Source organism: Burkholderia lata (assembly GCF_902499025.1).
Taxonomy (GTDB): domain Bacteria; phylum Pseudomonadota; class Gammaproteobacteria; order Burkholderiales; family Burkholderiaceae; genus Burkholderia; species Burkholderia lata_C.
Genome location: NZ_CABVPW010000001.1, coordinates 115344 through 229229, shown reverse-complemented (window position 1 = coordinate 229229; position 113886 = coordinate 115344). Strand labels below are relative to the sequence as shown.

General features: G+C 67.1%; 103 protein-coding genes. 48 read left to right on the top strand and 55 right to left on the bottom strand.

What is annotated here, in order from left to right; genetic code table 11:
• The first annotated feature begins 77 nt into the window (after window positions 1-77).
• Together BDI24065_RS00960 and BDI24065_RS00955 are read left to right on the top strand one after the other, a co-directional pair.
• Window positions 78-836 carry a hypothetical protein gene (locus tag BDI24065_RS00960; RefSeq protein WP_175029594.1) on the top strand — a complete coding sequence of 253 codons (759 nt, stop codon included), beginning with the start codon at window positions 78-80 and terminating at the stop codon, window positions 834-836.
• 112 nt (window positions 837-948) lie between these two features.
• Window positions 949-1971 (top strand): class I fructose-bisphosphate aldolase, encoded by a 1023-nt coding sequence (locus tag BDI24065_RS00955; protein WP_175029593.1) that lies wholly within the window; start codon window positions 949-951, stop codon window positions 1969-1971.
• A gap of 155 nt (window positions 1972-2126) precedes the next feature.
• Here the strand turns inward: BDI24065_RS00955 and fdhA are convergent, their stop codons facing one another.
• From fdhA to BDI24065_RS00915, 8 genes are all read right to left on the bottom strand, one after another.
• On the bottom strand, window positions 2127-3323 hold the full coding sequence (gene fdhA / locus BDI24065_RS00950) for a formaldehyde dehydrogenase, glutathione-independent (RefSeq protein WP_175029592.1): 1197 nt from the start codon (window positions 3321-3323) through the stop codon (window positions 2127-2129).
• A gap of 276 nt (window positions 3324-3599) precedes the next feature.
• A complete protein-coding gene (locus BDI24065_RS00945; protein WP_175029591.1) occupies window positions 3600-4790 on the bottom strand; it encodes an HlyD family secretion protein in 1191 nt (396 codons plus the stop codon).
• Window positions 4790-6646: an efflux transporter outer membrane subunit gene (locus tag BDI24065_RS00940; protein ID WP_175029590.1), complete on the bottom strand. Its 1857-nt coding sequence runs from the start codon at window positions 6644-6646 to the stop codon at window positions 4790-4792. The genes BDI24065_RS00945 and BDI24065_RS00940 overlap by 1 nt, the downstream gene beginning before the upstream one ends.
• 8 nt (window positions 6647-6654) lie before the next feature.
• A complete protein-coding gene (locus BDI24065_RS00935) occupies window positions 6655-7593 on the bottom strand; it encodes a glycosyltransferase family 2 protein (protein WP_175029589.1) in 939 nt (312 codons plus the stop codon).
• 10 nt (window positions 7594-7603) lie between these two features.
• Window positions 7604-9199: a DHA2 family efflux MFS transporter permease subunit gene (locus tag BDI24065_RS00930; protein WP_175029588.1), complete on the bottom strand. Its 1596-nt coding sequence runs from the start codon at window positions 9197-9199 to the stop codon at window positions 7604-7606.
• On the bottom strand, window positions 9196-10479 hold the full coding sequence (locus tag BDI24065_RS00925; RefSeq protein ID WP_175029587.1) for a glycosyltransferase: 1284 nt from the start codon (window positions 10477-10479) through the stop codon (window positions 9196-9198). The genes BDI24065_RS00930 and BDI24065_RS00925 overlap by 4 nt, the downstream gene beginning before the upstream one ends.
• Before the next feature lie 17 nt (window positions 10480-10496).
• Window positions 10497-11066 carry a methyltransferase family protein gene (locus tag BDI24065_RS00920; RefSeq protein ID WP_175029586.1) on the bottom strand — a complete coding sequence of 190 codons (570 nt, stop codon included), beginning with the start codon at window positions 11064-11066 and terminating at the stop codon, window positions 10497-10499.
• Window positions 11067-11133: 67 nt separating this feature from the next.
• Window positions 11134-12036 carry an alpha/beta fold hydrolase gene (locus BDI24065_RS00915; RefSeq protein ID WP_175029585.1) on the bottom strand — a complete coding sequence of 301 codons (903 nt, stop codon included), beginning with the start codon at window positions 12034-12036 and terminating at the stop codon, window positions 11134-11136.
• A 720-nt stretch (window positions 12037-12756) separates the two neighbouring features.
• On the opposite strand from BDI24065_RS00915, the gene betI reads away from it, so the two are divergent.
• The 3 genes from betI to betA are packed head-to-tail and all read left to right on the top strand — an operon-like array spanning window position 12757 to window position 16569.
• Window positions 12757-13341 carry a transcriptional regulator BetI gene (gene betI, locus BDI24065_RS00910; RefSeq protein WP_059525173.1) on the top strand — a complete coding sequence of 195 codons (585 nt, stop codon included), beginning with the start codon at window positions 12757-12759 and terminating at the stop codon, window positions 13339-13341.
• 32 nt (window positions 13342-13373) lie between these two features.
• Entirely contained in the window at window positions 13374-14843 is a 1470-nt protein-coding gene (betB, locus tag BDI24065_RS00905; RefSeq protein ID WP_011354163.1) for a betaine-aldehyde dehydrogenase, read from the top strand.
• Window positions 14844-14868: 25 nt separating this feature from the next.
• Complete coding sequence (gene betA / locus BDI24065_RS00900) at window positions 14869-16569, top strand: choline dehydrogenase (protein ID WP_175029584.1); 1701 nt, start codon at window positions 14869-14871, stop codon at window positions 16567-16569.
• 85 nt (window positions 16570-16654) lie between these two features.
• Here betA and BDI24065_RS00895 read toward each other — a convergent pair whose 3' ends face one another.
• The 10 genes from BDI24065_RS00895 to BDI24065_RS00850 form a co-directional block, all read right to left on the bottom strand.
• On the bottom strand, window positions 16655-17239 hold the full coding sequence (locus tag BDI24065_RS00895; RefSeq protein WP_175029583.1) for a dual specificity protein phosphatase family protein: 585 nt from the start codon (window positions 17237-17239) through the stop codon (window positions 16655-16657).
• A 13-nt stretch (window positions 17240-17252) separates the two neighbouring features.
• The gene (locus BDI24065_RS00890) at window positions 17253-17747 is read right to left on the bottom strand and encodes a hypothetical protein (protein WP_175029582.1); all 495 of its coding nucleotides are present in this window, start codon (window positions 17745-17747) and stop codon (window positions 17253-17255) included.
• A complete protein-coding gene (locus BDI24065_RS00885; protein WP_175029581.1) occupies window positions 17744-18886 on the bottom strand; it encodes an MGDG synthase family glycosyltransferase in 1143 nt (380 codons plus the stop codon). The genes BDI24065_RS00890 and BDI24065_RS00885 overlap by 4 nt, the downstream gene beginning before the upstream one ends.
• A gap of 424 nt (window positions 18887-19310) precedes the next feature.
• Window positions 19311-20402, bottom strand: coding sequence for a hypothetical protein (locus BDI24065_RS00880; protein ID WP_175029580.1), 1092 nt, complete (start codon window positions 20400-20402; stop codon window positions 19311-19313).
• Between the two features lie 233 nt (window positions 20403-20635).
• On the bottom strand, window positions 20636-21139 hold the full coding sequence (locus tag BDI24065_RS40925) for an activator protein (RefSeq protein WP_254609640.1): 504 nt from the start codon (window positions 21137-21139) through the stop codon (window positions 20636-20638).
• A 182-nt stretch (window positions 21140-21321) separates the two neighbouring features.
• The gene (locus BDI24065_RS00870) at window positions 21322-21825 is read right to left on the bottom strand and encodes an activator protein (protein ID WP_175029578.1); all 504 of its coding nucleotides are present in this window, start codon (window positions 21823-21825) and stop codon (window positions 21322-21324) included.
• Window positions 21826-21946: 121 nt separating this feature from the next.
• Window positions 21947-22771, bottom strand: coding sequence for an OmpW/AlkL family protein (locus tag BDI24065_RS00865; protein ID WP_175029577.1), 825 nt, complete (start codon window positions 22769-22771; stop codon window positions 21947-21949).
• Window positions 22772-22844: 73 nt separating this feature from the next.
• Window positions 22845-24098, bottom strand: coding sequence for a DUF2957 domain-containing protein (locus tag BDI24065_RS00860; protein WP_174931244.1), 1254 nt, complete (start codon window positions 24096-24098; stop codon window positions 22845-22847).
• Between the two features lie 71 nt (window positions 24099-24169).
• Entirely contained in the window at window positions 24170-25768 is a 1599-nt protein-coding gene (locus BDI24065_RS00855) for a DUF2957 domain-containing protein (RefSeq protein WP_175029576.1), read from the bottom strand.
• A 617-nt stretch (window positions 25769-26385) separates the two neighbouring features.
• The gene (locus BDI24065_RS00850) at window positions 26386-26682 is read right to left on the bottom strand and encodes a cupin domain-containing protein (RefSeq protein ID WP_085038798.1); all 297 of its coding nucleotides are present in this window, start codon (window positions 26680-26682) and stop codon (window positions 26386-26388) included.
• A gap of 434 nt (window positions 26683-27116) precedes the next feature.
• Between BDI24065_RS00850 and BDI24065_RS00845 the strand changes: the two genes are divergently transcribed.
• The 4 genes from BDI24065_RS00845 (at window position 27117) to BDI24065_RS00830 (ending at window position 31315) form a co-directional block, all read left to right on the top strand.
• Window positions 27117-28064, top strand: coding sequence for an ABC transporter ATP-binding protein (locus BDI24065_RS00845; protein ID WP_175029575.1), 948 nt, complete (start codon window positions 27117-27119; stop codon window positions 28062-28064).
• A 3-nt stretch (window positions 28065-28067) separates the two neighbouring features.
• Window positions 28068-28829, top strand: a complete 762-nt coding sequence (locus tag BDI24065_RS00840) for an ABC transporter permease (RefSeq protein ID WP_122947883.1) — start codon at window positions 28068-28070, stop codon at window positions 28827-28829.
• 161 nt (window positions 28830-28990) lie between these two features.
• Window positions 28991-30412 carry an MFS transporter gene (locus BDI24065_RS00835; RefSeq protein WP_122947884.1) on the top strand — a complete coding sequence of 474 codons (1422 nt, stop codon included), beginning with the start codon at window positions 28991-28993 and terminating at the stop codon, window positions 30410-30412.
• Between the two features lie 201 nt (window positions 30413-30613).
• Window positions 30614-31315, top strand: a complete 702-nt coding sequence (locus BDI24065_RS00830) for an MBL fold metallo-hydrolase (protein WP_175029574.1) — start codon at window positions 30614-30616, stop codon at window positions 31313-31315.
• 42 nt (window positions 31316-31357) lie between these two features.
• On the opposite strand, the gene BDI24065_RS00825 is transcribed toward BDI24065_RS00830, so the two are convergent.
• Window positions 31358-31588, bottom strand: coding sequence for a hypothetical protein (locus BDI24065_RS00825; protein ID WP_175029710.1), 231 nt, complete (start codon window positions 31586-31588; stop codon window positions 31358-31360).
• Window positions 31589-31797: 209 nt separating this feature from the next.
• Between BDI24065_RS00825 and BDI24065_RS00820 the strand changes: the two genes are divergently transcribed.
• Window positions 31798-32229, top strand: coding sequence for a YciI family protein (locus BDI24065_RS00820; protein ID WP_175029573.1), 432 nt, complete (start codon window positions 31798-31800; stop codon window positions 32227-32229).
• A gap of 69 nt (window positions 32230-32298) precedes the next feature.
• Here the strand turns inward: BDI24065_RS00820 and BDI24065_RS00815 are convergent, their stop codons facing one another.
• Window positions 32299-32895, bottom strand: coding sequence for a TetR/AcrR family transcriptional regulator (locus BDI24065_RS00815; protein WP_175029572.1), 597 nt, complete (start codon window positions 32893-32895; stop codon window positions 32299-32301).
• Between the two features lie 180 nt (window positions 32896-33075).
• On the opposite strand from BDI24065_RS00815, the gene BDI24065_RS00810 reads away from it, so the two are divergent.
• The 7 genes from BDI24065_RS00810 (at window position 33076) to BDI24065_RS00780 (ending at window position 38963) form a co-directional block, all read left to right on the top strand.
• Window positions 33076-33846, top strand: coding sequence for an alpha/beta hydrolase (locus BDI24065_RS00810; RefSeq protein WP_175029571.1), 771 nt, complete (start codon window positions 33076-33078; stop codon window positions 33844-33846).
• An 88-nt stretch (window positions 33847-33934) separates the two neighbouring features.
• Window positions 33935-34741: a DinB family protein gene (locus BDI24065_RS00805; protein ID WP_175029570.1), complete on the top strand. Its 807-nt coding sequence runs from the start codon at window positions 33935-33937 to the stop codon at window positions 34739-34741.
• A complete protein-coding gene (locus BDI24065_RS00800) occupies window positions 34738-35478 on the top strand; it encodes an alpha/beta fold hydrolase (protein ID WP_175029569.1) in 741 nt (246 codons plus the stop codon). The genes BDI24065_RS00805 and BDI24065_RS00800 overlap by 4 nt, the downstream gene beginning before the upstream one ends.
• A 109-nt stretch (window positions 35479-35587) precedes the next feature.
• Window positions 35588-36466, top strand: a complete 879-nt coding sequence (locus BDI24065_RS00795) for an alpha/beta hydrolase (protein ID WP_175029709.1) — start codon at window positions 35588-35590, stop codon at window positions 36464-36466.
• An 82-nt stretch (window positions 36467-36548) separates the two neighbouring features.
• The gene (locus BDI24065_RS00790) at window positions 36549-37442 is read left to right on the top strand and encodes a LysR family transcriptional regulator (protein WP_175012513.1); all 894 of its coding nucleotides are present in this window, start codon (window positions 36549-36551) and stop codon (window positions 37440-37442) included.
• Window positions 37443-37574: 132 nt separating this feature from the next.
• Complete coding sequence (locus BDI24065_RS00785; protein ID WP_039369463.1) at window positions 37575-37901, top strand: carboxymuconolactone decarboxylase family protein; 327 nt, start codon at window positions 37575-37577, stop codon at window positions 37899-37901.
• A gap of 54 nt (window positions 37902-37955) precedes the next feature.
• Entirely contained in the window at window positions 37956-38963 is a 1008-nt protein-coding gene (locus BDI24065_RS00780) for an aldo/keto reductase (protein ID WP_175029568.1), read from the top strand.
• A 97-nt stretch (window positions 38964-39060) separates the two neighbouring features.
• Here BDI24065_RS00780 and BDI24065_RS40920 read toward each other — a convergent pair whose 3' ends face one another.
• Window positions 39061-39294 (bottom strand): hypothetical protein, encoded by a 234-nt coding sequence (locus tag BDI24065_RS40920; protein WP_254609639.1) that lies wholly within the window; start codon window positions 39292-39294, stop codon window positions 39061-39063.
• Window positions 39295-39501: 207 nt separating this feature from the next.
• Entirely contained in the window at window positions 39502-40401 is a 900-nt protein-coding gene (locus BDI24065_RS00770) for a hypothetical protein (RefSeq protein ID WP_175029566.1), read from the bottom strand.
• A 78-nt stretch (window positions 40402-40479) separates the two neighbouring features.
• Between BDI24065_RS00770 and BDI24065_RS00765 the strand changes: the two genes are divergently transcribed.
• Together BDI24065_RS00765 and BDI24065_RS00760 are read left to right on the top strand one after the other, a co-directional pair.
• Entirely contained in the window at window positions 40480-40818 is a 339-nt protein-coding gene (locus BDI24065_RS00765) for a helix-turn-helix domain-containing protein (protein ID WP_011354126.1), read from the top strand.
• Window positions 40819-40930: 112 nt separating this feature from the next.
• Window positions 40931-42016, top strand: coding sequence for an MrcB family domain-containing protein (locus BDI24065_RS00760; RefSeq protein ID WP_175029565.1), 1086 nt, complete (start codon window positions 40931-40933; stop codon window positions 42014-42016).
• 35 nt (window positions 42017-42051) lie between these two features.
• On the opposite strand, the gene BDI24065_RS00755 is transcribed toward BDI24065_RS00760, so the two are convergent.
• Both BDI24065_RS00755 and BDI24065_RS00750 read right to left on the bottom strand, forming a co-directional pair.
• Window positions 42052-42312 carry a colicin immunity protein gene (locus tag BDI24065_RS00755; protein WP_254609646.1) on the bottom strand — a complete coding sequence of 87 codons (261 nt, stop codon included), beginning with the start codon at window positions 42310-42312 and terminating at the stop codon, window positions 42052-42054.
• Window positions 42313-42546: 234 nt separating this feature from the next.
• Complete coding sequence (locus tag BDI24065_RS00750) at window positions 42547-43236, bottom strand: alpha/beta fold hydrolase (RefSeq protein ID WP_175029563.1); 690 nt, start codon at window positions 43234-43236, stop codon at window positions 42547-42549.
• Between the two features lie 289 nt (window positions 43237-43525).
• Between BDI24065_RS00750 and BDI24065_RS00745 the strand changes: the two genes are divergently transcribed.
• Window positions 43526-44740, top strand: coding sequence for an MFS transporter (locus BDI24065_RS00745; protein WP_175029562.1), 1215 nt, complete (start codon window positions 43526-43528; stop codon window positions 44738-44740).
• 34 nt (window positions 44741-44774) lie between these two features.
• Here the strand turns inward: BDI24065_RS00745 and pbpC are convergent, their stop codons facing one another.
• Window positions 44775-47186, bottom strand: a complete 2412-nt coding sequence (gene pbpC / locus BDI24065_RS00740) for a penicillin-binding protein 1C (protein WP_175029561.1) — start codon at window positions 47184-47186, stop codon at window positions 44775-44777.
• Between the two features lie 54 nt (window positions 47187-47240).
• On the bottom strand, window positions 47241-53252 hold the full coding sequence (locus tag BDI24065_RS00735; RefSeq protein WP_175029560.1) for an MG2 domain-containing protein: 6012 nt from the start codon (window positions 53250-53252) through the stop codon (window positions 47241-47243).
• Between the two features lie 284 nt (window positions 53253-53536).
• Between BDI24065_RS00735 and BDI24065_RS00730 the strand changes: the two genes are divergently transcribed.
• Window positions 53537-54805, top strand: coding sequence for a lipoprotein-releasing ABC transporter permease subunit (locus BDI24065_RS00730; RefSeq protein WP_175029559.1), 1269 nt, complete (start codon window positions 53537-53539; stop codon window positions 54803-54805).
• A 46-nt stretch (window positions 54806-54851) separates the two neighbouring features.
• Here BDI24065_RS00730 and BDI24065_RS00725 read toward each other — a convergent pair whose 3' ends face one another.
• Window positions 54852-55664, bottom strand: coding sequence for a hypothetical protein (locus BDI24065_RS00725; RefSeq protein ID WP_175029558.1), 813 nt, complete (start codon window positions 55662-55664; stop codon window positions 54852-54854).
• A 556-nt stretch (window positions 55665-56220) separates the two neighbouring features.
• Between BDI24065_RS00725 and BDI24065_RS00720 the strand changes: the two genes are divergently transcribed.
• The gene (locus BDI24065_RS00720; protein ID WP_175029557.1) at window positions 56221-58176 is read left to right on the top strand and encodes a Xaa-Pro dipeptidyl-peptidase; all 1956 of its coding nucleotides are present in this window, start codon (window positions 56221-56223) and stop codon (window positions 58174-58176) included.
• Window positions 58177-58249: 73 nt separating this feature from the next.
• Here the strand turns inward: BDI24065_RS00720 and BDI24065_RS00715 are convergent, their stop codons facing one another.
• The 4 genes from BDI24065_RS00715 to BDI24065_RS00700 form a co-directional block, all read right to left on the bottom strand.
• A complete protein-coding gene (locus BDI24065_RS00715) occupies window positions 58250-59875 on the bottom strand; it encodes an APC family permease (protein WP_175029556.1) in 1626 nt (541 codons plus the stop codon).
• A 132-nt stretch (window positions 59876-60007) separates the two neighbouring features.
• Window positions 60008-61237: a diaminopropionate ammonia-lyase gene (locus tag BDI24065_RS00710; RefSeq protein WP_175029555.1), complete on the bottom strand. Its 1230-nt coding sequence runs from the start codon at window positions 61235-61237 to the stop codon at window positions 60008-60010.
• A gap of 57 nt (window positions 61238-61294) precedes the next feature.
• Complete coding sequence (locus tag BDI24065_RS00705; RefSeq protein ID WP_175029554.1) at window positions 61295-62557, bottom strand: Zn-dependent hydrolase; 1263 nt, start codon at window positions 62555-62557, stop codon at window positions 61295-61297.
• Window positions 62558-62760: 203 nt separating this feature from the next.
• Window positions 62761-63690: a 2-hydroxyacid dehydrogenase gene (locus BDI24065_RS00700; protein WP_175029553.1), complete on the bottom strand. Its 930-nt coding sequence runs from the start codon at window positions 63688-63690 to the stop codon at window positions 62761-62763.
• Between the two features lie 167 nt (window positions 63691-63857).
• On the opposite strand from BDI24065_RS00700, the gene osmF reads away from it, so the two are divergent.
• The 6 genes from osmF (at window position 63858) to BDI24065_RS00670 (ending at window position 68993) form a co-directional block, all read left to right on the top strand.
• Window positions 63858-64781, top strand: coding sequence for a glycine betaine ABC transporter substrate-binding protein OsmF (gene osmF / locus BDI24065_RS00695; RefSeq protein ID WP_175029552.1), 924 nt, complete (start codon window positions 63858-63860; stop codon window positions 64779-64781).
• Window positions 64778-65956: an ABC transporter permease gene (locus BDI24065_RS00690; RefSeq protein WP_175029551.1), complete on the top strand. Its 1179-nt coding sequence runs from the start codon at window positions 64778-64780 to the stop codon at window positions 65954-65956. Before osmF ends, BDI24065_RS00690 begins: the two co-directional genes overlap by 4 nt.
• Window positions 65953-66891: an ABC transporter ATP-binding protein gene (locus BDI24065_RS00685; RefSeq protein ID WP_175029550.1), complete on the top strand. Its 939-nt coding sequence runs from the start codon at window positions 65953-65955 to the stop codon at window positions 66889-66891. Before BDI24065_RS00690 ends, BDI24065_RS00685 begins: the two co-directional genes overlap by 4 nt.
• The gene (locus BDI24065_RS00680) at window positions 66888-67655 is read left to right on the top strand and encodes an ABC transporter permease (RefSeq protein ID WP_175029549.1); all 768 of its coding nucleotides are present in this window, start codon (window positions 66888-66890) and stop codon (window positions 67653-67655) included. The genes BDI24065_RS00685 and BDI24065_RS00680 overlap by 4 nt, the downstream gene beginning before the upstream one ends.
• A 235-nt stretch (window positions 67656-67890) precedes the next feature.
• Window positions 67891-68574: a lytic transglycosylase domain-containing protein gene (locus BDI24065_RS00675; RefSeq protein WP_175029548.1), complete on the top strand. Its 684-nt coding sequence runs from the start codon at window positions 67891-67893 to the stop codon at window positions 68572-68574.
• A 20-nt stretch (window positions 68575-68594) separates the two neighbouring features.
• Entirely contained in the window at window positions 68595-68993 is a 399-nt protein-coding gene (locus tag BDI24065_RS00670) for a lysozyme inhibitor LprI family protein (RefSeq protein ID WP_175029547.1), read from the top strand.
• Window positions 68994-69023: 30 nt separating this feature from the next.
• On the opposite strand, the gene BDI24065_RS00665 is transcribed toward BDI24065_RS00670, so the two are convergent.
• Window positions 69024-69899, bottom strand: a complete 876-nt coding sequence (locus BDI24065_RS00665; protein ID WP_175029546.1) for a LysR family transcriptional regulator — start codon at window positions 69897-69899, stop codon at window positions 69024-69026.
• Between the two features lie 172 nt (window positions 69900-70071).
• On the opposite strand from BDI24065_RS00665, the gene BDI24065_RS00660 reads away from it, so the two are divergent.
• A complete protein-coding gene (locus BDI24065_RS00660) occupies window positions 70072-71145 on the top strand; it encodes an alkene reductase (RefSeq protein WP_175029545.1) in 1074 nt (357 codons plus the stop codon).
• Between the two features lie 137 nt (window positions 71146-71282).
• On the opposite strand, the gene BDI24065_RS00655 is transcribed toward BDI24065_RS00660, so the two are convergent.
• The 7 genes from BDI24065_RS00655 to BDI24065_RS00625 all read right to left on the bottom strand — a co-directional run bounded on the left by BDI24065_RS00655 (window position 71283) and on the right by BDI24065_RS00625 (window position 79514).
• Window positions 71283-72026, bottom strand: coding sequence for a hypothetical protein (locus BDI24065_RS00655; RefSeq protein ID WP_175029544.1), 744 nt, complete (start codon window positions 72024-72026; stop codon window positions 71283-71285).
• A gap of 443 nt (window positions 72027-72469) precedes the next feature.
• Window positions 72470-72910 (bottom strand): dihydroneopterin aldolase, encoded by a 441-nt coding sequence (locus tag BDI24065_RS00650; protein ID WP_122947936.1) that lies wholly within the window; start codon window positions 72908-72910, stop codon window positions 72470-72472.
• On the bottom strand, window positions 72907-73539 hold the full coding sequence (locus tag BDI24065_RS00645) for a sarcosine oxidase subunit gamma (RefSeq protein ID WP_175029543.1): 633 nt from the start codon (window positions 73537-73539) through the stop codon (window positions 72907-72909). The genes BDI24065_RS00650 and BDI24065_RS00645 overlap by 4 nt, the downstream gene beginning before the upstream one ends.
• On the bottom strand, window positions 73529-76540 hold the full coding sequence (locus BDI24065_RS00640; protein WP_175029542.1) for a sarcosine oxidase subunit alpha family protein: 3012 nt from the start codon (window positions 76538-76540) through the stop codon (window positions 73529-73531). Before BDI24065_RS00640 ends, BDI24065_RS00645 begins: the two co-directional genes overlap by 11 nt.
• Entirely contained in the window at window positions 76537-76836 is a 300-nt protein-coding gene (locus tag BDI24065_RS00635; protein ID WP_027790629.1) for a sarcosine oxidase subunit delta, read from the bottom strand. Before BDI24065_RS00635 ends, BDI24065_RS00640 begins: the two co-directional genes overlap by 4 nt.
• Before the next feature lie 31 nt (window positions 76837-76867).
• Entirely contained in the window at window positions 76868-78112 is a 1245-nt protein-coding gene (locus tag BDI24065_RS00630) for a sarcosine oxidase subunit beta family protein (protein WP_006480591.1), read from the bottom strand.
• A 16-nt stretch (window positions 78113-78128) separates the two neighbouring features.
• Window positions 78129-79514, bottom strand: coding sequence for an L-serine ammonia-lyase (locus BDI24065_RS00625; protein ID WP_175029541.1), 1386 nt, complete (start codon window positions 79512-79514; stop codon window positions 78129-78131).
• Between the two features lie 278 nt (window positions 79515-79792).
• Here BDI24065_RS00625 and BDI24065_RS00620 point away from each other — a divergent pair, with 278 nt between their 5' ends.
• The 8 genes from BDI24065_RS00620 (at window position 79793) to denD (ending at window position 87938) form a co-directional block, all read left to right on the top strand.
• Window positions 79793-80860 carry a GlxA family transcriptional regulator gene (locus BDI24065_RS00620; protein ID WP_175029540.1) on the top strand — a complete coding sequence of 356 codons (1068 nt, stop codon included), beginning with the start codon at window positions 79793-79795 and terminating at the stop codon, window positions 80858-80860.
• A gap of 189 nt (window positions 80861-81049) precedes the next feature.
• Entirely contained in the window at window positions 81050-81754 is a 705-nt protein-coding gene (locus BDI24065_RS00615; RefSeq protein WP_011354089.1) for a FadR/GntR family transcriptional regulator, read from the top strand.
• A 49-nt stretch (window positions 81755-81803) separates the two neighbouring features.
• Complete coding sequence (gene ltnD / locus BDI24065_RS00610; RefSeq protein ID WP_006489132.1) at window positions 81804-82694, top strand: L-threonate dehydrogenase; 891 nt, start codon at window positions 81804-81806, stop codon at window positions 82692-82694.
• A gap of 19 nt (window positions 82695-82713) precedes the next feature.
• Window positions 82714-84015, top strand: coding sequence for a 3-oxo-tetronate kinase (gene otnK, locus BDI24065_RS00605; RefSeq protein ID WP_175029539.1), 1302 nt, complete (start codon window positions 82714-82716; stop codon window positions 84013-84015).
• Window positions 84012-84650 carry a 3-oxo-tetronate 4-phosphate decarboxylase gene (gene otnC / locus BDI24065_RS00600; RefSeq protein WP_175029538.1) on the top strand — a complete coding sequence of 213 codons (639 nt, stop codon included), beginning with the start codon at window positions 84012-84014 and terminating at the stop codon, window positions 84648-84650. Before otnK ends, otnC begins: the two co-directional genes overlap by 4 nt.
• Window positions 84651-84755: 105 nt before the next feature.
• Complete coding sequence (locus BDI24065_RS00595; protein ID WP_175029537.1) at window positions 84756-86081, top strand: MFS transporter; 1326 nt, start codon at window positions 84756-84758, stop codon at window positions 86079-86081.
• Between the two features lie 80 nt (window positions 86082-86161).
• Window positions 86162-86938 (top strand): 2-oxo-tetronate isomerase, encoded by a 777-nt coding sequence (otnI, locus tag BDI24065_RS00590; protein ID WP_175029536.1) that lies wholly within the window; start codon window positions 86162-86164, stop codon window positions 86936-86938.
• A 28-nt stretch (window positions 86939-86966) separates the two neighbouring features.
• Window positions 86967-87938: a D-erythronate dehydrogenase gene (gene denD / locus BDI24065_RS00585; RefSeq protein ID WP_175029535.1), complete on the top strand. Its 972-nt coding sequence runs from the start codon at window positions 86967-86969 to the stop codon at window positions 87936-87938.
• 48 nt (window positions 87939-87986) lie between these two features.
• On the opposite strand, the gene BDI24065_RS00580 is transcribed toward denD, so the two are convergent.
• From BDI24065_RS00580 to BDI24065_RS00570, 3 genes are read right to left on the bottom strand one after another with little or no spacing between them, the layout of a single operon-like run.
• The gene (locus BDI24065_RS00580) at window positions 87987-89075 is read right to left on the bottom strand and encodes a lysylphosphatidylglycerol synthase domain-containing protein (protein ID WP_175029534.1); all 1089 of its coding nucleotides are present in this window, start codon (window positions 89073-89075) and stop codon (window positions 87987-87989) included.
• Complete coding sequence (gene hpnI, locus BDI24065_RS00575) at window positions 89072-90241, bottom strand: bacteriohopanetetrol glucosamine biosynthesis glycosyltransferase HpnI (protein ID WP_175029533.1); 1170 nt, start codon at window positions 90239-90241, stop codon at window positions 89072-89074. Before hpnI ends, BDI24065_RS00580 begins: the two co-directional genes overlap by 4 nt.
• Window positions 90242-90301: 60 nt before the next feature.
• A complete protein-coding gene (locus BDI24065_RS00570; RefSeq protein ID WP_175029532.1) occupies window positions 90302-90652 on the bottom strand; it encodes a hypothetical protein in 351 nt (116 codons plus the stop codon).
• Between the two features lie 188 nt (window positions 90653-90840).
• Here BDI24065_RS00570 and BDI24065_RS00565 point away from each other — a divergent pair, with 188 nt between their 5' ends.
• Window positions 90841-91368 carry a cytochrome b gene (locus BDI24065_RS00565; RefSeq protein WP_175029531.1) on the top strand — a complete coding sequence of 176 codons (528 nt, stop codon included), beginning with the start codon at window positions 90841-90843 and terminating at the stop codon, window positions 91366-91368.
• 261 nt (window positions 91369-91629) lie between these two features.
• On the opposite strand, the gene BDI24065_RS00560 is transcribed toward BDI24065_RS00565, so the two are convergent.
• Both BDI24065_RS00560 and BDI24065_RS00555 read right to left on the bottom strand, forming a co-directional pair.
• A complete protein-coding gene (locus BDI24065_RS00560; protein ID WP_175029708.1) occupies window positions 91630-91905 on the bottom strand; it encodes a DUF4148 domain-containing protein in 276 nt (91 codons plus the stop codon).
• Between the two features lie 80 nt (window positions 91906-91985).
• Complete coding sequence (locus tag BDI24065_RS00555; protein WP_175029530.1) at window positions 91986-92330, bottom strand: DUF4148 domain-containing protein; 345 nt, start codon at window positions 92328-92330, stop codon at window positions 91986-91988.
• 243 nt (window positions 92331-92573) lie between these two features.
• Here BDI24065_RS00555 and BDI24065_RS00550 point away from each other — a divergent pair, with 243 nt between their 5' ends.
• Window positions 92574-93263, top strand: coding sequence for an aspartyl/asparaginyl beta-hydroxylase domain-containing protein (locus BDI24065_RS00550; protein ID WP_175029529.1), 690 nt, complete (start codon window positions 92574-92576; stop codon window positions 93261-93263).
• Between the two features lie 98 nt (window positions 93264-93361).
• Here BDI24065_RS00550 and BDI24065_RS00545 read toward each other — a convergent pair whose 3' ends face one another.
• Window positions 93362-93727 carry an ASCH domain-containing protein gene (locus BDI24065_RS00545; protein WP_175029528.1) on the bottom strand — a complete coding sequence of 122 codons (366 nt, stop codon included), beginning with the start codon at window positions 93725-93727 and terminating at the stop codon, window positions 93362-93364.
• A gap of 236 nt (window positions 93728-93963) precedes the next feature.
• Between BDI24065_RS00545 and BDI24065_RS00540 the strand changes: the two genes are divergently transcribed.
• Together BDI24065_RS00540 and BDI24065_RS00535 are read left to right on the top strand one after the other, a co-directional pair.
• The gene (locus tag BDI24065_RS00540) at window positions 93964-94233 is read left to right on the top strand and encodes a MoaD/ThiS family protein (RefSeq protein WP_175029707.1); all 270 of its coding nucleotides are present in this window, start codon (window positions 93964-93966) and stop codon (window positions 94231-94233) included.
• A gap of 66 nt (window positions 94234-94299) precedes the next feature.
• Entirely contained in the window at window positions 94300-95448 is a 1149-nt protein-coding gene (locus BDI24065_RS00535; protein WP_175029527.1) for a WD40/YVTN/BNR-like repeat-containing protein, read from the top strand.
• Window positions 95449-95486: 38 nt separating this feature from the next.
• On the opposite strand, the gene BDI24065_RS00530 is transcribed toward BDI24065_RS00535, so the two are convergent.
• The gene (locus BDI24065_RS00530; RefSeq protein WP_175029526.1) at window positions 95487-96410 is read right to left on the bottom strand and encodes a LysR substrate-binding domain-containing protein; all 924 of its coding nucleotides are present in this window, start codon (window positions 96408-96410) and stop codon (window positions 95487-95489) included.
• A gap of 147 nt (window positions 96411-96557) precedes the next feature.
• Here BDI24065_RS00530 and BDI24065_RS00525 point away from each other — a divergent pair, with 147 nt between their 5' ends.
• Window positions 96558-96983: a PACE efflux transporter gene (locus BDI24065_RS00525; RefSeq protein WP_175029525.1), complete on the top strand. Its 426-nt coding sequence runs from the start codon at window positions 96558-96560 to the stop codon at window positions 96981-96983.
• Between the two features lie 9 nt (window positions 96984-96992).
• Here BDI24065_RS00525 and BDI24065_RS00520 read toward each other — a convergent pair whose 3' ends face one another.
• The 6 genes from BDI24065_RS00520 to BDI24065_RS00500 form a co-directional block, all read right to left on the bottom strand.
• A complete protein-coding gene (locus tag BDI24065_RS00520) occupies window positions 96993-97619 on the bottom strand; it encodes a trimeric intracellular cation channel family protein (protein ID WP_175029524.1) in 627 nt (208 codons plus the stop codon).
• Window positions 97616-97744 (bottom strand): hypothetical protein, encoded by a 129-nt coding sequence (locus tag BDI24065_RS41340; RefSeq protein WP_302479445.1) that lies wholly within the window; start codon window positions 97742-97744, stop codon window positions 97616-97618. The genes BDI24065_RS00520 and BDI24065_RS41340 overlap by 4 nt, the downstream gene beginning before the upstream one ends.
• Before the next feature lie 171 nt (window positions 97745-97915).
• Window positions 97916-98863, bottom strand: a complete 948-nt coding sequence (locus BDI24065_RS00515; RefSeq protein ID WP_175029523.1) for a choline ABC transporter substrate-binding protein — start codon at window positions 98861-98863, stop codon at window positions 97916-97918.
• A gap of 96 nt (window positions 98864-98959) precedes the next feature.
• Window positions 98960-99958: a GlxA family transcriptional regulator gene (locus BDI24065_RS00510; RefSeq protein ID WP_011354068.1), complete on the bottom strand. Its 999-nt coding sequence runs from the start codon at window positions 99956-99958 to the stop codon at window positions 98960-98962.
• A gap of 108 nt (window positions 99959-100066) precedes the next feature.
• Window positions 100067-100963, bottom strand: a complete 897-nt coding sequence (choW, locus tag BDI24065_RS00505) for a choline ABC transporter permease subunit (RefSeq protein WP_175029522.1) — start codon at window positions 100961-100963, stop codon at window positions 100067-100069.
• On the bottom strand, window positions 100956-102125 hold the full coding sequence (locus BDI24065_RS00500) for a quaternary amine ABC transporter ATP-binding protein (RefSeq protein ID WP_438819991.1): 1170 nt from the start codon (window positions 102123-102125) through the stop codon (window positions 100956-100958). The genes choW and BDI24065_RS00500 overlap by 8 nt, the downstream gene beginning before the upstream one ends.
• A 335-nt stretch (window positions 102126-102460) precedes the next feature.
• Between BDI24065_RS00500 and BDI24065_RS00495 the strand changes: the two genes are divergently transcribed.
• The 4 genes from BDI24065_RS00495 (at window position 102461) to BDI24065_RS00480 (ending at window position 108213) form a co-directional block, all read left to right on the top strand.
• On the top strand, window positions 102461-102703 hold the full coding sequence (locus BDI24065_RS00495; protein WP_175029521.1) for a hypothetical protein: 243 nt from the start codon (window positions 102461-102463) through the stop codon (window positions 102701-102703).
• Window positions 102704-102729: 26 nt separating this feature from the next.
• Window positions 102730-106104, top strand: coding sequence for a DUF2339 domain-containing protein (locus tag BDI24065_RS00490; RefSeq protein ID WP_175029520.1), 3375 nt, complete (start codon window positions 102730-102732; stop codon window positions 106102-106104).
• Window positions 106101-107444 carry a DUF3999 domain-containing protein gene (locus tag BDI24065_RS00485; protein WP_175029519.1) on the top strand — a complete coding sequence of 448 codons (1344 nt, stop codon included), beginning with the start codon at window positions 106101-106103 and terminating at the stop codon, window positions 107442-107444. The genes BDI24065_RS00490 and BDI24065_RS00485 overlap by 4 nt, the downstream gene beginning before the upstream one ends.
• 115 nt (window positions 107445-107559) lie before the next feature.
• Window positions 107560-108213 carry a lytic transglycosylase domain-containing protein gene (locus BDI24065_RS00480; RefSeq protein WP_175029518.1) on the top strand — a complete coding sequence of 218 codons (654 nt, stop codon included), beginning with the start codon at window positions 107560-107562 and terminating at the stop codon, window positions 108211-108213.
• 8 nt (window positions 108214-108221) lie between these two features.
• Here the strand turns inward: BDI24065_RS00480 and BDI24065_RS00475 are convergent, their stop codons facing one another.
• From BDI24065_RS00475 to BDI24065_RS00465, 3 genes are all read right to left on the bottom strand, one after another.
• Complete coding sequence (locus tag BDI24065_RS00475) at window positions 108222-108920, bottom strand: response regulator (RefSeq protein ID WP_175029517.1); 699 nt, start codon at window positions 108918-108920, stop codon at window positions 108222-108224.
• A 40-nt stretch (window positions 108921-108960) separates the two neighbouring features.
• Window positions 108961-111045: a potassium-transporting ATPase subunit KdpB gene (gene kdpB, locus BDI24065_RS00470; protein WP_175029705.1), complete on the bottom strand. Its 2085-nt coding sequence runs from the start codon at window positions 111043-111045 to the stop codon at window positions 108961-108963.
• A 359-nt stretch (window positions 111046-111404) separates the two neighbouring features.
• The gene (locus tag BDI24065_RS00465) at window positions 111405-112193 is read right to left on the bottom strand and encodes a GNAT family N-acetyltransferase (RefSeq protein ID WP_175029516.1); all 789 of its coding nucleotides are present in this window, start codon (window positions 112191-112193) and stop codon (window positions 111405-111407) included.
• A 279-nt stretch (window positions 112194-112472) separates the two neighbouring features.
• Between BDI24065_RS00465 and BDI24065_RS00460 the strand changes: the two genes are divergently transcribed.
• Together BDI24065_RS00460 and BDI24065_RS00455 are read left to right on the top strand one after the other, a co-directional pair.
• Complete coding sequence (locus BDI24065_RS00460) at window positions 112473-112778, top strand: NIPSNAP family protein (RefSeq protein WP_175029515.1); 306 nt, start codon at window positions 112473-112475, stop codon at window positions 112776-112778.
• A gap of 310 nt (window positions 112779-113088) precedes the next feature.
• Complete coding sequence (locus BDI24065_RS00455) at window positions 113089-113739, top strand: NADPH-dependent FMN reductase (RefSeq protein WP_027790596.1); 651 nt, start codon at window positions 113089-113091, stop codon at window positions 113737-113739.
• Window positions 113740-113886: the final 147 nt, after the last annotated feature.

Below are 113886 nucleotides of genomic sequence, written 5' to 3'. Positions count from 1 at the left end.
GGCTGCCTTGCAGGAAAGGTTCATGACGACCGGCGAACCACGTTCGCCTCGTTGACGGCACCCGCCCGCTTCCAGCGATGCGAGTCCTGCCCAACCGGACAAGCCGCGCGCGCGACGACTGGCGCGCGATCCTGAACGCGCGTGCCGAAGCGCGGCGCACCGCCAGCTTCCGCTGCAGGGAGTGCGGCTTCGTGGCCTTCCGCGCGCTCGAGCACTGCCCCGTCTGCGGCCAGTGGAACTGGCCGTTCGATCCGATCGGCCTTGAATCGAACGACACGCATGCTCCGCACTCCTTTCACACGTGGTCGTCGCGCATCGCGCGCGCGCTTCGCAACGCGGCGTTCCGGCGGCCACGCGCATCGAGCGCGCCGATCCTGAGCATCCTGACGCTCGTGCTGCTGGTCGGCGGCTATGTGGTGGTCGACCGGACCTGCAAGGCCGATCCGGTCTGTCGCGGTTCGAATGGTTCGAATGATTCGGGCGTGACGGCGAGCCATGCCGCCCTGTACGCGTCGAACGATCCCGTGCTGCCGGTCTTGCCGGCACCCGTCTATCCGTTTCATTCGACTGACGGAACGCAAGTGGCCACCGCTCGACACGGTAGCCCCGATGCCGGCGAATCCGCTGGCCGGACTGCAGTCGCGCAAGCAGCGCCGGCCATGCGCGCCCGTGACCGGTCGCACGCCGCCGCCACGGTTCGCCTGGCGGACTGGAAAGGCAGTCGCAGTGCTGGGCATCGCTCACACGCCATCCACCGCGTCAGCATGCACACCGCGCATGTGCGCCGCGCCGCCACCAGCAGTACGCAAATCGCGCAGCTCTATCGCGGCCACTGAGCGCGCAGGCGCAACCCGGCCGCTCGCGACCGTCGATTCATGGAAGGCGGCGTAACGAAGTGAACAGCGAGCGGCCGGCACGGCCGCGTGGCGGTTTCAGAGGAGGAATTCCATGAGCACCGAGAGCGCACTCCAGGCAACGATCCAGGCACTCGTCCAGGATGGCAAAGGCTTGCTGGCGGCCGATGAAAGCGGGCCGACCATCGCGAAGCGCTTCAAGACGATCGCGGTCGAATCGACCGAAGAGAACCGCCGCGCATGGCGCACCCTGTTGCTGTCGACGCCCGGCCTCGGTGAATTCGTCAGCGGCGTGATCCTGTATGAAGAGACGCTCGGGCAATGTGCGGACGATGGCACGCCGTTGCCCGAACTCGCCGCTCGCCAGCAGATCGTGCCCGGCATCAAGGTCGACGCGGGCAAGATTCCGCTCGCGCTCGCGCCCGGCGACGAAATCACGCAAGGGCTCGACGGGCTTGCGGCGCGCCTCGACGGCTACCGGCGGCAAGGCGCGCGGTTCGCGAAATGGCGCGCGGTGTACAACGTGTCCGCCACGCTGCCGGGCCATGCGGCGATCGAAGCAAACGCGGAAGCGCTGGCGCGCTATGCGGCGATCTGCCAGGAGGCCGGCGTCGTGCCGATCGTCGAGCCGGAAGTGCTGATGGACGGCGATCATTCGATCGGCCGCTGCGCGCAAGTGACCGACGCCGTGCTGCACGCCGTGTTCGACGCGCTGCACCGGCACCGGGTCGTGCTGGCGCACATGTTGCTCAAGCCGAGCATGGTCGTCGCGGGCAGCATGCACACCGCACAGCCGGCCCCCGCCGAAGTCGCGGAGGCGACGGTGCGCCTGTTGCGCAGCACCGTGCCGGCCGAAGTGCCCGGCATCTTCTTCCTGTCCGGCGGACAGACGCCCGAGGAAGCGACGGCGCATCTGGACGCGATGAATCGCATTGCCGGGCGGCCTTGGCTGCTGAGCTTTTCCTATGGACGCGCGCTGCAGGAGCCGCCGCTGGCCGCGTGGAAGGGACAGGCGGCCAACGTCCGCGCCGCGCAGGATGCGCTGCTGCTGCGCGCACGCCTGAACGGTGCGGCCTGCCGCGGCCAGTACGACGCCGCGATGGAGCGCACCGCGTGAACGGAGCCGGGCGAATGTCGCCCGGTTGATCGTTCACGCGTGCGCTTCTCGCCCGGCTCGATCGCGGGCACTGAGCGCGCGCGTCCCGAACGCACAAAGGGCCGAGGCGCTTGAACGCCCCGGCCCCTTCGATTACCGCGTGGTGGTCAGTCGCGTTATGCCGCCAGCAACCCGTGCGGGTCGATGACGAATTTGCGCGGCGCGCCGCCGTCGAACTTCTTGTAGCCTTCCGGCGCCTGGTCGAGCGAGATCACTTCGACGTTGACGATCTTCGCGATCGGCAGCCGGTCGAACAGGATCGCCTGCATCAGGTTGCGGTTGTACTTCAGCACCGGCGTCTGGCCCGTGAAGAACGAGTGCGACTTCGCCCAGCCGAGGCCGAAGCGGATGCTCAGGCTGCCGTGCTGCGCGGCCTTATCCTTCGCGCCCGGATCGTCCGTCACGTACAGGCCCGGGATGCCGATCGCGCCGGCCGGCCGCGTGATTTCCATCAGCGAGTTCAGCACCGTCGCGGGCGCTTCCTCCGAATGGCCCGACGAGCCGTGGCCGTGTGCCTCGAAGCCGACGCAGTCGACCGCGCAGTCGATCTCGGGCACGCCGAGAATCTGCTCGATCTGCTCGCCGAGCGATGCATCCTTAGACAGGTCGACCGTCTCGAAGCCCATCGCCTTCGCGTGCGCAAGGCGCTCCGCGTTCATGTCGCCGACGATCGTCACGGCCGCGCCGAGCAGGCGCGCCGATGCGGCCGCCGCCATCCCGACCGGGCCCGCGCCCGCGATATACACCGTCGAGCCCGGCTTCACGCCCGCGCTCACCGCGCCGTGATAGCCGGTCGGCAGAATGTCGGACAGGCAGGTCAGGTCGCGGATCTTCGCCATCGCCTGATCGCGATCGGGGAATTTCAGCAGGTTGAAATCCGCATAAGGCACGAGCACGTACTCGGCCTGGCCGCCGATCCAGCCGCCCATGTCGACGTAGCCGTACGCGCCGCCGGCGCGCGACGGGTTCACGTTCAGGCACACGCCCGTATGCGTGTCCTTGCACATCGCGCAGCGGCCGCACGCCACGTTGAACGGCACCGACACGAGATCGCCGAGCTTCAGCGTCTCGACGTCGCGGCCGATCTCGACCACTTCGCCCGTGATCTCGTGACCGAGCACGAGGCCGACCGGCGCGGTCGTGCGGCCACGCACCATGTGCTGGTCGGAGCCGCAGATGTTCGTGCTGACCACTTTCAGGATCACGCCGTGGCCGATTGCACGGCCGGTCGGATCGACCATCTTCGGATAATCGATTTTCTGGACTTCGACCTGGCCCGGCCCAAGATAGACGACACCTCGATTGCTGCTCATCGTATTGTCTCCATGTCTCGTTGGATGGCGCCGCGGCGCGCCGGCCCATGCGGCGCACGCGCAACGTGCTGTTCGAGAGTAGTCCCGGAGGCAGGGGCGCCGATGTCTCAAACGCGACACGTGTTTGATCGGCGCCGACATCGATGGCGGAAATACGAAAGTCGGGCGGGAAACGACGGGAAGGTTTGGCGCGCGGCGTGACGCGCCGGGAGGCACCGGGAAGCGCAGGACGGCGGGCCGGTCCTGGCGACCGGCCGCCCCTCTCCTGGGCAGGCGTTACCCGCCCTGATTTTCGCGGATGATCGCGGCGGCGGCGGTTTCCGCGTCGCTCGCGACGCCGTCGTGCACGCGCGTGCTGACGGCCGGCGTCGGCGGCTCGCTGTCGAGCGCGTGGCCGTTGCGGTCGTGCGTGTCGACCGTCGCGCGCATCGACAGCCCGACGCGCAGCGGATGCGCGGCGAGATCGCGCGGATCGAGCGCGATCACGACCGGCACGCGCTGCACGACCTTGATCCAGTTGCCGGCCGCGTTCTGCGACGGCAGCATCGAGAACGCGCTGCCCGTACCCGCCGAGAAGCCCTGCACGCGGCCGCGGTAGGTCACGCGCGAGCCATACAGATCCGACACGACCTCGACCGGCTGCCCGATGCGCATGTGGCGGATCTGCCCTTCCTTGAAGTTCGCCTCGATCCACAGCTGATTGAGCTGCACGATCGACATCAGCGGCACGCCGGGCCCGACCTGCTGGCCGACCTGCACCGAACGCTGCCCGATCGTGCCGTCGACCGGCGCGACGATCGTCGTGCGCTTCAGGTTCCGGTACGCGAGCTTGAACTGTGCGGCCGCCTGCACGACGGCCGGGCTTTCGTCGACGGGCAGCTTGCTGCCGAGCGCACGCGCCGCGTCGAGTTGCGCCTGCGCGGCCGCGAGATTCGCCTGCGCACCGGCGACCGCCGCGCGCGCACGCGCAAGCTCCTCGGGCGCGACGATCTCGACCGACGCTCCCGAGCGCGCGGCAAGCGCGCGCTGCGCGAGCGACAGGTCGGCACGCCGCGCGTTCACGGCCTCGACGTACATCGTGTTCGAGATCTTCGCGTTCGCGACCTGCCGCACGGCCTGTGCGAGCTGCGCCTTCGCCTGCGCGAACGCGACGGACGCCTCGGTATCGTCGAGCTTCACGAGCGTCTGGCCGGCGCGCACGGCCTGCGTATCGGCGACCACGACGTCGGTCACCGATCCGGGAATCTGCGCGGCGACCTGGACAATGCTGCCGGCGACGTACGCGTCGTCGGTGTCTTCGTAATAGCGATCGCTCAGCAGCCAGTACGCGATCCATGCGAGCCCGGCCACCAGCACGACCGCGAAGAACGCGATGAAGCGCTTGCGGCGCGTCGCGCGGCGCGCGTCGAGCGCCGGGTCGTTCAGGGCGGCCGGCGGCGCGGCGGTATGAAGGTTGTCGTGGTGCATCAGTCGCTTTGCGTAACGATCAGACGATCGTGCTGGAACAGGGGGATCGGCGGCATGAACGACGGGGTCGGCGCCGGATTCGCCGCCGCCGTGTGCGCGAGAACAGGGGTGCTCCGAGGTGTCGTGGCGGCGGCTGGCGTGCCTGCTGCTGTATCGCGCCGTGCGGATCCCGGATTCGATGCAGCGGCGATCGGCGGCGTAGACCCGCTTCCGGCACGTGCATCGGCCGACGGCGCCGCCATCGATCGGCTTACGGTCGGTGCGGCCGCAGCAGCCACGGCAGGCGCTGCCGGCGCGACAGTCGAAGCGCCTCGCTTCGCCCCCCCGCTACGCGCCCGGTGCGCGGCCGGCGCCTGCGCAACCGTCGCGCCCGCGTCGAACCCACCGCCCAGCGCGCCGATCAGCCCGACACGCAGCGTCCGCTGCCGGCCGAGCAACGCGATCATCTGCGCGCGCTCGTCGATCAGCGTGAGATCCGCGACATCCACGTCCTTCTGCATCAGCACGCCGCGCCGGTGACGATCGGTCGCGATCTCCACGATCTTCTGCGCGGCCGCGACCGCGTCCTGCTGCTGCGTGACGAGCGTCTGCGACGTCTGCAGCGACGTGACGATCTGCGCGACCTGCCCGAGCGCGTCGTCGACGGTCTTGTTGTACATCCCGATCGCCACATCCGCCTGCGCGACATCCGCACCGAGCTTCGCCTTCAGCCGGCCGCGATCGAAGATCGGCAGCGAGATCGCCGGGCCGACGGAGCCGGCGAGCGCATCGCGCGAGAACAGCGACGCGGGCGTCAGCGCAAACACGCCGCCGAGCGCGACGAGGTTCACGTCCGGATAGAACTGTGCGCGCGTCGAATCGGCATTCGCGAACGCGGCTTCGACGCGCAAGCGCGCGGCGACGATGTCCGGCCGGCGGCCCAGGAGATCGGCCGGCAGGCGGGCCGGCAGCGCGCCGCCCGCGAACGCGCCGACGCGCGGCCGCTGCAGCGCGAGCCCTCGCTCGGGGCCGCGACCCGACAGCACGCCGAGCTGCAGTTGCGCGAGCTTGATCTGCTCGTCGTTCAGCGCGATCTGCGCGAGCAGCTTGCTGCGCTTGATCGATGCGTCGCTCGCGTCGTATGCGTTGTCGAGCCCGCGCGCGGTGCGCTCGCGCAGCACGGTCGTCACGCGCTGGCTGACCTTCAGTTTCTGCTGCAGCAGTTCCTGCGTCGCATACGCCTGGTCGAGCTGGCAGTACACGGTGACAATCGCGACCGCCAGCGTGAGCCGCACCTGCTCGGCCTCGACCCGCGCCGCTTCACGCAGCGACATCAGGCTCTTCGTCGCGGCGCGGTTCTTGCCCCACAGGTCGAGCTGGTAGGTCAGCCCGACGAACACCGACGACGGCGAGGTGTTCGGATCGCCGAAGATCTCGACCGGTACGCGATAGCCGCTGACCGACACGTTGGCGACGTCGTCGCCCGGCTTCGGCATCCGCGCGCGGCTGACCGTCGCGCCGGCCGTGCCCGTCAGCCCCGTCAACGAATCGAACTGCTGAAGCTGCGCCTGCGCGATCCGCAGCCGCGCCTGCGCGACCTGCAGGTCGGGGTTGTTTTGCGAAGCCTCGGCGACCAGTGCGTCGAGTTGCGGATCCTTCAACTGCTTCACCCAGTCGGGCGCGGGCCACGCGCCGTTCACGCCGGGGCCGGCTGTATGCGCGAGCGCATCGTCGGCCGGCGCGTGCAACGACAGCGACGGCAGGAAGCCCGACGGCACGCATCCACTCAACGCCAGCGACACCGCCGCGGCGACGATCGTCATCGCGCCGCTCTTCAAGCCATGCGGCAGACTCGCCGCTTTATCCACACGCCGCATCGCGCCCCTCATCCCTGCTGAACGCGTTGCGCACGCGCGGCCAGACGCGGCCGCGTGCGTTCGAGCGGACCGAGCCGGCCGAACAGGCCGTCCGCGATGCCGAACAGGATGCCGGCGAGCTTCGCGCGCTTGTCGCGTTCGACGAGCGCGATCTGCACGACCTGCCACACGGTCAGCAGGTTCGGCACGATCGCCACCGGAAAACGCAGCCCGTATTGCATCCCGAGCTGCACCGCATTGCGTGCGCTGTAGTAGCGCCGTTGCCACGAGTGATTCATCGACGTCATTTCAAAAGGGCCGATCGCGTGACGCTGCTTCGCGCCGATCCGGTGCGGCAGCACCAGCGACGGCACGACATAGAGCGGCACGTTGCGCGACAGCGCGCGGAAGCTGTATTCGGTATCGACGTGATCGATGAACAGCGTCTCGTCGAAGCGGCCGAGCACGTCGAACGCGTCGCGCGACACGACGCAGCCCGACGAGATCAGGAACGCGCAGCGCTGCAGCGGCGCGCCCGGCTCGATCCGCAGCCGGCGCAGCCCGATCCCGTTGGTCGACAGTTCGGGCAGGAAGCTGCGCGCGTTCTCGTCGAAGATGCGCGGGCCGGCCAGGAACGCGCGCCGGCCAAGGCCCGCGCAGACATCGCGCATCGCGGGGAAATACGCGGCCGGCACCGACGAATCCTGGTCGAACAGCGCGACGGCATCGATGCGGTCGCGAAACAGCACCGCGAGCCCCGCGTTGTACGCGCCCGCGATTCCGCCGCGATTGCCGTGATGCAGCAGCGCGATGCCTTCGCGCGCGCACAGCTCGCGGGCCCGTGCATCGGGCTGCGGCGTGTTGTCGACGACGAGCAGTGCATCGCACGCGTGCCGCCATGCGCGGAGCGCGTCGAGCTGCGCGTCGCTCGGGTGATACAGGATCACGAGTGCGCCGAGTGTCGTCATGTTGCTCTCCTCAATGCCCGAACGACGCCGCTGCGCCGCGCTTCGGCCGCGTCAGCCACATCATTGCCGCGAGTGCGAGACACGTCATGCTCGCCATCCAGAACATGTCGTTGGTCGCCATCATGTAGGCCTGCTGCATCACGACCTGGTGCAGCGTCGTCAGCTCGCGCACGCCGTCCACGCCCATCGCGTTCAGCGTATGCACGAAGCGCTGCGTGTTCGCCGAGGCATGCGTGACGGATTGCGACACGACGTCGTAGTGATAGGTCGCGCGGTTGTCCCACAGCGTCACGCTCATCGCGGTGCCGAACGCGGCCGACAGCGTGCGCAGGAAGTTCGACAGGCTCGACGCGGCCGCGAGCCGGTCGTCCGGAATGCGCGACAGCGTCGCGGCCGTCAGCGGAATGAAGAAGCACGGCAGCCCGATCCCCTGGATCAGCCCCGGCGCGGCGATCTGCGCGAACGTCATCTTCAGCGTGAATTGCGCATCCCACGCGAGCACGGCCGCGAATACGAGGAAGCCGAAGGTCGCGAGCACGCGCGCGTCGAAGCGATGCGCATGCAGCCCGACGAGGATCGAGAACACCAGCGCGAGCACGCCGAGCGACGCGGTCGCGAGCCCCGCGTGAAACGCGTTGTAGCCCATCACGGCCTGCATCCACAGCGGGAACACGACGCCGACTACCGAGAAGCTCATCATCCCGAGCGATATGATCAGCACGCAGAACGAGAACGTGCGATCGCGGAACAGGCTGAGATCGACAACAGGATGGGCCTCGCCCGCCTCCCAGATCAGCAGCGACACGATCGAGAGCCCCGCGACCACCGCGAGCGTGACGATCAGCGGCGAACCGAACCAGCCGCGATCGTGGCCGAGATCGAGCATCGCCTGCAGCGAGCCGACGCCGATCACGAGCAGCACGATGCCCGGCACGTCGATCGGGCCGGCCTCGCCGCGTTGCGCATCGGGCCGCAGCATCCCGGTGCAGACCACGAACGAGAACAGCCCGATCGGCAAGTTGATCAGGAAGATCCACGGCCACGAGAAGTTGTCGATGATCCAGCCGCCGACCACCGGCCCGAAGATCGGCGCGAGCAGCACCGTCATCGCCCACAGCGCGAGCGCGATCGTGCGTTTGTCAGGCGGGAACGTGCGCAGCAGGATCGTCTGCGACAGCGGCACCATCGGCCCCGAAAACAGCCCCTGCAGTGCACGGCAGATCACGAGCACGTGCAGGTCGCGCGCGAGCCCGCACAGCAGCGACGTCAGCGTGAACAGCAGGATCGCGCCGACGAACAGCCGCAACTCGCCGACACGGCGCGCGAGCCAGCCCGTCAGCGGCACCGCGATCGCGGCCGCGACCGAATACGAGCTGATCACCCACGTGCCCTGGCTGTTCGATACGCCGAGGCTGCCCGAAATCGCCGGCACCGCGACGTTCGTCACGGTCGAGTCGAGCACCTCGATGAAGGTCGCGAGCGACAGCGCAAATGTCAGCAGCGCGAGCCGGACGCCCCGCACCGGCTGCGCGGCCGGCGCGGGCGCCGGCACGTCGAACGCGGACGGCGCGACGGGCCCGTCGTGAAGCGGCGACGCGGTACTCATGCGCCGGCCACCGCGACTTCGGGCCGCGCGGCTGCCCGCCCGCGCGGCGGCACGAACCGTTCGATGAAATCGGCGGCGGCTTCGCAACCGTCCCGCTCGGCCGCCAGCCGTGCGCGTGTGCGCACCGCCTGCGCTGCGAACGCCGGATCACCGAGCACGCGCGCGAGCGCCGCGCCGAGACGCGCACCGTCGATCGGGCCATCGATGCGCACGCCGCAACCGCTCACGGCGACCCGTTGCGCGTTGTCGAACTGGTCGTGCGCGAACGGCGTGACGACCTGCGCGATCCCGGCTTCGAACGCAAGCGCCGCCGTGCCGATCCCGCCGTGATGCACGAGCGCGCGGCAGCGCGGCAGCAGCGTGCGCATCGGCACGAAGCGGCGCACGAGCAAACGGTCGTCGTCCGGTGCCGCGTCGTGCGGCGTCAGCAGGATCCCGCGCGCGCCGGTCGCACGCAGCGCATCCGCCACCGCGCGCGCATAGGCCGCGTGATCGACGCGTGTCGAACCGGCCGTAAACACGACCGGGGGTTCACCGGCCGCGAGAAACGTATCGAGTGCCACATCTTCGTCGGGTGTCGCAATATCGTTGAACAGCGGGAAACCGCTTTGCAGATGATTCGACGGCCAGTCCGGCTGCGGCTGCGCGAACCAGCCCGGAAACAGGCACAGCACGCCGTCGGTCGAATGCAGCCAGCGGCCCAGCACGCGCCGCGCGGGCGCGAGCCCGAGATCGCGGCGCACCGCGTTGAGCGCGGGGCCGCATGCGCGATCGAGCACCTGGCGCTCGATCAGCGTCATCAGCGCCGCCTTCACGGGCAGCGGCCAGCGCGCGGGAATCGTCAGGCGCGGGTGCGTCGGCGGCGCATGCGCGGACAGCAGCGTCGACGGCGACACCTGCACCGACACGTACGGCGTGCCGTGCAGTTCCTGCATGAAGCGCGCGGAAAACGCCCACAGCGTGCCGACGAGCACCGTATCGCCGTCGGTGAGCGCACGCAGCGCGTCGTAATGCGGGCGCAGTGTCGGCGCGATCACCTGCCACAGCGTGCGAAACGACGTGCGCGAATCCCACAGCGCGGGGTTCGCCATCGCGGCCTCGTATTCGGCCGCGGTACCGATCGGCATGAATTCGAAACCGCAACGTCGCACGATCGACTCGAACGGCACATGCGTGCAGAACACGACGTCGTGACCGCGCGCCGCGAGCGTGCGCGCGACGCCGAGCAGCGGATGCACGTCGCCCGCCGAGCCGATCGCGGTCACGATCATCTTCGCCATCGCGCGCCTCGCGGGAATCAGTAGAAGCCGGGAATCAGCGCCGCGACCTCGCGGCGGTACTGCGTGTACGCCGGCCCGAAATACCCGGTCAGCCAGCTCTCCTCGACGCGCACCTTGTACGCGAGCGACGCGAACACGAGCAGCACGCCGATCGCGCCGCGCCATTCGCCGCCGATCAGCGCCGCGCCGACGAGCGCGATCAGGCAGCCGGTATAGATCGGGTGACGCACGAGCCCATACGGCCCCGTGCGGACGAGTTCATGGTCTTCCTTCAGCGTGACCGACACGCTCCAGTTCGTGCCGAGGTGCAGCCGCGCCCACACCGAGAACAGCAGGCCGGCCACCAGCACGGCGAGCCCGCACTGCGCCTGCAGGCCGAAGCGCTGCCAGTCCGGCACGAGCGCCTGCCACGACGGATCGGGCAGGATGATCAGCGCGCCGCCGACGATCAGCGGAATCGACTGCAACGTGCGCGAACGCGACGCTTCCTTGCGCACGGTCGTCTTCGCGCCTTGCGAGGTGGCGATCCAGTAGGCGAGCCACGCGGCCCACGGAACGACGATGGCGATGGTCTGAACGATATTCACGGCTGGCCTGCCTCGTTGGGATGGGAATTCGGGAGCGCCGCGCGGTCCGGACGCACGGCGTGCGGCGTCACGACGACAGCGCGTGCATCGGTGCGGGCACGCACGCCTGCGCGGCGGCGAGCGCGATGCCGGCGGCGAGCGACGACCCGCCGCAGAAAAAGTCGAGCAGCGCCGCACGCGTGTATTCGCGCTGCGCGCGGCCTTCGATGTCGAGGAAGTGGCCGGCGTCCGGCACCGTCGAGAACCGCGCGCGCGGCACGTGCGCGCCGAGCTGGCGCACGTCGGCGGGCGTCGTGTATTCGTCGCGCTCGCCGTTCAGGAACAGCAGCTCGCAGCCGATGTTCGAGAACTCGCTGAAGTAGCGCTCCGGCTGCAGCGACAGGATCTGGTCGACGTGGAATGCGACCTGGTCCTGCTCGTCGCGCGGCAGGCGCGTGAGATACCGGTAGTTGTACAGCTTCATGATGCGCGGCAGGTAGCGGCCGACCGTGTCGTTCAGCAGCTGCGCGGCCTTCAGGTTCTCGCCGGCCGCGATGTGGTCGCGGGCGCGCGTCACGTAGTCGACCATCGCATCGTTCAGGAACGGCGAGAACGAGCAGATCGCCGCGCGCCGCACGCTCGGGCAGCCGCGTGCGAGCGCGAACAGCGATGCGACGCCGCCCCACGACACCGACACGAGGTACGCCGGCGCGAAGTGTTCGACCAGGTGCTGCAGGATCGCGGCTTCGTCGTCCTTCGTCAGGATGAAGCAGCCCGGGTTGTGCTGGCGCGACTGCCCCGCATACGGCAGGTCGAAGCAGATCGTGTTCATCCGCTCGCCGAGATACTGGACGGTCTGCCCGAACGACGCGGTCGTCGCGAGGGCGCCGTTGACGAGCATCGCCGTGTCGAACGCCGGGTCGAACACGTTCCGTTCGACGTAGACCTTCAGACCATTCGGCAGCGGGACCACGTGTTTTTCGGTCAGCATCGTCGTTCTCCGGTGAATGCGGCGTCTCGACGTCGCGGCATGCTGCAGGTGCGCAATGACTGCGCCGGTTTTCGCGCGCAATTCGAATCGCGCTGTTGGCCAATGCACCGCGGCAATACCGGCGGCATCGATTCATTCCTCGTAGTGCGGCGCCATACTAATACGGACAATATTACTGACTCAAGTCATTCCAACGATACCCTCTACTCAAGTGCGAAATGCGTCAGTTTCAAATTATTCCCGCATTTTTTATGGTATGCGGAATGCGCTCGAGGGCGACCGCAATCGTTTGCGGGTTGATGGCCGATCCCCGGAAAATTGACAAACAATCATTTAATATCAATGCGTTATCCCGTTTCATTCGCTTATTTCAAACGAATTTTCGTGAATGAATCGTGACGTCGTTTCGCAGGCCGACTTCCACATTTCATCGAATATCACACGGCTCAATACTCTTTCATTCCGTAATCGCTTCGGCACCTGCAACGATTAACCGGATTGATCTCGCGATTCAGAAAGCGTTTTAAACAAACTCCAGCTTTTTTAATCATCTTTCAATTATTTTTCCGCACCTGCACAACGCGCGATCGGGGGCCTCGCCCACCTGCCGGGCATCCACCGTCACCGTCAGACCCCGAATTTTTGTTGATTGAACGATCAATAAAAAACCGCTAAGCTCTCGACTTCCATGGACGGCCCGTCCGGGCGAAGGGAGTCGCGATGCCGAAAGTCGGAATGCGGGAAATTCGCCGCGCACAGTTGATCGACGCCACGCTGCGGTCGATCGACGAGGCGGGCCTGCCCGGCACGACGCTCGCATCGGTCGCGCAGCGCGCGAACATCTCGACGGGTATCGTCAGCCACTACTTCGGCGACAAGGACGGCCTGCTCGAAGCGACGATGCGGCACGTGCTGCGCGACCTGTGGTCGGCCACCACGCGCCGCCGCGCGGCGGCACGCAAGGATCCGCGTTCGCGGCTGCGCGCGATCGTCGCCGCGAACTTCGACGACACGCAGGTCAGCGCGCCCGTGATGAAGACGTGGCTCGCATTCTGGTCGCAGAGCATGCACGACCCGATGCTCAAGCGCCTGCAGCACGTCAACACGCGGCGCCTCCATTCGAACCTGTGCGCCGAATTTGCAAAGGCGTTGCCGCGCACCCAAGCGCGCGAAGCCGCCAGCGGCCTCGCCGCGCTGATCGACGGCCTGTGGCTGCGCGGCGCACTGGCCGGCGGCCCGATCGACACCCGGGCTGCATTGAAGCTCGCCCACGATTACATCGACCTGCTGCTCGCGTCCGACTGACGCGTCACGCAGTCGCCCTCAAGGAGATCCTCATGTCCGTATTCGGTTTGCAGCGCCTCTACATCGGCGGCGGTTACGTCGACGCCACGAGCGGCAAGACTTTCGACACCTTCGATCCCGCCACCGGCGAACTGCTCGCGCAGGTGCAGCAGGCAAGCGCGGCCGACGTCGACCGTGCGGTGGCGTCCGCGCAGGAAGGCCAGCGCGAATGGGCCGCGATGACCGCGATGCAGCGCTCGCGCATCCTGCGCCGCGCAGTCGACCTGCTGCGCGAGCGCAACGACGAGCTCGCCGCGCTGGAAACGCGCGACACGGGCAAGCCGATCGGCGAGACGCTCGCGGTCGACATCGTCACCGGCGCGGACGTGATCGAGTACTACGCGGGCCTCGCAACCGCGATCGAAGGGCTGCAGGTGCCGCTGCGCGCCGAGTCGTTCGTCTATACGCGCCGCGAGCCGCTCGGCGTGTGCGCGGGCATCGGCGCGTGGAACTACCCGATCCAGATCGCGTGCTGGAAGACGGCGCCCGCGCTCGCGGCCGGCAACGCGATGGTGTTCAAGCCGAGCGAAGTCACGCCGCTCACCGCGCTGAAGCTCGCGGAAATCTATACGGAAGCCGGCGTGCCGGCCGGCGTGTTCAACGTCGTGCAGGGCGACGGCTCGGTCGGCGCGTTGCTGACGGGCCACCCGGACATCGCGAAGGTATCGTTCACCGGCGGCGTCGAGACGGGCAAGAAGGTGATGTCGCTGGCCGGTGCTTCGTCGCTGAAGGAAGTGACGATGGAACTCGGCGGCAAGTCGCCGCTGATCGTGTTCGACGATGCGGATCTCGACCGCGCGGCCGACATCGCGGTGACCGCCAACTTCTTCAGCTCGGGCCAGGTCTGCACGAACGGCACGCGCGTGTTCGTGCACCGCTCGATCAAGGATGCATTTACGCAGCGCGTGCTCGAACGCGTGAAGCGCATCCGCGTCGGCAAGCCGACCGATGCCGACACCAACTTCGGCCCGCTCGTGTCGGCCGCGCAGCTCGACAAGGTGCTCGGCTTCATCGAGAGCGGCAAGGCCGAGGGCGCGAAGCTGCTCGCGGGCGGCACGCGCCTGACCGACGGTCACTTCGGCAGCGGCCAGTACGTCGCGCCGACCGTGTTCGGCGATTGCCGCGACGACATGAAGATCGTCCGCGAGGAAATCTTCGGGCCGGTGATGAGCATCCTCGATTTCGAATCGGAGGACGAAGTGATCGCCCGCGCGAACGATACGCACTACGGTCTTGCCGCCGGTGTCGTGACCGAGAACCTGTCGCGCGCGCACCGCACGATCCATCGCCTCGAAGCCGGCATCTGCTGGATCAACACGTGGGGCGAATCGCCGGCAGAAATGCCGGTTGGCGGATACAAGCAATCCGGTGTCGGACGCGAGAACGGCATCACGACCCTCGAGCACTACACTCGAATCAAGTCGGTGCAGGTCGAGCTCGGCCGCTACAACCCGGTGTTTTGAGAATCACGAAAGGAGACTGACCGTCATGACGACACGCGAATACGACTACATCATCTGCGGCGCAGGTTCCGCGGGCAACGTGCTCGCAACGCGCCTGACGGAAGACCCGGACGTCACGGTGCTGCTGCTCGAAGCCGGTGGTCCCGACTACCGCTTCGACTTCCGCACGCAGATGCCGGCCGCCCTCGCCTATCCGCTGCAGGGCCGCCGCTACAACTGGGCGTACGAAACCGACCCCGAACCGCACATGGACAACCGCCGGATGGAATGCGGCCGCGGCAAGGGGCTCGGCGGTTCGTCGCTGATCAACGGCATGTGCTACATCCGCGGCAACGCGCTCGACTACGACAACTGGTCGACGCACAAGGGCCTCGAGAACTGGACGTATCTCGACTGCCTGCCGTACTTCAAGAAGGCCGAAACGCGCGACGTCGGCCCGAACGACTATCACGGCGGCAACGGCCCCGTGTCGGTCACGACCAGCAAGCCGGGCGTGAACCCGCTGTTCGAAGCGATGGTCGATGCGGGCGTGCAGGCCGGCTATCCGCGCACGGACGACCTGAACGGCTATCAGCAGGAAGGCTTCGGCCCGATGGACCGCACCGTCACGCCGAAGGGCCGCCGCGCAAGCACCGCGCGCGGCTACCTCGACCAGGCGAAGGTGCGGCCGAACCTCGAGATCGTCACGCACGCGCTCGCCGACCGCATCCTGTTCGACGGCAAGCGCGCATCGGGCGTCACGTACCTGCGCGGCAGCGAACGCGCGACCGCGCATGCGCGCCGCGAAGTGCTCGTCTGCAGCGGCGCGATCGCGTCGCCGCAACTGCTGCAGCGCTCGGGCGTCGGACCCGGCGCGTGGCTGAAGGCACTCGACATTCCCGTCGTGCTCGACCTGCCCGGCGTCGGCCAGAACCTGCAGGATCACCTGGAGATGTACATCCAGTACGAGTGCAAGGAGCCGGTCTCGCTGTACCCGGCGCTCAAGTGGTGGAACCAGCCGAAGATCGGCCTCGAATGGATGCTGAACGGCACCGGCCTCGGCGCGAGCAACCACTTCGAGGCGGGCGGCTTCATCCGCACGCGCGACGACGACCTGTGGCCGAACATCCAGTATCACTTCCTGCCGGTGGCGATCAACTACAACGGCTCGAACGCGATCGAGATGCACGGCTTCCAGGCGCACGTCGGCTCGATGCGCTCGCCGAGCCGCGGCCGCGTGAAGCTGCGCTCGCGCGATCCGAACGATCATCCGAGCATCCTGTTCAACTACATGGCCGAAGCGCTCGACTGGCGCGAGTTCCGCGACGCGATCCGTGCGACGCGCGAGATCATGCGCCAGCCCGCGCTCGACCGCTATCGCGGCCGCGAGCTGAATCCGGGCGCCGACTGCAAGTCCGACAAGGAACTCGACGCGTTCGTGCGCGCCCGCGCGGAGACCGCGTTCCATCCGTCGTGCTCGTGCAAGATGGGTTACGACGACATGGCCGTGGTCGATGAAGAAGGCCGCGTGCACGGGCTCGAGGGCCTGCGCGTCGTCGATGCGTCGATCATGCCGATCATCACGACCGGCAACCTCAATGCGCCGACGATCATGATCGCCGAGAAGATCGCGGACAAGATTCGCGGGCGCAAGCCGCTTGAGCGCGTGGACGTGCCTTACTTCGTCGCGAACGGGGCGATGGCGCGGAATGTCGCGAAGGCCGTGCGGCAGCCGGAGACGGTCTGACGACGGCGGGCGTGCCGCCCGCGCATCGGCGTACTGACGAAACGCCGCCGACAGCCATTGTCGGCGGCGTTTTTTCATGGGTTCGTCAGCCGCTGTTCACTTCCCGCTTCAAACGCTCGACGTCGACGTTTTTCAAGTAGTTCGTAATGTTCTGCCAGATCGGATGGAATCCGTAGCCGCCGTGCTGCAGTTCGTCGAGCGCCTGCTCGCGCGTCCAGCCCTGGTACACCATCCGGTACAGCGCGGACACGAGGCCGGTACGATCGGCGCCGTGCTGGCAGTGGATCAGCACCGGGCCGTCCTGGTCGGCCGTGCGCAGCGCCTTCAGCGCGGCGACCATGTCTTCGTCGCGGATGTCCCACGTGTTGATCCGGATGCGCTGCATCTTGATCTGCGTGCCGGCCAGGATGGTGTCGTCCGCGTGAAACGAACGGAAGCTGATGACCTTGCGGATGCCGAGCTTCTGCAGTTCCGGCACGTCCGAGCGCGACAGCTGGGCGCTGCGATAGAGCGCCGGCGTGATGCGATGCAGGTTGTTCACATGCGCATCGGCCACGCTCTGCGCCCATTTGATCGGCCGGGCGGACACCTCGGAGGCCGGGTCCGCGTGGGCCGGCTGCACGAGCCCGGCGAGCGTGACGGCGAGCGCGGCAATGACGGCGATTTTCATGTCGGGTCGGGGATCAATAAAACGCGCGCTTGCGCTCGCGGGAAACAATGAACAGCACGATCGCGGCAGCGCTCATCGTCCAGTAGTCGGTCGGGGCCACGCCCAGCCAGTGGATATGCCACGGCACGTTGGCCGGATTGAAGCGGGCCAGGCCATACGCCGGATTCAGCACGAACCACAGGAAATCCTCGGTCAGCCAGAACACCATGATGCACGCGATGATGCGCGCTTCGATGCGCCACGACCACCGTCCGTTGAACACGGCAGGCAGGTGAAAGAACAGCGCGACGAACGGGAACACCCACGCGTGGTAGCCGGTCATCGGCCGCCCGCCCCAGAAGATGTCGAGCAGCCAGTGATGCTCGATGCGCCACGTCGGCAGGTTGGCGGCCCAGCCCGCGCTGCCTTCGATCTGGATCTCGACGTTCGCGAAGAAGTACGCGAGCAACACGACCCACGCGACGACGAACACCGTATGGCACGTCGGCACAAACCGCGCGACGCTCATGCAGCCGGCTCCAGGCCCAGCACGCGATCGAGCACGAAGCGGCCGGCGAGCGGCCGCCCGAGCGGCGCGAGACGGCGGCGCATGTCGGCGAGACGCTCCGGTGTCTGCAGCAACGCGCGGATCCGGTAGACGAGCGCATCGTCGTCGATCGCCTTCAGCGCGACGCCCTGTTCGAGCAGGAAATCCGCATTACGCTCTTCCTGGCCCGGAATCGGCGAGTTGACGATCATCGGCAACTGCATCGCGAGACATTCGGACGTCGTCAGGCCGCCCGGCTTCGTGATGACGAGATCGGCGCAGGCCATCAGGCGTTCGACCTGCTGCGTGAAGCCCTGCGGAAACAGCCGGCCCGGATGCTGCGCGGCCAGTTCCTGCAACGACGCCAGCATCGCCTTGTTCTTGCCCGCCAGCGCGATCAGCTGGAAGTCGGCCTCCATCTCCAGCAGGCGCGCGGCCAGCACGTCGAGCCCGCCGAGGCCCGCGCCGCCCGACATCATCAGGAACGTCGGGCGCGCGGGGTCGAGGCCGAATTCGGCCGCGCAGGCCGCGCGATCAAGCGGCTGGCCGAACGCCGGCATGATCGGGATGCCGCTGACATGCACCGTGTCGGGCGCCATGCCGCGCGCATGCATGCGCCACGCGATCTCGTCGTTGGCCGCGAAATAGCCGCGCATGTTCGGCACGACCCACATGCTGTGCAGGTCGAAATCGGTGACCTGCACCCACACCGGCGTGTCGACGCGCCCCTTGCGGATCTCGCGCGACAGCAGTTCGGCCGGCAGGAAGTGCGTGCAGATGATCGCGTCCGGGCGCTGCCGTTCGATCTCCGCGAGCAGCGGCCGGCAATTGAGCCGCTCGATCGCGCGCCGGATCTTCTGCGACGGCGCGGCGGGGTCGACTTCGTCGGTCTTCTGGTACAGGTAGCCCCACAGCGCCGGCTGGCTGCTGACGAGCTTGATGTAGAGATCGGTGTACAGCTTGCGGAAGCCGGTGGACACGAAATCCATCACGTCCAGGTGGGTGGCTTCGACGCCGGCGGGATGGTGGTCGGCGAACGCGCGGATCGCTTCGGCCGCTCGGGTATGGCCGGCGCCGGCGCTGACGCTCAGGAGGAGGATCTTCTTGTTTTGCTTTGACATCTGACTGACCGTTTCGATGAAGGTGGTCCGGACGCGGGTTCGCGGCGACGCTCTCACGCGGCGGCGGTTTGCATCCGGCTTACAACAAGCTTGGCAGATCTTTGGCGGTGCGGGCGGGCCGTTACAACCCAGCAATCGCCGGCATCGTCTGCGGAATCATACTGCGTTCGGTCGATGGTGCCTGGATCGGGGGGGATGCGCAGGTGGTCAGGAAGGATGGATGGATGGCGTGGCGTGCGGCCGGTGTGGAAGCCTACGGCACGACAGCCCGGCGCGTCGCCGCCTAACCCCCGTTCACGCGTGCGAACGGGGTCCGGCATTTCGGCACGAGCCGGGGTGCTCGTGCGCAAGTCGTCTGGAATCCTTGCGTGTCGCTTCGGCAAAGGCGATGCGTCAGCCGGCCGTGCCCCACGTGCTCCCCGAATCAGGGAGTGACAACGCCCCGCTTTCGCATCCGTTTCCCGCAAACGATCGGATTCCTTCGCGACGTCAGGCTCATTGCACCGCGCAGGCCTTCGAACGCGACATCCTCCTTCGGCCCGAAGCGGCTGACCGCCGGCCACGCGAGCACGTGATCGAGCCACGCCTGCCACTCGTCACCATGAAAGCGGCGACCGACTTCCCGCACGGCCTCCGGTGCTGCGATCACGACGCCCGCCAGCAGGTAGTAGGCCCAGAAACTGCCCGCGCCGACGAGTTGATCCAGCCTGCACACGGATAACGCCGCGAGCAGCCCGTCCACCGACGCAAGATCGGCACGATGCGTGCGGATCGCCCGCGCAACGAGATTGTGCTGACCGCCATACGCGGCAACGGAGGTCCCGTCGCCGGCGGCGAGTACGGCCGAGAACGTCACGAGCGCAGCCATCTCGTCGATGCGCGAGGCATCGTCGCGCGGCCCGCACGCGCGCAGCACGATCGCGTCGATGACAGCGCCCGGCATGGCCGACATTTCCCCACCGGCCGCCGCGACGACGGCCAGCCTTTCTTTCAGGTTCTTCGCAGGTGGCATGTCGTCCTGCGCGTCGCTTTCATGTTCGGTACATTCGCCGTCATCATTCCCGTGGCAATCAGCACCGCCGGCAATCCGCTCGAGCGCGGCCCAGCCGACATCGGGGTCGTCGAATGCGCATGCATCGATCACACCGTGCGCGGTGTCGAACACGGCGCGCGAGCCGGGGCAGCTGCGTTCGGCCTCGGCGAGTTGCTGCATCGACGGCACATGCGAGCATGCACCGCGCGGGTCCGTCAGATCGCAGGCGCAGGCACCGGCGTCCGATGCGATCCACGGCGCGAGCCGGTTAAGAATCGCGATCGCTTCTCGGGACAGGCTCGCGCCAGCCCGCAGGCGTATCGCGTGGGACGCGATGACGGTCGTGTCGTCGGCGTCACCCGCCTCCGCTGCACACGCGGCAGCGTCGAGTCGTTCGATCAGGTACTGCAGCCACGCGGCCGTGCGCAGCCGGTCAGGCGTCGCGCCGCTGGCATCTCCATACTTTGCTGGATCGGTAAGCATGGGTCTTCCGGGAGTGTTCTGGCCAATTGGAATTGGGTTGTTTCAATCGAATCGGGCAGCGCGGCACGCCGCGCCAGCCCTGCATGTCCACCCGGATCGGATCGCGACACGGGCGGTCAGCCGGCCGTCGCGCCGATACGCGCGACGACACGAATGCTTCGAGAAAGCGGGAACACACGTGCGTGCCGCGCGGCCCTCGCGCACGGCGTGCACCTCGCTTCGCTCCGCAATGCTTACTGCACGTGGAGCTTCGGCGACGTCACGAGCTCGCCGGCCAACCTGCAATCCGGTGTCAAGTCGACATTGTTGAACGTCAGCGACGATTTCGAATCGTTCCATGCCCCAGCAACCTTGCCGGGCCCGCAGGTTCCGAGCAACTTGATACTCACCTGTGCGTTGTCGATCGAAATCTGCGTCGCGCTGTCCACCCGCCCCGTCCACGGGGACGCACTGCTCGCGGTGGTGCTGATAAACGGGCACCAGTTGCCCCCGCTGAACTGCGCCGACGTGACATTGACGATACCTGCCGGCGTAATCGTGCCGTTAAACGTCAAGGTACAAACCGTGTTGATCGCCCCCTTTGTCAGCGACATCAACCCCGACGCAGAAAACGCTTCGGCGTTCGGATTCATCGGCTGCCCATCCGCGCGCGAAACGGTCACCGCAAAAGCAGGCGCGGCCGAAATCGCCGTGAACGCCACTGCAGCAACAAGCGATGCAATCTGACGAATTTTCATCTGTACGGCCCTCTCTCTTGATATATGGCGGCCTTACACGAGAAACGCGGCCGCTCTGCAGAGTGAATCCGGCCGCCGCACCGATACACGCGACGGCACGAACCCATCGAAACTGCGAATACCCGCCGCACATACCGCACGGCCCTCGCGCGCGGCGGGCATCCGCTTCGATCCGCGATTGCTTACTGCACGTGGAACTTCGGCGACGTCAGAACCGTGCCAGCCACCGTGCAGTCCGGCGTCAGCACGGAGTTGTTGAACGCCAGCGACGAGTTCGTATCGCTCCACGTCGTCACGACCTTGCTCGGCCCGCAGGTGCCGAGCAGCGTGACGTTCACCTTCACGTTGTTGATCGACAACTGCGTCGTGCTGTCAGCCTGCCCCGTCCACGGCGACGCGCTGCTCGCGCTGCCGCTGATCAGCGAGCACGTCGCGCCGCCCGTGAACGTCGTCGACGTGATGTTGACGATGCCGGTCGACGTGATCGTGCCGTTGAAGGTCGCGGTACAGCCTGCGCTGATCGCTCCCTTGCTGAGGTTCGTGAGCCCGGTCGCCGAGAACGGCTCGCCGTTCGGGTTCATCGGCTGACCGTCGACCCGCGTAACGGTGACTGCGAAAGCAGGCGCGGCCGAAACCGCGGTGAAAGCCACTGCAGCAACAAGCGATACGATTTTGCGAATGCTCATTTGAACTGCCCCCTCTCTTCACAAATGGCGGCACGCCGCCAGGAACGCGACCTCCCGGCCGGAAGGGTCCGGCCAGCCGGTCGCAGGAAGCCGCCGGTGCGCGTCATGCGCACCGGTCGGCTCAGAACTTGTAGGAAATCCCGACGAACGTGATCAGCGGGTCGGCCTTCAACTTCGTGCGCGTGGTCGCGAGCGTCGAGCCGTCGGCCGCCTTGATCACCAGCGACGAGTAGGTCTTCAGCGGCATGTAGGTCAGCGTCGCCGTTACGCCCCAGTGCTTGTCGATCGCATAGCTGGCGCCGACGTTGTAGACCGGCGTGAACGACGACGACGCCTTGCCCTCCACCGACGTCGCCCCCGGCTTGCCCGCACCGGCCGCGAGTACGCTGCCGAGGTTTTCGTTGATGTCCTTCGCGAAGTTGCCGTTCAGTTCGATGTTGCTGAACCAGCTGTAAGCCACGCCGATCCCGACGAACGGGCGGAACCGCGCCGTCGGCGAATTGAAGTAGTACTGCAGAATGACCGTCGGGCTCCACTGCCGCGCGTTCTTCACCGCCGGCTGGTTCGCCGAATCGTCCATGTTGACGCTGCCGAGCGCGCCGGCCGGGCCGGGCGGCCGGATCGTGCCGTGCCCGGTCAGCGTGAACTCGGGCGGCACGCCGAGCACCGACGTCACCGCGATGTGGTCGGTGAAGAAGTGCGTGAGCGTAAGGCCGACGGTATCGGCGTTGTTGACCGTCAGGCTCGTGCCCGGCGACGTGAACGACCCGGGCAGGCGCAGCGGCCCGTTGATCGGCATGCCGGCAAGATTCGTCGTCAGCCCGTTGGTCGAATCCTGCGGCATGATGTGCAACCAGCCCAGCGTCGCGACGTTGTCGCCCGCCTGCTGGGCCGATGCGAGCGTCGACACGCCTGCGACGACACCCGCGACAATCAGCTTCTTCATGAAGTCTCCCCTCATTCTGTCCGGGCGCCGCGCATCTGCGCGCGGCGCCACCGTGTCTCCATCCAGGCGTGCGTCACTGCACGAATGCGCCGACCGTGAAGTACGGGTTGCTCGTATCGTTCATGTCGAGGAACCCGAATACGCCGCCGGTGAACACGAACTTGCCGGTCGCCGGCCCCGACGCCGCGTCCGCATGCACGGTCGTGACGACACCGGGCATCTTCTGCGTGTAGTCGAGGTTCAGCGCGCGCGTGAGCGCGGCTTGCGACGCATTGAACGGATCGAGCAGCGTGGCCTGCGCACCGACGAGCGCGGTCGCGCGGTAGTTGAACGCGCTGTCGACACCCGTGTACTCACCGTTCTGCGACCCTTGCGCGATCGCCGTCTGCGGGCTCAGGAACGAGATGCCCGATTCGTCGTCCGCGCTCGGCGGGCCCTGCGTGAGGTCCGCGTTCGCCGCACCGGTGCGGATGAAGATCGGCACGAGCTGGTTGCGCAGCTTGCCGACGATCAGGATCCCCTTGCCGGCCTTCGCCGGATCGACCGCGGCGAGCGTCGGCGGAATCTGCGGCAGGTAGTTGAGCGACTGGAACGCCGGCGCATCGGGCCGCAGCGTGAACGGCTGGTTCACGGTCGCGCTCGACGCGAGCGGCTGCCCGCCGTTCTTCTTGCCGAAGTTGTCGGTCTCGACGTAGCTGCCGTCCGCGTTGATCGTCACCTGCTGGTCGAGCGCCACCGGCTGGAAGCTCTGCGACGGCACCTGGTGATAGCCGAGCTGGTTGTACTTGCCGGCAATCTTCGTCAGGTCGGTTTCCAGCGACGAGAAGCTGATGAACGGGTAGTACGGGAACGTCGTCTGCGGAATCTTGCCGACGCCGATCACGCCGTTGAACTGGATCGTCGCGCCGGGAATCGCGCCGCCCAGCACGCCTTCGCCGAGGAACAGCCGCGCGGGCCGGTTCGGGTCGAGGCTCGCGTTCTGCATCCGGAACGTGCACTGGTTCAGCTTCACCGTCGGCAGCCCCGTTTCGTCGGCCAGCGTGCCGTCGACCACGTTGGCGGGAGCCGTGTCGCGGGTCGGCTGCACGGTACCCGTGGTCGTCGGCACCGGCGATGCGAGGTAGGTCATCCGGTACGTCATCTTCGTCGTGTCGAGCTGCACCTTCACGAGCTCGCCCGACCCCGACCCGCCGATGAACACCGTGTTGTAGTCGATCGTCTGCGGGCACAGCCGGACCACCGGCGCGGGCGGCGGGTCGCCGTCGCCGCCGCATGCTGCCAGCACGGGCGCGAGCGATGCCGCGGCCATCCATTGCTTCAAATTCATAGGAATCCTCTTGAAATTCGATTCGCCGGCGGCGACGCATGCGCCGCCGGTGTTACGTGTTCAATGCAGGGTTACTGGACGAACGCGCCGACCGTAAAGAACGGGTTGACCTGGCTGTTGTTGACGACCATCGCGTAGACGTTGCCGGCCGTCACGATCCAGCCCGTATCGCCCTTCTTGAAGATCGCCACGTTGCCGTTCGCGCCCTTCGCGTTGAAGTTCTGCGTGGCCGTGACCTTGATCTTGCCGGGCGTCGCCTGCGTGTAGTCGAGCCCGAACTGCGAGGTCACCGACGACGTCTGCGGATCGATGAACGCCGCGGTACTGCCCTGGAACAGCGTGGACGTGTAGTTCGCAGCCATCGTCGAGACGGCAGTACCGTCATTGCAACTGCCTGCTACCGAATAGAAGGCGTTATTGGTGAAGGTACCGGGCAGGTCAGGGTGCGGCACGTTCGGGTTGAAGCTCGGCCCCACCGACGTCAACTTGTTCCCCTGGCCACTGGAGGTCACGATGCCGCATGCGGATGCACTGGTCGCGCCGATATACCCCCCCTTCAGGGAGTTCGCGGCAATCGCTTTCGTCGACGACAGCATCGAGATGCCGACTTCGGCATCGGCGACCGATGCGAGCAGGTTGACCGTATCGACGTGCGTGTAGCCGACACGAATCACGATCGGTACAAGGACGCCGTTCAGCCTGCCGACGATCATGATGCCTTTCGCCTGACTCGGTGCAATGATCAGCGTCGAACCCTGCCCCGCAAGCGGATACCCCGGCGACGTGCCCGGATTGCTGACGAATACATTGTCTGCCGATCCGTCCGCGTTGTTGCGCCGCGTCCACGGCGTCCCGGTCGTCTGACACGAGTAGTCGCTGCCCGGCGTGATCGTGCACGAGCCGTCCGCATTGAGCGTCTGATTCCAGTTGACGACGTCGGACTCCCAGCCGACCGGCCCGGTCGGGCTCTGACCATCACCGCCGATCGGCGACAGATGGATGCCTATTTCGTTGTAGTTGCCCGCCACTTTCGTGAAGTCGGTTTCGGTGTTGGTGAAGCCGATGAACGGATAGAAATCGAACGTGCGCGACGGCACGACGCCGAGCGTGACGCCCGGGAGCAGCGGAATACCGGCGAACGCAATCGTCGCCCCCGGAATCCCGCCACCCACCACGCCATTGCCGACGAACAGCATCGGCGGATCCGCACGGTTGATCGTCACCGCATACGCGCCGTCGCTCGTCGCGCCGCTGTCGAGCACGAATGCGCAGCGGTTCTGCTCGGCGGTCGGGAGCGTGGTCGGATGATGGAACGCGCCGCTGATCGTCAGGCCCGCTCGGGTATTGTTGACTTGCCCTGCCGATGTCGGCACCGACGATTCGAGGAATTGCATCTGATACGTGAGCTTCGTCGTGTCGAACTTCACCTTCACGTACTCACCACTGCCCGAACCGCCCGTATACGTCGTCGTGTAATCGAGCGCGTCCGGGCACAGCTTCGTCACGACGGGCGGCGTCGTTTCGGCACCGCTCGGCCCGCATGTGCTGCCCGAGCACTGCGGCACGTTGATCGGCCCCGGATCGTCGCCGCCGCCGCAACCGGCGACGAACGGCAGCGCCAGTACCGCGCACGACAGGATCGCTTTCCGCCATTCAGGAATGCAAAGCATCAACCCCTCCTTTTCAGGTACGACAAGTCTCGTCCGGACAGGCTGCATGGCCCGCCGGTTGGTATCGCGCCGCGGCACGAACGCGCGGCGCATGATGGTGCGCGCAAGACGGCCGCGATGCCGGTCAGGCAAATGCGGCACACGCCGCGGCGGCAGGCAAGCGCTCTCCCGCGGCGCCGTCATGCGGCACGGCGCCGTGAGAACGATCAAAACGGGAAGTGGTTCGCCGCTACACGGCGACAGGACAACGCAGGTGCGCGATCTGCATCGCGCCTGCATTCAGCGAAAAAACGGGAAACGGCAGTCCGACTGGCCCCGCGGATAGGCGTCTCATGTATTGGTCTCCATCCGTACGCTTGATTCGTTATCGTGATGCGTCGTTTGTCGAGACTATGATCGGACGATACCTACAAGTAAATGGATGCAGAGTTCCAAACGACCGAAACCGCGCAATCCTAGCGTTTACACGGTATTTGACAGATTTTCAAACAGCCTTCAATTTATTTGCTCAGACAAATACCCGGGCTGTATAACACGCGTTTGAACAGCGACCGTCAACCCGCGCCGGGTCAAGCCAGCCGGGCCTGAGCCGCTTGCATGCATGTTGCGGTGCAACCTTACACGTCGATGATCGCAAGCGTGCCGTGGCTGCCCGGCAGCACCGCGTGCAGGGTTCCGGCAAGCGCCAGGTACATCTGCCCGGCCTCGACCACGACCGTCTCGCCCCCGACCTCGAGCATCATCCGGCCGTCGAGCACCAGCAGTCCCTCGTTGTAGTCATGCACTTCCGCTTCGTAAGCCTGCGCATCCATGCGCAGCACCTTGATCCTGGCCGGCCCGACCTCGCCGACGATCGTGGATTTCCACGCGACGGCCTGCGCAGCCGCCACGGATTTGAAATCGATCAAAGACATGCGCCCCGCTCCGTGAACGATGAAAGGAACGCATTATCGCGAGCGTGGCGCACGCCGTCCCGGTACGGCGCGACGGCCTTCGGGCGGCACAGTCGTCCGGCCCGCCGCGCCGCCGCCACGCGGAAATGCCATCGCTGCCCGGTTCGCCGAAAACGACGCAAATTGTTCATGCATCGCAAATAAAGCACTGCGTTATTAATCGATGCGCGGTCAATTCACGCAAATCCGGCACCGGCAACGCACGCCCTTTCCACAAGAATGCATTTCCATCTGCCGATTGCTAATATGGCGATCCCGCGATCCCGCACCACAACGCCGTTCGACATGACGCCCGTTCGCCATGCCGTCCCCGGTCCCGGCCGCTTCGCAGCGGCGGCGATGCCGGGCACGCGCGGCGCACACCGTCACGCCGGCCGGCCGCGCCATCCGTGAGCATGCAACCGATCCTTTCCGTCTCCGACCTCTCCAAGACTTACGCGTCCGGCTTCCAGGCGCTGAAGCACGTGACCCTCGACATCCGCCCCGGCGAGATCTTCGCGCTGCTCGGGCCGAACGGCGCCGGCAAGACGACGCTGATCGGCTCGATCTGCGGCATCGTCACGCCGACCGAAGGCCGCGTGACGGTCGGCGGCCACGACATCCGCGATCACTACCGCGCGGCCCGCGAAATGATCGGCCTGGTGCCGCAGGAACTGACGACCGACGCGTTCGAGACCGTCTGGGCGACCGTGTCGTTCAGCCGCGGCCTGTTCGGCAAGGCGCCCAACCCCGCACATATCGAGAAGACGCTGAAGGCGCTGTCGCTGTGGGACAAGCGCGACAACAAGCTGATGACGCTGTCGGGCGGCATGAAGCGCCGCGTGATGATCGCGAAGGCGCTGTCGCACGAGCCGCGCATCCTGTTCCTCGACGAGCCGACGGCCGGCGTCGACGTCGAGCTGCGCCGCGACATGTGGAAGCTCGTCGATTCGCTGCGCGAGAGCGGCGTGACGATCCTGCTGACCACGCACTACATCGAGGAAGCGGAGGAAATGGCCGACCGGATCGGCATCATCCTCGGCGGCGAGCTGGTGCTCGTCGAGGAAAAGCACGAGCTGATGCGCAAGCTCGGCAAGAAGCAGCTCACCGTGCAGCTCGAACAGCCGCTCGCGGACGTGCCGCCCGCGCTCGCGCCGTTCGGCCTCGAACGCGCGGACGACGGCGCCGCGCTCGTCTACACGTACGACTCGCAGCGCGACGACGCGAGCATCGCGAAGCTGATCAACGCGCTCGGCTCGGCCGGCATCGGCTTCCGCGACCTGCACACGACGCAGAGTTCGCTCGAGGACATTTTCGTCAGCCTGATCGACAACCGCCGCAACGGCGTGCAGCAAGGAGCCTGACGCATGAACCTGCATGGAATCCGCGCGATCTACCGCGCAGAAATGGCCCGCACGCGCCGCACGCTGATGCAGAGCATCATCGCGCCGGTGATCTCGACGTCGCTGTATTTCGTGGTGTTCGGCTCCGCGATCGGCTCGCGCATCAGCGACGTGAACGGCATCGGCTACGGCTCGTTCATCGTGCCGGGCCTCGTGATGCTGTCGCTGCTGTCGCAGAGCATCTCGAACGCGTCGTTCGGCATCTACTTCCCGCGCTTCACGGGCACGATCTACGAGATTCTCTCCGCGCCCGTGTCGTACTGGGAGATCGTGATCGCGTACGTGGGCGCGGCCGCGTCGAAGTCGATCCTGCTCGGCGTGATCATCCTCGCGACGGCCGGCCTGTTCGTGCCGCTGCACATCCTGCATCCGTTCTGGATGGTGCTGTTCCTCGTGCTGACGGCGGTCACGTTCAGCCTGTTCGGCTTCGTGATCGGCATCTGGGCCGACAGCTTCGAGAAGCTGCAGCTCGTGCCGCTGCTGATCATCACGCCGCTCACGTTCCTCGGCGGCAGCTTCTATTCGGTCGACATGCTGCCGCCCGCGTGGCGCATCGTCACGCTGTTCAACCCGATCGTCTACCTGGTCAGCGGCTTCCGCTGGTCGTTCTACGGGATCGCCGACGTGCACGTGGGCGTCAGCCTCGGCGCGACGTCGCTGTTCCTCGTGATCCTGCTGGCGATCGTCGCGTGGATGTTCCGCACCGGCTACAAGCTGAAGAATTGACGCACGACGGCCTCACCCCGCGCCGCCGCCGATGACGCATTTGGGCAAGCAGGCGGCGCTTTTCCTCTGATGCGGCATTTTGTGGTCGCGTCTACTGAATACCGAAGCATCGGGGCCTTGGAGCATGCGCTGCGAGGCCCCTTTTCATTTCAGAGGACGCCATGCCCGCCGCCACCGCTCCCGCCTCCGCCGCCGCCCGGCTCGAACGCCTGCCGTTCTCCGGCTATCACAAGCGGATCTTCTTCATCATCGCGATCGCGTTCTTCTTCGATTCGGTCGACCTCGGCACGATGACCTTCGTGCTCGGCTCGATCCGCAAGGAGTTCGGCCTGTCGACCGCGGCCGCCGGCCTCGTCGCGAGCGCGAGCTTCTTCGGGATGGTGCTCGGCGCGGCCGTCGCCGGCTTGCTCGCCGACCGCTTCGGCCGCCGGCCCGTGTTCCAGTGGAGCATGGTGCTGTGGGGCGCCGCCTCCTACCTGTGCTCGACCGCGCAGAGCGTCGACGCGCTGATCGTCTATCGCGTGCTGCTCGGGATCGGGATGGGGATGGAGTTCCCGGTCGCGCAGACCTTGCTGTCCGAATTCGTGCCGACCGAGAAGCGCGGACGCCTGATCGCGCTGATGGACGGCTTCTGGCCGCTCGGCTTCATCACGGCCGGCATCGTCGCGTACTTCGTGCTGCCGCAGTTCGGCTGGCGCACGGTGTTCGCGCTGCTCGCGATCCCCGCCGTATTCGTGCTCGTCGTGCGCCGCATCGTGCCGGAATCGCCGCGCTGGCTCGAACATGCGGGCCGGCACACGGAAGCCGACACGGTAATGCACACGATCGAGGCGAAGGTGATGCGCTCGGCCGGCGTCACGACGCTGCCGCCGCCGTCGCGGCTTGCCGAGCCGGTCGTCGCGCGTGGCCACGGCGCACTGCGCGAAATCTGGAGCGGCGTGTACCGCCGCCGCACGGTGATGGTGTGGCTGCTGTGGTTCTTCGCGCTGCTCGGCTTCTACGGTCTCACGTCGTGGCTCGGCGCGCTGCTGCAGCAGGCCGGCTTCGAGGTCACGAAATCGGTGTTCTACACGGTGCTGATCTCGCTCGGCGGCGTGCCGGGCTTCCTGTGCGCCGCGTGGCTCGTCGAACGCTGGGGACGCAAGCCGACCTGCATCGCGTCGCTGCTCGGCGGCGGCGTGATGGCCTACGCGTACGGCCAGAGCGCGCTGTACGGCGGCAGCACGACGCTGCTGATCGTCACGGGCCTCGCGATGCAGTTCTTCCTGTTCGGGATGTGGGCCGCGCTGTACACGTACACGCCCGAGCTGTACGGCACCGGCGCGCGGGCGACGGGCTCGGGCTTCGCGTCGGCGATCGGGCGCGTCGGCTCGCTGATCGGGCCTTACGTGGTCGGCGTCGTGCTGCCGGTGTTCGGCCAGGGCGGCGTGTTCACGCTCGGCGCGCTGTCGTTCGTCGCGGCGGCAATCGCCGTGTGGACGCTCGGGATCGAAACGAAAGGGCTCGCACTGGAGCAACTGGCGGCGGGCGACGAAGCAGGCGGTGGCGGCCGCTACACGGCAGCGGCGGACAAGGTGTCCTGAACACCCGGTCAGCCTGGATGCGCCTGACGGCCGGGATGGCGCTCATCGCCGTGCCCGGCTGCTGCGTAAACTGACAGGATCCGCGCGTGGATCGACGCTGCTAGACTGCATCGAGGCACCGTGTCGCGCGCCCCTTGGTGCATCGCGGCGATCGCGCGACGGTGGTATCCGGCCCCCACTGCCCGCGCAAGGATCGCATCGATGGACCACGCCCGTATCGAAGAAATCCGCAGCGGCCTGTTTCGCGCAACGACCTATATCGACAAGCTGAAGCTCGGCTTCAGCCAGTTCTTCGTCCGCTCGCCGAACGGCGACGTCGTCTGCATCGAAACGGGCACGCGTTCCAACTTTCCGCAACTGACCGCGAGCCTCGCGACCGTCGGCATCACGCCGTCGATGGTGAGCAGCGTGATCGTCCCGCATTTCGAAGTCGACGAGATGGGCGCACTGCCCGAGTTCCTCGCGGCCAATCCGGCGCTCGTCGCGTATGCGCATCCGATCTGCACGCACGGGCTGGCCGATATCTTCGGTGTACGCGCGAAGCCGCTGAAGGACGGCGAGCCGACGACGATTTCCGGCGTCGAGCTCGTGCCGATCTTCACGAAGCATGTCCATCAATGGGATGCGCTGGTCGTGTATCTGCCGGCGTACAAGGCGCTGCTGTCGTCGGACATCCTGATGCGCTTCGGCGACGAAGCCGCCGACGATCCGCTGCCGGCGATCGTCGATTCGATCCGCCGCTCGGACTACCTGCCGTCGCTCGCCCACCTGGCGAATGCGCTGCGCCGGATCCAGGCGCTCGATCTCGACGTCATCCTGCCGATGCACGGCCCGGCCATCACGCACGACATCCCGCGCGTGCTCGCCGGCGCGATTGCGCATTGCGAGGCCGCCGCCGCGTAAGTGGCGGAGGCGGCAATCCAACGGCAGTGCAGCAGGTTCCGGTCAGGCGCCGGCGACGACGAACTCTTCGGCCGCCTTGCGCTGAACCGCGGCCATCACCGCCAGTTCGCGCTTGCTGCGCGTGTCGCCGGACACGACACCCGTCGCGTTCTTCGCCTTCGCACCCAGCGGGAAAAAGACAAACGATGCACCAGCCGGAGCCGCCGGCTCGGCGCGCAGGCGCTTGTTCAGGATTTTCAGGTACTTCTTCTTCGAGATTTCTTTAGCAGCCATGGCACCCTCCGCGTGAACGTGGTGAGGATCAGCATACCAGTTTTGGCGACGGGTTCCGCGGCAAGGCCCGCCGGTGCACACGTCATCGAAAATTCGTCGTGCCCGATGTCGATTCGCGTCGCCGTCGCGCGTCGTGTTGTCGTAACCGATCTTTTTTGCCGTCGGCACGGCCGGCGGCGCCCCCCAATCCCACTCAAGGAGAGTCAACCATGCGCGTCCTCGTCATCGTCAAAGCCACCGCCGATTCCGAATCCGGCCGGATGCCCGACCCCGAAATGATCGCCGCGATGGGCCGGTTCAACGAAGAACTCGCGAAAGCCGGCATCCTGCTCGCCGCCGACGGGCTGCACCCGAGCATGCGCGGCAAGCGCGTGCACTTTGCGGGCAAGAACCGCACCGTCATCGACGGCCCGTTCGTCGAAACGAAGGAACTCGTCGCTGGCTTCTGGCTGTGGCAGGTGAAATCGATGGAAGAAGCGGTCGAATGGGTGAAGCGCTGCCCGAACCCGATGCCCGGCGACTCCGACATCGAGATCCGCCCGCTGTTCGAGGCGGAAGATTTCAGCCCGGCCTTCACGGACGCGTTGCAGGAGCAGAAAGCGCGGCTGAGCGCGCAAGCCGAGGCCGGGAAGCACGCGTAAGCCGGAACGGCGCCGGACGGATTCGCATGACCGCCAGGCGCCGCTCCTGCCCGCGGACGCGGACGCGGCTCACGCGCGTTTGCGCGGCATCGCGAGCCGCTCGACCGCGCCGCCGGTCACGTCCCTGAACATCCCGGCATTGCCGTACGCCCGCGCGGCAAGCATCGCGCCGTAGACCAGCGACACGAACGTCGCGGCCTCGGTCTGCACCGACACGCCCGGCTGCACGACGCCGTCTTTCACCCCTGCCTCGAGCACACGCACCAGCCACGCGGCGACGTCGTCGAAATGCGCCTTCACCGCCCGCGCGACTTCGTCGGGCAGCGCCGGCAGTTCCGCGCCCAGCATGCCGGCGACGCAGAACGGCGCGCTGTCGTCCGCGATACAGCGTTCCCAGTAGCCGACGTACGCGCGCATCTGCACCAGCGCGTCAGCGCCGCTCGCGTCGAGCAGCGACATATCGGCATCGAAATTCGCCTGCGACTGCTGCAGCACGGCAACCGCCAGATCCGCCTTCGTCGGGAAATGGTGGTGGATGCTCGCCTTCCGGATGTCGATCGCGTCGGCGATATCGGCATAGCTGAACCCGCTGTAGCCGCGCCGCATGATCAGTTGCCGCCCGGCCTCGAGAATGCGGCCCGCGGTACTGTCCCCAGTGATCGTCATATCTGCCTACCATCTAGTCGGATGAAAACTTGAATAGTTTACTGCCGCGAGATACTGTTTTCTAGCTGTACTTTCTCCTTGAAGTTGAAACTACCTACTAGTAGGATGGCTACATCGACGGAACAAAACGACTGTCGATACCCGACGGTTCCCAACCTGCCTTTCTTCTGGAGAATGAAAATGAAGCGCTCGTCCCAACTTCGCCGCATCGCTGCCGCCCTCGCCGTTTCCGCCGCTGCATTCGGCTCGCACGCCGCCGTCGCCGCCCCCGTCAAGAACGTCGTGCTGGTTCACGGCTACTTCGCCGACGGCTCGGGCTGGCAAGCCGTCTCGAACATCCTGACGCGTGACGGCTACAAGGTTTCCGTCGTTCAGCAACCGGAAACGTCGTTCGACGACGACGTGAAGGCAACCCGGCGCGTCGTCGACGCGCAGGACGGCCCGAGCATCCTCGTCGGCCACAGCTACGGCGGCGCGGTGATCACCGAAGCCGGCAACGACGACAAGGTCACGGGCCTCGTCTACGTGGCCGCGTTCCAGCCCGACACCGGCGAAAGCCCGCTCGACCTGACCAAGAAGACGCCGCCCGCCACCCAGGCGATCAAGGCCACGCAGGACGGCTACCTGTATTTCGACCCGGCGTCGTTCCACGCGGATTTCGCGGCCGACGTGCCGGCGGCCGAAGCGAAGTTCATGGCGATCTCGCAAGTCACGCCGGCCGCCCAGTCGTTCGGCGTGCCGATCACGCACGCCGCATGGCGCACCAAGCCGAGCTGGGCCGTGGTCGCCACGGCCGACCGCGCGATCAACCCGGAACTCGAACGTTTCATGACGCAGCGCGCCGGCAGCAAGACGATCGAGCTCAAGTCGAGCCACGTGGCCTACATCTCGCATCCGGCCGAAGTCGCGAAGCTGATCGAGCAGGCCGCCAAGGGCGCCGGCAAGGAGTGACCCAGCGCTTCACCCCGATCTGCTCGTTGACGCAGCCCCACCGAGTAACGTATCGTTTTGATACGTTACTCGGTGGGGCTTTCCTGTCATGCATTCCCGTTTCGACCGTTTCCGCATCACCGCGCTCGGCACCCAGCTCGAAGCGCTGATCGCGCAACCCGCGCGCTACGCCGAATTCGCGGCGCTGTCGCGCGTGGGCGTCGCCGCGATCGGCGCGATCCAGCACGAGATCGCACACAAATTCCCCGAAATCGAAACCGACACGACGGCCCGCCAGTTCTGCGGCGCGATGGTCGCGGAAGTCATGCGCCGGCACGGCCACGACGTCGTGCAGGCGCGCGGGCGGCTCGGCGGCACGCTGTTCAGCTACGGCGCGGTGTTCAGCGCGTATCCGCAGTTGCTGCCGTTCGCCGACGTCGTCGCCGCGCTGGCCCGCCTGCCCGACCGGCTCGCCGCGTATGCGGCGCACGTGCCGGCCGCACTGTGGACACGCCGCCCCGACGGCACGGGCTTCTCGCTCGTCGAGCATGCGTGCCACCTGCGCGATCTCGACGCGATATTCGCCCAACGCATCGACACCGTGCGCACGCTCGACCTGCCGGTGATCGCATCCGTCGACGGTACCGTGCTCGCCGCGCAACGCGACTATCTCGCGCAGCCGCTCGACGCTGCCGTCACGGCATTCCGCACGGGCCGCGCCGCACTGTGCGCCACCGCGGCCGCGCTCGATTCCGTGCAACTCGCACGCTGCGGGCTGCGCGACGGCATCCGCCGCATGTCGCTCGACGAACTCGTGCGCGAGCTGCTCGACCACGACCGCACGCACGTGCTCGAACTCGACGAACTGCTCGCCGAACTCGAGTTGCCGCCCCTTCCTTCCGCACCCGCCCCATGACCCAGCCCACGCCCGTCGTCTTCATTCACGGTTTCATCGGCACCCTCGACGCGCGCGGGTGGAACGGCCCGCACCTCGCCCCCGACCTGCTCGGCTACGGCACGCACCGCGCGGCGCCGGTCGACGCGATCACGCTCGCCGCGCAGGTCGAGCACGTCCGCCACACCGTCGATACGCACTTCGGCGCGCAGCCGGTCGATGTCGTCGGCCACTCGGTCGGCGGCGCGATCGCGATGCTGTTCGCGCACGCGCATCCCGAACGCGTGCGGCGGATCGTCAACGTCGAAGGCAACTTCACGCTCGACGATGCGTTCTGGTCGGCGTCGGTCGGCCGCATGACGTCCGCGGAAGCCGACGCGATGCTCGACGGCCTGCGTGCCGATCCGCAAGGCTGGCTGCGCGGCGCGATCGATGCACCGTCGCCGGGCCTGCTCGACGACGCCCGCCGCTGGCTCGCGCATCAGCCCGCATCGACGCTGCGCGCGATGGGTCGCTCGGTGGTCGCGACGACAGGCGAACCCGGCTATCTGCAGCAGCTCGCCCAGGTATTCGAGCGTCACCCGGTCTGGCTGATGGCCGGCGAACGCTCGCGCGCGGGCTGGCACGTGCCCGACTGGGCGCTCGCGCACTGCGCCGGCTTCGACACGATCGAGCGCTGCGGGCACCTGATCCCGGCCGAGCGGCCCGATGCGTTTTGCGCGGCGCTCGAGCGCATCGCGTCCGCGCCGCCCGCCTGACAACCCGTAGGATTCGCCGAAATATGGTTGAAAGGCGCGGTTGCTAGAGTCGCCCGAACAGGGTTTCCCGGCGCCCGGCGCCGGACGGGGTCGACACATGCGAGGATCGATGTACCTGGCACGCGCCTTCTGGCTGCTTCTGCTGCTCGCCATTTCAGGCCCTGCTCTCGCATTCCACGCGCGGGTCGTCGCCATTCCCAGCGCCGCGATGAACGAGACGCTCAAGGCAACCGTCGTGCTGCCCGACGCCTATGCGCGCGGCACCCGCGACGGCGACCGCTATCCGGTCGTCTATCTGCTGCACGGCTCGGGCGGCGACCACACCGACTGGACGTCGAACACGCACATCGCCGCGCTGGCCGACCGTTACCACGTGATCCTCGTGATGCCCGACGGCGGACACGAGAGCTGGTACATCGACAGCCCGTTCGACTCGGGCAGCCGCTACGAGACGTTCATCGGCGACGAAGTCGTGTCCTACGTCGATTTGCACTTCCGCACGATCGCGACGCAACACGCCCGCGCGATCACCGGGCTCAGCATGGGCGGCTTCGGCGCGCTGCGCATCGCGCTCGACCGGCCCGACACGTTCGGCGCGGTCGGCAGCATCAGCGGCGCGGTCGATCCGCGCTGCTGCGAGGACGAGCCGGGCATCGACCACGTGTTCGGCGACCCCGGCCGCCATCCGTCGTTCTGGAACCGCAACGTGATCGTCGCCAGCGCCAGCGCGTTCGTGCGCGCGCATCTCGACCTGACGATCGATTGCGGCCGCGACGACGCGTTCGTCGGCTCGAACCGCACGCTGCACGAACGGCTCGTCGCGCTCGGCGTGCCGCACGACTATGCGGAGCGGCCCGGCGGCCACACGTGGGATTACTGGGCGAATGCGATCCGCTACCAGATGCGGTTCTTCGCGACGTCGTTCCAGCACGGCGGCTATGCGTACCATCCCGCGCCCCATGCACCGGGCATGACACGCGCGGGCTGACGCGCGCCGCATCGCCGCGTGGCAACGCCGCCCGGTGAGCCCGGTGGTACGATGCGCTGGCATCGACCACCCGACACCTTCCATGCCGCGCGACAACTTTGCGGACCTCCTCGCCTTCATCGCCGTCGCGCGTGAGCGCAGTTTCACGCGTGCGGCCGCGCAGCTCGGCGTGTCGCAATCCGCGCTCAGCCATACGATCCGCTCACTCGAAACGCGCCTCGGCGTGCGGCTGCTCACGCGCACGACCCGCAGCGTGGCGCCGACCGAAGCCGGCGAGCGCCTGCTGCTCAATCTCGCCCCGCGCTTCGACGAAATCGAGGCCGAGCTGACGGCGCTCGCGGAACTGCGCGACCAGCCCGCGGGCACCGTGCGCATCAACGCGACCGACTTCGTGATCCGCACGCTGCTGTGGCCGAAGCTCGCGCCGGTCCTGCGCGACTATCGCGACCTGAAGGTCGAGTTCGTGAACGACTACGGGCTGTCCGACATCGTCGCGGAGCGCTTCGACGTCGGCGTGCGGCTCGGCGACCAGGTGGCGAAGGACATGATCGCCGTACGCATCTCGGCCGACATGAAGATGGCGATCGTCGGCGCGCCCGCGTATTTCGCGGAACGCGCGCGCCCCGTGTCGCCGCAGGATCTGGTCGCGCACGACTGCATCAACCTGCGCCTGCCGACGCACGGCGCGCTGTACGCGTGGGAGCTCGCGCGCGGCGATGACGTGCTGCAGGTGCGCGTCGACGGGCAAGTTACCTTCAACGGCACCTACGAAACGCTCGACGCGGCGCTCGCGGGCTACGGGCTCGCCTACGTGCCCGCCGAACTCGCGGCGCCGCATGTCGCCGCCGGCCGCCTCGACAGCGTGCTCGACGACTGGTGTCCGACGTTCCCCGGCCATCACCTGTACTACGCGAGCCGGCGGCAATCGTCGCGTGCGCTCGCCGTGATCGTCGATGCGCTGCGCTATCGCGCATGAGCCCACCGTGCGCCGCACCTGCGCCGCGATTCATGAATCGGGTCGATAAGTGCATGCGGATTGGCGGGGATTATCGATAGACGCATCGGTGGCTACCATCGTCGGTGTTCCCCACCTTCCCCGGAGCCCTCGATGTCCGAACCGACTTCCGCCGCACGCAAAGCGTTCGGCGCCATCGCCCCCGCCCTCGCCGACTACACCGACAACGTGCTGTTCGGCGACGTCTGGCAGCGCCCCGGCCTGTCGCCACGCGATCGCAGCCTCGTCACGGTCGCGAGCCTCGTGTCGCTGTATCGCGTCAACGAACTGCCGTTCCACCTGAAGAAAGCGCTCGACAACGGCCTCACGCGCGACGAACTGGTCGAAGCGATCACGCACCTCGCGTTCTACTCGGGCTGGCCGACCGCAAGCTCCGCACTGACGATCGCGCAGCGCGTGTTCGACGAAGCCGGCGTGTAAGCGCGCGCGGCACCCTTCATTCAACCGGCGGGCATGCGCCCGCACGGAGCCTCCATGGATTACCGCTATCTCGGGCGCAGTGCGCTCAAGGTGTCACCGCTGTGTCTGGGCGCAATGATGTTCGGCGGCGAGACCGACGAAGCGACATCGGCACGCATCATCGACAAGGCGTTCGACCAGGGCATCAACTTCATCGACACGGCCGATGTCTATCACGCCGGCCGCTCGGAAGAAGTCGTCGGCCGCGCGATCGCGCCGCGTCGCGACAGCTGGGTCGTCGCGACGAAGTTCGGCTATCCGGCCGGGCCGGACGCCGGGCCGAACCGGCAGGGCCAGTCGCGCAAATGGATCGTCGAATCGGTCAACGCGAGCCTGAAGCGGCTCGGTACCGATTACATCGACATCCTCTACTTCCATCGCGCGCTGACCGATGCGCCGCTCGACGAAGGCATGCGCGCGATCGCCGACCTGATCCGGCAAGGCAAGGTGCGCTACTTCGGGCTGTCGAATTTCAAGGGCTGGCGCATCGCCGAGATCGTGCGGCTCGCGGATCAGCTCGGCATCGATCGTCCGGTCGCGAGCGAACCGCTGTACAACCTCGTCGATCGCACGGCCGAGATCGAACAACTTCCGGCCGCCGCGCATTACGGGATCGGTGTCGTGCCGTACAGCCCGCTCGCGCGCGGCGTACTGACCGGCAAATATGCTGTGGATGCGCAGCCGCCCGCCGATTCGCGCGCGGGCCGCGGCGACCGGCGTATCCAGCAAACGGAATGGCGGCCCGAATCGTTGCATATCGCGCAGCAGGTGGCCGCGCATGCAGCCGCGCGCGGCACGACGTCGGTTGCGTTTGCACTCGCATGGGTCATGAAGAACCGCATCGTCAGCTCGACGATCGCGGGGCCGCGCACCGAAGCGCACTGGGACAGCTACATCGATGCACTGACGCTCGAACTCGGCCCGGACGACGAACGGTTCGTCGATTCGCTCGTGCCGCCCGGGCATGCATCGACGCACGGCTATACCGATCCCGGTTATCCGGTCGAAGGCCGCAAGGTCTGAAGTCGCAACGGGATGAGTGAACGACATGCCGGGCGCGATGCCCGGCATGAAGATGAACGCGCGTCGCCCGACGCGCGAATACGTGAAAGCGGCGGGATCAGTTGTCGTGCGCGGTTGTGTCGGCGCTGACTACGCGATCGAAGAATTCCTGCGCACGCGCCAGCTCGTCGAGCGCGCGATCGAGGCGCGACATCGCGCGTGCGTATTCGGCCGACGAAACGTCGTCGTCGCTTTCGCCGCGCACGGCGCGAAAAGCTTGATCGACATTGCGCGTGGCTTCGACGAAGCGTTGCGCGGCCCGGGCTTCCCGCGAACAGATGTGGGTCGACATCGACACTTCTCCCTCAGGGTTGCAGTGTGAAGCACGCCGACGCTCAGTGTGCGTGGTGCGCATGTCGGCGGCGTGAACCACGACCCATCGAGTCTCGACGCATCGGCCGCCGCGCAGCGCGCTTCGTGCCGATTGTCTCTCCGCGCTCGCCGCTCCGCTATGGCGAGATTGCAACAAATTCTTGCGCGACCTGCTGCGCGCGATGCGTCACGCGCGCCCGATACGCGGATGAGCAAGACCCGCGAACGCGGCCGCTTCACCCGGCGACAGGTCGAACAGGTCGCCGGTGAGATCGCGCGGATGCTCGGCTGCCGGCCGATTGCGCAATCGCGCCACATGCGTGGGCGCAACATACGCGGCCGCCGTTTCGATCGGCGGCACGTCGAACAGATCGCGCGTGACGCCACGCTCGGCATCCGTCGGCGAACGGCCGCGCAAGCGCGCGACGAGCTCGACGAAGCGATCGAAATCGCCCGCACGCGTGGCCTTGTTCACTTCCGCGAGATCGCGCGCCTTCAGCACGCAAGGCTGCGCGAGCCGCACGAAATACGGTGCTTCGAGCTCGACCGACAGCGCGAGCGGATAGCTCTTGCCCGTCTGCTCCTTCGCGCGCCCGACGCAATCGACCACCGCCGCGCCCTGTGCGGCGCCGAGCGGCTGGCCGGTGCTCACGCTGCGCAGGTGATCGGGAAACACGCGCAATTGCGTGCCGACCGTCAGCGCGGTGGATGACGCACACACGAGCGCGTAGTGCTGTTCGCGACGCCGGCCCGACGGCAAGGTCGCGCGGCTCGCGATAAATGTGTGCGGCGGCAACGGGCGCACCTGCCCGCTCGCGTCGACCCATGCATTCCACAGCAGCATGTCTTTCCGCTCGCCTGCGCGCGGGCGCGATGCGACCGGCGAAAACAGCGCGAGCAGCGAACCCGTGCGATGCGCGGCGACTTGCGCGCTGCTGCCGAGCGGCTGGTTGATGCCCCACAGAAAACGCCCACCCCCGAGCCGGCGCTCCCATTCCTTGCGGAGCACGACGGTCGGCAGTTCCTCGCCGGACTCGGTACCGATCTTGGTCCAGCAGAACGTGGGTGGGAGGTGTTTCAGTGTCATCAACTTTCTCGGGATACAGCCTCGCTGGTGACAGCAAGCCCATTCAACAGCCGTAACTGTATAGGTATAATGCATCGCATGGAAGCCCCGGACCAAGATTTTCCCGTTCAAGACCTGTTGCGCCGCCTGATGGCAGATACACGCTCGTCCAGCGAAATAGCGCGACTCTCCGGGGTCAGCCAGCCGACCGTATCGCGCCTGAGGCTGTCGAACGGGCATCGGCTGCGCCGCAGCGCGCCATTCAATAAGCTATGCAGTTTCTATGGTGTCGATACCGGGCCGTCGCGCCGCCAGTACAACGACCTGCTGCGCGACGCGATCGTCGACGCGTGGGACGGGTCGGACGAGCACGGGCGCGCGCTGCTGGTCGTGATTCAGGGGTTGAAGGGGCTGCAGGCGAAGGCGGATGATGGGTGATGGGGGTGGGCTGCCGGGACTGAATACGGATGCAGGAATAAGAGGGGCCTTCGGTGGAAATCGCTTATCGCCACGGAACGGACACTACCCATAGCGAGCCAAGAGACTCGAATTGAAAACGGTCATCAAGCGGATTTGCGAGATTCAGCCAAAGTATTCATCATCGAATACACCCGAAATGCAGGAGCGCGGCAATCTCATTCGCACCAATCTCGCGCAAGAGCTACGTCGTCGACTTCCCGAGCTGAGTCGAGCATTCGATCCGCTTTTCGATGATTTAGCCGTGGAGGGTTCAGATGGCATCGGTAGGAAGACCGAAGCGCCATGGGTCCGACTCTACTCGAAGGCAATGTCTCCGACCCCACGTGAGGGGTTCTATGTCGTCATTCACTTTTCTGCTGATGGTTCGGCGTGCTTTTTCACCATAGGTTGCGGTAGTACGGTTTGGAACGGCGGTGATCTCCGCCCCGTATCTGATGCGCAGCTCACTGCAAAAACGTCATGGGCGCGCTCCGTTGTTGAGCAGCGTTGGCAAACGCTGGTGCCGTTTACCGACACCATCTCTCTAGGCGCGCGCGCGTCACTTCCTAGGACATTTGAAAAGGCGACGGCATTGGCCCGACGGGTACCCGTCGAAAGCATCGATGCCTCCGATTTGGATGGGCTACTCTTTGCTGCAGCAGAAAGGCTCTCCGCAATATATCTTGCGCAGCTTGATCAACGAGATGTCGCTCCGGGTGATCAAGATGCCCGCGATCTCGAGGCAATCGTAAGGCCGCTACGCCAGCGAACACGTGCACAAGGTATTGGGCTCACTGCATCCGAGCGAAAGGCTGTCGAACTACGTGCAATGCTCTTGGCAATCCAATTTCTCCAATCTGAGGGTTTCACGTGCGACGACAAATCGGCGGCTGAGCCATTTGACATTCTGGCTCGGCGAGACGGCCAAGCATTGAAGATTGAGGTGAAAGGAACGACTAGCGAGCTATGCGACTCGATTCTGATGACCCGAAACGAAGTCGAGCTTCATAGGCGAGAAAAAGGCACAACGGGTCTTGTGATTGTTTCTCGAATTCAGCTCAATCGAAGCGGTGCAGCGCCGAGCGCTTCGGGCGGAGTAGTAGAAGCCAAAATGCAATGGGACATTGACCAGTGGATACTTGAATCCATCGCCTTTAAAGTGCGCCGTCCTACGTAGACCACTGACTGATTGATCGCCCGTGGCTGCCTGAGTTACCGCCCTGTCATCGGCGGGGACGTCACCAAGAAAGCATCATGCGAAGGGCTCTCCGCTCGAATGAACTCGGCTGCCCTTTGGTTGTTTCGTTCCGCAGCGTCCAGATCAATAGGAGGATCAGTGCCATCCCAAATGCAATCGATCCTCGCTTCGAATCCAGGAAAATGCCATATGCCCCCTTCGATCCGAGCGACAACCAAGCCGTGTTGGACCGCCCGCTCACACACTGCTATCGCCGCATCGGTAGAAAGCTTCATCACAATGCTTCCGTCGAGGGAAAAGAAATCATCCGATGAATCGTATACGCGAGAACGATCGATGTTCATTGTGTTCATTCCAATTTAATCCATCTGTCAGGAATCCACTCTGGTCCGTCCCTCGCGATTGAGGACGACGCCAATGGTCGCTTTGCACAACGATTTTCGACTAGTCCGCTCTGGGCTTTTGCTGTCCCATGCAACTGGACACATGTCCCGCGCCCAAAGCACGACTCAACCCAGCACCGACTCCCTCAACCACTCGCGCGCGATCGCCGTGCATAGCGCCGGCCGCTCCAGAGTCGGGAAATGACCACATCCTTCGATCGCCTCTAATCGGGCACTCGGCATCACGCCGGCGATGCGCCGGCCAACGTCGACGGGGACGAAACGGTCCGCGGCACCCCAGATGAGCAACGCAGGCACCTTGCTCGCTGCAAGCGTCGACCAATGATCCGCACGCGTCAGCGTGGCATCGGATTGACGCGCAAACAAATCCGCGCCGGCATCGCGGGCCATCTGCATGAACGCAGCCCGTGACGTGCCGTCGTGCGCCGGGATGGCCTGCTCGGCGAACTCCGCAATGACCCGCTCGTGCTCTCCGGTACGAATGCGCCGGCTGGTGGCACGAACTGCGCCAGGATCCGGATGAACGCCCGGCTGACAGTTCATCAGCCAGAGCCCACGAACGCGATTCGGCGCTCTCGCGAGCACTTCCATCGCGAGACATCCGCCGTATGCGGTACCGGCAAGAATGAACGCATCGCTTGTCGATGCCAGAAGCTGCTCGGCACTCTCGGCGAATGTCGGTTGCGCCAGTATCTTCACCGTCGGTGAAGCAAGATCCTTCAGCGCTTCGACCTGATCGGCATACATGCGGCCGTCGCACGGCATCGCGGGTAGAAATATGAGCGGTAGCAACATCAGAATGATTCAGGCTGGTAGTGGGTCGCGTTTCGAAACCATCCAACGTAATCTCAATCGACTTCAAGTTTCCGAGCCCAAGCTCATCGGCAGCAACCGGAACTGTGCAGAAGAAAATCGGCTTCACTGTACATTTCATCCCGCTTCCACCTAAAACACAATGCCCGTCAGGCTCAGGATCAGACAATCCTGAAGGGCCCTCTGCATGCCATATGCGGGTATAAGACGATCAGAGAAATCCGGCCCGCTCGAGGCACCACGGCGGCGATAAAAACTGGACGCCAACGCCATGAATACCTCCGCTGACCAGCTTCCGTCTTCGCTCGCCGCGGCCACGTTCGTTCCGTTCCTCGTCGCAAGCATCGCACTTGCCGCCGCCTACGGCGCCAGCTTTCTCCTTTCCGAGCATTTGCGTCAGAGCGGCCTGGATTCGTCGATGGCAGGCGCCGTGATCTCGACCGGCATCCTGACCATGATCGTCAGCTCCCTCGTCGCGGGATGGGTAGCACAACGAATCGGCTTGATGTCGACGATCGTTGCGGCCGCTGCCGTCATGGCACTTTCCATGCTCGCATTCAGCCTGGCAGCGCACGATCTGAGGATCGCATTCGTCGGCGGCCTGCTTCTGGGAATGGGATGGTCGGCTTTTTACATACTCGCGCCGCTTCAGATCATTCATCACCTCCGGCCCTCTGCACGGATCAAGTACCTGACATTGCTCTCGGGCGGTCAGATGGTCGGGCTGGGTCTCGCGTCACCGATCGGCCATTTCGTCGCCAGCCGTTTCGGGTCGTACGCCATCGTCTACGCAGGTCTCGCGTGTCTCTGCGTGATTGCAGCCATCGCATTTTCGATTGTCCGAAAACAGACAGAACGCATACCCCAGCCACCCGCAGACGCCACCGGCCTGACAGCCGCGCGGGTGGCCGAGATACTGCGCCATGTCACCCGGCTGCCGATCATCATGATCGGACTCGCCGCCTGCGTCTTCTCCGCGTTATCGAATTTTCAGGCGATCTATGCGGAGTCGCGACACCTGTCGCCCGATCTCTTTTTCGTGACATTCACGTTGACGACCGTCTTCTGCCGATTCACGCTGGCGCAGACGATCAGCCGATTGCCGGTCAGGAAGCTCGCGTTCACGCTGTTCGCCATGACGCTCGTGGCACTGGTTCTCTTCGTGTCGAATCCAGGCAGTGAAATCCTGTACGTGACCGGCTCGTTCATCTTCGCGATCGGCTACGGACTCAGCTACTCGACCTTGAACGGCATGGCGGTCAATCTCGCCAGCGAACAGGGCTTGTCCGCATCGGCGAGCTCGCAAGTCTTCACGATCGCCTACTTTACGGGCCTGTTCGGATTTCCATACATCGCGGGTGTATTGGTGACCCACGGCGGCGTGAACGGGATGATCGTCGCAACGATCGCCGTCGTCGTCATCAACTTGCTGATGCTCACTCACACGAGTCTTCGCCGCGGCAACGCGCAGGTCGCGGCACGCTGACCGCGAACGCGCGATATGGATGCCGATACGGCGCCTACTGTTCCAACCCGACCGCCAGCGGCCGCTGATCGCTGCGCCCGTGATCGTCGACCACCCGCACCGTATAACTGCCGGCCGTCCGCGGCTGCCAGAACAGCGCATCGCCCGGCACACTGCGCCCGACAAACGCATCGTTGACGAACCAGTACAGCGCATGCGCGCTCGCATCGGCCGTCGCGTTGAACGCGATGCGCGTCTCCTCCGTACTCTTCACGCGCATTGCATACGTACTGCCGCGCAGCGGTGACGTGATACGCGGCGGATCGCCCTCGACCTGCCCGGCGTCGCGACAGTCCGCGTTCTGCGGCGGACGCCGGCGTGGAATACCGGCCTGTGTGAACACCTGCTGCAGATCCGACGGCCAGAATTCGAAAATTTCCGTATGCGTGCGCTTGCCGTCGTACGGCGGGCACGCGGCCTTCCCCGTCGCATCGTCGATCACGACCGGCCGGTGCACGGTGCTCACGCGGATCGGCGACGTACCGGGAATGAACCACGTCCAGCCCTGCTGCGGGCACCACTCGTTCGGCAAATCGCCGCTCGCGAGGCAGATCCGCACGCGCTTCAGCTTCGGCGGCATCGCACGCGGCGGCTCGACGAGCGTGCGCTCGGCATTCAGCGCATCGACAACCTGAAAGAACAGCGGCGCGGCCGCATCGACGCCGACGAACGCCGTATTCGTCGAGTTGTCGAAGTTGCCGACCCACACGACCAGCACATACGGGCCGAACACGCCGGCCGTCCACGCATCGCGGAACGACCATGACGTGCCGGTCTTCCAGTAGACGGGTACGCTCGATGGCTGCGCGCCGCTCGTCTCGTCCGGGCGCAGATGCTGGCGCAGCATGTCCATCGTCATGTAGCTCGCCTCCGCACTGAGCAGACGCCGGCCGGGCAGCGCCGGTTCGTCCGCGCGCAGCCGCAGCGGCCGGAACTCGCCGCGATTCGCGAGCATCGCGTAGAGCGCCGCGAGATCCTGCATCGTCACTTCGCCGCCGCCGAGCACGAGCGCGAGCCCGTAGTGCTGCGCGCTTGCGAGCCGGCGCACGCCGGCTTCCTGCAGGAACCCGTACAGATCGGGCGACTTGAGTTGCGACGCGACCCACACGGCCGGCACGTTGCGGCTGCGGTTCAGCGCATCGGTCGCGGTAATCGGCCCAAGGAAATGACCGTCGAAATTCTCCGGCGCATACGGGCCGAACGCGGTCGGCACATCGCGCAACACGGTCTGCGGATGCAGCACGCCCTGGTCGAAGCCGAGCGCATAGATGAACGGCTTGAGCGTCGAGCCCGGCGAGCGCCGCGCGAGCGTGCCGTTCACCTGCCCGTCGATCGTGCGGTCGAAGAAGTTCGCGGAGCCGACGAGCGCCTTCACGCCCATGTCGCGCGTATCGACGAGGATCGCCGCCGCGTTGCGCACGCCGCGCGTATCGTTGCGCGCGACATAGCGTGCGATCTGCCGTTCGAGCGTGTGCTGCAGGTCGAGATCGAGCGTCGTCACGAGCCGCGCGTCGGCGTCGCTGTCGTCCACCGCCGCGCCCGAGGTCGTGCGCCACGCGCTGCGTGCGGCGAGCGCCTGGTCGACCGCGTGCGGCGCGTCGAACGGCAGTGCCGACAATGGCCGCATCGCGAGCGGCAACGCGAACAGCGGCTTGAACGACGCATCGCCCGGATGCTTCGTCAGCCAGCGCGCATACAGCCGGTTGCGCGACGCAGCCAGCGCGCGGTTGATCTCGTCCTGCCCGCCTCGCACGCGTCGCGCCGGGTCCTGCGGAATCACCGCGAGCGCGAGCGCCTCCGGCAACGTCAGCGCGTCGGGCATGCGGTCGAAATAGACGACACTCGCGGTACCCGCGCCTTCGACGTTGCGGCCGTACGGCGCATCGTTCAGATACGCTTCGAGGATCTGCCGCTTCGAATAGAAGAGTTCGAGCTGCATCGCGCGCGCAACCTGCTCGAGCTTGCCGGCCGGCGTGCGCGTGTTCAGCCGCCACAGCGAGCGCGCAAGCTGCATCGTCAGTGTCGAGCCGCCCTGCGGATTGCCGCCGCGCACGTACGTGATCCATGCGCCGCGTGCGAGCCCGTACGGGTTGAAGCCGGGATGCCACCAGAACCAGCGGTCCTCGTGCAGCATCACGGCTTCGACGAGCTGCGGCGACATCCGGTCGAGCGGCACCCACAGCCGGTAGCGGTCGTCCTTCGCGAGCGTGAGCCGCAGCAAGCGGCCCTGGGCGTCGACCACCGCGACCGACGACGGCTTCCAGTCGCGCAGCGGCGGATGCGGCCACAGCCGGCACGCGACCAGCGCACCGAACACGAGCAGCGCGCCGACGATCCAGTTCTGCCACCGATGCAGCCAGCGGCCGGCGCCGTGCAGCACGCGCCGGAGCACGGAAGCGTCAGCCACGCGCGGGCGCTCCTCGCTCCCGGCGCGGCGGCCAGGGCCGTTGCAGCCGCATCGTCATCGCACGCGCTCCACCGTCAGCGTCGTGCCGCCGGGCGCCTGTGCCTGCATGCGGCGGTCGTACATCGACTCGCCGTACGCGGGCGGCGCGATGAAGCGGCCCGCGTTGCTCGCCTTGATCCGGTAGACGAACTCGCGCACGTCGGTCGTCGCGGTGCCGTAGATCACCACGCGGTCCTCGCGCACGTCCGCGAACTGCGGCTGCCACGTCGAACCCGTCACGCCGATCGGCGAACGCCACGGTGCATCGGCCACCGGCGCCGACGCGCCGCCATCGCCGTTGCTGTCGCCATCCTGCGTATCGGTGACGGGCGGCGGCGCGATCACCGGATCGAAGCCGCCCGGCAGCAAGTCGACGATCGCAACGTTGCCGACGCTTGCCGAGCCCGTCGCGCGGATCTTCAGGTGCACGTCGATCTCCTGGCCGACCGTGACCTTGTCGAGCGGCTTGCCGCTCGTATCGGTGTAGTCGCGCACGATCTCCAGCCCGTTCTTGATCGCCTTCGTCGACGTGCCGCGGTCGTAGCCCGACTGGCTCGTGATCCACCACGCGGGCAGCGAGCTGCCGTTCACGAAATCGACGCGCGACGCACCGGCCGACCACGTGCCCGAGCGCACGAGGTTCGCCTGGATCGACGACACGTCCTTCGGCGCAGCGCCCGCGCGCACTTCGTCGATCGCGAGCTGGTCGAGCTGGCCTGCGCTCGACGCCGCATACGCATCGAGCGCGAGGATCGTCATTGCCGACGACAGCGTGTTGTAGCGGTTGTCGACGAGCGGCGCGGCGAGGTTGTCCATCGCGCGCGGCGACAGCTTGCGCACGCGGTCCGGGAAGTGCTTCGAGATCAGGTACAGCACGCTCGCGTCGCGCGTCAGCGGATCGAGGTAGTAGCCCGTCACGTAACCGCCGTCGGACGCACGCTTGCGCTCGAGCAGCGCCTGCGGGCCCGCGATCAGCGCCGCGGCCTCCTTGTCCTGCTTCAGCAGCTGGTACGACGCGGCGAGCCACGCGGCCGCGAGATCGCTCTTCCAGTCGTTCGGATACGCATCCTGCAGCCGCTTCTGCACGGCCGCGAGGCTGTTGGTCGTCACGTTGCCCTGGCGCGTCAGCAGATACACCGCGTATGCGCGCTGCCGCAGCAGGTCGAGCGAGCCGAGCGAATCGTTCGCCGCGAGCTTCTGCAGATACTGGTTGCCCGCGTCGAGCATGTCCTTCGGCACCGCGATGCCGCGCTCGCGCGCGTCGAGCAGCACGTGCATCGCGTACGCGGACACGAACGGATCGGCATCGGGCGTCGCGCTCCACAGGCCAAAGCCGCCCTGCGCGTTCTGCCGGCTGCGCAGCACACCGAGGAACTGCGTGATCGCCGCCGCATTCGTCGCGTCGACGCCGGCGTCGGTTGCATGCATCGCGCTCGTCAGTGCGCGCACCGACAGCCACTTCGCCGCGAACACGCGCGGCACGGCCGCGCTCACCAACTGCTCGCTGCAGTAGTGCTCGAAGTTGACGAGATACGACGACAAGCCTTCGGACAGCACGAGCGGCGCGGTCGAGATGCTCGCGTCGCGCGACGCATACGCGTCGTACATCGACCGCAGGTTCGGCACGCTCGCCTTCTTGCCGGGATCGAGTCGCGCGATGTCGAGCTGCGTGCGGAACGCGGCGGCCGGCCGCACCGACACGTCGACGCGCTGCTGCGCGCCCTTCGCGCCGTAGCGCGCGCCGAACGTCAGCGAACCCGAGCCGAGCGTGTCGGTTGCCTTCACGCGGAACATCGCGACGCCCTCGTGCTGCGGCGCGAGCGCGACGTTCTGCGTGGCCGGCCCGATCACCTGCAGCTGCGGGCCCGTCTTCAGCGTGACCGCGACCGGCACCGGCTGGTTGCCGACGCCCGTCAGGTTGTTCGACACACCGACGCTGACGTCGGCCTCGTCACCCGGCGCGAGCGTCGTCGGCACGTTCGGCGACAGTACGAAATCGCCGCGCACCGTCGTCGCGCCTTCGAACGTGCCGACCAGGTCCGGCGACACCGACACGGCCATCACGCGCAGCTTGCCGTTGAAGTAGTCGGGCACGGTGTAGCTCAGGCGCGTGTCGCCGTTCACGTCGACGATCCCCGACCAGTACACGACCGGCTTGTCGCGCTTGCGCTTGAACGGGTTCAGCTGGCGGCCGATCGCGTCGTCGGCGTCGCCGCCGGGCGCGGCCATCGCCATCAGCTTCTCGAAGTCCGGCAGGATCAGGTCGAGGATCTGCGACGTGCCGACTTCGAGCATCCGCTTGCGGAAGAAGAACTTCAGCGGATCGCCGAGCTTGTAGCGTGCAACCTGCAGGATGCCCTCGTCGACCGCGAACACCACGACCTTCGCAGGCTTCGCCGAATGCACGGTGAAATTCACCGTGTCGCCGGGCTTCACGAGCGCCGGCGCATCGACCGACACCGCGTTGCGGCGCGCGTCGAGGTTCACCGAGAACGGCACGACGCCGTAGCTCAGCGGGCTCATGAAGATTTCATCGGACGACGGATCGCGAATGTACTGCACGTTGATGTAGCCGTTGCCTTCGAAGCCGGCCGGCACCGTGATGTGCTGGATCGAGCTGGTCGTGTCCGCATGGAACCATGCGTGCGCATACACCTTGTCGCGCTCGATCGTGATCAGGCCGCTGCCCGCGTAGGGCGCGCGGATCGCGATCTCGACCTGCTCGCCCGGCTTGTAGTCGTGCTTCGCAAGCGTCACCTGCAGCTCCGCGTTGCGGTCGAGCGACCGCGTGACGTTCGCATCGCCCGTGACCGAATACTCGATCCGGTTCACCGCGGCGCCATCCGCGTTGCGGATCACGAGCGCATAGCTGCCCGGCTTGTCGGTGCGCAGCGTGAAGTCGAGCCCGGCCGCCGGAATCGTCAGCGGCTTCTCGTCGACCGGCACTTCCTTCAGCCGCGAATCGTATTTGTATGCGCCGGAATCCTGCTTGGTCAGCACCGACACGTAGCGCTCCTCGACGAGCTGCGCGCGCAGGCCCTTCACGTCGATCGCCTTCGCGTTCGGATCGATCGCGACGAGCCGCACCGTGCGCGGGCTGCCGCGCTTCACGTAGCCGAGATCGTCGACCGACTTGTAGCCGACGAGCCAGTCGTTGTTCGACACCAGCGTCTGCGCGTTCGCGGCGACGTTGCGCCCGCCTTCCGCTTCATAGGCCTTCGCCTGGAAATAGAGCTGGTAGGTCGCATCCGCGTACTTGTCGAGATCGAGGTCGAACTCCGTATGCCCCTTGTCGTCGGTCGTGCCGTCCTGCAGCGTCGTCGTATAGCCCTCCTTCGCGCGGCGTGCATCGAAGAAGTGATAGCCCTGCCAGCTGCGGAACGACGGCCACACCGGGCGCAGCGTCAGCGTCGCCGCGACGCGGCGCTTCTCCGCCGGCGTGCCGAACAGGTTCTGCGCATCGACGATGCCCTTCAGCCCCTTCGGCTTCACCCACCCTTCGACGACCTGCTGCGACAGCTTCGCGTCGACCTTCATCCGGTCGGGCAGGAACTCCTTCACCTGCACCGTCGTGCTGCCGATCGGCTCCGCACCGGGCTGGCCGTCCTTGACGATGTACAGGTTGACCGTCCACGTGCCGGTCGGCGCCGTTTCGGCCGTCGTATAGCCGAGCTCGGTGAAGCCCGTCGCATCGACCGTCACCGGCTTGCGCTCGACGGTGATCCCGCGCGGGTCGACGATCTCCGCCTGCAGCGGCACGCCGGCCGGGCTGCGCGCCCAGCTCGCCGCACGCACGATCAGGCCGATGTGGAACGGATCGCCGGGGCGATACAGCCCGCGATCCGAGAACAGGTACGCGGACAGCTGCCCCTGGCCCGTCGCATTGCGCTCGCCGTCGACGTCGAAACGCGAGAAGTCGAGCTGGCGATCGCGGCCGGCCACCGGCAGGAACGACAGGTCGGTGTCCTTCTTCACGACGTACAGCTGCGGCCGCTTCTCGCGGTCGAGCCCCTTGAACGCGGGGAAATGCACGATGCCGTCGGCACTCGTCGTCTGCGTGAACAGCGCCTGCCCGTTCACCGCGAGCACCGACACCGTTGCGCCCGCCACCGGGCGGCCCGTGCGGATCGACTGGATGAATACGTCCTGGCTGCCATCCAGCGCCTTCTTGACCAGCATCCCGAGATCGGTCACGACGATCAGGCGCGTGTCGCCGAGCGCGTTGTCGCTGTCGTCGCCGTTGCCGTTGCTGTCGCCCGAATCGGCGTTGCCGGACTGATCCTGGCTGCCGTCGCCGGACGATGCATCGCTGTCATCGCCGTCCTTCGCATCGTCGGCTTTCTTCTTCTCGGCGGCCGGATCGTACTTCGTCAGGTGCAGCAGGAACACGCCGCGCTTGCCGCCCTTCAGGTACTGGCCGAGATCGATGCCTTCGTAATGCGCCTTGCCGGGGTCGCCGGCCGGGAACGCGCGCGTCTGCACGAAGCGCTCGACGATGTGATCCTCGCTGAACGAATACGACAGCTCGGGCCGCGCGTACGTGCCGTTGTTGAAGCTCACGAGATGCTGGAGCTGGTCGGGCAGCACGCGGCCGATCTCGACCTTCATCCCCGGCAGGTTGCGCGACACGACCGACAGCCGCTTGCTGCCGCTCATCGACAGCAGCGAGCCGTCGGCCATGAAGCGCAGCAGCTTCGGATAGTCGGGCACCGTGAACGCGGTCGTCACCGGCTCGGCAAGCAGGTAGCCGCCCGCCGATTTCAGGTCGCCCGCGAAACGCACGACGATGCGATCGCCCGGCGTCGCGTGATACTTGAAACTTTGCAGCGTTGCGTAATCGTTCTCGGTCGGCACAGCTTCGAGCGGCAGCGGCTTCGACTGCTTCAGCACCGCATCGCTGATGTCGGCCACGTTCCATTCGTAAGGCGGATCGTCGTCCGACTGATCGACGCCCGGCTTGCGCTTCGGCAACACCCATGCCTTGGCGCGCGCGGCCAGGTCGGCGCTGCGCACGCCGTCCGACGCTTCCGCGACGAGCACCTGCTCGGGCTCGTAGCGCTCGTTGTCGACGAGCGTCGGCGCAATGTTGGCGATCGACAGGCTGTAGAGCCCCGGCACGTCGACCGACGCATGCAGTACCTCCGGCGTGCCATTGCCGCCGCGCGAACTCTTCACGCCCTTGTCGACGTCGAGCCGTGCCACCAGCGGATCGCGCGGAATCTCGAGCGGCTGCGAGTAGACCCACGCGCTCGTCTTCATCTTGTCGTAGTTGACCGTGTAGCGCAGCGGCGTCGAATTCTTGCCGTCGCGGCCGACCAGCACGAGGCCGATGCGCTTCTCGAACTCGGCCGGATCGACCGGGTAGTTGAAGCGCAACTGCAGCAGCGCCTGCTTCTCCGCCGGATTGTCGGGGTTCTGGTAGAACTCGTTGTTGCCGAACGTCGCGGCGAACGCCGGCAGGTCGAACGCGAAGCGGTCGTCGTGCATCAGCACCTGCGGTGCGAACACCCGGTGCACCGCGAAACGCACCTCGACGTGCGCGCCGACCGGCCAGTCGGCCGCCGGCGTGAAGCGCAGCGTCTTGTCGTCGACCCACTCCCATGCACCCTTCAGCGCGGGCGTCATCTCGATGCCGTCGCCGGCCGGCTTGCCGACCTGTTCGATCGGCGCCGCCGATCGCGCGAACGCGACTTCGAGCGGATGCACGGTGATCTTCGGCTTGTCGGTATCGTCCACCTCGTAGGTGGTGATCGCCGGCGCCTTCACTGTGAAGCTGACGGTCTCGGGCTCGGCCGGCTTCGGGCGATGCTTGAACCAGTAGCCGCCATAGCCGAGCGCGGCCGCGAGCAGCACGATGCCGCCGGCATGCCACGGGCGGCGGCGCACGGCCGCGGCGGTGATGCCCATCCACGCGGGCGCCGTCCACGACACGTCGCCGACCAGCGGCCGCAGCGCGCAGCCGAGCAGCCACCAGACGAAGCCCGCCACGCGAATCGGCAGGAGCAGCAGGAAGCGCAGCAAATCCATTGTTATTTCCTTGTCAAGGACATGCTGCCTGTTCCGGCAACCTTCCCCGAATCGTTATGGGTCTGTGACGGCGCGGCCCGGTTGCGCCGTAAATACTTGGTATGTTCGACCGGATGCTGGGCGCCATTATCGACCAGACCCGAAATGATGGAAATATCGGCGTGCCGGCGCGCAACGCCGGCCGTCGACCGGCCGGTCGGATGGATTTCGGCTCGCCGGCCGACCGCTGCGCGCGGTCGCGCCGCGTTCGCTAGAATGCGCGGCTCGGCATGAATCGAATCGAAATGAAAGGAAACCGCTTGAAACTCCCGTTCGAATGGCAGATCGGGCTGCGCTATGCGCGCGGCGGCCGGCGCTCGGCCGGCGACGGCTTCGTGTCGTTCATTGCCGGCGCCGCGATGGCCGGCATCGCGCTCGGCGTCGCCGCGCTGATCGTCGTGCTGTCGGTGATGAACGGATTCCGGACCGAGGTGCGCGACCGGATGCTGTCGGTGCTCGCGCACGTGGAAATCTTCTCGCCGACCGGCGCGATGCCCGACTGGCGGCTCACCGCGCACGAATCGCTGCAGAATCCGGCGGTGCGCGCCGTCGCGCCCTATGTCGACGCGCAGGCGCTGCTGACGAACGCGGGCAGCGTGACAGGCGTCGCGCTGCGCGGCATCGATCCCGTGCTCGAGCCGCGCGTGTCCGAGATCGCGCGCAAGCTGAAGACCGGGCGGCTCGACGCGCTCGTGCCGGGCGAGATGGGGATCGTGCTCGGCTCGGCGCTGGCCGACGCGCTGCACGTGAAGATCGGCGACCGCATCACGTTCTTCGCGCCCGGCAACACCGCGCGCATCGGCGATGCGCTGCCGCAGTTCCGGCAGTTCAACGTGGTCGGCACGTTCGAGTCGGGCCACTACCAGTACGACAGCGCGCTCGCGTACATCCACATCCGCGACGCGCAGAAGCTGTTCAACGCGCGCGCGCCGACCGGCATCCGGCTGCGCCTCGACGATCTGCAGCGCGCGCCGGACGTCGCGCTGGCACTGTCGCGCACGCTGTCGGGCGACCTCTATATCCGCGACTGGACGCGGCAGAACCGCACGTGGTTCGAAGCCGAGCGGCTGCAAAAACGGATGCTGTCGCTGATCCTGATGCTGATCGTCGCGGTCGCCGCGTTCAACCTCGTGTCGTCGCTCGTGATGACCGTCACGCAGAAGCAGGGCGACATCGCGATCCTGCGCACGCTCGGCGCGCCGCCCGGGGCGGTCATGAAGATCTTCGCGATCCAGGGGATGACGATCGGCCTCGCCGGCACGCTGGCGGGCGTCGCGCTCGGCTGCGCGATCGCGGTGAGCATCCCGTGGGTGCTGCCGGCGATCGAGCAGTTGCTCGGCATCCGCTTCCTGACGCCGTCCGTGTACTTCCTCAGCTCGCTGCCGTCGAAGCTGGCGGCGACCGACGTGATCGAGATCGCCGCGGCCGCGTTCCTGATGTCGTGCGTCGCGACGCTCTACCCGAGCTGGCGCGCCGCGCGGGTGCGGCCGGCCGAAGCGCTGCGCGACGAATAGGCGCGCGGCGTCCTGCGCCCGGCGTCCGGCTCGGCGTGGCGCGCCGCTATGCGATCTCGTGGAATCCGACGCTGTTGCGGCCGTTCAGGATGTTCTCGAACGCGGCCCCGAAGCCGACGTCGATCAGGCTGGCGCGCCTGCCGTAGGTCTTCTGCCCCGCATCGTCGACGAAGATCGCCGCGCCCGACGACAACTGACGGTCGGTATCCAGCAGCGCGAGCGTGCCGCGCGCGCTGCCGGCCGACGGGTCGAACGTCAACCGCGTGCCGTCCTGCGTGGTGAAATGCCCGCCGACCTCTTCGAACTTCCGGTTGCGCGCGACGGACGCATTGATCTCCTTCATGAAAAGGAAGTCCGCGTCGGCGCGCTGGCTGGCCACCTTGCGATCGTCGTCCGTGAACGTCTCGCCCACGGCCGCAGCACCCTGCCCGGCGAAGTCGACGGCCTGCTGGTGAAAGTCGCGCGTCGCGAGCACGAGGCCCGCGTTCGCGTTCAGCGTCGACTCCACCCACGCGCGATCGCTTTCCGTCATCGTCTTCGACACGACCTTGATCCGGCCGTTGTCGGTCATGAAGTCGAACTGCGCGTCGGCCAGGTCCGGGCGCTTCGCGATGATCTCGTGCATGCTCGTCGCGAGCTGGCTGGTGACGTCGCGCAGCGTCGTCGACAGGTTGCCCAGTATCGACATCTGCTTCATGCGCGCCGCCTGCATCGCGTCCTGGTCCAGCGCCCGGATCGTAATCGGCGTGTCCTGCGGTTGCCCGGCCGCCGCGTTCGTCTGCTGGCGCCCGTCGAGCGCCGCTTGCTGCGCCATCTGCACGAGCGAAAGGCCGCTCGCGGCCGTGACTGAAGTCGTCATGCCCTCTCTCTCCTTTCAATCTGTTTTTTACCGTTTACGGACAGATTTCCCGGAAATTTAGACCGATCGCATGTCGATCTCAGCGCACGCACCAAAACTTTGTTTGATTGAAACTAAAAAAGTTTGACACCAAGATTTCACTGAGATAAGTTTGGCGCAAGCTTCCGGAAAGCAATCCGGCCAGCCCCGCCGACTCGCGTCGCGCTTTCCTGCCGTTGCAGCACCGCCGTTCGCACCATCCCCGCCTCATCGCATCGTGCCGTTCCGTTTCGTCTGAAACCTGAAGGAAGATCGGGCATGCCCGCATTTGATTCGCACTCCTGCATTCATTTCGTGCCGCCGGCCTCGTATCGACCGGGCGGCCCGAATCAGCCGCCGCGCTGACGCTTTCCGGTCGGGGCGACGCAGTCGCCGCGACACCGGCCGTGACACCCGGGCCTCGCGCCCGGCGCTTTCGAAGGTGCAGTTCCGTTTCATCCGATGCAGCACCCGGCCGGGCCGCAGGGGGCATATCGCGGGCCGTCCGGTTCCAGACAATCAAAACAAGAGGTCGACAATGGACATTCATCGAACCGGATTGCGTCGCGCGTGGCTACCCGCGCTCATTGCCGCCACGACGCTCGCCGCGTGCGGCGGCGACGACGGCGGCAGTGTGGCGGGCGTCTCCGCGCTCGCGCAGGGCCAACAGGAGGGGGCCGCCACATCGGCGGCCGACAAGCAGTCACTCGCATCACGCATTTCGCCGTCCGGCGTCCCGTACGCCAACCCGGCGAGCGGCGGCCGCTACCGGCCCGTGATCGCGAACGGCCAGGTGCAGCCGTCGCTGTCGGGCGGCACGATCGAGGAGAACGCGTGGGTCGACACGCCGGTCGATTCCGACGGCGACGGCACGCGCGACCGCATCCACGTGCGCATCGTGCGCCCGACCGAAACCGCGAACGGCGCGCGCACCCCCGTCATCGTGCTCGCGAGCCCGTACTACGCGGGCCTCGCCGACAGCCCCGACCACAACGTCGACGTCGAACTCGACGGCACGCCGCATCCGGCCGCCACTGCGGCCACGGCAGCGACCGGCGCCTCCGCGCGCATCATGGCCGCCGCGCCGCAGGTGCGGATGCTGCAGCAGGTCGAAGCGGCCGCCGCCGGGCGCTCGTGGATCGAGAGCTACTTCATCCCGCGCGGCTTCACGATCGTCTACGCGGATTCGCTCGGCACCGCCGGCTCGGACGGTTGCCCGACGATCCTCACGCGCGACGAATCGGTCGCGATGGCATCGGTGATCCGCTGGCTCGGCCGCGACGCGACCGCGAAGGACGCGAACGGCAAGACGGTCGTCGCGAACTGGTCGACGGGCCACGTCGGCATGTACGGCGTGTCGTACGACGGCACGCTGCCGAAGATGGTCGCGAGCCTGCGCACGCGCGGGCTCGACGCGATCGTGCCGGTCGCCGGGCTGACGAACATGTACGGCTACTACCGCTCGGGCGGCCTCGTGCGCGCGCCGGAAGGCTATCAGGGCGAAGACGTCGACGTGTACATCAAGGCGCTGCTGACGAACGCGCATCCGGAGCGCTGCACGCACCTGATCGACGAAGCGTTGCAGCAGGAAGACCGCAAGACCGGCGACTATTCGCCGTTCTGGGCCGCGCGCGACATTCCCGCCGCGCTCGCGGTCGCGCCGGCGCTCGTCGCGCAGGGGCTGACCGACGACAACGTGCGCGTCGACCAGTCGACGTCGTGGTATCTCGCGATGCGGCGCCAGGGCGTGCCGACGCAGCTGTGGCTGCATCGCCTGAAGCACACCGACCCGACCCGCGTGCCGGCGATGGCCGATGCGTGGACCGCGGAAGTGAACCGCTGGTTCACGCGCTACCTGATCGGCTTCGACAACGGTGTCGAACGCGATCCGCGCGCGGTGATCGAGCAGGCCGACGGCACGCTGCTGAAGGAAGCGGACTGGGCCGCACGCCACGCCACGCCGGTCACGTATTTCGCGGGCGGCGACGGCGCGGGCACCGGCACGCTGCTGCGGCTGCCGACCGGCGGCCCGCTCGCCCGCTTCACCGACGATGCGCGCATCACCGCGCTCACGCTGGCGAACGCGCCGACGGGCGAGAACCGCAGCCGTTTCGAAACCGCGCCGCTCACGGCCACGACACGCCTGTCCGGTTCAGCGACCGCACGCGTCAGGCTGACGTTCACGGCCGTGGCCAACGTGACGGCCCTGCTGGTCGATCGCGCGCCGGACGGTACGGCCACGATCGTCACGCGCGCGTGGACCGACCCGCGCAACCGGTGGTCCGAGTGGCGCTCGGAACCCGTGCTGCCCGGGATGCCGTACGACCTGAAGCTGACGTTCATGCCGCGCGACTACAAGCTGGAAGCCGGCCACCGTCTGGGGCTCGTCGTGCTGTCCAGCGACAACGAAGCGACGCTGCGGCCGACGCCGGGCACGGGCCTGACGCTCGATCCGGCCGGTACGTCGGTGACGGTGCCGCTGGTGTCGTCCTGACCTGAAGCGGCTGATGCGCGTGCGGTCGGGAACGATCGCACGCGCGCAGTACCGCGTTGCACGCGACCGGTCGTCAGCCGGCCTGCTTCACGGGCAGCGGAATCTCGTCATCCTGTGAACCCGCCGGCTGCGCTGTCGCGTATTCGCCGAGATACGTCGTACGCCGCCCGCTGGCGACGCCCCAGCGATAGAACGCGAGCGCAACGATCGCCACCGCGACCAGGTCCCAACCGTCCGGAACGATCCCGTACCCGCCGAACGCCCGCCCGCCGAACCGCGACAGCAGCGCCATGACCGGCAGGTAAGCCACCATCCACCACGCCGAACGCAACTCCGCGCGGAAATCGGCCCAACCGCTCTTCGCCTGGTAATACAGGTAGACGGGCAGCGCCACGACGATCAGCAGGATGATTTGTCCCGTCAACGGCCAGCACGCCCAGTACAGCACCAGCGACGCGCAGACGAACGCAAACGGCGCGACGATCGGCATGCACGCGATTCGCAGCGGCCGCGGCAGATCGGCCGCATGCCGTCGCAGGGCCATCACGCTGACCGGGCCGGTCAGAAACGAGATGACCGTCGCGACCGAAATCACCGCGGCCAGCGTGCCCCAACCGCGAAAGAAGAACATGAACACGAACGACACGCCGAGGTTGAACCACATCGCCGCGCGCGGCACGCCATAGACGGGATGCAGCGTGCCGAACAGCTTCGGCATCGTCCGGTTGCGCTCCATCGCGTAGATCATGCGCGCGGTGGTTGCCGTGTAGATGGCGCCGGTGCCCGACGGGCTGACGAACGCATCGACATACAGGAGCACGGCGAGCCAGTTGAGGTTCACGGCAATCGCAAGCTCGGCGAACGGCGACGAAAAGTTCAGTCCGTGCCAGCCGCTCGCGATGGCGGAGGGCGGCACCGCACCGATGAACGCGACCTGCAACAGCACGTAGATCACGAGCGCAAGAAGGATCGACCCGACGAGCGCGAACGGAATGCTGCGTGACGGATTGCGCGCTTCGCCGGCCAGGCTGACCGGGCTCTGGAAACCGTTGAAGCTGAACACGATCCCGCTGGTGGCGACCGCCGTCAGGATCGACGACCAGCCGTACGGCGCAAACTGCCCGCCGCCGCCAAGCGCGAAGTTCTGCTGGTGGAACCCGCTCCAGACAAGGCCGGCCACGGTTGCGCCCGGCACGAGAAACTTGAACACCGTGATCGCCGTGTTGGTCTTGACGAACAGCTTCACGCCCCAGTAGTTCAGCATGAAATAGACCACCACGAGCGCGGCGCTGGCGAACAGCCCGTGGGTGGTCAGATCCTCGCCGACCATCAGCGCGCGTGCCCACGGATAGGGCCACGACGCCATGTACTGCACCGATGCGATGGCCTCGATCGGGATGACCGACACGATCGAGATCCAGTTTGCCCATGCCGCGATGAACCCGACCAGCGCGCCATGCGAGTACCGCGCATAGCGCACCATGCCGCCGGATTCGGGAAACGTCGTGCCCAGTTCCGCATATGTGAGCGCAATGGCCAGCACGACGACGGCACCGATGACCCAGGCGACGATCGCCGCCGGCCCCGCGATCCTCGATGCATGCCACGCGCCGAAGAGCCATCCGGAACCGATGATCGAGCCGAGCCCGGTAAACAGCAACGCCACTGGACCGATACTCCGGTCAACGGATTCTTTCATGTCTGTCTCCAAAACCGCCACGCGCGGCACCCGGCACGTGCAACGTGCGCACCGCCGCGGTGGCTTTTCTTCTTGATGGGAAAAGGGAATGCCGTTGCCGGGCTCGCCGCTCCGGCGACGAACCGGCAGCGATCAGCGGGTTGCGCAGGCGCGCCACGCGGACTGGCGCGCCCGCACCGACTCGGCCGTTTCGCCGACGAGTTCGCGGTAGGTCGCAGGCGCGGTCGCGCCTTCGGTGTTGATCACCAGCACGCGGGACGTGCCGTCGATCCCGGCCTGGCGAGCGCGATCCCGGTCCTGCAGCAGCACGGCGAGACCCGCCAGCCCCGCCACACCCGATTCGCCGGCGACGATCGGCATGTCGCCTTCGCTTCCCGACGCGAGCACACGCATTGCCTGCACCGCATCGGCATCCGAAATCGTCATGAAATCGTCGATCGCGGGTTCGAGGATCTTCCACGCGAGCGGAGACGTTTCACCGCACGCGAGCCCCGCCATCACCGAATCGACCGAGCCCGTCGCCCGCGCGGCCCGGCCGGCCAGCGCGCTCTGGTACAGGCAGTCGGCCTGGTGCGGCTCCACGACGACGAAGCGCGGGCGCTGCGCACCGTGGAACTCCCACAGATAGCTGGCCACGCCGGCCGCCAGCCCGCCCACGCCGCCCTGCAGGAAAACGTGCGTAAAGGGGCAACGATCGGGCCGGCTCCCGCTTTGCTCGACGAGTTCCGCGGCGATCGTGCCGTAGCCCTGCATCACGTCGCGCGGAATGTCCTCGTAACCGTCGTAAGACGTATCCGACACGACGTGCCAACCGTTCGATGCAGCGAGTCGCGCGGCCTCCTCGACCGATTCGTCGTAGTTGCCTGCGATCCGGACGATCTCGGCACCGTAAGCGGCGATCGCCTGCTCGCGCTCGATACCGACTCGGGCGTGCAGGACGATCACGCACCGGCAGCCCAGCGTCTGCGCGGCGGCGGCCAGCCCCTTCCCGTGATTGCCGTCGGTCGCGCTGATCACGGTGAAACCGGCGAGCAGGTCGCGATAGCGCCCCTGGAACAGCGCAGCCGGATCCAGATCGTGGCCGGCCCACATCCGGAGGATCAGCCGCACGAGCGCAATCGGCGCACCCAGGGCCTTGAAGCTTCCGAGCACGGAGCGTACCGACTCGTCCTTCACGAACAGATTAGCAATGCCAATTTTTTGAGCGACGCCGGGAAGGTCGATCAGCGGCGTGGCCCGGGGCTCGATCTTGTCCCAGCAAGACAGCCACGCGCGACTTTCATGAGCCGCGTCGATGCTCAGGATCCGTTTCAGTTCGTCAGGATAGGAAATACGCGCCGCGCGCGGATTGGCAGTCAGCATGACCAGAGTTCTCCAGGGCTGAAGTAAGCAGAATGATTCGATTGAGCGGATCGGTGCTCAGTGCGCCGCGAGGCGCCTGAGGACGACGTCCAGCAACACCTTCGCGCCGTCGATGAGCTGGTCGTCGTCGGTATGCTCGCGCGGGTTGTGGCTGATCCCGCCGCGGCTCGGCACGAAGATCATCGCCGCGGGCGCGATGCGCGCGATCATTTGCGCGTCGTGGCCGGCGCCCGACGTCATCCTCCGGTTCGAGAACCCCATTCGCACGGCCGACGCCTCGATTTCACCGGCCAGGCCCGCATCGAACACGACCGGTTCGAACCGGACCAGACGCTCGGTCGTGATCCTGACACCCTCTTCCGCCGCCACCTTGTCGAGATGGTCGGCCAGGCGCTGCTCCGCGTCCTGCAGGCGCAGTTCGTCCGGATCGCGAAGGTCCACGGTGAACACGGCCTTGCGCGGAATCACGTTGATGACGTTCGGCTCGATGCGCAGCATGCCGATCGTCGCGAGCGTCGTGCCGCTCGCCACCGCCAGCTCGCGCAGGAACGTCGCGATCGCCGCCGCCGCCCAGCCCGCGTCATGCCGCAGATGGGTTGGCGTCGTGCCGGCGTGGTTCGCATTCCCCTGCACGGTGACCTGTTGCCATGAAATGCCCTGCAGGCTTTCGACCACGCCGATGCGGATCTGCTCGGCCTCGAGGATCGGCCCCTGCTCGATGTGCAGTTCGAGATATTCGTGCGGCACGATCGCGCCGGGCTCGAGATCGCCGGCATAGCCGATCCGCGCGAGTTCGTCGCCCAGGCGCGTGCCGTCGATGCCGACCGTGTCCAGCGCCGCGTCGACCGGCATGCCGCCGGCATGGACGAGCGAGCCCATCATGTCCGGCTGGTACCGGATGCCCTCTTCGTTGGTGAATGCGCCGATCGTGATCGAGCGGCGCGGCTTGATCCCGGCGTCGCGAAACGCACGCACGACGGCGAGGCCGGCCAGCACGCCATAGCACCCGTCGAGTGCGCCGGCGTTTTTCACGGTGTCGATATGCGAGCCCATCATCAGCGGGCGTTCGCTGCCGTCGTCGGTTGCCGAACGCAACGTGCCGAAGATGTTGCCGATGCGGTCGATCCGGACATCGAGATCCAGTTCGCGCATCCAGGCGACGACGAGGTCGCGCCCGGCCCGCTCGTCGTCGGTCAGCGCGATGCGGGTCCGGCCGCCCGCGTCGGGATCGGCGCCGACTTCACCGAGCCGTCTCAGTTGGTCGAGAAGAAGCGCGCCATCCAGCTCGAGCGCGGGCAGCGGTACGACAGGGGTATTCATCGATCGTCTCCATGTGCAGCACGCATCCGGCCAGTTGCCGGACTTGATGGAGTGAAATGTTATTTCAGGCAGATCGATATTTCGGCTCTCAATTGGCCGTCCGGACGCAACTTTTTTTCATCTTCGCGCGCCGGTTCCGTACAAATTCGTGCGGTGCCGGGCTCGGCGGAAACCAGCCGCCGTGCCGGCCGCACGGGCCGCCCTCACACCGGCGTAAGCACCGGCTGCCCCGCGAAATGCCGCGCCGCGTTGTCGATGAACTGCTGCACCGAACGATCGAGCGCCTCGGGCGACCAGCCGCCCATGTGCGGCGTCAGCACGACGCTGTCGAGATCCGTCAGTGCGCGCGGCGGCTCGGGTTCGCCTTCGTACACATCGAGCCCCGCGCCCGCGATGCGCCCTTCGCGCAACGCCTCCGCCAAAGCAGCGGTATCGACAACGCTGCCACGTGACACGTTGACGACGAATCCGCCGGGACCGAGCGCCTCGAGCACCGCGCGGTCGATCAGGTGCCGCGTGCCCGCGCCGCCCGGCGTCGCGACGATCAGGAAATCGGCCCACTGCGCGAGTGCGTCGACGCGGTCGAAATAGCGGTAGGGCACCGCCTTCACCGAACGGTTGTGATAACCGATCTCGATGTCGAAGCCGGCCGCGCGGCGTGCGCACTTCTCGCCGATCTTGCCGAGCCCGACGATGCCGAGCTTCTTGCCCGACACGTTCGGCGGCATCGCCAGTCCGTCGCGCCACACGCCCGCGCGGGTTTTCGCATCGAGTTGCACGACGTTGCGCACGGCCGCGAGCAGCAGCGCGAACGCATGATCGGCGACGCAATCGTCGTTGGTGCCGGCGCCCGTGACCACGGTAATGCCGCGCGCCTTGGCATGCGTCACGTCGATGTGCTCGTAGCCGGCGCCGAGCGCACTGACGAACGTGAGTTGCGGAAGACGATCGATCTCGGCGGCGGTGAGCCCCGTGCTGCCGTTGGTCAGCACCGCGCGTATCGTGCCGCCGTGTTCGGCGATCGCGCGTTCGCGCGCTTCGGATGTCGGGGCGTGGCGCACGTCGAACGACGCGGCGATCTCGCGATGCGCGTCGCCGCGCAATGCGATGAGAACCAGCAACTCGGGCTTCATGTCAGGAAGTGTCGAGAAGGCGGGAACGGATTTCAGTGTAACAAGCCTGCAACACGGATGCGGGTAATCCCCACACGGGCTGTGGGCACGCCGCCGCACGCGGTTTGCCAAAGCCGGCTCAGTCAAGTAACTTTCGGCGTACGCCCCCGTCCTGGAGAATGGCCCGTATGAAGCTCGCCCTGCCCGCCCGGATCCTGGGCCTCGCGCTCGCCGCCACCGTCGTCGCGCCCGGCGCGCATGCCGACACGCCCGTCGTGGTGTCGTCGAAGATCGATACAGAAGGCAACCTGCTCGGCAACCTCATCGCGCAGGTGCTGAAGGCACACGGCATCGCCGTCACCGAAAAGATCGCGCTCGGCACCACGCCGATCGTACGCAAGGCGCTCACGAGCGGCGAGATCGACATCTACCCCGAGTACACGGGCAACGCCGCATTCTTCTTCAACAAGGCCGACGATCCGCTGTGGAAGAACGCGAGCCAGGGCTACGACACCGCGAAGCAACTCGACTACGCGGCGAACCATCTCGTCTGGCTCACCCCGGCGCCCGCGAACAACACGTGGGGCGTCGCCGTGCTCGCACCCGTCGCGCAGTCGCAGCACCTGAAGACCTTCTCCGATTTCGGCAAGTGGGTCGCCGGCGGCGGCAAGGTGAAGCTCGCGGCGTCGGCGGAATTCGTGAACAGCGCGTCGGCGCTGCCGTCGTTCGAGAAGGCGTACGGCTTCAAGCTGAAGCCCGACCAGCTCGTCGTGCTGTCCGGCGGCGACACGGCCGCAACCATCAAGGCCGCCGCGAACCAGACCGACGGCGTGAATGCCGCGATGGTCTACGGCACCGACGGCGGAATCTCGTCGAGCGGCCTCGCAGTGCTCGACGACGACAAGCACGTGCAACCCGTCTACGCTCCCGCGCCGGTGATCCGCGAAGCCGTGCTGAAAGCGCATCCGCAGATCGCCGACTACCTGAAGCCCGTGTTCGCAAGCCTCGACCTGAAGACGCTGCAGACGCTGAACGCGCGCATCCAGATCAACGGCGAGCCGGCCGCCAGCGTCGCGAAAAGCTACCTGAAATCGAAGGGCTTCGTTAAATGACGGGTCGCGCGGCAGCGTCCGCGCGGCGCATCGCGGCAGACAAGGTCGGCATCCTGATCGGTGTCCTGACAATCGTCGCCGTGCTCGGCCTGCCGTTCGCGGTGCTGCGGCCGAACCGCATCGCGGCCGGCACCGACCTGTCGGTGTTCGCCGCGCTGCCGGCCCTGCAAGGCGCCGTGCTCGCCGCGCTGTGGATCGTCGGCGCACTATGGGCGATGACGGCGAGCCGCCCCACGTGGCGGCTCGCGGCCGGCTGTGCGTGGCTCGCGACGCTCGCGTACGCGGTCGGCGCGGTCGCGACGCACGTCGTTGCTCCCGATGACACGCTCGCCCGCGTGTCGCCCTCCTCCGGCGTCTGGTTGCTGCTGTTCGCATGGGCCGTGCTCGTCGCGGATGCGCTCGCACGGCTCTCGTTCGGCCCGTGGCGGCGTCTCGCCGCGCTCGTCGTCGCGATAACGGCGATTTCGGTGCCGCTCGCGAGCGGCTGGTGGGACGGCCTCTCCGTGATGCGCGAATACGCGGTGCGCAGCGACGATTTCTGGCGCGAAGCCATCCAGCACGTGTCGCTCGCGGGCGGCTCGGTGGCCGCCGCGCTCATCGCGGGCGTGCCGCTCGGCATCGCCTGCGCGCGCATCGCGGCGGTGCGTACCATCGCGATGCCCGTGCTCAATATCGTGCAGACGATCCCCAGCATCGCGATGTACGGGCTGATGATGGCGCCGCTCGGCCTGCTCGCCGCACACGTGCCGCTCGCGGCCGCGCTCGGCATCCGCGGCATCGGCGTGGCTCCGGCCGTGCTCGCGCTGTTCCTGTATTCGCTGCTGCCGATCGCGTCGAGTGTCGTGGTCGGGCTCGGGCAAGTGCCGCCGCACGTGACCGAGGCGGCGCGCGCGATGGGCATGACGCGCGCGCAGCGGCTGCTGCGCGTCGATCTCGTGCTCGCGCTGCCGGTGATCCTGAGCGGCGTGCGCATCGTGCTCGTGCAGAACATCGGGCTGACCGCGGTCGCCGCGCTGATCGGCGGCGGCGGCTTCGGCACCTTCATCTTCCAGGGGATCGGGCAATCGGCCGCCGATCTCGTGCTGCTCGGCGCGATCCCGACGATCGCGCTCGCGCTGGTGGCGGCCGTCATATTCGAAGCCGCGACCACGCTCGCGAAGGGGCGTGCAGGATGATCGAGATCGAACGTGCCGGCAAACGCTTCGGCGATATCGTTGCCGTCGACGACGTCTCGCTGACGATGAAGCGCGGCACGATCACCGCGCTCGTCGGCGCATCGGGCAGCGGCAAGTCGACGCTGCTGCGCATGATCAACCGGCTGATCGCGCCTACCAGCGGCACGATCCGCATCGACGGCGTCGATACGGCCACCGTTGCGCCCGAGCAGCTGCGGCGCGGCATCGGCTATGCGATCCAGGGGCACGGGCTGTTTCCGCACTGGAACGTCGCGCGCAACATCGCGACCGTGCCGCGCCTGCTCGGCTGGCCGGCCGACCGCATCGATGCGCGCGTGAACGAATTGCTCGACCTGTTTCATCTCCCGCCGGCCGAGTTCGCCGGCAAGCTGCCGCACGAACTGTCGGGCGGCCAGCAACAGCGCGTCGGCGTCGCGCGCGCGCTCGCGGCCGAGCCCGCGATGCTGCTGATGGACGAGCCGTTCGGCGCGCTCGATCCGATCATCCGCAACAAGGCGCAGGACGACCTGTTCGCACTGCAGCGCCGTCTCGGCATCACGGTCGTGATCGTCACGCACGATATCGAGGAAGCGCTGAAGCTCGGCGACACGATCGCGGTGATGGACAGCGGCCGGCTGTTGCAGGTCGCCTCGCCGGCCGAGATTCTCGGCAAGCCCGCGGCCGGGGTCGTCGAGCAGCTCGTCGCGGGCGTCGACCGGCCGCTGCGCCTGCTCGCGCTGACGCCGATCGATGCGGTGGCCGAACCCGGTCATGCCGACGGCGAACCGATCGCGGCGATGCGCACGCTGCGCGATGCGGTGTCCGAGCTGCTGTGGCGCGGTGTCGATGCGTTGCCGGTCGAAGTAGCAGACGGCCACAACGCGCGCCGCATCACGCTCGACGCGATCCGTGCACACGCAAGGAAGCCCGCATGACGGCGCACGGCAGCACGCGGCCCGGGCGATCGGCACTTCCCGCGTATGTCGCACGCGCGGCCGCGCTCGCACTGCTGCTCGTGCTGCTGTTGCGCCCCGCTTGGCTGCAAGGCTTGTTCGCGCCGTTCGCGGACAACGGCGCGCCCGTCATCTACGATCGCGCGAGCCTGCTCGACCTCACGCTCGCCCATCTCGGCACGGTCGCGTTGTCGAGCGTGATCGGCACGATCGTCGCGGTCGCGGCCGGCATCGCGGTCACGCGGCCGTGGGGCGCGGATTTCCTGCCGGTCGCGCGCAGCGTCGTCGACATCGGCCAGACCTTCCCGCCCGTCGCCGTGCTCGCACTCGCGGTGCCGGCCGTCGGCTTCGGATTGAAGCCCGTGCTGATCGCGCTCGTGCTGTACGGCCTCCTGCCCGTGTTCGAAAGCACGATCGCGGGGCTCGAGGACGTGCCGCGCGACGTCGTCGATGCCGCACGCGGAATGGGGATGAGCGGCTGGCAGCAACTCGTGTCGGTCGAGTTGCCGCTCGCGTTTCCGGTGATCGTCAACGGGGTCCGGCTCGCGGTCGTGATCAATCTCGGCACCGCGACGATCGGCTCGACGGTCGCCGCGCGCGGGCTCGGCGACGTAATCATCGCGGGGCTTCAAACGTCGAATACCGCGTTCGTGCTGCAGGGCGGCGTGATCGTCGGGCTGCTCGCGGTGCTCGTCAGCGATGCGATCGGCGCGATTGCACGGGTGGCGGCCACACGGCGCACGTAATGTGCGCAGTGTGCGTAGGGCCACATCCTGTCGCGCACCGGCGCATGTAAAAACGACCGAAACGCAGCGCCGGGCGACGTTCATCCGGACTCCGATGCGTGTCCGCGCAACGATCGGCTCCCCGATCGGCGCGGGTCGACACAAGCCTACATGCCGCTTTCATTCGAACCGGCGCTCGACCATCGGCAGCGATTGGCCGATATACTAGGCGCCTTCCCATTCCCCGCACCCCACCATGCGACGGTTTCTCTGGCTGATCGTGCTTTCGCTCGGCATCGCGCAACAGGCATCGGCGCAGCAAGCGCCCGCACTGCCTGCGTCCGCGCCCGAAGCGGCCGCATCGGCACCGTCCGTGGCATCCGCGCCGCTCGCCGACGCCAACGATCAGCCGAACGAAGCAAACCGCCGCATCACGTCCTACCTGACGAAGAAGTTCGGCGTCGCGAAGGAACGGGCCGCGAAGCTTGCCGATATCGTGAGCGTCACTGCGACGAAATATTCGCTGCCGCCCGCCCTCGTTTACGCCATTATTTCGATCGAATCGCGCTTCCAGGAAAAGGCGCGCGGCCAGCATGGCGCGACCGGGCTGATGCAGGTCGTGCCGGCCGCGCACCGCGGCCTGGTGCGCAACGTGAAGGACCTGACCGAACCGAACGCGAACGTCGAAGTCGGCTCCGCGATTCTGTCGGGCTACGTGAGGGCGGCCGGTGGCGACGTGCGGGCCGGACTGAGGAGCTACAGCGGCGGTTCGAACGCGTATGCGGCGAAGGTGATGCAGCGGGTCGATTCGTTCCGCTTCGTGCTCGAACCGGACGACGACGCGAAAGCCGCGAATCCCGCTAATCCCGCGAACGATGCGAAGGGCCGCATGGTGCCGGTCAGCGACAAGACGAACCCGACGTCGGCCCGCAACAACTAGTCCCCCTTCGTTCGACGCGCATGCGCCACGTCTGCCGCTTCCTTGCCGTCGCCGCGCTGGCGATCGGTCACACCACCGCGTTCGCCGCCGTCGATTGCGAGAAACACGGCCCGACGATGAACAACGTGTGGATCTGCATACTCGACCAGAACAACCAGGCCGTCGAGCGCGCATACCGGTCGCTCGAGCACAAGCTCAAGCAGCGCAACCCCGATGCCGCCGGCGCGCTCGCGAAGTCGCAGGCAAGCTGGACCCGCTTCGCCGACGACACCTGCGACTACGTGAAGGCCGCCAATCCGCAGCAGATGATCCCGGAAGACGCGCGGATGAACTGCTGGGTCGATTTCAGCCAGGCACGCGTGCGCATCCTGAAGAAATGGGAAGCGCAGCTGGACGCGCCGCAACCGGCGCAGCCGTGACCGACGGAAGGATGCCCGCGCAACCACCTGTCACGCCTGCGCGAAACGCTCCCGCAGAAACTCGATGAAATGCTGCGTCTTCGCGGGCAGCAGCCGCGTTTCCGTCATCGCATAGACGGGAATCGGCTCGCCCTCCCATTCGGGCATCACGCGGCGCAGCCGGCCGGCGGCCAGATCGTCCGCGACGATCGCCTCCGCCAGCACGATGATGCCCGCGTCGAGCGTGGCCAGGCGCCGCAGCATGCCGACGCTGTTCGCGCCGAAACGGCTGCTCACCGGCACCGCAACGGACCGCGTGCCGTCGCGCAGCGTCCAAGACCCGCTCCGCTGCAAGCCGAGGCACGCGTGCCGGGTGAGGTCTTCCGGTTCGTGCGGCTCGCCGGCGCGCTCGAGATAACCGGGCGACGCATACAGGTAGTTCCGTAACGTCGCGAACCGCCGCGCGATCAGTTGCGAATCCTCGGATGGGCCCATGCGGATCGCGACGTCGAACGGTTCGCTCACGAGGTCGACACGCCGCGACGTCAGTTCGAAATCGAAGCTCAGCTTCGGATGGCGGTTCGCGAATTCGACGAGCAGCGGCGCCAGAATGACCACCGCGAAATCGACCGGAAACGACGCGCGCAGCACGCCGGTCGGCTCAGCCAGCAGGCCGCCGAGCTGCTCGTGTGCGAGCCGCGCCTCGTCGACGATGCGCTTGCAGCGCTCGAAGTAAAGCTGGCCGGCCTCGGTCAGCTCGATGCGGCGCGTCGTGCGATGCAGCAGCCGCAGCCCGATCGCTTTCTCCAGCGCGCCGATGCGCCGCGACAGCGTCGAGTTCGGCATCCCCAGCGTCTCGGCCGCACTGCGAAAACCCTTCGCCTTCACGACTTCGACGAACAGCGCCATGTCGTTCAGCAGTTCCATGCTCACTGCTCCATCAATGGATCAATGTTATCCAGATTACCCGGTTTATCCCGAAAAGGAAGCAATGGATGATGGGTGCGTGGAGGCGAGGTCGGCACACCCGTGCGCGGCCGGCGCCCGAAGCGGCATCGACCCGGTGCCGCCGTCCCGAATCTCGAGGAGCTGACGCATCATGAGCCAACTGTTCACCCCGGTCCGCGTGGGCCGCTATACGCTGGAAAACCGCCTCGTCATGGCGCCGATGACCCGCAGCCGCGCCGCCTTCGACGGCACGCCCGGCGAATGGGCCGCCGAGTATTACGCGCAGCGGGCAAGCCTCGGCCTGCTGGTGTCCGAAGGCACGCAGCCGTCGGACGACGGGCAAGGCTACCTGACGACGCCCGGCATCTATACCGACGCGCACGTCGCCGGCTGGAAGGCGATCAGCGACCGCGTGCATGCACGCGGCGGCCGGCTGTTCATCCAGCTGATGCACGTCGGGCGCATGTCGCATCCCGACAATACGCCGCATCACCGTCAGGCCGTCGCCCCGTCGGCGATCGCGCCGAACGCGCCGATGTTCACGATGAAGGGGATGCTGGACATTCCCGCGCCGCGCGCGCTGACGCCCGACGAAGTGCGCGAGACCGTGAACGACTTCCGCCTTGCCGCGCGCCGCGCGATCGAGGCGGGCGCCGACGGCGTCGAGATCCACGCCGCGAACGGCTATCTGATCCAGCAGTTCTTCGCGCCGAACGCCAACACGCGTACCGACGCATACGGCGGCTCGATCGAGAACCGCGCACGCTTCGCGATCGAGGTGGCCACGGCGATTGCCGACGAGATCGGTGCGGACCGCACGGCCATCCGCGTATCGCCCGGCAACACGCTGGGCGGCCTCGACGAAGGCGAGCAAGGGCCGGACCTGTATCGCCATCTCGCGACGGAACTCGACCGGCTCGGCCTCGCCTACCTGCACGTGATGCATCAGGGCGACGAAGCGCTGCTGGCCGACCTGCGTGCGCGCTGGAACGGCACGCTGATCCTGAACCGCCCGGGCCGCATGCGCGACGCGATCGGCACGGACGTGACGTCGGGGCTGGCCGATCTCGAAGCGTACGGGCAGATGGTGCTGGCGAATCCGGATTTCGTGACGCGGCTGAAGACCGGCGCGCCGATGAACGACGCGCGGCGCGAAACGTTCTTCGGCGGCGATGCGCGCGGGTATGTCGACTATCCGGCGCTGGATGGGGCGGCTGCGGCTTGATGCGATCGCACGGGGCGATAGCTGCGACACGCCTGAACTGTTCCGCAGCTATCGCGGGTGAACCTCGCGATATCCGTCAAGGACCGAACGTCTCACTGCTCACCACCTGTCACGTTGAACGGCGCGGAAGCCGCCGATCAATCGGCATGCCGCATCGCGTCCGGAATACGGTACGTGCCATCGCGATAGTCGAGCGTAACGTTACGGCGTTGTGCGGGTGACGTGTGATCCGAGCATCTATCGACTTCGAGCCGGCTCTCGTGCTCGACGTACTTTTCGCTGACCCGCAAAACGGCATAGCCTTGCGTGTCTACCGGGCCGAGCGCGACTGTGCGTGATGTTCCTGACGAGCTTGTACAGGGACCATCACGGTCGCCCGTCCAATCGCTCACAATCAGCCGATCCAACACCGTACGCAAATGCTGCCCATCGATCAAATAGAGACTCAGCGTAGCGATGCCTGACATCTCCGCGGGCGGGCCGCCAGACGACTTCAGGCGCACGCCGAAGGCACGTTGAGTGGAGGTCAGCTGATAGCGCGCCGTGTCGAGCTCGATGCCGTCAAAATAGTGATCCTCTCGGTAGTGAATTGCCGATCGCTGAAACCGATGCGCGACAATCGCGCCTGTAGTCGTATCGGCAACCAGTACCTCGATGTCGACGATGTTCGGCCCGTCGCTGTTGCGTTTCTGCCCCAGAGGTAGCACCCCGATCGTCAGCGCCTCATTCGCGGGCCAGACCTTGCAAACCGCATGAGCAGCATCCAGCGTTTGGCCGGGATGGAGTTGTGCGAACCAGTTCTGGAGGTTCTCACTGCACCCTGCATGTGCGATGAGGGGCACCAAAGCGGCAACAACGCAAGTCACGGCACGTTTTATCATCGCGTTCCCGATGGTCTTCGTGATTTTTTTCCAATAGCGAATAGTACGTGGGAAACATCGAAAGGCGGACAGAGGAAGTGCGGCGGGAATTGGAACAGGCGCTGCCAGGTTTGCGAAAAAACAATCCTGAAAAGACTGCCGCTGGCGGTTGCCGCGATGATTAACGCACGCAAATCGCGGCCGAACCGGCAATGGCATTGCCGCTGGCATGGCTCGTAGCAGGGGGCACCGCGGACATTGACTGGGAAGCCGGCGCAAGCTACTGGAGCGGGTCCGCGGTGGGTTGCCCAGGAGCGCTCGCGTTACAAGTGACGGGGAATGAACGTCTCATTGTTCCGATATTTCAGGAATAAAGACGGGCGGCAACCACCAACGGGCCATTGTTCCGATATTCCAGGAACTATGAGCAATCGCGTGGGCGAAGGATCGCCGCCTCTCCCGCATCAAAACTGCCCCGCCGCTCCCGTCCACCGCAAATAGTCCCCGCGCGTCCAGTCGAGCGACACGCCCACTCGCCGCGTGCCGGGCCGGATCTTCGGCTTGTACACCGACAGCGTCAGCGACTCCAGCGCCGGCCATTCGCGAAACGACAGCACCGCGATGTCGGCGACGAGCGTCTCCAGCAGCCGCGTATGCGGCTTGTGCGACAGGAACGCGGCAACGCGCGCGCAATAGCCGTCGTAATCGATCCACTCGCCCTGCTCGCTCGGCTCGCACCGGTAGCCGAGCCTTGCATCGATCACGATCGGCTGCGGCGCTTCATGCTCGTGCGCATGAATGCCGATCCGCGCAGGCACCTTCAGTTCGTCGACGAACACGCTCCAGCCGCGCCCGCGCAGGCGCGGCGCGTCGATCGCCACGAACGGTTCGTCGAACGGCTTCATGATGCGAGCGGCGCGGCCGCGTCGAGCATGATGCGCACGAAGTAGTCGGCGAAGCTGCGACGCAGGACGATCTCGAACGCATCGTCGCCCGTCGGGATCAGCACGATCGACGACTTGAAGTAGTGCGACTGCGCGCACTGGCCCGCCTTGAACGCACGCGGATGGAGATCGAGCGGGCAGCCGCGCGCGAGCACGTCGCGCACACGCTCGCCGCTGATCTCGACGACCGTATAGCCGCTGCCGACGTCGACAGCCGCCGCATACGTGCCCTGCACGGCTTCCGCGAGCTTCGCTTCGAGCACGCCAGCCTGCACGGGCCCGTTCGAGCGCACGAGCCACTCGTCGGGACCGAGCCACAGCACGTCGTACTCGGCGCCGCGCACGATCGTGTTCGGCTCCGCGGGCGGCCGGCAGCCGACCACGCGCTCGAACGCACTGACGAACGCCGGATCGCTCAACTCGCCGCGCACGTTGACGAGATCGAGGAACGGCCGCTCGCGCAACGTGAACTTCTTCGAGGCGCGCGCCTGGTGCGGCTTCAGCACGTCGGCCGCGCCGACGAACGGCGATTCAAGCGTCACGCCGCCCGCGCCCGCCACCTGCGACTGGTTTCTGGTTTCATTCCACATGCTGGCGCACCCCTTCGGTATCGTAGAAAACCGGGCTCGAGATCTTCGCGGTGATGCGCTTGCCGTTGGCCAGCGGAATCACGACGCTCTCGCCCATCTTGTTCAGGCCGCCCTTCACCACCGCGAGCGCGATCGAGCGCTTCAGGATCGGGCTGTAGTAGCTCGACGTCACGTGTCCGATCATCGGCGTCGGATCGACCGCCGACACCTGCGTGTCCTTCGCGACGATCTGCGCGCCTTCCGGCAGCACGTACTGTTCGTCCTCGGTCAGCAGGCCGACGAACTGCTTGCGGCCTTCCTTCGTGGTGTCCGAGCGCGCGAGCGAACGCTTGCCGAGGAAGTCCTTCGACTTCGCAACGAGCCCGCCCATTCCGAGGTCGTACGGCGTGATCGAGCCGTCGGTATCCTGGCCGACGATGATGTAGCCCTTCTCCGCGCGCAGCACGTGCATCGTCTCGGTGCCGTACGGCGTGATGTCGAACTCGGCACCGGCCGCCATCAGCGCTTCCCACACCGCGCGGCCCGCATTCGCCGGCACGTTCACTTCATAGGCGAGCTCGCCTGAGAAGCTGATCCGCATCACGCGCGCCTTCGCGCCTGCGACGGTGCCGTTCCGGTAGCTCATGAACGGGAACGCTTCGTTGCCGAAGTCGATGTCCTGGCACACCTTCTGCACGACCTTGCGGCTCTTCGGGCCGACCACCGCGAACGTCGCCCAGTGATCGGTGACCGACGACAGCCGCACCTTCATGTCGGGCCATTCGGTCTGCAGCCAGCGTTCGAGCCACGTGAGCACGCGCGCCGCGCCGCCCGTCGTAGTCGTCATCATGAAATGCTGGTCGGCGAGGCGCACCGTCACGCCGTCGTCGAACACCATCCCGTTCTCGTCGAGCATCAGCCCGTAGCGGCACTTGCCCACTTCGAGCTTGTTCCACGGGTTCGTGTACATCCAGTTCAGCAGCTTCACGGCATCCGGGCCCTGGATGTCGATCTTGCCGAGCGTCGACGCGTCGAGGATGCCGACGCTGTTGCGCACCGCCAGGCATTCGCGCTTCACGGCCGCATGGAGATCCTCGCCGTTCTTCGGGAAGTACCAGGGCCGCTTCCAGTTGCCGACGTCCTCGAACAGCGCGCCGTGCTCGACGTGCCATTCGTGCACGCAGGTCTTGCGGATCGGGTCGAGGAAATCGCCGAGCTCGCGGCCCGCGAACGTGCCGAACGACACGGGCGTGTAGTTCGGGCGGAACGTCGTCGTGCCCGTTTCCGGAATCGTCTTGCCGAGCGCCCCCGCGAGGATCGCCATCCCGTTGATGTTGCCGAGCTTGCCCTGGTCGGTGCCGAAGCCCATCGCCGTGTAGCGCTTCACGTGCTCGACCGACTCGAAGCCTTCGCGTGCGGCGAGCAGGATGTCCGCCGCCGACACGTCGTTCTGGAAGTCGACGAACTGCTTCGGCCCGCGCGCCGCGGCCTCGCGGCTGCCGACGAGCCACAGCGGCTGCAGCGCGCCTTCGACGGCTTCGGCGACTTGCGGTGCGGCCGGACGCTGCGCAGCCGTGAAGCCTGCCGCTTTCGCCGCTTCCATCCCCGCATCGACCGCGAGCCGCAGTGCGCGCGCCAGGCCGAATTCGCCGGCCGCCGCACCGATGCTCGCTTCCGCCTGCACGGGCTTGCCCGGCAGGAAGCAGGCCTTCTCGTCGTTCCAGCACGCCTTGCCGCCCGACTGCGCGAACAGGTGCAGCACGGGGCTGAAGCCGCCCGACATCGCGACGAGGTCGCACGGCAGCGTCTGCAGCTTGCCGCCCACCTGGCCGTTCGAGAGGGACGCGACGTCGACCGACGATACGCGCCACTTGCCCGATGCGCCCGTCACGACCGCGCCGCTCATCACCGTCACGCCCTGCCGCTTCGCGGCGGCCGGCAGCGCGCCGTTCGACGATGCGCGCGAATCGACGACCGTCACCTTCGCGCCGCACGCCTTCAGGTCGAGCGCGGTCTGGTAGGCGCGATCGTTGTTCGTGAACACGACCGCGTTGCGGCCCGGCAGCACGCCGAAGCGATGCACGTAGGTGGACACCGCGCCGGCGAGCATCACGCCCGGCAGGTCGTTGTTGCCGAACACGATCGGCCGCTCGTGCGCGCCGGTCGCGAGGATCACGCGCTTCGCGCGGACCTTCCACAGCAGCTCGCGCGTGCCCTTGCGCATCGACACCGGCAGGTGATCGGTCAAACGCTGCGTGACCGTCACGAGGTTGTGGTCCTGGTAGCCGAACGCGGTGCTGCGCGACAGGATCGTCACGTCGGGCAGCTTGCGCAGCTCGGCCTCGATCTTCTCGACCCACTGCAGCGCGGGCTTCGCGTCGATCTCGGCACGGCACGACAGCAGGCTGCCGCCGAGCTCGCGCTGGTCGTCGACGAGGATCACGCGCGCGCCGGCCGTGGCCGCCGCATGCGCGGCCGCGAGGCCCGACGGGCCACCGCCGACCACGAGCACGTCGCAATGCGCGTAGCACTTGTCGTAACGGTCGGCGTCGAGCGCTTCCGGCGCCTTGCCGAGGCCGGCTGCTTCACGGATCTTCTCTTCGTACTTCGGCCACATGTTGCGCGGCCACATGAAGGTCTTGTAATAGAAGCCGGCCGGCAGGAAGCGCGACAGCTTCTGGTTGATCGCGTACTTGTCGTTCTCGAGCGTCGGCTCCGCGTTCACGCTGGACGCGACGAGCCCCTGGTACAGCTCGATCTCGGTCGCGCGCGCGTTCGGCACCGTGTACGGGCCCGATTCGAGCTGCACGACGGCATTCGGTTCCGCGACGTCGGCCGTCACGATCCCGCGCGGACGGTGGTACTTGAAGCTGCGCGCGACGAAGTGCACGCCGTTCGCGAGCAGCGCGGACGCGAGCGTGTCGCCCTGGAAGCCCTGATACGTGCGCCCGTTGAACGTGAAGGTCAGCGGAATCGCGCGATTGATGCGGCCACCGGTGCCGAGGCGGTCTTTCTGGCTCATTTGCTCGTGCCCTCTTCGTGTGCGTTGCCGGCAGCGTCGCCACCGAACTTTTCGTAGCCCTTGATATCGTAGGTCACCGTATCGCGCGTGGCCTTGAACCAGCGGCGGCAGCCCTGCGCATGCAGCCACTGCTCCTTGTGCAGCCCGCGCTTGTTCTCGCGCATGAACACGTATTCGCCCCATTCGCGGTCGGTCATGTTCTCGTTGTTGACGGGGCGCACGATGTCGGCCTCACCGCCGCACGAGAACTCGGATTCGGCGCGCGGCCCGCACCACGGACATTCGATCAGCAACATGTTTCTTTCTCCTGTGTCTGTGCGGTAGCGGTCAGTGCGCGACGGCGGCAGCGCCGTGCTCGTCGATCAGGTGGCCCGTGTAGAAACGGTCGAGCGCGAACGGCGCGTTCAGCGGATGCGGTTCGTCGCGGGCGATCGTGTGCGCGAACACCCAGCCCGAGCCGGGCGTCGCCTTGAAGCCGCCGGTGCCCCAGCCGCAGTTGAAATAGAGGCCCTTCACGTCGGTCTTGGTGATGATCGGGCACGCGTCCGGCGACACGTCGACGATGCCGCCCCACTGGCGGTTCATCCGCACGCGCGAGAACACCGGGAACATCTCGACGATCGCCTGCAGCGTGCTTTCGATGATGTGGAAGCTGCCGCGCTGGCCGAAGCCCGTGTACTGGTCGATACCGGCGCCGATCACGAGGTCGCCCTTGTCGGACTGGCTGATGTACGCGTGCACCGCGTTCGACATGATCACCGAGTTGACGACCGGCTTGATCGGCTCGGACACCAGCGCCTGCAGCGGGTGGCTTTCGATCGGCAGGCGCACGCCGGCCATGTCGGCGAGCGTCGTCGTGTTGCCGGCCGCAACCACCGCGACCTTCTTCGCCTTGATGAAGCCCTTCACCGTATCGACGCCGACCACCGCGCCGCCTTCGCGGCGAATGCCCGTCACCTGGCAGTTCTGGATGATGTCGACGCCCGCGCGATCGGCGCCGCGCGCGAAGCCCCAGGCCACCGCATCGTGACGCGCGACGCCCGCGCGGCGCTGGATCGATGCGCCGAGCACCGGGTAGCGGCTGTTCAGGTTGATGGTCGGCTCGATTTCCTTGATCTGCGCGGGCGTCAGGAATTCGGCGTCGACGCCGTTCAGCCGGTTCGCGTTCACGCGGCGCTCGGTGTCACGCACGTCCTGCAGCGTGTGGGCCAGGTTCATCACGCCGCGCTGGCTGAACATCACGTTGTAGTTCAGGTCCTGCGACAGCCCTTCCCACAGCTTCATCGCCTTCTCGTACAGCGCGGCCGATTCGTCCCACAGATAGTTCGAGCGCACGATCGTCGTGTTGCGCGCGGTGTTGCCGCCGCCGATCCAGCCCTTCTCGAGAATCGCGACGTTCGTGATGCCATGCTCTTTCGCGAGGTAGTACGCGGTCGCGAGGCCGTGGCCGCCGCCGCCGACGATCACGACGTCGTATTCCTTCTTCGGTTCCGGGCTCTTCCACTGCTTTTCCCAGTTCTCGTGATACGAGAGGCCGTTGCGGAACAGGCTGAATATCGAGTAGCGGCTCATGTGAGTGATCCTTCGTTTAGCATTCGATGACGTTCACGGCCAGACCGCCGCGCGACGTTTCCTTGTATTTCGTCTTCATGTCGGCGCCCGTCTCGCGCATCGTCTTGATGACCGAATCGAGCGACACGTAGTGCTGGCCATTGCCCTTCAGCGCCATGCGCGACGCGTTCAGCGCCTTGATCGCACCCATCGCGTTGCGCTCGATGCACGGGATCTGCACGAGCCCGCCGACCGGGTCGCAGGTCATCCCGAGGTTGTGCTCCATGCCGATCTCGGCCGCGTTCTCGACCTGGTCCGGCGTGCCGCCCATCACGGCGGCAAGTGCGGCAGCAGCCATCGAGCACGCGACGCCCACTTCGCCCTGGCAGCCCACTTCAGCACCGGAGATCGACGCGGTTTCCTTGTAGATGATCCCGATCGCCGCGGCCGTCATCAGGAATTCGACGATGCCGGCTTCGTTCGAGCCCGGCACGAACTTCACGTAGTAGTGCAGCACCGCGGGGATCACGCCGGCCGCGCCGTTGGTCGGCGCGGTGACGACGCGGCCGCCGGCGGCGTTCTCCTCGTTGACGGCCATTGCATACAGGTTGACCCAGTCGAGCATCGACAGCGGGTCGCGCAGCGACTCTTCCGAGCGCTCGCGCAGGCGGTTGTTCAGCTCGGCCGCGCGGCGCTTCACGCGCATCGGGCCCGGCAGGTCGCCTTCGACCTTGCAACCGCGCTCGACGCAGGCGGCCATCGTGCGCCAGATCGCGAGCAGCCCGGCGCGCACTTCGTCGGCGGGACGCAGCGCGCATTCGTTGCGCATCATCAGCTCGGCGATCGACAGCCCGTGCTCGCGGCACTGGCGCATCAGGTCGTCGCCGGTGCGGAACGGATACGGCACCTCGACCGCCGCGCGCACGCCGTTCACGCGATCGCCGTCGCGGTTCACGACGAAGCCGCCGCCGACCGAGTAATACTCTTTCTCGACGAGCAGCTGGCCGTGCTCGTCGAAGGCCTGGAAGCGCATGCCGTTCGGGTGCACGATGCTCGTGCCGCTCATCAGCTTGCGATAGAAGCCGATGTGCTCCTTTTCCTCGAAGCGGACGGTCTGCTTGCCGAGCAGCGACAGCGATTTCTCCGCGCGGATCGCGGCGAGGCGCGGCTCGATCAGGTCCGGATCGATCGTGTCGGGCAGATGGCCCTCGAGACCGAGCAGCACGGCCTTGTCGGTGCCGTGACCCTTGCCGGTCGCGCCGAGCGAGCCGTATAGTTCGACCCGCACGCGGCGCGCGAAACCGAGCAGGTTCGCGTCCTCCACGTGCGACGCGAAGCGGCACGCGGCGATCATCGGGCCGACCGTATGCGAACTGGACGGGCCGATGCCGATCTTGAACAGGTCGAAGACGCTGACGTTCATCTGGCTTCCTCTGGGTGGGACACACGTGAAATGACGTTGGCGCCAGTACATCAAAGCGTAAAATCGGCCGATAGAACAAAAACGGCATCGACGTGGGATAGCGCCGCCAAGCGCCACTTCGGCGGCCCCGAAAGTGCGTTTTGGCGATGGTTGGCGACGGAAAACCACAAGTCGGGCCGGAACCGATCGGCGACGCTGGCTGCATCCGCGCCCGACTGCCGTACCCGTATCAACAGACTGAGTGAGACCGCCTGCCCGGCGTGAAGAGATTGGCCGCGATGACACCTGACGCACCCGCTTCCCCCCTCGCAGAACCCGCGCCGCGGCGTATCCGCTTCGGCATCGTGCTGCTGCCGAACTTCACGCTGACGGCCTTCTCGGGCTTCGTCGACATGCTGCGGCTGTCGGCGGACGACGGCGACTACAGCAAGCCCGTGCGCTGCGCATGGAGCGTGATCGGGGAGACCCTCGCGCCGGTGCGCGCGAGCTGCGGGATCCAGATCACGCCGTGGGAGACGCTCGACGCGGCCGAGCCGTTCGACTATGTGGTGGTGGTCGGCGGGTTGCTGCATTCGGGCCCGCAGGCGGGCCCCGAGACGCTCGACTTCATCCGCCGCTCGGCGGCCGACGGTGCGACGGTCGTCGGCATCTGCACGGGCGTGTTCACGCTGATGCGCGCGGGCGTGCTCGACGGGCACCGCACCTGCGTGAGCTGGTTCCATTACTGGGATTTCATCGAGCGCTTTCCGGCTGCCGATCCCGACCTGCTGATCGCCGACAGGCTGTTCGTGATCGACCGGCGCCGCATCACCTGTTCGGGCGGCCGGGCGTCGATCGACGTCGCCGCCGCGATCCTGCTGCGCCATTTCGATCACGCAACCGTGCAGAAGGCGCTGCGCATCCTGCTGGTCGGCGAGATGCAGAAGGGCAATGCGCCGCAACCGCATCCGCCGGGCCTCGAGCCGGCCACGCACCCGAAGGTCAAGCGCGCGATTCTCCTGATGGAACAGCATGTCGGGCGCGCACTGTCGCTCGACGAGCTCGCGAGCAAGCTCGACTTGTCGACGCGGCAGCTCGAGCGGCTGTTCAAGGCCGAAACGGGCAAGAGCCCGCAGGCGTTCGCGAAGCAGGTGCGGCTGCGCACCGCCGCGTGGCTGCTGACGAGCTCGGATCGCACGGTGGCCGATATCGCGTCGAGCTGCGGGTTCGCCGATGCATCGCACCTCGGGCGCGAGTTCCGCAAGCAGTTCGGCGTGCCGCCGGCGACTTATCGGGAACGGGGCGGTGAAGCGGCGGAAGCCGGCGCGGCGATCGCCGCGGACCCCGTCGAAGACGTCGCCGACTGACGGCGACGGGCACCCGCCCCTTTTCCAACCGATCGCGAATCGACACTCGAACGCATCGGTTTTGCGTCAATTGGAACCGGTTCCAATCAATTTAATCGACGTTGCCACCTGTTAACCGAGGGTTATCCCGGATGCTGACGCACATCCAAATTTGTATGATGACCACATAACCTTACAAGCTAGAGCACCATGTTCGAGAAAATTCCCGCCCGTGCGATGAGCGACCATGTCGCGCAGCAACTGCTCAAGCAGATCGAAGTCGGCAGCTTTTCCGCCACCGGCAAGCTGCCGACGGAGGCCGTGCTCGCGCAGGAATTCGGCGTGAGCCGCACCGTGATCCGCGAGGCGATCTCGCGGCTGAAGAACGAAGGCGTGGTCGAGCCGCGCCAGGGCAGCGGCGTGTACGTGAACCAGCACGGCGCGATCCGGCCGCTGCGGATCGACTACGCGGAAGCGGTCGAAGCCACCTCGCTGCCGCACCTGCTCGCGGTGCGCCGCGCGATCGAGGCCGAAGTCGCGGCCGAAGCCGCGTTGAACCACACCGATGAAGACATGGCCGACATCGACGACGCGCTGCGCAAGATCGACGATGCAGTGGCCGAAGGGCGCGACGGCGTCGCGGAAGACGTCGCGTTCCACCGCACGATCGCGGCCGTCACCGGCAACCCGTATTTCCTGAAGACGCTGCAGTTCCTGAACCAGTACCTGGAAGCCGGCGTGAAGGTCACGCGGCGCAACGAAGCGACGCGCGAGGACTTCTCGCGCCAGGTGCGGGAGGAACACGCGGCAATCGCCGATGCGATCCGCGCGCGCGACCCGATGGCCGCACGCAACGCGGCGCGCACGCACATGTACAACGCCGCCCGCCGTCTCGCGGAAGCCGGTATCTGCTGAACCCGGCGGCCAGCGTGCCGCCCCTCTCCCGAATCGATCAAGGTTGACCATGTCACGAAATGTTGGAGTCATCGGCCTCGGCGCGATGGGCCTCGGCGTCGCCCGCTCGCTGCTGCGCGCCGGCCTGCGCGTCCACGCATGCGACGTGCGCGACACCGTGCTGCAGGCGTTCGCGGCCGAAGGCGGCATCGCGTGCGCGACGCCAGCCGAACTCGGCGCGCAGTGCGACGTCGTCGTCACGCTGGTCGTCAATGCCGCGCAGACCGAAACGGTGCTGTTCGGCGAGCACGGTGCGGTCGCGGCGATGAAGCCGGGCGGCGTCGTGATCGCAAGCGCGACCGTCGCACCGGAATTCGCGGTCGCGCTCGGCGCACGCATCGAGGCCGCCGGCCTGCAGATGCTCGATGCGCCGGTATCGGGCGGCGCCGCGCGCGCGGCCTCCGGCGAGATGACGATGATGACGTCGGGTCCGGCCGCCGCGTACGCGGGCTGCGAGGACGTGCTCGCCGCGATCGCCGGCAAGGTCTATCGCCTCGGCGACGCGCACGGCATCGGCTCGAAGGTGAAGATCATCAACCAGCTGCTGGCCGGCGTGCACATCGCGGCGGCAGCCGAAGCGATGGCGCTCGGCCTGCGCGAAGGCGTCGATGCGGACGCACTGTATGACGTGATCACGCATAGCGCCGGCAACTCGTGGATGTTCGAGAACCGCGTGCCGCACATCCTGAACGGCGACTACACGCCGCTGTCGGCCGTCGACATCTTCGTGAAGGATCTCGGCCTCGTGCTCGATACCGCGCGCCGCAGCAAGTTCCCGCTGCCGCTGTCGGCCACCGCGCACCAGATGTTCATGAGCGCGTCGAGCGCCGGCCACGGCGGCGAGGACGATTCCGCCGTGATCAAGACTTTCCCCGGCATCACGCTGCCGCCCGCCCGCTGATTCGAACGACGCTTCTGCCATGACCGCTTCCGCTTCCCGTCCCCTGCTCGGCTGCATCGCCGACGATTTCACCGGCGCGACCGATCTCGCGAACATGCTCGTCAAGAGCGGCATGCGCACCGTGCAGACGATCGGCGTGCCCGCCGACGGCGCTGCAGCTGACGCCGCGCTCGACGCCGACGCGATCGTCGTCGCGCTGAAGTCGCGCACGATCCCCGCAGCCGACGCCGTCGCGCAATCTCTGGCCGCATACGCATGGCTGCGCGCGCAAGGCTGCCGGCAGTTCTTCTTCAAGTACTGCTCGACGTTCGACTCGACCGATGCGGGCAACATCGGGCCCGTCGCCGATGCGCTGCTCGATGCGGCCGGTGGCGGCTTCACGATCGCGTGCCCGGCGTTCCCCGAGAACGGCCGCACGATCTATCGCGGCCACCTGTTCGTCGGCGACGTGCTGCTGAACGAATCGGGGATGGAGAACCATCCGCTCACGCCGATGAAGGATGCGAACCTCGTGCGCGTGCTGCAGCGGCAGACGCAGTCGCCGGTCGGCCTGATCCGCTACGACACGATCGCGCTGGGCGCGGCCGCCGTCCGCACGCGGATCGACCAGCTGCGTGCGGAAGGCGTGCGCTTCGCGATCGCCGACGCGCTGTCGGATCGCGACCTCTACGTACTCGGCGAAGCGTGCGCGGGCCTGCCGCTCGTCACCGGCGGCTCGGGCATCGCGCTCGGCCTGCCCGCGAATTTCCGCCGCGCGGAGCAACTGCCCGAGCGCGACAACGCGGCGTCGCTGCCGCGCATCGACGGCCTGTCGGCCGTGCTCGCCGGCAGTGCGTCGAAGGCCACCAACGCGCAGGTCGCCGCATGGCGCGCCACGCGGCCGAGCTTCCGCATCGATCCGCTCGCGGCCTCGCGCGGCGAACCCGTCGTCGACCAGGCGCTCGCGTTCGCGCGCTCGCACCTGCCGCAGCCCGTGCTGATCTATGCGACCGCGACGCCCGACGAAGTGAAGGCCGTGCAGCAGGCGCTCGGCGTCGACGCGGCCGGCCATCTCGTCGAAGCCACGCTCGCGGCGATCGCGAGCGGCCTGCGTGAGCTCGGCGTGCGCAAGTTCGTCGTCGCCGGCGGCGAAACGTCCGGCGCGGTCGTGCAGGCGCTCGACGTGAAGTCGCTGCAGATCGGCGCGCAGATCGATCCGGGCGTGCCGGCAACGGCCACCATCGACGCGCAGCCGCTCGGCCTCGCGCTGAAGTCCGGCAACTTCGGCACCACGGACTTTTTCGACAAGGCGCTGCGCGCGCTGGACGGAGCCGCACGATGAGCGACGAAGCGAAACTGCGCGAAGAGATCTGCGTGGTCGGCGCAAGCCTGTATGCGCGCGGCCACGCGGTGGGCAGCGCCGGCAACATCAGCGCGCGGCTGCCCGACGGCTGGCTCATTACGCCGACCGACGCGTGCCTCGGCCGGCTCGACCCGAACGACATCGCGAAGGTCGGCGCGGACGGCCAGCCCGTATCGGGCGGCAAGCCGTCGAAGACGCTCGCGCTGCATCGCGGCATCTACGCGCGCAACGCCGAAGCGAACGGCGTCGTCCACACGCATTCGACGCACCTCGTCGCGCTGACGCTCGCGGGCGTGTGGCGCGACACCGACGTGCTGCCGCCGATCACGCCGTACTACGTGATGAAGGTCGGCCACATTCCGCTGATCCGCTACCGCCGCCCCGGCGACCCGGCCGTCGCGGCCGAAGTCGCGGCGCTCGCCGACCGGGTGCGCGGCGTGCTGCTCGAGCGCCTCGGCCCTGTGATGTGGGGGCCGTCGGTGTCGCACGCGTCGTATGCGCTCGAGGAACTCGAGGAAACGGCGCGGCTGTGGCTGATGACGCACCCGAAACCCGACCCGCTCGACGAAGCCGCGCTCGACGAATTGCGTGCCAGCTTCGGCGCGCGCTGGTAACACCGCGATTCCCATGCCCGCCGTGTGCGCGGGCCCTTCCGTCAGCACACACACACGATCCGGCGGCGTACGCGCCGCCGGCACACGACATCCCTGGAGACGACGATGACTGCTCTCGACGCGGCCGCAAGCCGCTCGCCCACCGCGCCCGCCCAATCGGCGGAGCTCGACCGCACCTACAAGAAAGTGTTCTGGCGCATCGTGCCGTTCCTGATGCTCTGCTACGTGGTCGCGTATCTCGACCGCGTGAACGTCGGCTTCGCGAAACTGCAGATGTCGCAGGATCTCGCGTTCAGCGAAACGGTGTTCGGGCTCGGCGCCGGCATTTTCTTTCTTGGCTATTTTCTGTTCGAACTGCCAAGCAACCTGCTGATGCACCGCATCGGCGCGCGCATCTGGATCGCGCGGATCATGATCACGTGGGGCCTGCTGTCCGCGCTGTTCGCATTCGTGCAGACGCCGACGCAGTTCTACGTGCTGCGCTTCCTGCTCGGCCTCGCGGAAGCCGGCTTCTATCCGGGCGTGATCCTCTATCTCACGTACTGGTTCCCGTCGCATCGCCGCGCGAAGATCATCGCGGTGTTCATGTCCGCGATCCCCGTGTCGGGCATCTTCGGCAACCCGCTGTCGGGCTGGATCATGGAGCGCTTCCACGGCGGCTCGGGCTTCCACGGCTGGCAATGGATGTTCATGATCGAAGCCGTGCCGGCCGTGCTCGTCGGCATCGCGACGATCCTGTATCTCGACAACAGCATCCGCGGCGCGAAGTGGCTCGACGAGCGCGAGAAGCAGCTGCTCGAGGACGAGATCGCCGCACAGCCGCAGGAACAGCAGAAGCACGGCCACTCGCTGAAGGCCGTGTTCTCGGACCCGCGCATGTGGTGGATGTCGCTGATCTACTTCGCGTTCGTCACGGGCCAGTACGGCCTCACGTTCTGGATGCCGACGCTCGTCAAATCGACCGGCATCACCGATACGCTGCAGATCGGCCTGCTGTCCGCAATCCCGTTCCTCGTCGCGATCGTCGTGATGAACCTGTTCGGCCACAGCGCGGACAAGCGCCGCGAGCGCCGCTGGCACCTGATCGTGCCGGCGCTGATGGGTGCGGTCGGGTTTGCGGTCGCCGCGTCGTACTCGCACAATACGGCGGTGTCGATCGTGTTCCTGTCGCTCGCGGCGGGCGGCGTGCTGACCTGCGCCCCGCTGTTCTGGTCGCTGCCGACCGCGTTCCTCGCCGGCTCGGCAGCCGCAGCCGGGATCGCGATCATCAACTCGGTCGGCAACCTCGCCGGTTTCGCGAGCCCGTACGTGATCGGCTACCTGAAGGACGCCACGCACAGCACGGCGTCCGGCATGTACGTGCTCGCCGCGATGCTCGTGATCGGCGCGATCGCCGTGTGGCTCACGCCCGCGAAACTCGTGAACCGCTGATCTGCCGAATCGCCGATCCGGCCGCCATTCGACGCGGGGCGCCGTGCGCCCCGCCCCATTCATTCACAGGACCCGCTGCCATGCCACGCTTCGCCGCCAACCTCTCGATGATGTACACCGAGCACGCGTTCCTCGAACGCTTCGCCGCTGCCGCCTACGACGGCTTCAAGGCCGTCGAGTACCTGTTCCCGTACGACTTCGCCGCCGAGGACATCCGCGCGCGCCTCGACGCGCACAACCTCGAGCAGGCGCTGTTCAACGCGCCGCCCGGCGACTGGGCCGCGGGCGAACGCGGCACCGCGTCGCTGCCGGGCCGCGAGGACGAATTCCGGCGCGGCATCGACCAGGCGCTCGACTATGCGCGCGTGCTCGGCAACAAGAAGCTGCACGTGATGGCCGGCATGGTGCCGCCGGGCGCCGATCGTGCCCGCCATCGCGACACCTACCTGGCGAACCTGCGGCATGCGGCGCAGGCCGCCGCCGCGCACGGCATCACGATCCTGATCGAGCCGATCAACCAGCGCGACATGCCCGGCTATTTCCTGAGCCGCCAGGACGACGCGCAGGCGATCTGCGCGGAAGTCGGTGCGCCGAACCTGAAGGTGCAGTTCGACTGCTACCACTGCCAGATCGTCGAAGGCGATCTCGCGATGAAGCTCAAGCGCGATTTCGCGGGCATCGGCCATATCCAGATCGCGGGCGTGCCCGAGCGCCACGAGCCGGATATCGGCGAACTCAACTACCCGTATCTGTTCGCGCTGATCGACGCGCTCGGCTACGACGGCTGGATCGGCTGCGAGTACCGCCCGAAGGCCGGCACGTCGGAAGGCCTCGACTGGGTCAAGCCGTACCTGTAATTCCCGTATTCCTTTGAGGGTGAAGAACATGAAAGTACTGATCACCGGCGGTGCCGGCTTTCTCGGCCAGCGTCTCGCGCGCAAGCTGCTCGAGCGCGGCGAACTGACCGGCCCCGACGGCCGCAGCGAGAAGATCGACGAGCTGGTGCTGCTCGACGTCGTCGCAGGCAGCGATTTCGGCGACGCGCGCGTGACGTCGATCGTCGGCGACATCGCCGATCGCGCGGTGCTCGACAGCGCGATCGACACGCACACCGGCGCGATCTTCCACCTCGCGGCGATCGTCAGCGGGCAGGCCGAAGCCGATTTCGACCTCGGCATGCGGATCAATCTCGACGCGTCGCGCACGCTGCTCGAAGTGTGCCGCGCGCGTGGCCATCGGCCGCGCGTCGTGTTCACGAGCTCCGTCGCGGTCTATGGCGGCACGCTGCCCGACGTCGTGCAGGACGACACCGCGCTGAACCCGCAATCGTCGTATGGCGCCGAGAAGGCGATCGCCGAGCTGCTGCTGTGCGACTACGCGCGGCGCGGCTTCGTCGACGGCCGCGTGCTGCGGCTGCCGACGATCAGCGTGCGGCCGGGCCGCCCGAACGCGGCCGCGTCGTCGTTCGCCAGCGGCATCATCCGCGAGCCGCTGAACGGCGAGGAAAGCGTGTGCCCGGTGCCCGGCTCGACCCGCCTGTGGCTGCTGTCGCCGCGCGGCGCGATCGAAGCGCTCGTCGCGGGCTGCGAGATCGACAGCGCGAAGCTCGGCAACAAACGTGTGATCAATCTACCCGGCCTGTCGGTATCGGTCGATGAAATGATCGCGGCGCTGCGCGAAGTCGCGGGCGACGAAGTCGTGAAGCTGATCCGCCATGTGCCGGACGAGCGTGTCGAAAAGATCGTCGGCAGCTGGCCGGGCCGTTGGGATACGTCGCGCGCGGAAGCGCTCGGGCTGAAAGGCGACACGTCGTTCGCGGACGTGATCCGCAGCCATCTCGCCGACGAACGGCGCTGATTCCCGCGCCGCCCGCCGCGCGTGGCGGGCACGGGCTGCCCGGTCGCATCAGCGCGGCCGGGCGGATTCCCCGATGGGCAACGGCGCGCGTTTCGTCCCCCCCGGCCGGTTCGCCGAACCGGCCGCCCACTGCCACGCCAGCAGGCCCGGCAGATAGAACAGCAGGTCGCGCACGCGGCGGGCGCCGGCCAGTGCGAGGCACGTCGCCGGGTCGAACCCGAGCAGCCCGCCGATCAGCACGAACCCGCCCTCCTGCACGCCGAGCCCGCCCGGCATCAGGAATGCGATGCTGCTCACGAGCTGGATCAGCGCCTCGATCGCGAGCGCCTGCGCGAAGGTCGGCTCCGCGCCGAGGAAATACAACGCGAGCCAGATTTCCAGCGCGTAGCCCACGAACTGCAGCGTCTGCCAGATCGCGAGGTAGCGCACGACGATGCCGGTCTTTCTCCAGATCATCCGGATCGACTGATCGGTGCGCGCCGATTCGCCGACCAGCGCCACCACCTTGCCGCTCGTGACGCGATTGAGCACGCGCATCGCGCGTTCGAACGGCCGCGCATGCTGCACCAGCGCGAACAGCAGCAGCACCGGCACCAGTGCGGCCATGCCGAGCGCGAGATTGCCGGCCACGCGCGCGGCGTCGGACGACACATGCTCGAGCACGTAGCCGATCGCGACCAGCGCGAACACCAGCTGGCTGATCAGCGTCAGCTGCATGTCGGCGACGAGGCTGGCCACGACGGTTGCCGGCCGCACGCCCGCCTGCCGCAGCAGGCCGAACGACACGATCTCGCCGCCGATCCGCGCGACCGGCAACAATCCGTTGATCGATTCGCGGATCCACACGAGCTTCAGCATCGTCGCGAACGACGGCCGGCGCGGGCCGCGGATCAGCATCCGCCAGTCCCACGCGTTCGCGAGCATCGGCAGGATGTGCGCCAGCGCCGCGACCAACAGCCCTGCGCCGGCGATCTGCAGGCGATGCAGGATTTCCAGCGGATGCTCGCGCCAGATCAGCCACACGGCGAGCGCGAGCCCGCCCAGCGCCGCCACCTGGCCCACATGGCGGAGCCGCGCGTCGCCCCGCGCGGCGTTCCGCTCCGCGGCATCGGCGCCGGGGTTCGTCTGCGTCGTCATGATTCGCTCGCCGGCGACAGCAGGCCTTCGCGGTCGACGCGAAAGCGCGTGCCGCGCCACACGACATGCGACGAGAAGAAGCTCGATACGAACACGAAGAATTGCAGGAGATCGACGAACGGCAGCCAGAGCGCGCCGCGCAGGCCCGCGCCGGTCGCCCGGCTCGTTTTCAGCATCAGCCATGCCCGTGCGGCGAGCGCCGCGACCGTCAGCCCGCACGCGGCAGCCGTGCCGCCGGAGAACAGCAGCGCCAGCAGCGCGAGCGGCAGCGGATGCATCAGCACCGAGCCGGCATGACCGAGCCGGTCCGCCGCGCGAATCGTGCAGCTCCAGCGCAATTCGTGTGCATACAGCTTCGCGAACGTCTCCTCGACGCACGCATGCCCGACGACGAACGGCGGAATGACGACCTGCGCGCCTACCTGCCGCACCGCTTCGCCCAGCGCGTGATCCTCGGCCAGGTGATGCGCGAAACGCGTGAGCCCGCCGATGCGCTCGAGCGTTGCGCGCGTGAATGCAATCGTCTGACCGAAACACGGCCGTGCGCGCCCGATGAAGAGCCCGGTGATCACGCCCGGAAGGAAATGGTAGTTCGTCATCGCGACGGCGACACCGGGCCAGAAGCCCGGCGACGCGATGCCGCGATACACGCTTGTCACGATGCCGACATCCGGCTGCTGCAGCGCGCCGACGACGGCACGCAAATAGTCGCGCTCGACCAGCACGTCGCTGTCGGCGAGACAAAGCACCGAATACTCCGCGTGTTCGAGCATGTTCACGAGATTGGCGATCTTGCGGTTCGGCCCGTACAGCCGCGTATCGGTAACGACCTTGATGTTCGCGTCAGGGTAGCGCGCACGCAGCGTCTCGACGGCCGCGAGGGCCTTGTCGTTCGCATCGTGCACGCCGAACAGGTGCTGGACCGGCCCCGGATAATTCTGCACGAGGAAGCTTTCGAGATGCTGTACGAGTTGCCACTCGTCGCCGTGCAGCGGCTTCGCGACGGTGACGCCCGGATAATCGCGCGGCTCGGCCGCCGCCCGGGAAAAGAACCGGCCGACCAGCACGCTGGCCGTGAGCGTGTATGTAATGCCCAGTAACACGCCCAGCCCGCAGACGATCGACATTGCCCCGGCCAGCGCGTGCAGCACATGCAGCAAAACCATGCTTCTCCCCAGTGGTGAACCGTACGACCACGACACCCGGGAGCCGCCGCGCGCGCGGGTTCACCCGTGCGCGCCGCCGTATCGATTCCCGTGGAGCCGGATGTGAAGGACGACCAAGCGACGATACGCGCAATCAGATGACACGACTACCGTGCGGCGATCGATTCCTGTCACGCGCACGTAGCCGCATGCAACCGCGGCCCGGAACGCGACGTCGGCAAGCTTGCGGGCCGAAAGGATCGCGGTGGCGACCGCGATGACGACCCAGATGCGAAACGTCATCGTGGTGAAAAATGCTTCGGGTATGCGCCACGCAAGCAGCGACACCAGCACGAAACACTGAATGAACATGCCGGCCAGTGCGGCGATCAGCAGGTGGGCGCGCCATCGCTCGATCGTCGAAGATGCCATGGTGAAGAGTCTCCCGTGCGGACGACCGGGTTCGATCTGAAAGATTCGAAAGGTCGCGTGGGTCAGGATCAGGAAAAGCGAACGTCCAGCGAAGAACGATTGTGGCGACGCCTGCTTAACGTTTTGTTAAGGAAGCGACCGTAGAATCCACCCGACCGATATCGTCCCCGTCGTCCGCAGGAGTCTTCATGTCCACACCCGCCCGATATGACACCGTTGCGCGATTTCTTCACTGGCTGATCGTCGCGCTGATCGTTGCGCAATTTGCGATCGGCTGGACGATGCCCGACGTGCATCGCGACACGCAGCCGATCGGCCTGATCGCCGCGCACCTCCTCGTGGGAACCGCGCTCCTCGCCGCGATGGCTTGCCGCGTGTGGTGGCGCGTGACGCATCGTCCGCCCGCCAGCGACCTGCCGCCCGCGATGCGCGCGCTGTCGGGTGTCACGCATTTCGCGCTCTACGCGCTGCTGATCGCGGTGCCGCTGCTCGGCTGGATCAACGCGTCGTCGCGCGCCTGGGGCGTAACGCTGCTGGGGATCGTGCCGTTGCCCGCGCTGTCGGCGGCCGGCTCCGGATTCGGCCACGCGATGGGCGACGTGCACGGCATCCTCGCCTGGGCACTGTTCGGCGGCATCTGCCTGCACGTGGCAGCCGCGCTGGCGCACCGCTTCGTGCTGCGCGATCAGGTCGCGCAGCGCATGATGCCCTGGTGATCGCCACGCCGGCGGCACGGCATGCCGTCGCACGCATGCACCGGGTTGCCGCCGATACCGTCTTCGTTCCGGGTCATCGCGCAATCGACCTGCCCGCCCATCGCGCGCGGCTGGCGAGGTGATCGCGACGCCGCGCGAAGCGGCGCGCGATGACCGGCATCGCAGCCGGCGCCCTTCTGCCGCGTCGAGCGGCACGAAGGGCTGCCGGACTGCCGTGCCGCGAACACGACGGCCTGAAGTCACACAAGATCATGTCGACACCTAGTTGCTGGTTTGCGCCGGCATACCAGCGGCAGGCGCATGCGTGGCGGCAGCCGCCATCCGGGCCCGATCCTGCTCGGCAAGCTTCGCTTCCGCCGCCTGGATGTCCGCCGGATACTCGCCTTCGTCTCCCTTCGCCGGGTCGTACCCGGCTGCTTCCAGACGCATCAATTCGTCGCGAACCTGTGCACGCGTCAGCGGTGCGGCCGATTGCGCGAAGGCTGACTGACCGACGATCGCTCCGATCATCGTCAGTACTACGATATATGTTTTCATCATGAACTCCTTCAATGTTCCGTATCGATCAACCTGGTTGAATGCGTCGAATGCGTGACCTGCGAACGCGGGCGGCTGCGTCAGCTCCCGAAATAGATCGCGCAGAAGCTCGCGGGGCCGACGCATGCGGCAGGCCCCTGGCGCGGCGACATCGTCGCCGGCTTGCCCGCTTCGGATGACGCAGCCGGATCGCTGCCGACCGCCGTGCCGGCCTGCTGCTGCGGCATCTGTTCGGCCTGCCGCTGGAACAGCGGGCTCACGTCCGGATACGACGTATCGGTCACGAAGCGCAGCCCGTTGTTTTCGGCGTCGATCAGTTCCTGCCTGACCTGCGCGCGCGTCAGTTCCTGTGCCGACGCTTGCGTCGCGACACCCGCGAGAGAAATCGCCGCCACGGCGGCGGCCACCAGCCAATGCGTGTTCATGTTCCACTCCTTGAGAAGTCAACGAGACGACGTGCTACACCCGTATGACGACGGAGCGTGTGCGTTTATTCCCGCGCGTCGCGCAGCCCGGATCACGTGGCGTCTCCGGCGTCGGGAACACCCGGGACGGACGTTCATGAAACTGTCATTCTTTCGTCAGCCGGCGTAACCTGACGTAACGCAGCGCCCGTCGCGCTTCGGGCAGACTGATGTCACCCCTTACGGATCGCCCTTCGATCGACCATGTCCGTCGCTTACGACTATGTAGCCGGCCTGCTGCGCACGCTGTACGACCGCCATCTCGACGGCGGCGCGGTGCTCGATACAGCCGCGTTTCCCGACGCCGGGCGTTTCGTCCGTGCGTGGACCGACATCCAGGCCGAGGCATTCGCCGTGGCGCGCGACATGCCGCGCATCCCGCGCTTTCACGAGATCATGCGCGAGCAGTACGACATCTCGGCCAACGATGCACGCGACTGGCGGATGTTCATCATGCAGGCGTACGGCCAGCCGTTCCCGCGCAACCTGTCGCGCTGCCCGACCGTCGCGTCGATCGTCGCGGCGTCGCCGGACGTGCTGTCGGCATCGCTGTCGTTCCTCGCGCCAGGCAAACACATTCCGCCGCATCGCGGGCCGTTTCGCGGCATCCTGCGCGGCTATCTGGTGCTGTCGATGCCGAAGCGCGCGGACGGCACGCCGGCCGCCGTGCTGAAGATCGACGGCCACGAATACCGGCTCGAAGAGGGGCGTTTCCTGCTGTGGGACGACACGTTCATGCACGAGGTGTGGAACGACAGCGACGAAGTGCGGATCGTGCTGCTGCTCGATATCCGCCGGCGCGGAATGCCGCGCCTGCTCACGTGGTTGTCGAATGCGGTGATCGGTGTCGTGCGGCTCGGGATCAGGATTCGCGGGAAATCGATTCCGGTTTAGCGCACGCAACCGGCGCGCACCGCGTAACCCTTCATTTCGCGCTCGCTCTCTCTTGTATCGTGAAGGCGCTCAACGCGCCCCCGATGCAGGCACAATCATCAGGACACCTTGTCGGAATCCTCGTCCAACGCATAGATTCCACGCCTGGCGATACACGGAAACGGCGGATCGATCGCCCGCACATTCGTCAGTTCCCAGCATACGTATCCGGCACACCACTGCTTGCCTTGCGCGCGGGCTTCATCAGGCGTCCAGTCGTGTACCCCCACGACGTCGACCCACGCGAGCGCGATACCGTCGGGATCTTCCTGCCCGTCCTGCCGCAGGAAGATCGTGTTCTGCACCAGCACGAGATCGAGCAACGGTATGGCCGGCGGCGCCCACGACCGGATTTCGACCTGCTTCCGGCCCGCGACGATATCGTCGACGGCGGGCTTGACGATCGACAGCGCGGATCGCGGCATGGCAAGTATTTCCTTCATCGGCAAATGGAGAGCGTGTGACCGTCGATCGGCGTTGCAGCCGAATCAGGCATGCGATGACGATCGGGGCAGGATTGTTGCCGATTCGCCTGACCGTGTCGACCGGGACGGATCGGACACGCCGGCGCACCGTGACTACGCGACGCCACCTTTCCGCCCCTGACGGATCGCCTAAACTACAGACCGTCCCCTCCGCGCGGCTCCTGCCAGCCACCGCCATGGCGCACCTCTTCTTCGCCGCCTCGATCCAGCGGCATATCGAAACGCCCGAGCGCGAAATCGACGCCCACTCGGTCGGCGAAGCATTCGACACCGTTTTCGGCGAGCAGCCGCGGCTGCGCGGTTACATCCTCGACGACCAGGGTGCGCTGCGCAAACACCTGTCGGTATTCATCGACGGCCAGCCGATACGCGACCGGCAACACCTGTCCGATGGGCTCGGCGACGCCAGCCGGGTCTATGTCGTGCAGGCGCTGACGGGCGGATAACGGGACGGATACCCCAGCCTCGATCCAGTGCCGGAACACCCGGTCGGGCCATCAGGAGACACGCACATGAACGATCGACTGCTCGTCGCCACCCGCAAGGGCCTGTTCGTCCTGCAGCCCGACGGCCACGGCGGCTGGACGCCCGGTGAGCCGCACTTCGCCGGCGAGCCGGTCAGCATGGCGCTCGCCGACCCGCGCGACGGCACGTTGTATGCGGCGCTGAACCTCGGCCATTTCGGCGTCAAGCTGCACCGCAGGCGCGCGGGTGCCGCCGACTGGGAAGAATGCGCGGTTCCCGTCTATCCGCCGCAGCCCGCCGACGCCTCCCCCACCAGCGCCCGCGTGAATGCCGGCACCGGCGACGACGACGACGCGCCTCCCGGCCCGCCGCAGCCGCCGTGGACACTCCAGCAGATCTGGTCGCTCGAAGCCGGCGGCACCGACGAGCCGGGCGTGCTGTGGGCCGGCACGATTCCCGGCGGGCTGTTCCGCTCCGACGACGGCGGCGGTTCCTGGGTGCTCAACCGGGCATTGTGGGATCGCCCGGAGCGCGCCGAATGGGGCGGCGGCGGATACGATGCGCCGGGCATCCATTCGGTGATGGTCGATCCGCGCGACAGCCGGCACGTGACGGTCGGCATCTCGTGCGGCGGCGTCTGGCAGACGGCCGACGGCGGCGCGACGTGGCGTGTGACCGCCGACGGCATGGAAGCCGACTACATGCCGCCCGAGCGGCGCGGTGAACCGAACATGCAGGACCCGCACCGCGTCGTGCAGTGCGCGGCCAACCCGGACGTGCTGTGGACGCAGCATCACTGCGCGATCTTCCGCTCGACCGATGGCGCCGAACACTGGCGACGCATCGAGGCGCAGCATTCGAGCTTCGGCTTCGCGGTGGCCGTGCACCCGCACGAACCGGATACCGCGTGGTTCGTGCCGGCCGTGAAGGACGCGTGCCGGATACCGGTGGACGGGCGGTTCGTCGTCACGCGCACACGCGACGGCGGGCGCAGTTTCGAGCAGTTCTCGAACGGATTGCCGAGCGCACCGGCGTACGACCTCGTGTATCGGCACGGGCTCGCGGTGGACGATTCGGGCATGCGCCTCGCGATGGCATCGACGACCGGCGGGTTGTGGACGTCCGACGATGGCGGGGAAAACTGGCGGCTCGTGTCTGCGCATTTGCCGCCGGTTTATTGCGTGCGGTTCGGTTGACAGGGGTGTGGGCGGGCTTGCACGGCCCGCGTTCCCGCTCAGCCCCCGCCCCCCATCCGCCCCACCGCCTCCCGCGTCTGCGCAATCTCCGCTTCGAGCCAGTCGAGAAACGACCTGACCCGCGGCTCGCGCTCCCGCCCGGGCCGGCACAGCGCGACAAAACGCGCGCCGTCGATCCGCACCGACGGCTCGATCGGCGTCAATGCCCCATGCGCGACCTGCTCGGCGGCCAGCACGGAGCTGAGCAGCGCGATGCCCTGCCCATGCAGCACCGCCTGCAACGCGTAATGCTCGTCGTCGTAGTGGCGAAACACCGCGCGCTCGAGCCACGCGTCGCGGCCGGCCGCCCGACACCACGACGCCCAGTCGACCGACACCGGCAGCGGCGTATCCCACACCGTCTCGATCAGGTCGAGCGGCTCGTCCGTCCGATGCGCGTCGAACCCGGCGGCCGCATACGCGCCGAAATACTCGTCGATCAGCGCAATCTCGTGCAGCGCCGGAAACGTGCGCGACGTCGCGCGAATCGCGAGATCGATCCGCGCATCGCGTTCGAGATCCGCGAGCGTGTTGCCGGTTTCAACCTTGATGTGCAGTTGCGGATCGACGCGACGAAACCGCCCGAGGCGCGGAATCAACCACATCGCGGCAAACGCGGGCGTGGTGGTCAGCACGAGCGTGCGCTCGCCGGTCGCCTCGGGCCGCACCGAGTCGAGCCCGCGGCTCAATGCGAGCAGTGCATCGTGACTCGCGCGAAACAGGCGCTCGCCTTCGTCCGTGAGCCGCACACCGCTCGCGCCGCGCTCGAACAGCAGCACGCCGAGCCGGCTTTCGAGCGACTTGATCTGGTGCGACACGGCGGCCGGCGTCACGGACAGTTCGTCCGCGGCGGCCTTGAATGCGCCGAGCCGTGCCGCCGACTCGAATACACGCAATGCGGTCAGGGGAATTTTCGAGAACACGGGGCCTCGCGGGCCGGATCGGGCCGGGTTGAATTCGATTGAATCGGGGTGAGATTAGGTGAATTGCAGCGGGCGTGCAACGCGGATAGCCTTGCGGGACGTCGCGGCACGATGCCGCGACGCATGGTGTCGAACCGGAGAAACAACGTGCAAGGCCTATCGCGCAGGATCACGCAGGCGGTGCTCTACGAAGCGATCGCGATTTCCTGCATCTCGCCCGTGATCGCGGCGATCTTCAAGCAGGACCTCGTCTATTCGGGCGCGCTGTCGGCGACGATGTCGGCGATCGCGATGCTGTGGAACATGATCTTCAACGCGCTGTTCGAGCGCTGGGAAGCGTCGCGGCGGCAGCCGGCACGCACGCTCGGGCGGCGGATCCTGCACGCCACCGGATTCGAAGGCGGGCTGATCTTCATCCTGGTGCCCGTCGTGTCGTGGTGGCTCGACATCTCGTGGCTCGACGCGTTCGTCGTCGACATCGGGCTGTTCGCGTTCTTCTTCGGTTACGCGTTCGTCTTCCAGTGGGCATTCGATCGGGTGTTCGACGTGCCGGCTGCGACGAAGGGGCAATGAGCCGGACGCTCACGCACCGGCAGCAATTTTCGGCAATTGCCAGCCGAAGCGCACCGCCGCCATCCGCAGCGCAAAGCACGCGATGCCGCCCAGCACGGCCGCGACGATCGGCGGACAACCGAGCCGCCGGCACGACACGACGCACACCGCGCCAAGCAGCGCCGCGCTCGCATAAATATCCGTGACCAGGACGACCGGCACTCGCGCGAGCAGGACATCGCGCACCACGCCGCCGCCGCAACCTGTCACCGCGCCCATCAGCGTCGCAATGAACGGGTGAACCCGGAATTCGAGCGCCTTCACCGCGCCCGCGACCGCGAACAACGCAAGGCCGGCCGCATCGAGCGTCGTAAGCAGCGACGGAGAAAACGCGGCGACCCGCTCATGAAACACGAACGCGAACAGACCTGAAGCGAACGCGAGCGCCGGATAGCGCCAGTCGCTCACGGCGCTCGGCGGCCGTGCGCCGATCAGCAGGTCCCGGATCACGCCGCCGCCGAGCGCGACGACGAGCGACAACACCATGACCCCGAACAGGTCGAGCCCGGCACCGATCGCCGCATTGGCGCCCTCGATCGCGAACACCACCGTGCCCGCGAGATCGGCGGCGAGCACCACTTCCTCGATGCGCTTCATGCGAAGCGACTGTCGGAGTGCTGCGTCATCCGGCTGCCGCCCGTGTCGACCCGGGTGGACGCGCCGTTCAGCCGCCTGCTGTCTTCCTGCCGCCATCCGGATACATCACGCGTGTTGCGGATCATGACCGCCTCCTCGATCGGAATCGGGCAGTCTAGCGCATCGACCGCTCACCGCCAGGCCGCACGTGAAGCCGAATGCAAAAAGCCGGCGGAAGCAGGATATGTACCCTGCTTCCGCCGGCTCAAAAGCACGTCGGGCCTCCAGTCAACACCGTGAAGCCCTGCACACGTCGCTCAATGCACGCCGAGATAAGCCTTCACCGCCGGCAGGCCCGGCTTGCCGTCGAGCGTCGTCACGCCGGCGAGCCACTTGTCGAGCGCCTGCGGGTTCGCCTTCAGCCACTCGGCCGCCGCCTTGTTCGGATCTTCCTTGTTCATGATCGGCACCATCACGTGGTTCTCGATCGTCGTCGTGAACTGCAGGTTCGACACGAACTTCGCGACGTTCGGGCAGCGCTGCGAGTAGTCGGGCGGCGTCGCCGTCAGCACCTTCGCTTCGCCGTAGTTCGGGCCGAACACGTCGTCGCCGCCGCTCAGGTAGTCAATCTTCATCTGCACGTTCATCGGATGCGGTTCCCAGCCGAGGAACACGATCCACTGCTTGTCGCGGATCGCGCGATTCACCTCGACCAGCATCCCGGCCTCGCTCGACTCGACCATCTTGAACTTGCCGAGGCCGAACTGGTTGCCGTCGATCATCTTCTTGATCAGCAGGTTGCCGTCGTTGCCCGGTTCGATCCCGTAGATCTTGCCGTTCAGCTTGTCCGCGTACTTTTGAATATCCGCGAACGACTTCAGGCCGCCCTGGTACACGTAGTCGGGCACCGCGAGCGTGTATTTCGCGCCTGTCAGGTTCGGCGTCGAAAGCACCTTGATCTGGCCGGCCTTCGTGAACGGCTGGATGATCGGATCCATCGTCGGCGACCAGTAACCGAGGAACACGTCGATCTGCTTGCTCTTGATGCCGGCGAACGTGATCGGCACCGATGCGATCGTCTTCGTCGGGCTGTAGCCGAGGCCCTGCAGCATCGTCGACGCGAGGCCCGTGGTCGCCGCGATGTCGGACCAGCCGACGTCCGCGAAGCGCACGTTCTTGCACACGGGCGGATCGGCCGCATACACGGCCGACATCGGCGCGGTTATCCCGATCCCGCACACCGCTGCGATCAATAGGCGCTTCATCTTGCTTCTCCTCAAAGTGATGTCGTTTGCTTGAATGCGGGATCGTTTATTGAAGCCGCGCGCCGCGATCCCGGCGGCGTCGCGGAATAGGGTCGGTCAGCGCCCCGGCAACCGGCGCTCGTAGCTCGGCGCGTGGCCGAACTGCGCACGGTAGGCCTTGCTGAAATGGCAGGGCGAATGAAAGCCGCAGACCGTCGTCACGCGCGCGATCGACGCGTCGGTCGTGCGCAGCAGGTCGCGCGCGCGCTTCAGGCGCAGCGTCAGGTAATAGTGAGTCGGCGACACGTTCAGGTACACCTTGAACATGCGCTGCAGGTGCCGCTGCGACAGCCGCACGAGCCGTGCGAGCTCCTCGAGCGACAGCGGCTCCTCGATGTTCGCCTCCATCAGCCGCACGACCTCGATCAGCTCCGCGCGCGAGAAGCCGACGCGCGCATCGACCGGAATCGGCTGCGTGTCGGTCGAGCTGCGGATGCGTTCCAGGATGAACTGTTCGGATACCTGCGCGGCCAGCTGCTGGCCGAACCGCATGCCGACGAGGTTCAGCATCAGGTCGAGCGGCGCGGTGCCGCCGGTGCAGGTCAGCCGGTCGCGATCGACGACGAACAGCTCGTCGGCGAAACCGACCTGCGGAAACTCGGCATGCAGCGCGGACAGGTTCTCCCAGTGCACGGTGCAGCGATAGCCGTCGAGCAGCCCGCTCGACATCAGCGCATACGCGCCCGTGCAGATGCCGCCGAGCGGCAGCCCGCGTTCGGCCAGCGCCGCGAGCGTATCGCGCGCGCCTTCGTCGACCACGTCGCGGATACGGATGCCGCCGCATACGATCATCACGTCAGGCAGGTTCGTGTAGTCGAGCGCCTGCGTGGGCCGTACCGCGATGCCGTTGCTGGCGTGTACCGGACTGCCGTCGAGCGAGTAGATCGACCACTGGTAGTGATCGGCACGCCCGACGTAGTTCGCCATCCGAAGCACTTCGACGGCGCTCGAGAACGCGATCATCGAGAAGTTCGGCAGCGTCAGGAAGCCGAAATGGGCGAGGGACGAAACCGGTGAAACGCAGGCGGCGGGCGCGACAGCGACGGCGGACGTCACATCGGTCTCCTGGCGAGGAGGTTGCAGGGGGCCAGCCCCGCGGCGCAAGCCGCGGAGGCCGTTTATCTCTATTCAGGATGAGCGGCCGGGGGTTCCGGCCGCCGGAAGTCAGGCCTGTGCGGGTGCGGCCTTCATGCGAAACAGCTGCTTGAGACCCGAGAACAGCGGCGCCTTCACGGTGCCCGGCGCACGGCCGAAGCTTTCGGTGATGCGGTCGAGAATGATCGCGAGCAGCACGACCGACAGGCCGCTTTCAAAGCCGAGGCCGATGTCGAGGCGCTGGATACTGGCGAGCACGTCGTTGCCGAGGCCGCCTGCGCCGACCATCGACGCGATGATCACCATCGACAGCGCCATCATGATCGTCTGGTTCACGCCCTGCATGATCGACGGCAGCGCATTCGGGAACTGCACCTTGTACAGCAGTTGCCACGGCGTGCAGCCGAAGGCCTGGCCGGCTTCGACGATCTCGCGGTTCACGTGGCGGATACCGAGGCTCGTCAGGCGCACCGCGGGCGGCATCGCGAAGATCACCGTCGACAGGATCCCCGGCACGCGGCCGAGACCGAACAGCATGGCAGCCGGAATCAGGTAGACGAACGCGGGCATCGTCTGCATCAGGTCGAGGATCGGGCGCACGATCGCGGCGACCCACTTGCTCTTCGCGGCCCAGATGCCGAGCGGGATGCCGAGCACGAGGCTGATGATCGTCGACGACAGCGTGAGGCCGAGCGTGATGACCGTCTGGTCCCAGAAGCCCGTCGCGAAGATCAGCAGCAGCGACGCGGTGGTGAACAGCGCGAAGCGCCAGCCCACCCGCCACAGCCCGATGCCGATGAAGATGGCCATCATCATCCACATCGGGATCGCCTGCAGGCCGTGCTCGACGAATGCCGCGAGCCCCTCGATCGCCTGGCCGATCGTGTCGAACGTCTTGGCATCGTGGTCGAGCAGGTAGTGAACGGACTGGTCGACCCAGGTACCGAGCGGAATCATTTCAGACATGGGAACCTCGCGAACGCGTGATGGCCTTCAGGATGAGCGCACGATCGACCGAGCCGCAGTAGCAGCCGTCGTCGTCCACGACCGGCAGTGCATTCGGGCTCGCGACCACACGCGCGACGACATGTTCGAGCGACGCATCGCGGCGGATGGATTCGATCGGGCTCACGGACGGCGTGGCGTGACCGATCGCATCGCGCGTGACGAAGCCGCGGATCTTGCGTTGCGCATCCAGCACGAACGCATAGTCGGCACTGCCGTTCAGCGTCGCCGCGACGTTCGCGGCATCGCACTTCGACACGATCGGCACGGCACCCGTCTGCATCAGGTCGCCGGCCGTGAGATAGCGGCTGGTGTCGACGCCGTCGAAGAACGCGCGCACGTAGTCGTCGGCCGGGTTCGTGATGATGTCCTGCGGCGTGCCGACCTGCACGAGCCGGCCGCCCTCCATGATCGCGATGCGGTTGCCGATGCGCAGCGCCTCTTCCAGATCGTGCGACACGAACATGATCGTGCGGCGCTGCTCCTTCTGCAGTTGCAGCAGCACGTCCTGCATTTCGCGGCGCTTGAGCGGATCGAGTGCGGAGAACGCCTCGTCCATGATCATCAGCGACGGGTTCACGGCCAGCGCGCGGGCAAGGCCGACGCGCTGCTGCATGCCGCCCGACAGCTCGGACGGCAGCTTGTGCGAGAACGGCGCGAGGCCGACCTGCTCGAGCACCTCCATCGCGCGGCGCTCGCGCTCCTTCTTGCTGACGCCCGCGACTTCCAGGCCGAACGCAGCGTTCGACACCACGGAGCGATGCGGCATCAGCGCAAACGACTGGAACACCATGCTCATGTCCTTGCGGCGCAGCGCGGTCAGCGCCGAGCGGCGCGCCGACGCGACGTCGAGCCCGTCGATCATCACCTTGCCGGCGCTTGGATCGACCAGCCGGTTCACGAGGCGGATCAGCGTGGACTTGCCGGAACCCGACAGGCCCATCAGCACGAAAATTTCGCCTTCCTGCACATCGAAGGAGACGTTGTGCACGCCGACGACCTGACCGGTGCGCTTGAGCACATCGTCCTTCGTCGCGCCGGCGGCGAGCATGTCGAGCGCCTGCTGCGGGTTGCTTCCAAACACCTTGCACAGACCTTCGACCACGACCTTGGGGGCATCCATCGAAACCTTCTCCTCGTGTAGCGGGGACTCGCGCTTGTCATAGCGTGCCTACATAGTTGCCAGAAAAAACCCCGACCTGCCGACGAATTACGACAAACGCTTGCGCAAATACGACACGGCCTCCAGCCCCGCCTGGCGGGCCGCGGCACGCGGCACCACCCGATTGCGGCGGCGCAATACGCGCACGGCCAGCAACGACGGGCATCGCGCGTGAGACTTGTGCGTAGCAGCGCGACGCATATCGCGCTGCGTTTTGCGTCAATGCGCATCGGGCACGCGTCGCTTTACGACAATTTCACGTCCGATCGCGCGTCGATCTGCTCAGACGAAAGCGCATGGCGTTCACCAGTAAAAAGCATGACCGTGCAAAAAGCCGCGCGACGACACCGGACGGTGCACGCCGCGATACCGCGCCAACCCGGAAAATCCGCGACGGCCGCTGTGATACATTCCCCGCCAACAGGCTGATCGCGACGCAGGCCGCCACGCGGCCGCCGTGGTCAGCAGTGCATGCCGGTTCGCCTGCCGGCCATGCCGATACCGCCTCGACCGGCAAACATCCGATCGCAGGCCGATAACGATACGAGAGAGGGAGCAAGGCGAGATGAACTGGGCTTTTACCGCAATCGGCTTCATCGTGGGCGGGATTGCCGCATTGATCGGGGATTTCTCCGCCATTACCGGCGCAGTGCTCGGCGCCGCGATCGGGTTCTGCCTCGACAACACGCTGCAACAGCGCAAGCGCAAGGCCAGGGGCGCGACATCCGATACGTTCGCGATGCAGGCACCGCCCGCACAACCGCCGGTTCCGCTGGCCGAGCGCGTCGCGCGCCTCGAAGCGACCGTCGACACGCTGACGCGCGAAATCGCGTCGCTGCGCGGCCAGCTGGCCGGCGCGAAAGCCGGTGCAGCCACGACCGACGCGACCGTGCACGCGCCCACCGGCACCGCCTCTGCATCCGCACCCGTCCCGCCTTCGGCCGCCCTGCCGCCGAGCCCACCTGCCCAACCGGCCGCCGCACGTGCGGATGCTCCGGCGTCCGCATCGGCACCGGCCCCCGCACCGGTTCGCACCGCCGCGCCTGCACCGGCCGCGCCCCGCGCGAGCGAAACGCCTGCCGCACCGCCGGTTCCGCCCGCACCGCCCAAGCCGCGCGAACCCGGCATCGCCGAGCGCGCATTCCGCGCCGCGCGCGACTGGCTGCTCGGCGGCAACACGGTCGTGCGCGTCGGGATCGTCGTGCTGTTCTTCGGCGTTGCGTTCCTGCTCAAGTACGCGGCCGACAACAACATGCTGCCGATCGAATTCCGCCTCGCCGGAACCGCGCTCGCCGCGGCCGCGCTGCTCGCGATCGGCTGGCGCGTGCGTGCGCGCCGCGCGGCGTACGGGCTCGTGCTGCAGGGCGGCGGCGTCGGCATCCTGTACCTGACGATCTTCGCCGCGACCAAGCTTTATGCGCTGCTGCCCGTCGGCGCCGCGTTCCCGCTGATGGTCGCCGTGTGCGCGCTGAGCGCGTTCCTCGCGGTGCGGCAGAACGCCCTGCCGCTCGCGTTCATGGGCACCGCCGGCGGCTTTCTCGCGCCGGTGCTGCTGTCGACCGGCCAGGGCAACCATGTCGCACTGTTCAGCTACTACGCGCTGCTGAACGCGGGCATCTTCGCGATCGCGTGGTTCAAGGCCTGGCGCCCGCTGAACCTGCTCGGCTTCGTGTTCACGTTCACGATCGGCTCGGCGTGGGGCGTGACCGCCTACCGCCCCGCGCTGTTCGCGAGCACCGAGCCGTTCCTCATCCTGTTCTTCCTGATGTATGTCGGCATCGCGCTGCTGTATGCGGTGAAGCGCGAGCTCGCGCTGCGGCACTACGTGGACGGCACGCTCGTGTTCGGCACGCCGATCGTCGCGACCGCGCTGCAGGCGTCGCTCGTGAAGGACATGCCGTTCGGGCTCGCGTGGAGCGCCGTCGCGCTGTCGGCGTTCTACGTCGTGGTCACCGCGTGGCTCGCGCGGCGCCGCGACCGCCTCGCGCTGCTGTTCGAATCCACGCTCGCGCTCGCGGTGACCTTCGCGACGCTGGCCGTGCCGCTCGCGTTCTCGGGCCCGACGACCAGCGCCGCGTGGGCGATCGAAGGCGCGGCCGTCGTGTGGCTCGGCGTGCGCGAGAAGCGCATGCTGCGGTTCGGCTTCGGGCTGCTGATGCAGGTTGCCGCGGCCGGCGCATTCTTCACGAGCCTGCTCGGGCCGTCCGACGCCACCGCGCTGCCCGTGCTCAACAGCCCGTACATCGCGATGCTGCTGATCGCGCTCGCCGGCCTGTTCACCGGCTGGTGGCTGCACGGGCGCAGCGAAGCGCGTGCATGGCATGCGTGGATGCCCGAGATCGGCGCCGCCGCCGCCGCGTGGGGGCTGCTGTGGTGGGTGAGCGGCGGCCTGCACGAGATCCTCGTCTACGCGAGCCGTCACGTCGACCTGCATGCCGACCGCTTCGTCGTCGATACGACCGCGCTGTTCGCGGCCGGCACCGCGTGGCTCGCGCACGTCGCGCGCCGCCGGCTGGCGTGGCCGCTCGCCGAATGGCCCGCACTTGCGCTGACGCCGGTGCTGGCGCTGCTCGCGCTGCGTGCGTTCGATGCACATGAAGCGCCGCTGTCGGGGCTGGGCGCGTTCGCGTGGCCCGTCGCGGTCGGCGCAGGCCTCGCGCTGCTGTGGCGCCAGTCGCGCGGCCCGGCAAGCGCCGATTCCGCGAACGGCTCGACGCCCGGCATCGTGCCATCCATCGCCGCGGGCATCATCGCGCCGCTGCACACGCTGATGTTCTGGACCCTGTGCGGGCTGCTGTCGCTCGAAGGCTTCTGGCGCCTGCGCGCATACGTGCCTGAAGGCGCGTGGAGCTGGAGCGCGTGGGCCTACGGCTTCGGCGCGCTGCTCCTGCTGGTGTCGGGCCCCGGCTCGCGCCTGCGCTGGCCCGTCGCGGCGTTCCCGCGCGCATACCAGGTGTGGGGCGCGGCACCGCTCGCCGCGCTTCTGTGGCTGTGGAGCCTCGCCAGCGTGATCAGCGACGGCAACGCGGCGCCGCTCTTCTGGCTGCCGCTGCTCAACCCGCTCGACATCGCGCAGTTCCTGGTGTTCGTCGCGTTCGCCGTATGGCTGCGCCGCCTGCGGACGCTCGGCATCGCATGGCATCCGCGCGTCGTCGACTACGTGGCCATCGCCACCGTATTCCTGTGGTTCAACGCGCTGATGCTGCGCACGCTGCACCACCGTTTCCACCTGGCCTACGACGTCGACACCGTGCTCTCGTCGTTCGGCATCCAGCAGGTGTTCATGGTCGGCTGGAGCCTGTTCGCGTTCGCCGGGATGTGGCTGACGCGCCGCGACGGCATCGCCCGCGTGTGCGCGCTCGCGTCGCTGCCGCTGATCGTCGTGATGTGGGTGTGGACGTTCTACGCGAACTTCACGCAGGACGGCGGAGGCTGGGCGCGCGTGCCGCTCTTCAACCCGCTCGACCTCGTGCTCGCGGTCGTCTATGCGCTCGCCGCATCGTGGTTCGTGCGCGCACGCAAGCTCGGCTGGTCGTTCGGCAACTATCGCGTCGAGCTGCTGAGCGCGGCCGGCGCGACCGCGTTCCTGTGGCTGAACGCGATCCTGCTGCGCACGCTGCATCACTGGGCCGGCGTGCCGTACGAACTCGGCGCGATGGCGGAATCGACGCTGGTGCAGGCGTCGGTGTCCGTGTACTGGACGCTTTGTGCGCTGGCGATCACGATCTGGGCCACGCGCCGCGGGCTGCGTCCGCTGTGGTTCGTCGGCGCCGCGCTGCTCGCGCTCACGGTCGTCAAGCTGTTCCTGTTCGACCTGTCGCACGTCACCGGCATCGAGCGCATCGTGTCGTTCATCGGCATCGGCGTGCTGCTGCTGTTGATCGGCTATTTCTCGCCGCTGCCGCCGAAGGCTGCGGCGCAGCAGGACGACAAAGCATGAAGCGACTCGCCACCCTGCTAGGACTGGGCCTGCTCGCGTCGTTCGCGGCGGCCGACGGACGCGTCGCGCAGCGCTTTTCGCTCGATCTCGACGGCACCGCCGCGTATTACCAGCTCACCGTGCCGCAGCCCGTCTATGCGGCGAGCCGGCGCGACGATCTCGGTGACGTGCGCATCTTCAACGGCGCGGGCGAGCCGGTCCCGTATTCGCTCGACGCCCCCGCGGCGGCGGCGCCCGCCGTCCCGCCGAAGCGCACGCCGGTGCACTGGTTCCCGCTGCCGCCCGCCCGCGCCGACAACGGCAATGCACCGCTCGGCGTGACCGTCGGCCCGGACGGCGCGCTGCGCGCGGGCGTCGCCGCACCGGTGCGCGCGAAGCACGGCGCGGATCTCGTCGACCTGTCGCACGCGGACGGCGACATCGACGCGCTGCTCGTGCACGTGGGCGACGACAGCTACCAGGGGCGTGTCGCCGTCGAAGCCAGCGACGACCTGCGCAGCTGGCGGTCGCTCGGCAGCACGCAGCTGCTGAAGGTGGGCCACGGCGACGACATGCTGGTGCAGGAGCGTATCGCGCTCGAAGGCGCGGCGCCGCGCTACCTGCGGCTCGACTGGCTCGACGGCGCACCCGCGATCGCGTCGATCGATGTCGAAACGCACCCGCGCGACACGCGCGGTACCGACACCGCGTCGGTACCGCGCCAATGGCGCAACGCCGTGCGCGTGCGGGCCGGCGGCGCACCCGGCGAATACCTGTTCGACACCGACGGTGCGTATCCGGTCGACCGCGTACGCATCGACCTGCCGCAGCCGAACACCGTCGCACGCGCGACGCTGCAGAGCCGCACCGACGCGCAGGCGCCGTGGCGCGACGTCGCGGGTGCCGTGCTGTTCCGGCTGCAGGGCAAGGCCGGCGAGCAGCGCAATCCGCCGCTCGAGTTCGCGGCGAATTCGGATCGCACGTGGCGGATCGTCGTCGACATGCGCAACGGCGGATTCGGCGGCGGGCAGCCGGCCGTCGCGATCGGCTGGCATCCTGCCGCGCTGACGTTCGTCGCGCGCGGCACGCCGCCGTTTACGCTCGGCGTCGGCGACGCGTCGCTCGTGTCGTCGGCCGTGAGCCGCGACGCACTGCTGGTCGGCATGGCGCCCGAAGTGCGGCCCGCGCGCGTCGGCGCGGCGCTGCCGGTATCGGCGGTCGCGCCGGCGCCGGCCGCCGATACGGACGCACCGCGCCGCTACGTACTGTGGGGCGCGCTGGTCGTCGCGGTCGGCGTGCTCGGCACGATTGCATGGCGTCTCGCGAAAGGCGGCAGCGACACCCGCGGCCGCGACGAGTGACGCAAAGCGGTCGCCGCCCGTCTTTACGCGCCGTTTATCTCGGGTGCCGGTTTCTTTCGACGGTCGCAATGCATAACTGCGTACAGTCGTCGCATCGGAACCACGATGCGACGACATGCAGGAAACCTATCCATCGTATGACCGGCTGCTGCCACGCACGCGCGTGCGCCCGGCCCTGCGGCTGAAGCGGCTGCTGCTGCCATTCCCGATCGCGCTATCGCTGTCGATCGCATTGCCCGCGCATGCCGACGACACGCCCGCGGCGCCGATCACCGCCGCCAGCACGCCCGAAGCATCGCCTCCCCCCACCCTCGACACGATCGTCACGGCGCTGCGCAACCGCTTTCACATCGCGTATGCCGACGCACGCACGATCGCGCGCGCGGTGCAGACCGAATCGGATCGCTACGGGCTCGCACCGGCGCTGCTGCTCGCGATCATCGCGGTCGAGTCGGGCTTCGATCGCCACGCGGTCAGCGTCGCCGGCGCGCGCGGGTTGATGCAGGTGCTGCCCACCGCCCATCGCGATCTCGTTGCGCATGTGAAGGATCTGTCCGACCCGGCCACCAACGTGCGGATCGGCGCGGCCATCTTCCGCGGCTATCTCGACGACGCGGACGGCGACGTCGAAACCGCGCTCGTGCGCTACAACGGCGGCACGAAGCGCTATGCGCAGCGGGTCGCGCTGCGCGTGCAGCAATTCGATGCGCAGCTGCGCCGTTCGAACGGCGTGGCGAGCGACGAGTTGCGGACGGCCACGAACCCCTGAGCGCGCGGCTAGCGCGCGCAGGTGAGCCGGTAGCCGACGCCCGTCTCCGTCACGATGTACGCGGGCCGCCGCGGATCGCACTCCAGCTTGCGCCGCAGATGGCCGACATACACGCGCAGGTAGTGCGCATCCTTGCCGTGCGCCGTGCCCCACACCTCGTTCAGCAGGCGGTCGTGCGTGAGCAGCCGGCCCGCATGATGCGCGAACACGGCCAGCAACCGGTATTCGATCGGGCTCAGATGCACGCGCGCCCCGCCGCGCAGCACCTGGCGATCGCCGAGATCGACGGTCACGTCGCCGAAGCGCACGCGCACCGCGTCGAGGCGCCCGCCGCCGGCCTGTCGCCGCAGGTGCGCGCGAATCCGCGCGATCAGCTCGGCGGCGCCGAACGGCTTGGTCAGGTAGTCGTCCGCGCCCGCGTCGAGCGCGGCCACCTTGTCGCTTTCCGCGCTCAGTGCCGACAGCACGATCAGCGGCGCGGCCGAGTGCGCGCGCAGCGCATGGATCAGCTCGGTACCGCCGAGGTCTCGCAGGTTCGTGTCCGCGACGATCAGGTCGGGACGGCGCGCGCCGACGGCCGCCACGCCCGCAGCGCCGGTCGCAGCCTCGCAGACGTCCATGTGTTCGGCCTTCAGCGCGACACGGACGAAATGCCGGATGAACCTGTCTTCGTCGACGATCACGATGACGACGGTCGGTTCGCTCATCCGGCAGCGCCTTCGTCCGGTGCGTCATGCGCGCCCATGTTCAGGCCCATCCGCATGCCACCAGCACCATGTCGATCAGCTTGATGAACGGGAACGGCAGCAGCACGCCACCGAGGCCGTACAGCAGCAGGTTCCGGCGCAGCAACGGCGCCGCGCCGAGCGGGCGATAACGCACGCCCTTCAACGCGAGCGGGATCAGCGCGACGATGATCAGCGCATTGAAGATCACCGCCGACAGGATCGCCGATGCAGGCGACGCGAGATGCATCACGTCGAGCACGCGCAGTTGCGGATACGTCGTCGCGAATGCGGCCGGGATGATCGCGAAATACTTCGCGACGTCGTTCGCGATCGAGAACGTCGTCAGCGAACCGCGCGTCATCAGCATCTGCTTGCCGATCTCGACGATCTCGATCAGCTTCGTCGGGTTCGAGTCGAGGTCGACCATGTTGCCGGCTTCCTTCGCCGCCTGCGTACCAGTGTTCATCGCGACCGCCACATCGGCCTGTGCGAGCGCCGGCGCGTCGTTGGTGCCGTCGCCCGTCATTGCGACGAGGCGGCCGGCGGCCTGGTGCTCGCGGATCGTCGCGAGCTTGGTTTCCGGCGTCGCTTCCGCGAGGAAATCGTCGACACCCGCTTCCGCCGCGATCGCCGCGGCCGTCAGCCGGTTGTCGCCCGTCACCATCACGGTCTTGATGCCCATCTTGCGCAGTTCCGCGAAGCGCTCCTTGATGCCGCCCTTCACGATGTCCTTCAGCTCGATCACGCCGAGCACGCGGGCGACACCGTCGACTCGCTCCGCCACCGCGAGCGGCGTGCTGCCGCGACGCGCGATGTCGGTCACGACCGCTTCGACTTCGCGCGTGACACGGCCGCCGTGAGATTCGACGTAGTGCGCGATCGCATCAGCCGCGCCCTTGCGGATCTCGCGGCCGGGCGCTCCGGGGGAAGATCCTGCGGGGAACAGGTCGACCCCGCTCATCCGCGTCTGCGCGCTGAACGACAGGAACACCGGATGCAGCGCCTGCATGTCGCGCTCGCGCAGGTTGAAACGCTGCTTCGCGAGCACGACGATGCTGCGGCCTTCCGGCGTTTCGTCGGCGAGCGACGACAGCTGCGCGGCATCGGCCAGTGCTTCCTCGGTCACGAACGGCGCGGGCACGAACGCCGACGCCTGGCGGTTGCCGAGCGTGATCGTGCCGGTCTTGTCGAGCAGCAGCACGTCGACGTCGCCGGCCGCTTCCACCGCGCGGCCCGACGTCGCGATCACGTTCGCCTGCATCATCCGGCTCATCCCGGCCACGCCGATTGCGGACAACAACCCGCCGATCGTAGTCGGGATCAGGCACACGAGCAGCGCCACCAACGCGGTGATCGTCACGACGTGGCCGGCCTTCATCGCTTCGACCGCGAACGTCGAGAACGGCAGCAAGGTGGCGGTTGCGAGCAGCATCACGATCGTCAACGCGACGAGCAGGATCGTCAGCGCGATCTCGTTCGGCGTCTTCTTGCGCTTCGCGCCCTCGACCATCGCGATCATCCGGTCGAGGAACGCTTCGCCCGGATTGACGGCGACCCGCACGACGATCCAGTCGGACAGCACGCGCGTGCCGCCCGTCACCGACGAGAAGTCGCCGCCCGCCTCACGGATCACCGGCGCGGATTCGCCGGTGATCGCCGATTCGTCGACCGACGCGACACCTTCGATCACGTCGCCGTCGGCCGGGATCGTGTCGCCGGTTTCGACGAGCACGACATCGCCCTTGCGCAGGTCGGTCGACGCCATCACCTCGACGGGTGCCTTCGCTCGCGGCGCCGCGAGCTTTTTCGCGACCACGTTGTGCTTCGCACTGCGCAGCGATGCGGCCTGCGCCTTCGAGCGCCCTTCCGCAAGCGCTTCGGCGAAGTTCGCAAACAGCACGGTGAACCACAGCCACAGCGCGATCGCGACGATGAAGCCGGCGGGCGCTTCGGCCTGGCCGAACAGCGCGGCGATCCACAGGATCGTCGTCAGGATGCTGCCGACATACACGCAGAACATCACCGGGTTGCGGAACTGTGTGCGCGGCGTGAGTTTCCTGAACGAATCGGCGATCGCCGGGCGCACGAGCGCGGGATCGAACATCGAGCGCACGGCCGTGCGCGGATGGCCGGGCTGCGCGGCGCGCGGGCCTGTCATGGGTGAGAGAGACATGGCGGTTTCCTTTTGCCGGCGCGCTCAGGCAACGGCAGCCGGCATCGGTCAGGCGAGCCGGCTGCCGTCGCGCGTTTTCGCGTGCGGCTTCCGTTTCCACGAAACCATCTTATGAAGGTTCGCGTGAAGATCGCGGCAAAGGATCGCGTCAGGGTATAAAAAGCGCGTAAACGTCCGTTTCGCCGCGGCGCGGCGGGGGTGTCTCAAGGGCCGTACACGAGCGGGAGCGCCACACTCCGCTCATCCGACGTTTACGCGGCAAAGCAGGAAAACGAACCGGCGCGCGGCGTTCAGCCGAACGTGTAGCGTCCGTGCTGGCGCGGGCGCCACGGCGACGAGCGGCAACTCGCGGCGCCGGCCGCGCGTCGCGCCGCCCAGCCTGCGCCACGTCGCACGCGCAGGTCGCGCCGGGCCACCGCGGCCACGCGCGACGGCAACGCATAAGCAAGACGCCGCACGGCCGCCACGCGCGCGGCCATGCGCGACGCCGGCGACACGCGGCGCGCGACATGCGCGACGGGCCGCTTGCAGAGGATCGCGCTGTCGTAGCGCTTGCCGTCGAAGCGCATCACGTCGACGACTTCGAAACCCTGCGCACCGTAGAACGCGAGCAGGTGCGAAGCGGGATGCGGCGTATCGAGTGCGAGCAGCGTATAGCCGCGCAACGCGGCCCACTGCTCGGCGAACGACAGCAGCAGCGCGCCGATCCCGCGGCTCTGGCAATCGGGGTCCACCGCCACCTGCCGCACGCTCGCGACGCCTTCGCGCCGGTACAGCGAGCACGCCGACGACGGATCGGTCGCATACAGCGTGGCCGTGCCGATCACGCGCCCGCCGCACACGGCGACGTAGCACTCGCCCGCTTCCGCGCGGCGACGCGTGACGTCTTCGCTCTGGTCGACGCACGTGCAGTTGAGTCCCATCGCGCCGAGCCGCGCGAACGCGCGATGCAGCATCGGCGTGAGTTGTGCATAACTGTCGAAGGCCGGATCGAAACGCCGTACGATCACCCGATCGGCGCACACGGAAGGCGGCGCGGCAGGTGTGTATTCGGCGATCGCGTTCCAGGGTATCGACATTGCCATGCTCCGTGGTTGGGATGCCCGAAGTCTATGAGCGCGCCGACCGCCCTCGCAAGAAAAAATGTCGTAAAAGTTTGGGGAAATGCGTGCGGGAGCGACGGTTGAAACGGCACGTGCCGCGGCGCTGCGCGGGTCGCGGCGAACGCATGAAAGCGAGCCGATCGTTGTTTGCGCAAGCAACGCATCCGACGGCCGGATCATGCATCGGCATGCGCCGTTGACACGTGCGGCGGCGCCCTCCAGACTCGCTGGATCATCACCGCTCCGAGCGCGCTCATGGTCACCTGCTTCCTTCGCTATGTCATCGATCCGTACAAGCTCGACCAGTTCGAAACCTACGGCAAGATGTGGATTCCGCTCGTCGAGAAATTCGGCGGCACGCATCACGGCTACTTCCTGCCATCCGAAGGCGCGAACAACATCGCGCTCGCGATGTTCTCGTTCCCGAACCTCGCCGAATACGAGCGCTACCGCGAACGCTCGATGGACGATCCGGCCTGCCAGGCTGCGTTCCGCTACGCGGAGGAAACGCGCTGCATCGTGAGCTACGAGCGCAGCTTCTTCCGGCCGGTGTTCGAGTAACGGGCCACGGCCCCGCGTATCGCGCCCCTTTTCCTGACCGGGACGAAAAAAAGCCCCGCCTGCATCCGCGCGGCGGGGCCAACCCATGTCAGTAGAGACATCATGGAGGAGACGGGCCCATCTTATCGACCGCGGCCCGCCGTCCCAACCAAGCATTTCTGCTATCGATCTGGGCGGCCACGCACACGATTGCCCCTGCCTTGCGGCATATCGATAGAACGAAAAGTCGTTTTCAGAGTGGCGACGGGGTCGTTACCATCTGGTTTTAAGCCTGTGCTTAGCCGGGCAAGCCATCCCCAAGGAGCGCCCCTTGACTGCATTCGATCAACACCGCCGCCCGTTCGTCGTCGGCATTGGCGGTACCACCCGGGCAGCGTCGTCGACCGAACGCGCGCTGTCGTTCGCATTGCGCGGTGCGCAAGCGGCCGGCGCACGCACGCGCCTGTTCGACGGCCCGTTCCTGCATACGCTGCCGCACTACGCTCCCGAACACAAAACGCTGACCGACGCGCAGCGCGAACTGATCGACGCCGTGCGCCAGGCCGACGCAATCATCATCGCGACGCCCGGCTATCACGGCGGCGTCTCCGGCCTCGTGAAGAACGCGCTCGACACGCTCGAGGAACTGCGCGCGGACGATCGCCCGTATCTCGACGGACGCGCGGTCGGCCTGATCGTCACCGCGTACGGCTGGCAGGCGGCCGGCACCGTACTGACGTCGCTGCGTTCAATCGTGCATGCGCTGCGCGGCTGGCCGACGCCGTTCGGCGCGACCGTGAACACGCTCGAAACACGCTTCGACAGTGCCGACAGCTGCTCGGATCCGAAGGTCGTCGCGCAGCTCGAGACGGTCGGCACGCAAGCGGCCGAGTTCGCGCTCGCGTTCGCATCGCATCGCGCGGCCTCGCATGCGGCATCGGTCGATGCGCTCGCACCCGTGCTGAAGATCGCCAACCAGTAATTTCCCCGCCTTCCACCGCCCGCGCCCGGCCGACTCCATTCGCCGGCGCGGGCGGCGCACATCCGGACGTGCGGCCGCGCGCCGTGTCCGTCGACGCTTCTCCCTGCCGCCCTTTCCCCGCGTCGATAAGAATTCGGGCCGCCGCGT

Excerpts from the sequence above, each read along its gene's own strand:
- BDI24065_RS00960 (WP_175029594.1), top strand. The coding sequence starts at position 78 with ATGCGAGTCCTGCCCAACCGGACAAGCCGCGCGCGCGACGACTGGCGC.
- BDI24065_RS00955 (WP_175029593.1), top strand. The coding sequence starts at position 949 with ATGAGCACCGAGAGCGCACTCCAGGCAACGATCCAGGCACTCGTCCAG.
- fdhA (WP_175029592.1), bottom strand. The coding sequence starts at position 3,323 with ATGAGCAGCAATCGAGGTGTCGTCTATCTTGGGCCGGGCCAGGTCGAA.
- BDI24065_RS00945 (WP_175029591.1), bottom strand. The coding sequence starts at position 4,790 with ATGCACCACGACAACCTTCATACCGCCGCGCCGCCGGCCGCCCTGAAC.
- BDI24065_RS00940 (WP_175029590.1), bottom strand. The coding sequence starts at position 6,646 with ATGCGGCGTGTGGATAAAGCGGCGAGTCTGCCGCATGGCTTGAAGAGC.
- BDI24065_RS00935 (WP_175029589.1), bottom strand. The coding sequence starts at position 7,593 with ATGACGACACTCGGCGCACTCGTGATCCTGTATCACCCGAGCGACGCG.
- BDI24065_RS00930 (WP_175029588.1), bottom strand. The coding sequence starts at position 9,199 with ATGAGTACCGCGTCGCCGCTTCACGACGGGCCCGTCGCGCCGTCCGCG.
- BDI24065_RS00925 (WP_175029587.1), bottom strand. The coding sequence starts at position 10,479 with ATGGCGAAGATGATCGTGACCGCGATCGGCTCGGCGGGCGACGTGCAT.
- BDI24065_RS00915 (WP_175029585.1), bottom strand. The coding sequence starts at position 12,036 with ATGCTGACCGAAAAACACGTGGTCCCGCTGCCGAATGGTCTGAAGGTC.
- betI (WP_059525173.1), top strand. The coding sequence starts at position 12,757 with ATGCCGAAAGTCGGAATGCGGGAAATTCGCCGCGCACAGTTGATCGAC.
- betB (WP_011354163.1), top strand. The coding sequence starts at position 13,374 with ATGTCCGTATTCGGTTTGCAGCGCCTCTACATCGGCGGCGGTTACGTC.
- betA (WP_175029584.1), top strand. The coding sequence starts at position 14,869 with ATGACGACACGCGAATACGACTACATCATCTGCGGCGCAGGTTCCGCG.
- BDI24065_RS00895 (WP_175029583.1), bottom strand. The coding sequence starts at position 17,239 with ATGAAAATCGCCGTCATTGCCGCGCTCGCCGTCACGCTCGCCGGGCTC.
- BDI24065_RS00890 (WP_175029582.1), bottom strand. The coding sequence starts at position 17,747 with ATGAGCGTCGCGCGGTTTGTGCCGACGTGCCATACGGTGTTCGTCGTC.
- BDI24065_RS00885 (WP_175029581.1), bottom strand. The coding sequence starts at position 18,886 with ATGTCAAAGCAAAACAAGAAGATCCTCCTCCTGAGCGTCAGCGCCGGC.
- BDI24065_RS00880 (WP_175029580.1), bottom strand. The coding sequence starts at position 20,402 with ATGCTTACCGATCCAGCAAAGTATGGAGATGCCAGCGGCGCGACGCCT.
- BDI24065_RS40925 (WP_254609640.1), bottom strand. The coding sequence starts at position 21,139 with ATGAAAATTCGTCAGATTGCATCGCTTGTTGCTGCAGTGGCGTTCACG.
- BDI24065_RS00870 (WP_175029578.1), bottom strand. The coding sequence starts at position 21,825 with ATGAGCATTCGCAAAATCGTATCGCTTGTTGCTGCAGTGGCTTTCACC.
- BDI24065_RS00865 (WP_175029577.1), bottom strand. The coding sequence starts at position 22,771 with ATGAAGAAGCTGATTGTCGCGGGTGTCGTCGCAGGCGTGTCGACGCTC.
- BDI24065_RS00860 (WP_174931244.1), bottom strand. The coding sequence starts at position 24,098 with ATGAATTTGAAGCAATGGATGGCCGCGGCATCGCTCGCGCCCGTGCTG.
- BDI24065_RS00855 (WP_175029576.1), bottom strand. The coding sequence starts at position 25,768 with ATGCTTTGCATTCCTGAATGGCGGAAAGCGATCCTGTCGTGCGCGGTA.
- BDI24065_RS00850 (WP_085038798.1), bottom strand. The coding sequence starts at position 26,682 with ATGTCTTTGATCGATTTCAAATCCGTGGCGGCTGCGCAGGCCGTCGCG.
- BDI24065_RS00845 (WP_175029575.1), top strand. The coding sequence starts at position 27,117 with ATGCAACCGATCCTTTCCGTCTCCGACCTCTCCAAGACTTACGCGTCC.
- BDI24065_RS00840 (WP_122947883.1), top strand. The coding sequence starts at position 28,068 with ATGAACCTGCATGGAATCCGCGCGATCTACCGCGCAGAAATGGCCCGC.
- BDI24065_RS00835 (WP_122947884.1), top strand. The coding sequence starts at position 28,991 with ATGCCCGCCGCCACCGCTCCCGCCTCCGCCGCCGCCCGGCTCGAACGC.
- BDI24065_RS00830 (WP_175029574.1), top strand. The coding sequence starts at position 30,614 with ATGGACCACGCCCGTATCGAAGAAATCCGCAGCGGCCTGTTTCGCGCA.
- BDI24065_RS00825 (WP_175029710.1), bottom strand. The coding sequence starts at position 31,588 with ATGGCTGCTAAAGAAATCTCGAAGAAGAAGTACCTGAAAATCCTGAAC.
- BDI24065_RS00820 (WP_175029573.1), top strand. The coding sequence starts at position 31,798 with ATGCGCGTCCTCGTCATCGTCAAAGCCACCGCCGATTCCGAATCCGGC.
- BDI24065_RS00815 (WP_175029572.1), bottom strand. The coding sequence starts at position 32,895 with ATGACGATCACTGGGGACAGTACCGCGGGCCGCATTCTCGAGGCCGGG.
- BDI24065_RS00810 (WP_175029571.1), top strand. The coding sequence starts at position 33,076 with ATGAAGCGCTCGTCCCAACTTCGCCGCATCGCTGCCGCCCTCGCCGTT.
- BDI24065_RS00805 (WP_175029570.1), top strand. The coding sequence starts at position 33,935 with ATGCATTCCCGTTTCGACCGTTTCCGCATCACCGCGCTCGGCACCCAG.
- BDI24065_RS00800 (WP_175029569.1), top strand. The coding sequence starts at position 34,738 with ATGACCCAGCCCACGCCCGTCGTCTTCATTCACGGTTTCATCGGCACC.
- BDI24065_RS00795 (WP_175029709.1), top strand. The coding sequence starts at position 35,588 with ATGTACCTGGCACGCGCCTTCTGGCTGCTTCTGCTGCTCGCCATTTCA.
- BDI24065_RS00790 (WP_175012513.1), top strand. The coding sequence starts at position 36,549 with ATGCCGCGCGACAACTTTGCGGACCTCCTCGCCTTCATCGCCGTCGCG.
- BDI24065_RS00785 (WP_039369463.1), top strand. The coding sequence starts at position 37,575 with ATGTCCGAACCGACTTCCGCCGCACGCAAAGCGTTCGGCGCCATCGCC.
- BDI24065_RS00780 (WP_175029568.1), top strand. The coding sequence starts at position 37,956 with ATGGATTACCGCTATCTCGGGCGCAGTGCGCTCAAGGTGTCACCGCTG.
- BDI24065_RS40920 (WP_254609639.1), bottom strand. The coding sequence starts at position 39,294 with ATGTCGACCCACATCTGTTCGCGGGAAGCCCGGGCCGCGCAACGCTTC.
- BDI24065_RS00770 (WP_175029566.1), bottom strand. The coding sequence starts at position 40,401 with ATGACACTGAAACACCTCCCACCCACGTTCTGCTGGACCAAGATCGGT.
- BDI24065_RS00765 (WP_011354126.1), top strand. The coding sequence starts at position 40,480 with ATGGAAGCCCCGGACCAAGATTTTCCCGTTCAAGACCTGTTGCGCCGC.
- BDI24065_RS00755 (WP_254609646.1), bottom strand. The coding sequence starts at position 42,312 with ATGAAGCTTTCTACCGATGCGGCGATAGCAGTGTGTGAGCGGGCGGTC.
- BDI24065_RS00750 (WP_175029563.1), bottom strand. The coding sequence starts at position 43,236 with ATGTTGCTACCGCTCATATTTCTACCCGCGATGCCGTGCGACGGCCGC.
- BDI24065_RS00745 (WP_175029562.1), top strand. The coding sequence starts at position 43,526 with ATGAATACCTCCGCTGACCAGCTTCCGTCTTCGCTCGCCGCGGCCACG.
- BDI24065_RS00735 (WP_175029560.1), bottom strand. The coding sequence starts at position 53,252 with ATGGATTTGCTGCGCTTCCTGCTGCTCCTGCCGATTCGCGTGGCGGGC.
- BDI24065_RS00730 (WP_175029559.1), top strand. The coding sequence starts at position 53,537 with ATGAAAGGAAACCGCTTGAAACTCCCGTTCGAATGGCAGATCGGGCTG.
- BDI24065_RS00725 (WP_175029558.1), bottom strand. The coding sequence starts at position 55,664 with ATGACGACTTCAGTCACGGCCGCGAGCGGCCTTTCGCTCGTGCAGATG.
- BDI24065_RS00720 (WP_175029557.1), top strand. The coding sequence starts at position 56,221 with ATGGACATTCATCGAACCGGATTGCGTCGCGCGTGGCTACCCGCGCTC.
- BDI24065_RS00715 (WP_175029556.1), bottom strand. The coding sequence starts at position 59,875 with ATGAAAGAATCCGTTGACCGGAGTATCGGTCCAGTGGCGTTGCTGTTT.
- BDI24065_RS00710 (WP_175029555.1), bottom strand. The coding sequence starts at position 61,237 with ATGCTGACTGCCAATCCGCGCGCGGCGCGTATTTCCTATCCTGACGAA.
- BDI24065_RS00705 (WP_175029554.1), bottom strand. The coding sequence starts at position 62,557 with ATGAATACCCCTGTCGTACCGCTGCCCGCGCTCGAGCTGGATGGCGCG.
- BDI24065_RS00700 (WP_175029553.1), bottom strand. The coding sequence starts at position 63,690 with ATGAAGCCCGAGTTGCTGGTTCTCATCGCATTGCGCGGCGACGCGCAT.
- osmF (WP_175029552.1), top strand. The coding sequence starts at position 63,858 with ATGAAGCTCGCCCTGCCCGCCCGGATCCTGGGCCTCGCGCTCGCCGCC.
- BDI24065_RS00690 (WP_175029551.1), top strand. The coding sequence starts at position 64,778 with ATGACGGGTCGCGCGGCAGCGTCCGCGCGGCGCATCGCGGCAGACAAG.
- BDI24065_RS00685 (WP_175029550.1), top strand. The coding sequence starts at position 65,953 with ATGATCGAGATCGAACGTGCCGGCAAACGCTTCGGCGATATCGTTGCC.
- BDI24065_RS00680 (WP_175029549.1), top strand. The coding sequence starts at position 66,888 with ATGACGGCGCACGGCAGCACGCGGCCCGGGCGATCGGCACTTCCCGCG.
- BDI24065_RS00675 (WP_175029548.1), top strand. The coding sequence starts at position 67,891 with ATGCGACGGTTTCTCTGGCTGATCGTGCTTTCGCTCGGCATCGCGCAA.
- BDI24065_RS00670 (WP_175029547.1), top strand. The coding sequence starts at position 68,595 with ATGCGCCACGTCTGCCGCTTCCTTGCCGTCGCCGCGCTGGCGATCGGT.
- BDI24065_RS00665 (WP_175029546.1), bottom strand. The coding sequence starts at position 69,899 with ATGGAACTGCTGAACGACATGGCGCTGTTCGTCGAAGTCGTGAAGGCG.
- BDI24065_RS00660 (WP_175029545.1), top strand. The coding sequence starts at position 70,072 with ATGAGCCAACTGTTCACCCCGGTCCGCGTGGGCCGCTATACGCTGGAA.
- BDI24065_RS00655 (WP_175029544.1), bottom strand. The coding sequence starts at position 72,026 with ATGATAAAACGTGCCGTGACTTGCGTTGTTGCCGCTTTGGTGCCCCTC.
- BDI24065_RS00650 (WP_122947936.1), bottom strand. The coding sequence starts at position 72,910 with ATGAAGCCGTTCGACGAACCGTTCGTGGCGATCGACGCGCCGCGCCTG.
- BDI24065_RS00645 (WP_175029543.1), bottom strand. The coding sequence starts at position 73,539 with ATGTGGAATGAAACCAGAAACCAGTCGCAGGTGGCGGGCGCGGGCGGC.
- BDI24065_RS00640 (WP_175029542.1), bottom strand. The coding sequence starts at position 76,540 with ATGAGCCAGAAAGACCGCCTCGGCACCGGTGGCCGCATCAATCGCGCG.
- BDI24065_RS00635 (WP_027790629.1), bottom strand. The coding sequence starts at position 76,836 with ATGTTGCTGATCGAATGTCCGTGGTGCGGGCCGCGCGCCGAATCCGAG.
- BDI24065_RS00630 (WP_006480591.1), bottom strand. The coding sequence starts at position 78,112 with ATGAGCCGCTACTCGATATTCAGCCTGTTCCGCAACGGCCTCTCGTAT.
- BDI24065_RS00625 (WP_175029541.1), bottom strand. The coding sequence starts at position 79,514 with ATGAACGTCAGCGTCTTCGACCTGTTCAAGATCGGCATCGGCCCGTCC.
- BDI24065_RS00620 (WP_175029540.1), top strand. The coding sequence starts at position 79,793 with ATGACACCTGACGCACCCGCTTCCCCCCTCGCAGAACCCGCGCCGCGG.
- BDI24065_RS00615 (WP_011354089.1), top strand. The coding sequence starts at position 81,050 with ATGTTCGAGAAAATTCCCGCCCGTGCGATGAGCGACCATGTCGCGCAG.
- ltnD (WP_006489132.1), top strand. The coding sequence starts at position 81,804 with ATGTCACGAAATGTTGGAGTCATCGGCCTCGGCGCGATGGGCCTCGGC.
- otnK (WP_175029539.1), top strand. The coding sequence starts at position 82,714 with ATGACCGCTTCCGCTTCCCGTCCCCTGCTCGGCTGCATCGCCGACGAT.
- otnC (WP_175029538.1), top strand. The coding sequence starts at position 84,012 with ATGAGCGACGAAGCGAAACTGCGCGAAGAGATCTGCGTGGTCGGCGCA.
- BDI24065_RS00595 (WP_175029537.1), top strand. The coding sequence starts at position 84,756 with ATGACTGCTCTCGACGCGGCCGCAAGCCGCTCGCCCACCGCGCCCGCC.
- otnI (WP_175029536.1), top strand. The coding sequence starts at position 86,162 with ATGCCACGCTTCGCCGCCAACCTCTCGATGATGTACACCGAGCACGCG.
- denD (WP_175029535.1), top strand. The coding sequence starts at position 86,967 with ATGAAAGTACTGATCACCGGCGGTGCCGGCTTTCTCGGCCAGCGTCTC.
- BDI24065_RS00580 (WP_175029534.1), bottom strand. The coding sequence starts at position 89,075 with ATGACGACGCAGACGAACCCCGGCGCCGATGCCGCGGAGCGGAACGCC.
- hpnI (WP_175029533.1), bottom strand. The coding sequence starts at position 90,241 with ATGGTTTTGCTGCATGTGCTGCACGCGCTGGCCGGGGCAATGTCGATC.
- BDI24065_RS00570 (WP_175029532.1), bottom strand. The coding sequence starts at position 90,652 with ATGGCATCTTCGACGATCGAGCGATGGCGCGCCCACCTGCTGATCGCC.
- BDI24065_RS00565 (WP_175029531.1), top strand. The coding sequence starts at position 90,841 with ATGTCCACACCCGCCCGATATGACACCGTTGCGCGATTTCTTCACTGG.
- BDI24065_RS00560 (WP_175029708.1), bottom strand. The coding sequence starts at position 91,905 with ATGAAAACATATATCGTAGTACTGACGATGATCGGAGCGATCGTCGGT.
- BDI24065_RS00555 (WP_175029530.1), bottom strand. The coding sequence starts at position 92,330 with ATGAACACGCATTGGCTGGTGGCCGCCGCCGTGGCGGCGATTTCTCTC.
- BDI24065_RS00550 (WP_175029529.1), top strand. The coding sequence starts at position 92,574 with ATGTCCGTCGCTTACGACTATGTAGCCGGCCTGCTGCGCACGCTGTAC.
- BDI24065_RS00545 (WP_175029528.1), bottom strand. The coding sequence starts at position 93,727 with ATGCCGCGATCCGCGCTGTCGATCGTCAAGCCCGCCGTCGACGATATC.
- BDI24065_RS00540 (WP_175029707.1), top strand. The coding sequence starts at position 93,964 with ATGGCGCACCTCTTCTTCGCCGCCTCGATCCAGCGGCATATCGAAACG.
- BDI24065_RS00535 (WP_175029527.1), top strand. The coding sequence starts at position 94,300 with ATGAACGATCGACTGCTCGTCGCCACCCGCAAGGGCCTGTTCGTCCTG.
- BDI24065_RS00520 (WP_175029524.1), bottom strand. The coding sequence starts at position 97,619 with ATGAAGCGCATCGAGGAAGTGGTGCTCGCCGCCGATCTCGCGGGCACG.
- BDI24065_RS41340 (WP_302479445.1), bottom strand. The coding sequence starts at position 97,744 with ATGATCCGCAACACGCGTGATGTATCCGGATGGCGGCAGGAAGACAGC.
- BDI24065_RS00515 (WP_175029523.1), bottom strand. The coding sequence starts at position 98,863 with ATGAAGCGCCTATTGATCGCAGCGGTGTGCGGGATCGGGATAACCGCG.
- choW (WP_175029522.1), bottom strand. The coding sequence starts at position 100,963 with ATGTCTGAAATGATTCCGCTCGGTACCTGGGTCGACCAGTCCGTTCAC.
- BDI24065_RS00500 (WP_438819991.1), bottom strand. The coding sequence starts at position 102,125 with ATGGATGCCCCCAAGGTCGTGGTCGAAGGTCTGTGCAAGGTGTTTGGA.
- BDI24065_RS00495 (WP_175029521.1), top strand. The coding sequence starts at position 102,461 with ATGGCGTTCACCAGTAAAAAGCATGACCGTGCAAAAAGCCGCGCGACG.
- BDI24065_RS00490 (WP_175029520.1), top strand. The coding sequence starts at position 102,730 with ATGAACTGGGCTTTTACCGCAATCGGCTTCATCGTGGGCGGGATTGCC.
- BDI24065_RS00485 (WP_175029519.1), top strand. The coding sequence starts at position 106,101 with ATGAAGCGACTCGCCACCCTGCTAGGACTGGGCCTGCTCGCGTCGTTC.
- BDI24065_RS00480 (WP_175029518.1), top strand. The coding sequence starts at position 107,560 with ATGCAGGAAACCTATCCATCGTATGACCGGCTGCTGCCACGCACGCGC.
- BDI24065_RS00475 (WP_175029517.1), bottom strand. The coding sequence starts at position 108,920 with ATGAGCGAACCGACCGTCGTCATCGTGATCGTCGACGAAGACAGGTTC.
- kdpB (WP_175029705.1), bottom strand. The coding sequence starts at position 111,045 with ATGTTCGATCCCGCGCTCGTGCGCCCGGCGATCGCCGATTCGTTCAGG.
- BDI24065_RS00465 (WP_175029516.1), bottom strand. The coding sequence starts at position 112,193 with ATGTCGATACCCTGGAACGCGATCGCCGAATACACACCTGCCGCGCCG.
- BDI24065_RS00460 (WP_175029515.1), top strand. The coding sequence starts at position 112,473 with ATGGTCACCTGCTTCCTTCGCTATGTCATCGATCCGTACAAGCTCGAC.